Origin of the sequence: Thalassoglobus sp., from assembly GCF_048270125.1 — a bacterium.
Lineage (GTDB): Bacteria > Planctomycetota > Planctomycetia > Planctomycetales > Planctomycetaceae > Thalassoglobus.
Genome location: NZ_JBLWTN010000003.1, coordinates 173015 through 288357 on the forward strand (window position 1 = coordinate 173015; position 115343 = coordinate 288357).

80 protein-coding genes and 2 tRNA genes (1 of these 82 cut by a window edge) are annotated in these 115343 nt (G+C 50.6%); 34 read left to right on the forward strand and 48 right to left on the reverse strand.

The features are described 5' to 3' along the window. Positions 1 to 242, forward strand: partial view of a glucose-1-phosphate adenylyltransferase gene (glgC, locus tag ACN0YR_RS05095; protein WP_417848116.1) — the 3' portion only. It extends 997 nt beyond the left edge of the window; the window shows 242 of its 1239 coding nt (coding positions 998-1239); its start codon lies off the left edge, out of view; it ends in the stop codon at positions 240 to 242. 65 nt (positions 243 to 307) lie between these two features. Here glgC and ACN0YR_RS05100 read toward each other — a convergent pair whose 3' ends face one another. Next, positions 308 to 865: a thioredoxin family protein gene (locus ACN0YR_RS05100; protein ID WP_417848117.1), complete on the reverse strand. Its 558-nt coding sequence runs from the start codon at positions 863 to 865 to the stop codon at positions 308 to 310. 130 nt (positions 866 to 995) lie between these two features. Then, on the reverse strand, positions 996 to 1979 hold the full coding sequence (locus ACN0YR_RS05105; RefSeq protein WP_417848118.1) for a hypothetical protein: 984 nt from the start codon (positions 1977 to 1979) through the stop codon (positions 996 to 998). A gap of 224 nt (positions 1980 to 2203) precedes the next feature. Between ACN0YR_RS05105 and ACN0YR_RS05110 the strand changes: the two genes are divergently transcribed. The 5 genes from ACN0YR_RS05110 (at position 2204) to ACN0YR_RS05130 (ending at position 8655) form a co-directional block, all read left to right on the forward strand. Further along, a complete protein-coding gene (locus ACN0YR_RS05110) occupies positions 2204 to 3433 on the forward strand; it encodes a hypothetical protein (RefSeq protein WP_417848119.1) in 1230 nt (409 codons plus the stop codon). A gap of 274 nt (positions 3434 to 3707) precedes the next feature. Continuing rightward, positions 3708 to 4382, forward strand: a complete 675-nt coding sequence (locus tag ACN0YR_RS05115) for a hypothetical protein (RefSeq protein ID WP_417848120.1) — start codon at positions 3708 to 3710, stop codon at positions 4380 to 4382. A 72-nt stretch (positions 4383 to 4454) separates the two neighbouring features. Beyond that, positions 4455 to 6152 (forward strand): hypothetical protein, encoded by a 1698-nt coding sequence (locus ACN0YR_RS05120; protein ID WP_417848327.1) that lies wholly within the window; start codon positions 4455 to 4457, stop codon positions 6150 to 6152. A 431-nt stretch (positions 6153 to 6583) separates the two neighbouring features. Continuing rightward, positions 6584 to 7156: a peroxiredoxin gene (locus ACN0YR_RS05125; RefSeq protein ID WP_417848121.1), complete on the forward strand. Its 573-nt coding sequence runs from the start codon at positions 6584 to 6586 to the stop codon at positions 7154 to 7156. A gap of 95 nt (positions 7157 to 7251) precedes the next feature. Then, entirely contained in the window at positions 7252 to 8655 is a 1404-nt protein-coding gene (locus tag ACN0YR_RS05130) for a sulfatase (RefSeq protein ID WP_417848122.1), read from the forward strand. A gap of 334 nt (positions 8656 to 8989) precedes the next feature. Here ACN0YR_RS05130 and ACN0YR_RS05135 read toward each other — a convergent pair whose 3' ends face one another. The 3 genes from ACN0YR_RS05135 to aceE all read right to left on the reverse strand — a co-directional run bounded on the left by ACN0YR_RS05135 (position 8990) and on the right by aceE (position 14290). Then, complete coding sequence (locus ACN0YR_RS05135) at positions 8990 to 10159, reverse strand: sialidase family protein (protein WP_417848123.1); 1170 nt, start codon at positions 10157 to 10159, stop codon at positions 8990 to 8992. A 116-nt stretch (positions 10160 to 10275) separates the two neighbouring features. Continuing rightward, positions 10276 to 11367 (reverse strand): redox-regulated ATPase YchF, encoded by a 1092-nt coding sequence (ychF, locus tag ACN0YR_RS05140; RefSeq protein WP_417848124.1) that lies wholly within the window; start codon positions 11365 to 11367, stop codon positions 10276 to 10278. Positions 11368 to 11566: 199 nt separating this feature from the next. After that, on the reverse strand, positions 11567 to 14290 hold the full coding sequence (gene aceE / locus ACN0YR_RS05145; RefSeq protein WP_417848328.1) for a pyruvate dehydrogenase (acetyl-transferring), homodimeric type: 2724 nt from the start codon (positions 14288 to 14290) through the stop codon (positions 11567 to 11569). A 349-nt stretch (positions 14291 to 14639) separates the two neighbouring features. Here aceE and ACN0YR_RS05150 point away from each other — a divergent pair. The 3 genes from ACN0YR_RS05150 (at position 14640) to ACN0YR_RS05160 (ending at position 17243) form a co-directional block, all read left to right on the forward strand. Then, positions 14640 to 14712, forward strand: a tRNA-Ala gene (locus ACN0YR_RS05150). Positions 14713 to 15020: 308 nt separating this feature from the next. Further along, complete coding sequence (locus ACN0YR_RS05155; protein WP_417848125.1) at positions 15021 to 16466, forward strand: sulfatase; 1446 nt, start codon at positions 15021 to 15023, stop codon at positions 16464 to 16466. Between the two features lie 9 nt (positions 16467 to 16475). Continuing rightward, positions 16476 to 17243 (forward strand): GDSL-type esterase/lipase family protein, encoded by a 768-nt coding sequence (locus ACN0YR_RS05160; RefSeq protein ID WP_417848126.1) that lies wholly within the window; start codon positions 16476 to 16478, stop codon positions 17241 to 17243. Positions 17244 to 17912: 669 nt separating this feature from the next. Here the strand turns inward: ACN0YR_RS05160 and secA are convergent. Next, on the reverse strand, positions 17913 to 21467 hold the full coding sequence (secA, locus tag ACN0YR_RS05165) for a preprotein translocase subunit SecA (protein WP_417848127.1): 3555 nt from the start codon (positions 21465 to 21467) through the stop codon (positions 17913 to 17915). Positions 21468 to 22016: 549 nt separating this feature from the next. On the opposite strand from secA, the gene ACN0YR_RS05170 reads away from it, so the two are divergent. Then, positions 22017 to 22631 (forward strand): hypothetical protein, encoded by a 615-nt coding sequence (locus ACN0YR_RS05170; protein ID WP_417848128.1) that lies wholly within the window; start codon positions 22017 to 22019, stop codon positions 22629 to 22631. Between the two features lie 390 nt (positions 22632 to 23021). Here ACN0YR_RS05170 and ACN0YR_RS05175 read toward each other — a convergent pair whose 3' ends face one another. The 5 genes from ACN0YR_RS05175 to ftsH form a co-directional block, all read right to left on the reverse strand. Continuing rightward, positions 23022 to 24899 (reverse strand): ABC transporter ATP-binding protein, encoded by a 1878-nt coding sequence (locus tag ACN0YR_RS05175; protein ID WP_417848129.1) that lies wholly within the window; start codon positions 24897 to 24899, stop codon positions 23022 to 23024. Positions 24900 to 24937: 38 nt separating this feature from the next. Beyond that, a complete protein-coding gene (gene mntR, locus ACN0YR_RS05180) occupies positions 24938 to 25450 on the reverse strand; it encodes a manganese-binding transcriptional regulator MntR (RefSeq protein ID WP_417848130.1) in 513 nt (170 codons plus the stop codon). A 308-nt stretch (positions 25451 to 25758) separates the two neighbouring features. After that, a complete protein-coding gene (locus tag ACN0YR_RS05185; protein WP_417848131.1) occupies positions 25759 to 26721 on the reverse strand; it encodes a nucleoside hydrolase in 963 nt (320 codons plus the stop codon). After that, the gene (locus tag ACN0YR_RS05190; RefSeq protein WP_417848132.1) at positions 26703 to 28016 is read right to left on the reverse strand and encodes a Gfo/Idh/MocA family protein; all 1314 of its coding nucleotides are present in this window, start codon (positions 28014 to 28016) and stop codon (positions 26703 to 26705) included. Before ACN0YR_RS05190 ends, ACN0YR_RS05185 begins: the two co-directional genes overlap by 19 nt. A 108-nt stretch (positions 28017 to 28124) precedes the next feature. Beyond that, a complete protein-coding gene (ftsH, locus tag ACN0YR_RS05195) occupies positions 28125 to 30146 on the reverse strand; it encodes an ATP-dependent zinc metalloprotease FtsH (protein ID WP_417848133.1) in 2022 nt (673 codons plus the stop codon). 254 nt (positions 30147 to 30400) lie between these two features. On the opposite strand from ftsH, the gene ACN0YR_RS05200 reads away from it, so the two are divergent. The 3 genes from ACN0YR_RS05200 (at position 30401) to ACN0YR_RS05210 (ending at position 33213) form a co-directional block, all read left to right on the forward strand. Then, complete coding sequence (locus ACN0YR_RS05200; RefSeq protein WP_417848134.1) at positions 30401 to 31264, forward strand: hypothetical protein; 864 nt, start codon at positions 30401 to 30403, stop codon at positions 31262 to 31264. A 109-nt stretch (positions 31265 to 31373) separates the two neighbouring features. Next, complete coding sequence (locus ACN0YR_RS05205) at positions 31374 to 31850, forward strand: hypothetical protein (RefSeq protein WP_417848135.1); 477 nt, start codon at positions 31374 to 31376, stop codon at positions 31848 to 31850. Between the two features lie 142 nt (positions 31851 to 31992). Then, positions 31993 to 33213 (forward strand): hypothetical protein, encoded by a 1221-nt coding sequence (locus tag ACN0YR_RS05210; protein ID WP_417848136.1) that lies wholly within the window; start codon positions 31993 to 31995, stop codon positions 33211 to 33213. 361 nt (positions 33214 to 33574) lie between these two features. Here the strand turns inward: ACN0YR_RS05210 and ACN0YR_RS05215 are convergent, their stop codons facing one another. Further along, positions 33575 to 34972, reverse strand: a complete 1398-nt coding sequence (locus ACN0YR_RS05215) for a sigma-54-dependent transcriptional regulator (RefSeq protein ID WP_417848137.1) — start codon at positions 34970 to 34972, stop codon at positions 33575 to 33577. A 499-nt stretch (positions 34973 to 35471) separates the two neighbouring features. Next, positions 35472 to 37310, reverse strand: coding sequence for a sulfurtransferase (locus ACN0YR_RS05220; RefSeq protein WP_417848138.1), 1839 nt, complete (start codon positions 37308 to 37310; stop codon positions 35472 to 35474). Positions 37311 to 37624: 314 nt separating this feature from the next. On the opposite strand from ACN0YR_RS05220, the gene ACN0YR_RS05225 reads away from it, so the two are divergent. After that, positions 37625 to 38227, forward strand: coding sequence for a nitroreductase family protein (locus tag ACN0YR_RS05225; RefSeq protein ID WP_417848139.1), 603 nt, complete (start codon positions 37625 to 37627; stop codon positions 38225 to 38227). Between the two features lie 40 nt (positions 38228 to 38267). On the opposite strand, the gene ACN0YR_RS05230 is transcribed toward ACN0YR_RS05225, so the two are convergent. The 3 genes from ACN0YR_RS05230 to ACN0YR_RS05240 form a co-directional block, all read right to left on the reverse strand. Beyond that, the gene (locus tag ACN0YR_RS05230; protein WP_417848140.1) at positions 38268 to 38465 is read right to left on the reverse strand and encodes a hypothetical protein; all 198 of its coding nucleotides are present in this window, start codon (positions 38463 to 38465) and stop codon (positions 38268 to 38270) included. A 358-nt stretch (positions 38466 to 38823) separates the two neighbouring features. Then, on the reverse strand, positions 38824 to 40161 hold the full coding sequence (locus ACN0YR_RS05235) for a Gfo/Idh/MocA family oxidoreductase (protein ID WP_417848141.1): 1338 nt from the start codon (positions 40159 to 40161) through the stop codon (positions 38824 to 38826). Between the two features lie 400 nt (positions 40162 to 40561). Then, positions 40562 to 42109: a UxaA family hydrolase gene (locus ACN0YR_RS05240; protein ID WP_417848142.1), complete on the reverse strand. Its 1548-nt coding sequence runs from the start codon at positions 42107 to 42109 to the stop codon at positions 40562 to 40564. Between the two features lie 473 nt (positions 42110 to 42582). Here ACN0YR_RS05240 and ACN0YR_RS05245 point away from each other — a divergent pair, with 473 nt between their 5' ends. After that, entirely contained in the window at positions 42583 to 42948 is a 366-nt protein-coding gene (locus ACN0YR_RS05245; protein ID WP_417848143.1) for a hypothetical protein, read from the forward strand. Further along, positions 42945 to 43751 carry a 5'-methylthioadenosine nucleosidase gene (locus ACN0YR_RS05250; RefSeq protein ID WP_417848144.1) on the forward strand — a complete coding sequence of 269 codons (807 nt, stop codon included), beginning with the start codon at positions 42945 to 42947 and terminating at the stop codon, positions 43749 to 43751. The genes ACN0YR_RS05245 and ACN0YR_RS05250 overlap by 4 nt, the downstream gene beginning before the upstream one ends. 7 nt (positions 43752 to 43758) lie before the next feature. Here ACN0YR_RS05250 and ACN0YR_RS05255 read toward each other — a convergent pair whose 3' ends face one another. From ACN0YR_RS05255 to gatB, 7 genes are all read right to left on the reverse strand, one after another. Further along, entirely contained in the window at positions 43759 to 44679 is a 921-nt protein-coding gene (locus ACN0YR_RS05255; RefSeq protein WP_417848145.1) for a carbohydrate kinase family protein, read from the reverse strand. After that, positions 44676 to 46022, reverse strand: coding sequence for a Trk system potassium transporter TrkA (trkA, locus tag ACN0YR_RS05260; RefSeq protein WP_417848146.1), 1347 nt, complete (start codon positions 46020 to 46022; stop codon positions 44676 to 44678). The genes ACN0YR_RS05255 and trkA overlap by 4 nt, the downstream gene beginning before the upstream one ends. Before the next feature lie 80 nt (positions 46023 to 46102). Continuing rightward, positions 46103 to 46816: a DUF3467 domain-containing protein gene (locus ACN0YR_RS05265; protein ID WP_417848147.1), complete on the reverse strand. Its 714-nt coding sequence runs from the start codon at positions 46814 to 46816 to the stop codon at positions 46103 to 46105. A gap of 180 nt (positions 46817 to 46996) precedes the next feature. Then, a complete protein-coding gene (locus ACN0YR_RS05270; RefSeq protein ID WP_417848148.1) occupies positions 46997 to 47344 on the reverse strand; it encodes a DUF3467 domain-containing protein in 348 nt (115 codons plus the stop codon). Between the two features lie 68 nt (positions 47345 to 47412). Further along, positions 47413 to 48612, reverse strand: a complete 1200-nt coding sequence (locus ACN0YR_RS05275; protein ID WP_417848149.1) for a Gfo/Idh/MocA family protein — start codon at positions 48610 to 48612, stop codon at positions 47413 to 47415. 167 nt (positions 48613 to 48779) lie between these two features. After that, positions 48780 to 49784 carry a galactose-1-phosphate uridylyltransferase gene (gene galT / locus ACN0YR_RS05280; protein ID WP_417848150.1) on the reverse strand — a complete coding sequence of 335 codons (1005 nt, stop codon included), beginning with the start codon at positions 49782 to 49784 and terminating at the stop codon, positions 48780 to 48782. Positions 49785 to 50052: 268 nt separating this feature from the next. Beyond that, positions 50053 to 51549, reverse strand: a complete 1497-nt coding sequence (gatB, locus tag ACN0YR_RS05285; protein WP_417848151.1) for an Asp-tRNA(Asn)/Glu-tRNA(Gln) amidotransferase subunit GatB — start codon at positions 51547 to 51549, stop codon at positions 50053 to 50055. Positions 51550 to 51853: 304 nt separating this feature from the next. On the opposite strand from gatB, the gene ACN0YR_RS05290 reads away from it, so the two are divergent. Both ACN0YR_RS05290 and ACN0YR_RS05295 read left to right on the forward strand, forming a co-directional pair. Then, on the forward strand, positions 51854 to 52360 hold the full coding sequence (locus ACN0YR_RS05290) for an SRPBCC family protein (RefSeq protein WP_417848152.1): 507 nt from the start codon (positions 51854 to 51856) through the stop codon (positions 52358 to 52360). Next, positions 52353 to 53834 (forward strand): deoxyribodipyrimidine photolyase, encoded by a 1482-nt coding sequence (locus ACN0YR_RS05295; RefSeq protein WP_417848153.1) that lies wholly within the window; start codon positions 52353 to 52355, stop codon positions 53832 to 53834. The genes ACN0YR_RS05290 and ACN0YR_RS05295 overlap by 8 nt, the downstream gene beginning before the upstream one ends. Before the next feature lie 179 nt (positions 53835 to 54013). Here ACN0YR_RS05295 and ACN0YR_RS05300 read toward each other — a convergent pair whose 3' ends face one another. The 4 genes from ACN0YR_RS05300 to ACN0YR_RS05315 all read right to left on the reverse strand — a co-directional run bounded on the left by ACN0YR_RS05300 (position 54014) and on the right by ACN0YR_RS05315 (position 59572). Further along, on the reverse strand, positions 54014 to 55153 hold the full coding sequence (locus ACN0YR_RS05300; protein WP_417848154.1) for a type III polyketide synthase: 1140 nt from the start codon (positions 55151 to 55153) through the stop codon (positions 54014 to 54016). Positions 55154 to 55439: 286 nt separating this feature from the next. Beyond that, on the reverse strand, positions 55440 to 56747 hold the full coding sequence (locus ACN0YR_RS05305; protein ID WP_417848155.1) for a PQQ-binding-like beta-propeller repeat protein: 1308 nt from the start codon (positions 56745 to 56747) through the stop codon (positions 55440 to 55442). 519 nt (positions 56748 to 57266) lie between these two features. Next, positions 57267 to 58136, reverse strand: coding sequence for a hypothetical protein (locus tag ACN0YR_RS05310; RefSeq protein WP_417848156.1), 870 nt, complete (start codon positions 58134 to 58136; stop codon positions 57267 to 57269). Between the two features lie 77 nt (positions 58137 to 58213). After that, complete coding sequence (locus tag ACN0YR_RS05315) at positions 58214 to 59572, reverse strand: reverse transcriptase family protein (protein ID WP_417848157.1); 1359 nt, start codon at positions 59570 to 59572, stop codon at positions 58214 to 58216. A 537-nt stretch (positions 59573 to 60109) separates the two neighbouring features. Here ACN0YR_RS05315 and ACN0YR_RS05320 point away from each other — a divergent pair. Beyond that, complete coding sequence (locus ACN0YR_RS05320) at positions 60110 to 60685, forward strand: RNA polymerase sigma factor (RefSeq protein WP_417848158.1); 576 nt, start codon at positions 60110 to 60112, stop codon at positions 60683 to 60685. A 134-nt stretch (positions 60686 to 60819) separates the two neighbouring features. Here the strand turns inward: ACN0YR_RS05320 and ACN0YR_RS05325 are convergent, their stop codons facing one another. Next, positions 60820 to 61752, reverse strand: a complete 933-nt coding sequence (locus ACN0YR_RS05325; RefSeq protein ID WP_417848159.1) for an aminotransferase class IV — start codon at positions 61750 to 61752, stop codon at positions 60820 to 60822. 222 nt (positions 61753 to 61974) lie between these two features. Here ACN0YR_RS05325 and ACN0YR_RS05330 point away from each other — a divergent pair, with 222 nt between their 5' ends. The 5 genes from ACN0YR_RS05330 to ACN0YR_RS05350 all read left to right on the forward strand — a co-directional run bounded on the left by ACN0YR_RS05330 (position 61975) and on the right by ACN0YR_RS05350 (position 65196). Further along, entirely contained in the window at positions 61975 to 62490 is a 516-nt protein-coding gene (locus tag ACN0YR_RS05330; protein ID WP_145195114.1) for a hypothetical protein, read from the forward strand. A gap of 129 nt (positions 62491 to 62619) precedes the next feature. Continuing rightward, positions 62620 to 62847 carry a membrane protein insertion efficiency factor YidD gene (gene yidD, locus ACN0YR_RS05335; RefSeq protein ID WP_231739810.1) on the forward strand — a complete coding sequence of 76 codons (228 nt, stop codon included), beginning with the start codon at positions 62620 to 62622 and terminating at the stop codon, positions 62845 to 62847. Between the two features lie 395 nt (positions 62848 to 63242). After that, on the forward strand, positions 63243 to 63908 hold the full coding sequence (locus tag ACN0YR_RS05340; protein ID WP_417848160.1) for a hypothetical protein: 666 nt from the start codon (positions 63243 to 63245) through the stop codon (positions 63906 to 63908). Positions 63909 to 64038: 130 nt separating this feature from the next. Then, the gene (locus ACN0YR_RS05345) at positions 64039 to 64932 is read left to right on the forward strand and encodes a hypothetical protein (protein ID WP_417848161.1); all 894 of its coding nucleotides are present in this window, start codon (positions 64039 to 64041) and stop codon (positions 64930 to 64932) included. A gap of 135 nt (positions 64933 to 65067) precedes the next feature. Beyond that, positions 65068 to 65196, forward strand: a complete 129-nt coding sequence (locus ACN0YR_RS05350; RefSeq protein WP_261341963.1) for a hypothetical protein — start codon at positions 65068 to 65070, stop codon at positions 65194 to 65196. Between the two features lie 92 nt (positions 65197 to 65288). On the opposite strand, the gene ACN0YR_RS05355 is transcribed toward ACN0YR_RS05350, so the two are convergent. Continuing rightward, complete coding sequence (locus ACN0YR_RS05355) at positions 65289 to 65606, reverse strand: MazG nucleotide pyrophosphohydrolase domain-containing protein (protein WP_417848162.1); 318 nt, start codon at positions 65604 to 65606, stop codon at positions 65289 to 65291. 190 nt (positions 65607 to 65796) lie between these two features. On the opposite strand from ACN0YR_RS05355, the gene ACN0YR_RS05360 reads away from it, so the two are divergent. From ACN0YR_RS05360 to ACN0YR_RS05370, 3 genes are all read left to right on the forward strand, one after another. Beyond that, positions 65797 to 67068: an aldose 1-epimerase family protein gene (locus tag ACN0YR_RS05360; protein ID WP_417848163.1), complete on the forward strand. Its 1272-nt coding sequence runs from the start codon at positions 65797 to 65799 to the stop codon at positions 67066 to 67068. A gap of 322 nt (positions 67069 to 67390) precedes the next feature. Then, on the forward strand, positions 67391 to 68293 hold the full coding sequence (locus ACN0YR_RS05365; protein ID WP_417848329.1) for an MBOAT family protein: 903 nt from the start codon (positions 67391 to 67393) through the stop codon (positions 68291 to 68293). 311 nt (positions 68294 to 68604) lie between these two features. Next, positions 68605 to 69003 carry a hypothetical protein gene (locus tag ACN0YR_RS05370; RefSeq protein WP_417848164.1) on the forward strand — a complete coding sequence of 133 codons (399 nt, stop codon included), beginning with the start codon at positions 68605 to 68607 and terminating at the stop codon, positions 69001 to 69003. Here ACN0YR_RS05370 and ACN0YR_RS05375 read toward each other — a convergent pair. Continuing rightward, a complete protein-coding gene (locus tag ACN0YR_RS05375; protein WP_417848165.1) occupies positions 68996 to 72595 on the reverse strand; it encodes a glutamine synthetase adenylyltransferase in 3600 nt (1199 codons plus the stop codon). The two genes, ACN0YR_RS05370 and ACN0YR_RS05375, sit on opposite strands and share 8 nt — an antisense overlap. A gap of 379 nt (positions 72596 to 72974) precedes the next feature. After that, positions 72975 to 74105 (reverse strand): aldose 1-epimerase family protein, encoded by a 1131-nt coding sequence (locus ACN0YR_RS05380; protein WP_417848166.1) that lies wholly within the window; start codon positions 74103 to 74105, stop codon positions 72975 to 72977. Between the two features lie 694 nt (positions 74106 to 74799). On the opposite strand from ACN0YR_RS05380, the gene ACN0YR_RS05385 reads away from it, so the two are divergent. Further along, positions 74800 to 75633, forward strand: coding sequence for a glycosyltransferase family 2 protein (locus tag ACN0YR_RS05385; RefSeq protein WP_417848167.1), 834 nt, complete (start codon positions 74800 to 74802; stop codon positions 75631 to 75633). A 281-nt stretch (positions 75634 to 75914) separates the two neighbouring features. Here the strand turns inward: ACN0YR_RS05385 and ACN0YR_RS05390 are convergent, their stop codons facing one another. The 4 genes from ACN0YR_RS05390 to ACN0YR_RS05405 all read right to left on the reverse strand — a co-directional run bounded on the left by ACN0YR_RS05390 (position 75915) and on the right by ACN0YR_RS05405 (position 80540). Beyond that, the gene (locus ACN0YR_RS05390; RefSeq protein ID WP_417848168.1) at positions 75915 to 76943 is read right to left on the reverse strand and encodes a 6-phosphofructokinase; all 1029 of its coding nucleotides are present in this window, start codon (positions 76941 to 76943) and stop codon (positions 75915 to 75917) included. A 295-nt stretch (positions 76944 to 77238) separates the two neighbouring features. Next, positions 77239 to 78582: an acetyl-CoA carboxylase biotin carboxylase subunit gene (gene accC, locus ACN0YR_RS05395; protein ID WP_417848169.1), complete on the reverse strand. Its 1344-nt coding sequence runs from the start codon at positions 78580 to 78582 to the stop codon at positions 77239 to 77241. A 102-nt stretch (positions 78583 to 78684) separates the two neighbouring features. Beyond that, positions 78685 to 79188 carry an acetyl-CoA carboxylase biotin carboxyl carrier protein gene (gene accB / locus ACN0YR_RS05400; protein WP_417848170.1) on the reverse strand — a complete coding sequence of 168 codons (504 nt, stop codon included), beginning with the start codon at positions 79186 to 79188 and terminating at the stop codon, positions 78685 to 78687. A 248-nt stretch (positions 79189 to 79436) separates the two neighbouring features. After that, positions 79437 to 80540: a M24 family metallopeptidase gene (locus ACN0YR_RS05405; protein ID WP_417848171.1), complete on the reverse strand. Its 1104-nt coding sequence runs from the start codon at positions 80538 to 80540 to the stop codon at positions 79437 to 79439. A 392-nt stretch (positions 80541 to 80932) separates the two neighbouring features. Between ACN0YR_RS05405 and ACN0YR_RS05410 the strand changes: the two genes are divergently transcribed. From ACN0YR_RS05410 to ACN0YR_RS05420, 3 genes are all read left to right on the forward strand, one after another. Beyond that, positions 80933 to 84820, forward strand: a complete 3888-nt coding sequence (locus ACN0YR_RS05410) for a secretin N-terminal domain-containing protein (protein WP_417848172.1) — start codon at positions 80933 to 80935, stop codon at positions 84818 to 84820. 202 nt (positions 84821 to 85022) lie between these two features. Continuing rightward, positions 85023 to 85883 carry a hypothetical protein gene (locus ACN0YR_RS05415; protein WP_417848173.1) on the forward strand — a complete coding sequence of 287 codons (861 nt, stop codon included), beginning with the start codon at positions 85023 to 85025 and terminating at the stop codon, positions 85881 to 85883. 184 nt (positions 85884 to 86067) lie between these two features. Continuing rightward, positions 86068 to 86733, forward strand: a complete 666-nt coding sequence (locus ACN0YR_RS05420; protein ID WP_417848174.1) for a BON domain-containing protein — start codon at positions 86068 to 86070, stop codon at positions 86731 to 86733. An 88-nt stretch (positions 86734 to 86821) separates the two neighbouring features. On the opposite strand, the gene ACN0YR_RS05425 is transcribed toward ACN0YR_RS05420, so the two are convergent. The 3 genes from ACN0YR_RS05425 to ACN0YR_RS05435 form a co-directional block, all read right to left on the reverse strand. Then, the gene (locus tag ACN0YR_RS05425) at positions 86822 to 88090 is read right to left on the reverse strand and encodes a zf-TFIIB domain-containing protein (RefSeq protein ID WP_417848175.1); all 1269 of its coding nucleotides are present in this window, start codon (positions 88088 to 88090) and stop codon (positions 86822 to 86824) included. Positions 88091 to 88389: 299 nt separating this feature from the next. Continuing rightward, positions 88390 to 92244, reverse strand: a complete 3855-nt coding sequence (gene ccsA / locus ACN0YR_RS05430; RefSeq protein ID WP_417848176.1) for a cytochrome c biogenesis protein CcsA — start codon at positions 92242 to 92244, stop codon at positions 88390 to 88392. Positions 92245 to 92314: 70 nt separating this feature from the next. Continuing rightward, positions 92315 to 93400 carry a hypothetical protein gene (locus tag ACN0YR_RS05435; protein ID WP_417848177.1) on the reverse strand — a complete coding sequence of 362 codons (1086 nt, stop codon included), beginning with the start codon at positions 93398 to 93400 and terminating at the stop codon, positions 92315 to 92317. Positions 93401 to 94018: 618 nt separating this feature from the next. On the opposite strand from ACN0YR_RS05435, the gene ACN0YR_RS05440 reads away from it, so the two are divergent. Further along, positions 94019 to 94849 (forward strand): DUF1571 domain-containing protein, encoded by an 831-nt coding sequence (locus ACN0YR_RS05440; protein ID WP_417848178.1) that lies wholly within the window; start codon positions 94019 to 94021, stop codon positions 94847 to 94849. 126 nt (positions 94850 to 94975) lie between these two features. On the opposite strand, the gene ACN0YR_RS05445 is transcribed toward ACN0YR_RS05440, so the two are convergent. Next, complete coding sequence (locus ACN0YR_RS05445; protein ID WP_417848179.1) at positions 94976 to 95368, reverse strand: hypothetical protein; 393 nt, start codon at positions 95366 to 95368, stop codon at positions 94976 to 94978. A 225-nt stretch (positions 95369 to 95593) separates the two neighbouring features. Between ACN0YR_RS05445 and ACN0YR_RS05450 the strand changes: the two genes are divergently transcribed. Next, positions 95594 to 95667: transfer RNA gene (locus tag ACN0YR_RS05450), tRNA-Asp, on the forward strand. Positions 95668 to 96134: 467 nt separating this feature from the next. On the opposite strand, the gene ACN0YR_RS05455 is transcribed toward ACN0YR_RS05450, so the two are convergent. The 7 genes from ACN0YR_RS05455 to ACN0YR_RS05485 form a co-directional block, all read right to left on the reverse strand. Next, positions 96135 to 97040, reverse strand: a complete 906-nt coding sequence (locus tag ACN0YR_RS05455) for a glycosyltransferase family 2 protein (RefSeq protein WP_417848180.1) — start codon at positions 97038 to 97040, stop codon at positions 96135 to 96137. After that, positions 97037 to 98113, reverse strand: coding sequence for an NAD-dependent epimerase/dehydratase family protein (locus tag ACN0YR_RS05460; RefSeq protein WP_417848181.1), 1077 nt, complete (start codon positions 98111 to 98113; stop codon positions 97037 to 97039). Before ACN0YR_RS05460 ends, ACN0YR_RS05455 begins: the two co-directional genes overlap by 4 nt. Further along, the gene (locus tag ACN0YR_RS05465) at positions 98110 to 99219 is read right to left on the reverse strand and encodes an NAD-dependent epimerase/dehydratase family protein (RefSeq protein ID WP_417848182.1); all 1110 of its coding nucleotides are present in this window, start codon (positions 99217 to 99219) and stop codon (positions 98110 to 98112) included. The genes ACN0YR_RS05460 and ACN0YR_RS05465 overlap by 4 nt, the downstream gene beginning before the upstream one ends. 137 nt (positions 99220 to 99356) lie before the next feature. Beyond that, entirely contained in the window at positions 99357 to 100955 is a 1599-nt protein-coding gene (locus ACN0YR_RS05470; protein ID WP_417848183.1) for a hypothetical protein, read from the reverse strand. Positions 100956 to 101515: 560 nt separating this feature from the next. Then, complete coding sequence (locus tag ACN0YR_RS05475; RefSeq protein WP_417848184.1) at positions 101516 to 103084, reverse strand: hypothetical protein; 1569 nt, start codon at positions 103082 to 103084, stop codon at positions 101516 to 101518. Between the two features lie 208 nt (positions 103085 to 103292). Then, a complete protein-coding gene (locus ACN0YR_RS05480) occupies positions 103293 to 106679 on the reverse strand; it encodes a DUF4332 domain-containing protein (RefSeq protein WP_417848185.1) in 3387 nt (1128 codons plus the stop codon). A 96-nt stretch (positions 106680 to 106775) separates the two neighbouring features. Continuing rightward, positions 106776 to 107894, reverse strand: a complete 1119-nt coding sequence (locus ACN0YR_RS05485; protein ID WP_417848186.1) for a hypothetical protein — start codon at positions 107892 to 107894, stop codon at positions 106776 to 106778. A gap of 516 nt (positions 107895 to 108410) precedes the next feature. On the opposite strand from ACN0YR_RS05485, the gene purQ reads away from it, so the two are divergent. Beyond that, positions 108411 to 109214 carry a phosphoribosylformylglycinamidine synthase I gene (gene purQ, locus ACN0YR_RS05490; RefSeq protein WP_417848187.1) on the forward strand — a complete coding sequence of 268 codons (804 nt, stop codon included), beginning with the start codon at positions 108411 to 108413 and terminating at the stop codon, positions 109212 to 109214. Positions 109215 to 109317: 103 nt separating this feature from the next. On the opposite strand, the gene ACN0YR_RS05495 is transcribed toward purQ, so the two are convergent. Together ACN0YR_RS05495 and ACN0YR_RS05500 are read right to left on the reverse strand one after the other, a co-directional pair. Then, positions 109318 to 110163: a c-type cytochrome gene (locus ACN0YR_RS05495; protein ID WP_417848188.1), complete on the reverse strand. Its 846-nt coding sequence runs from the start codon at positions 110161 to 110163 to the stop codon at positions 109318 to 109320. 339 nt (positions 110164 to 110502) lie between these two features. Further along, on the reverse strand, positions 110503 to 114993 hold the full coding sequence (locus ACN0YR_RS05500; protein WP_417848189.1) for a PVC-type heme-binding CxxCH protein: 4491 nt from the start codon (positions 114991 to 114993) through the stop codon (positions 110503 to 110505). Positions 114994 to 115343: the final 350 nt, after the last annotated feature.

The window sequence follows — 115343 nt, forward strand, 5'->3', positions numbered from 1 at the left end:
GGTCTGTCATATCACAATCCGTGAGAGTTGAAAGCTATTCCGATGTTCAAGACTCGATCCTCTTTTCCGGCGTAACAATCGGTCGAAATGCACGGGTGCGGAATGCAATTGTCGACAAAAATGTCCAGGTGCCGGACGGCTTCACGATTGGATATCACCGCGAGCAAGACTTAATGAACCGCCTCACCTGTACCGACTCCGGCCTGGTCATTGTCCCAAAAGATTACCACTTCGAGGTCTGAAGCGGTGAAGACTACGAGTCGTGATCTTCACCTCTTCAACTTTCAGTCTCTGTGAATTCCGTGAATCAGTCTCCGTGGAGTTGGCGCAGGCGGGAGGATGTCCGCAGCATCCACTGGATGCGTTCGAATTCGTTGACCCAGTCTTGAATCACCGCAGTTGTTAATTCGGCATCGGCAGCGAGCCCGGTAGGGCATGTTGCTCCCCCGAGTTCAGCCATCACGCTTCGGTATTTCGAGAGGGTGCGGTCTCCGGCGCGTCCACAGAATTGTCCATCTTCGCTGAGGAATACAATCGCCGGAACGCGAGCACCGCCGCAGGTCTTTAATTCTTCCGAGAGTTCTGGAGAATCGTCACGATCTGCAAAGCGAATCTTGATGAGGGGATTGATCGCTGCGAAATGTTCGAAGATCGGACACTGGTTGACACAGTCACCGCACCATGCCCCCGCCATCACGAGAACTTTCATTTCTCGTACAAAACTTTTGAGCAAGGTTTGTTGTTCGTCAGTTAGTGTGACGGAATCATAGAAGTCGCTCCACCGACGCTCTTGCTCTGGAGTCGCATACTTCTTGAGGAAATCCTGATACGAATGTGCTTGATCAAATTGTGCTGAGTAGTCCATGGTGATACCTGATTTGCTGAGGATCTACGGTGAATTTCTGTCGTGAGAGGAAACTGCTCTCATCAGACGAAAGGCTTTTGCTGAAGATCGCGATCCCCTGATTGCCAGTCGCTGGAAATCGATTCGAAATTTACTCCTGCTTCGTTTCAGCAGGAGGAGAAGCGGAAGCAGCGGCTGCATCCTGAATCCCTTTGATGAATGTGTCCGTTTCGTCTCGTTCTTCCATTCCCGGTGGGGGGATGTAGGTGAATCGCTGAACCGGGATCGGCTCGTTGATGACCACGTTACTGAATTCGACAGTCAAAAGAGGACTGTACGTTGATCTCTCTTCAGAGAGCTTTTTGAGGTACTGGAACTTTTGAGGAAATAGCGTTTGCTTGTCGAAGGTCACTCTGACCCGATCCGGAAGAAACTGTTGAACTTGCGAGGAAAGCCCCCCCAGCCCGGTGAGCAACTTCCCTTTCTCTTCCTCATTCCAGCGACCTTGTAAGATGATGACAGGTTTTCCGTCTTCATCTTCCTCACGAATCGAATCAAAAATGATGACTCGCTCGAGTGAAGCGAGGATTGCGGGGACTCCTCCAATTCCGATTTCGGCAGCTCGTACTGCGTCGGGTTGATCGATGTGTAAGTTGGTTTCGTTGATGATTTTTTGGATATCGCGACGCGTTAATTCGATTTGCGGGGTCGCATCTTCCTTCTTTCCGACTGAAGCTGAAGTGATCTGTCGGCTCGTGTGCAATACTTGTCCATCGCAGACTTCGAGGAAGACTCCCTCCATTTCGCCTAGTTTGACTGAATACTCAAGCCGCGTTTTGAATGGATGGCTCGCATAGTATTTCCCGGTTGCCTCAAAGCGAAAATCTCCCAAAGAAATTCTTTGTGCGAGATCCGCCTGCACGAATTCATATCGCAGCAGTCGAGATCGAGCTTCCTGGAGAACCAGAAGTGCCTCTTCATTGGGAGGCGCAAGTTCTTTGCTGTCAGCATCTTCAGATGTTTTCGGGGTGTCAGCGGGAGGGGTGTTTGCATCCTGTGACCATGCCGTGACAGCGCGCAGTGAGCCTGCAAAAAAGAGGAGCAATGCGAGAGTTAAGATGTATGGATTTTTCATGTTCGATCGAATTTGGCGGATTTAGCAAAGATTCGAGTCGCTCCAGTCCGAAAACAATAGAGACTGTGAGCCTTGGGTAATGTGAAACAGCAATTCAAGGCCGAACACAACAGGCAGTCGACATTTGCCGTCGCTGCGTCAACCTAATTGTAACCGTCAGTGACAGTGTTGGTCGACCGCAATTTGGAGCGATTCAACGGGACCGGAACGGAAGAGGTCAAACGATGAGACTCTATTTTCTGGCTTTGGGAACATTGCTAATCGTGTGTGTAGGATGCGCACATGATGGACAGCAACTTCTCCAGAAAGAAGCCTACCATGCCCCACCGGCAGCGATGATGAATAATCCTGGACCTATGGTTGGTGGCCCTGGCCCGGGTGTCATGCAAACCAGCTTCAATCCACCCGGTCCGCACGGAGGACCTCAAATGGGACCACCTCCAGGAATGATGCCACCTATGTGCCCACCGAATGGTCCACTGCATGGTCCACAGGCAGCCTTCCGTGGATCTTCACAGATCCGGTTCCTCGGACCTGAAGGCATGCACGTTGGCTGGCAAATCGGACCAACATTCGCTGAAAATCAGCTGATGGCTCCAGGTCGTTACAACTTCTCGCAAGCTGCAACTTACCGCTTGAAGTTCACCGACATCCCAGGTCGTGAAGGGCTTGTTGTGTATCCGTCATTGCACGTTTACCCAACACTTCCAACAACAGCGGCTTACCTCGAACACAACCCACTGCCTTTGCGAATCACCGACGAGGATCTCGATCAGGTCGAGACGAACAACTTCGTCACCAAGGTCATCTATCTGCCAGATGCCAAGTATCAGGAACTCGCAATTGCAGGTGTTGAAGAACTCGTTTCGACTCGCCTTCTTCCAGGACAAGATCCTGTCTCAGAAGCAAATCGACGTGGAACAATCATGGCTGTTCTGCGAATGGGGAACATTGATCTCGAAATGCCAGGTCAACCAGGACCAGGTGTCGGGATGAATGGCAACATTGAGCGGACTGCACACATCCAGAAAGTGGATGGAGAAATGGACCAGCATGTTGCTCCAGTGCCAATCGGATCGCACATCGGAATCGGAGAAGGTGGCGTCCCTGCCGATATGATGGTCGGCGGACCATCCTACCCTGGGCAACCTCCTTACAATCCCGTCGTCGGGATGCACGGAGCTCCGATGTACGGTTACCCGTCAGTCGGAACACCAATCGGACTTCCAGGCCCTCCACACATTCCACTCGGAAAACCAGCTGGTTTGAAGTCTCACACGATTCGGAACACCACCGACTACAACGTTGGAGAACCTGTTGACGATGTCCTGATTGATGTCCGACATGAGCCAGGCATCAGCATGCCGAAGCCTGTTAAGTACATTCAGTACACCGAAAAGCATCCTTCGTACTCATCAGGTGAACTCTCCGTTCCAGCTTGGGCACAACAGTAATCATCACAATCCTGAACCGGGCAGAATTTTCTCCCGGTTCAAGATTTTGATTGCTTTTCCCGGAGTTAGAATTTTTCATCGACCTCGCTCGAATGCAAATGAAAGCCGCTTACTCCAACAGGTAAGCGGCTCTCTTCGCACCTCAATCGTCACGTCAGAACTGGTCTTTATTGTCTCCACGCTGGAAGTTGTCTGAATCCATGCCATCCCAGTATTGATGCAAGATGCAAGCCGCGAGACTGAATCGGACAAACTGACCTGAGAGCAGAATAGCATGACACATTGTCGAACCGTATTCTCAACAGCCATCCTCGTTAGCACGTTGTTGCTCTCGACCGTAACAATTGCGCAGGATCGACACTTCCCGCTCAATCACCGGCAACCAACCGGAATGGCAGGGCGTTGGAGCTTACTCACGCATCCTCAGAAAGCGGGAGTTTTGCAACCTGTCGAAATCCAGCTTCCCTCGGCTGGTCATGTGACCTACTTCCAGGGATCTCCGCAAAACGCTGTCCTCACGCAATCGCCATCGAACGTCGGAATGATGGTCGGGCACACCTACCGAGTTCGCATCAGCGGGATGCCTGAATTCCCCGGTGCCGAACTCTACCCGACAGTTGAAGTGCTCGATCGGCTGCACGCTCCTGACGGCCTTGCGAAGAGCTATCCCATTCCTGTTGAAATTACAGCAGACGAAATCGAAATCGTTCTACAAGACCGGATGGTGACCAAAGTCATCTATTTGGAACAGCCCGACTTGGCTGCCCCGTTCGCTCAGGGAGAACGAATTCGGACTGAAGATTTGAAAGTGACAGAAAACTTGTTGCGGGCTGCTGATGAACGTGGGCGACCTATGGCGATTCTCCGAATTGGAGGACGCATCCCGGATCCAAATTCCCCGGTCGATCCTTTTTACAGTACCTCGCCCATTGCGATTCCTCAGCAATAGCCATTCGCTGCTCCGTTTTTGCAAGAACGAAGCATCCTGCCTTTTTGGGCTTTATTAGTGAGTGAGATAGTGATGACTCTTTCCAACCTGAGACAACGAATTCGTTCTTCGTCATTCGTTCAAGCCCTCGCTCCAGCGATGCTCGGAAGCGTGCTGCTTCTCGGCTCATCCTGCTCCAATGTTCGTGAATTCGCTGCAAGCCCTCTCAAGAGAAGCCCTCCGCTTGCCAAAGCTGAAAAAGATTCGAGTGAAGAGAAAGTCAAACACGCATTGGCAGGCCAGTCTGAGTCCGACAGCAGCTTCATCAAGCTCTTGCAGCACAAGATGGGAGGGAAGTCGTCGACTCCGAATGCTGTCGACCAAAGAACCGGTCAAGCAGCTCAGTCATCAACTACCAGTGAAAATCTGATCGTTAAGAGTGACGATCCGTTTCTCCACTCCACATCGCGTCCTGAGCCAGCCCCTGCAAATTCAGCGACCAGCACTCAACCGCAGTCAATTACTTCATCGACAACAGCACCAACAGGCACCACTGCCTCAGCACATCCTCCTGTTGTAAAGCAAGCTGCAAAACAAACTGCCGAGGCACTACCAGAGTCCTCACCGAGACCGTTCGTTGATAGCAACGTTCAGCTCGCTTCCGCAGAACAGCCCACCGCACCATCCCCTAACGCACCATCTTCTAACGCACCATCCCCTAACGCACCATCCAATGTGATCTCCGATTCATTGGCATCAAGAACTCTGACATCAGTCCAGTGCGAACCTCTCGCTGATTGCCCGCCTGAGTTCGCTTGTCCGCCGCTTGGAGATTCACCCTTTAGAGAAGTTGTGGGGGCTCGACCGTTCACCGGACCAGAGATTATCGGCGATGAATATCTCCACGATGGCGGAGATCGTGGAACGAAGGTCCATTACTCGGACGGTACTCGTTACGGCTTAGACATTGAAGACACCGTTGTCGAATGGACTGACGAAATGGGAGTCGCTCGTGTGAAGCCGAGTACGCGTGCATCGATCTACGCTCCCCGATTTGGTGCGGTACGGTCGGCGTCATTGCCACACACCGACATCAAAATCGCCAAAGCAGCTGGTCATCAAGACCAACGAAAGCTGGGTGGAATCGATACTCAACTCATCATCGATGAGAATGTCCACAACGACGAAGCGATCGCAATGCGGATGCGTTCTCGGTCAAGTGGGGTCGAGTCGAAATCGACCGAGAATGTAGTCCATCAAAATCAGTCTGCCGGGAAACACGTCAAACTGCTCAATGTGTATGAAGACTTCCGATTCTTCCGCGAAGGACAATTTGATAAAGCCAACAATGCAGTGATTGGTCAGGCAGTCGAAGCAGCATTTGATTGGAACGGCGACCTGGGCGTCATCATCTACGCCAACGATATCTCAGGGCAAGTCGTTCAGGGACGCTTCACTGCACAGGATTACACAGGCATTGAGGATCGCAGCAAACCGGGCGATCTGACTATCACGAAAGTGGTGGACAAGCCAGCCGCGAAACCGGGCGACGAACTCACTTTCACAATCCGATTCGATAACATCGGGGATCGTCCTTTACGGAACGTCCGCGTTGTTGACAATCTCTCGCCACGGTTGGAATACATTGATGGCTCTGTCGATGCCAGCCTTGATGGTAAGCTCGACACAGAAAGCAACGGGCAGGGGAGTCAAGTTCTCTCCTTCACCTTCGACAACGAACTCAAGGGACATACCGGCGGTTGGGTCTCCTTTAAATGTCGCGTTCGGTAGGTCAAATAGGTCAATGTTCGCAGAGAGTGCCTGAACAGCCGCGGCTGTTCTGCTTCGCCTGATCGTTTGGGGTCGAAGTCGAGTGGAGCGTACGAAGCAATCCGCTCGACGAGACACCGTTCTCTTGTGTGGATTCGGTCGCACTTCTTCTGCGAATTAGCTGCTTGGCGGTTTGTGTTCTGTATCGCCCTCCGCATCGACTCAGCTCTGATCGACCATAGCCTGGTCCAGTTCGAGCAAGTCATTCACCCTGAATTTGCAACAGCGAATGGCGGGGGATTTCTCACTGCGATGATGGCGGAATCGTCCTGAATCGCATCATCGTTCACTTGTGAGTCGCTACCGGGAAGCGTATCCTCGTTTGTGCAAGATCGTGACGATCACAAAATTGCCTCCCCCCTGAAAATCCTTCCTGACTTCGGAGTGAAACGATGAAAAACTTCTTACTTTCGGTGACTGCCCTCGCATTGATGACTCAAGCTTCTTATGCCATCGATATCACTTTGAAGGTTGGCGATAAAGCTCCAGAGTTCACTGTCAAAGATGATGCTGGCAAAGACTGGAAAGCGAGCGATCACTTCGGCAAGAAAATTGTCGTCGTCTACTTTTACCCTGCAGACATGACCGGTGGATGCACTGCTCAAGCGTGTGGTTTTCGTGACGATCTCGGCAAGCTGCAAGGCAAGAATGTGGAAGTTGTCGGAGTGAGTGGCGATTCGGTTCGCAATCATCAACTGTTCAAGAAAGTTCACAATCTCAACTTTACACTTCTGGCAGATCCCACTGGAGAAGTCGCTGCGGCGTTTGGTGTTCCGTTTACAAAAGGGGAGAAATCGATCACTCGCGAGATCGATGGGAAAGAAGAAGTTTTGACTCGTGGCGTAACGACAAAGCGCTGGACGTTTGTTGTTGATGAGAAGGGCGAAGTCGTTTACAAAAACGAGCAGGTGAAAGCTGCAGTGGACAGTAAGAAAATTATGGAAGTGGTCAGTAACTTGAAATAATCAGGGGAAGCCCTTCCACTCTCGCACAAAGCGACACAGAATCGGAAACGGTTCCGTGTCGTTTATTTTTATGATCTCTGATGGGTTTGAGCGTTATGAACCGGATTGCATTTTCCTGCTTGTTGTCGTTGTTTCTCACTTCAGCTGTTTTTGCAGAGCCGAATTTCGTTATCTTTGTTGCGGACGATATGGCTTGGGATGACTGCGGTGCGTACGGTCATCCATCGATTAAAACACCGAACATGGACAAGCTGGCTAGAGAGGGGATGCGGTTTGATCGTGCTTACCTCACCTGTTCATCCTGTAGCCCGAGTCGCTGCTCGATGCTGACAGGGCGATATCCTCATTCCACAGGAGCTGCAGAGCTGCACCTCCCGCTTCCTGCAACACAAACGTTGTTCACAACTCCGCTTCGAGAGCAGGGCTACTACACAGCGGCTGTGGGGAAATGGCATCTTGGAAATGCAGTCGTACCGCAGTTCGATTTGGTCAAGCCGGGAGGCGGTCCAGGCGGTGAAGAGCATTGGGTCGGTGTTCTTCAAAATCGTCCGAAAGACAAACCTTTTTTCATGTGGCTTGCAGCCACTGATCCCCACCGAGGATACAAACCGGGTGCAATTGATCCGCCGCATACCCTTACCGATGTTCGCGTCCCACCGATTTTCCCAGAGACCAGCGAAGTCAAAAAAGATCTCGCTTTGTATTACGATGAAATCGGCCGCTTTGATGAATACATTGGCAAGGTCGTCGACGAACTCGACAAACAGGGGGTTCTCGATGAAACATTGATCCTCGTGATCAGTGACAACGGGCGCCCGTTTCCTCGCTGCAAAACAACTGTCCTTGAAGATGGTGTGAAGACTCCATTTATTGTCAGGTATCCGCCTCTCGTCCAGCCAGGATCAGTCTGCAATTCCCTTGTGAGCACCATCGACATTGCTCCGACAGTTGTTGAGCTCGCCGGAGCAAAGCAACTCGACTCATTTCAAGGCAAGACCTTTACTCAAACATTGCGATACCCAGAAACGATCCGGCACTTAATGGTTTATTCCGAACATAACTGGCACGACTACCGTGCATTCGAACGCAGCGTTTGCACGGAACGATATCGCTACGTAAGAAACTGGATTCCTGAGCTCCCTTTAACCCCACCTGCTGACGCGGTTCAGAGCCCCACTTACGACGAAATGAAACGACTGAAAGAAGCGGGGAAGTTAACCGAAGCACAACTCTCACTGTTCAAGCAGCCTCAGCCCGAGGAAGCACTTTACGATGTCCTTAACGATCCCCACTGCTTGAACAATTTGCTAGAAGGGGACTCAGTCACTGAGGAAATTCGCCAAATTCATTATCAACATCGGGGGATGCTGACTCAGTGGCAGTCCGACACGCAAGACACCTTCCCCGGCATCGACAAGCTGACTCCCGATGGGTTCGACCGAGTTACAGGCAAGCGAATTCCCGGTGTGGTCGCCCCGCATCCTTCGTTGAAGAAGTAGTCCCGACTCAGAGACATCACACTTGGTGTGCGCCTCAGGAAAAGGCGCACGTAGCTATGGGCTCTCGCCTCTTTGCATCAGCATCGCCCGCGCGAGATCTCTTCAGTTGGCTTTCGCTCGATGTTCGCGATGAAGGTGAAGCCCGAAATGACTTTGCCCACAAGCGTCTGCTTGTGGGCAAAGATTTCTGTAACATTTTTCGAATCTGTATTCGCAATCTGCTTCGTGGAGATGTGCGATTTTCCAGATGAAAAACACCCTCGATAGCGCTCGAAACACGAAACTGTTCAAGCAACAACTTCTCAGCCAGTTGCGAAACAGAATGGAGTTGGCGCTATGACGATAATTTCCAATGCGTTTGACGTAGCACTGCGAGTGGTTGCGATTTAATTTTTTCGTACCACACGGTCAGCAATGAGCCATCATCGAGTTGAACGGTTGACGGGTAGCCCAAATCGCCCGAAGTCGCGTCATCGCTGATGGTGATCGCTTCTGACCAGGTTTTCCCGTTGTCGGAACTGACTCTCGCAAGGTTTCCCAATGGTTTACGGCGATGCCCGTACGACATCAACAGGCGACCATCTTTGAGTTTCAACAAGTGGGACGGCAATCCCCAGACTCCGATAGAGCGCGGCTTGCTCCAGGTTTTTCCTCCATCACTTGAAACAGTTTGCAGCGTTTCTCCAGCGTTGTTCTTGTTGTGGTTGCGGATATGTGTGATCAGGTCGCCGTTCTCTGCTTCGACCATGTGGAGTTCATGGTAAGCGTTCGGATCGTCTCCATCTCGAGGAGGGATTTCTGAGAACCATTCCCATGTTTTCCCGTCATCGTTCGAAACCGAAAGTCCGATGCGAGGGTTCTCCAGCCAAAGCTGTTTGCCGGCATAAAGGATTCGACCATCCTTGAGTTGGGTAGGGCCATGCGGGCTGTTGACTAAGCTGTCGTTTTTAGTGGACCATGTCAGTCCGTTATCCGTTGAGCGGAGGACCCACGTTCCAAGTTGTTCCTTCCGTTGCTTCTCAGGGATACGATGGCCTTCTGCCAGCCATCTTGCCATTTTCTCTTCGGACCAGGAACCGTTGCTTTTGGCTTTGGTGATGTTGCTTTCATAAGCCAGTGACGAAAATGTCGTCACAAGAATTGAGCCCTTGGCAGTCTCCAGGACACCAGCATCCCGGTCGTCGATTGCAGAATCGAGCAATGTTCGTGGCCAAGTCCAGGTTTTTCCGTCGTCATCGGAGGTCATCCATTCGACTGTTCCGAACGGGCAGACATGTGCTTCACGACGTCCCGACCAAACCAGCATCAAGCGACCGGACTTTTGCCGTCCCAGTGTCGACCAGCCATGGTAATATTGCGGTTGTTGGCTGATGATTTTTGTTGAGAGGATCTCCGCGGAAATACCGTCGGCGAAGACTGATCGAGGCAACAGGCAGGAACCAGCAGCAAGGCTGGCGGTGCATAGAAAGGATCGGCGAGTCGTAGGCGTTTGCATGGTGGACATATTTCTTGCTTTGATGTTCAAGAGGAAAGAACATGTGAGGAAGGACTGTGTAGGACTTCCCAAAGCATGAAGCGTTTCGCCAGACACTTCAAGTCTCTGGCGAAAATGCGGTCCGGCTATTTGTTAAACAGGAAGTGGCAAATGTCACCATCCTGCATGACGTACTCTTTTCCTTCAATGCGTAGCTTCCCGGCAGCCCGAATCGCAGATTCTTTTTTGTGTTCCTGCAAAGCTTCAAGACTGTAAACTTCGACTCGGATAAAGCCTTTTTCGAAGTCGGTATGAATCACACCGGCAGCTTGTGGGCCAGTCGCGCCGATCGGAATTGTCCAGGCACGAACTTCCTTCACGCCAGCAGTGAAATAACTTTGCAGTCCAAGCGTGTGATAGATCGCCCGTGCCAGCACAGCCAGTGCTGGTTCTTCAAGCCCAACGGACTCCAGCATTTCAGCTCGGTCAGCTTTATCGAGTTCGGCGATTTCAGACTCGAGCTTTGCACAAACTGGAACGACATCAGCGCCAGTTTTTTCTGCGAATTCTCGAAGTTGTTGCACAAGCGGACCTTCGCCGGTCAAATCGTTTTCGTCAACGTTGGCAACATACAGGACTGGCTTGGCTGTCAACATTCCATAACCGTTGACGATTTTTGCTTCCTCTTTATCAAGCTCCAGCTTTCGGAGCGGCTCCTCTTTGTCGAGATGTGCCTGACACTTTTCGATGACAGCGACACGCTTCTTCGCATCGGCATCTCCGCTGCGCGCTGTTCGCTGAGCTTTGCCGATGGCATTGTCGAGCATCTGCATGTCGGCGAGCATTAATTCGGTTTCGATAATGTCGATGTCGTTGACCGGATCGACTTTCCCCGAAACGTGCGTAATGTCGTCATCTTCAAAACAGCGAACGACCTGAATGATGGCATCGACTTCGCGAATGTGGCTGAGGAACTTATTGCCGAGTCCCTCTCCCACGCTGGCGCCTTTGACGATTCCTGCAATGTCGACCAGTTTGAGAGCCGCCGGAAGAATCCGTTCGGGGTTTACAAAGCTGGCAATAATTTCAAGACGTCCATCGGGAACACTGACGATCCCCTCGTTTGGCTCGATGGTACAGAAAGGGTAGTTCGCGCTCTGCGCAGATTGTGAGCAGGTCAATGCGTTGAACAGTGTACTCTTGCCGACATTCGGTAAACCGACAATTCCAGCTTCCATAGTTGAATCTTCGTCGTCTTGTTGAAGTGAATGAGGAAATTAATCAGCCCCCGGTGAATCACCGGGGGCTGATTGGATGAAGATTAGAACCAGTCCGGAAACTCGTGGAATGGTCGCTTTTCTCAGCGTTTGAGAGAGCGAATTCAGGTTTCAGGATCTAGTCTAATAATGAATTCAGTCCGAGGGTCTACATCAAAGTTTAAGCTGTTCGTGGCTCAACTTTGTCTGGATCGATCCCAAGATCTTTGATCACTGAGGGTAGCTTCGATTTCTCGAACGCACCCTCTTCAGCCAAGGCTGAGAGTGTCGCAAATGCGGTGCATTCAGCATCGATCTCGAAGTGTCGTCGAAGAACCGGGCGAGTGTCGCTGCGACCGAATCCATCGGTTCCTAATACGACATACTGACCAGGAACCCACTCACGAATCTGATCTGCCACCATGCGGATGTTGTCACTCGATGAAATGAATGGACCATTAGCCTCGGCCAGAGTTTTTGAGAGGAACGACTGCCGTTGCTCGCTTTCCGGGTGCAATCGATTCCAGCGATCAGCTGCCATGCCATCACGACAAAGTTCGCTATAGCTCGTGACGCTCCAGACATCGGTGCCGATATTATACTTCTCTTTGAGGATTGATTGAGCCCGGAGGACTTCGTTGAGAATCGTTCCCGAACCGAATAGCTGAGGACGCTTCTGTTGCCCCTCTCCACTTTCGGTGCTTTTAAACTTGTACATCCCTTTCAGAATGCCCTCAATCACACCCTCTTCTTCCGGCATCGGAGGCATTTCGTACGCTTCGTTATACACCGAAAGGTAGTAGAAGATTTCTTCTCCTTCGCTGTACATTCTTCTCAAACCATCCTGCATGATGACTGAGAGTTCGAATGCGAATGCAGGGTCGTAGGCAACAAGGTTTGGAACAGTCGCAGCCATGACGTGCGAGTGGCCATCTTCATGCTGCAAACCTTCTCCGTTAAGAGTGGTTCGGCCCGATGTTCCACCAACCATGAAGCCTTTCGCACGGCTGTCGGCTGCACACCAGATGAGATCACCGACACGTTGGAAGCCGAACATCGAGTAGTAGATGTAAAGCGGAATCATGTTCATTCCGAGGTTACTGTAGGCTGTTCCAGCTGCGATGAACGAGCTCATCGCTCCCGCTTCAGTAATACCTTCTTCCAGAACCTGTCCGTCGGTTGCTTCCTTGTAATACATGAGGTTACCGCCTTCGCGGTCGACCGGTTCGTACAGCTGTCCCTTGCTGGAATAAATTCCAAAACTACTGAAAAGCCCTTCCAACCCAAATGTACGAGCTTCATCAGGAATGATCGGCACGATTCGATCCCCGATGTTTTTGTCTCGCATTAGGTTCTGCAGAATGGCTCCGTACGCCTGAGTCGTAGAGACTTCGCCCTTGCCAACCGTTCCAGTTAATTGACGCTTGAAGGTTTTGTCTTCCAGCTTGGGAACTTCTAAACGCTCATCAGTCGGCTTCCGGCTAGGGACGTGACCTCCGAGTTGTTCTCTGCGAGCCTTGAGATACGCCATTTCTTCACTCCCTTCTTCAGGGCGATAGAATGGCATCTGCTCGACGTCTTCTCTGTCAATCGGGATGTTGAAACGTTGACGGAACGAGTGTAACTCTTCGTCGTTAAGCTTTTTGGTGTTGTGCGCAATCATGCGGCCTTCACCCGCTTCACCCAGCCCGTAACCTTTAATAGTCTTGGCAAGGATGACTGTCGGTGCTCCTTTATGATGAACTGCTGCATCGAAAGCTGCGAAGACTTTCTCTGGGTCGTGTCCGCCTCGTCGCAACTTCTCAAGCTGTTCGTCACTGAGATGATCGACCAGTTCCTGAAGTTCAGGGTCGTTGAAGAAGTGATCTCGAATGTAGTCGCCGGTCGAGCAGGAGTACTTCTGATACTGACCGTCGATGATCTCACCAAGACGCTTCGTCAATTTGCCGTTGTGGTCGCGGGCAAGCAAGTTGTCCCAGTCACCCCCCCAGACAACCTTGATACAGTTCCAGCCAGCGCCGCGGAACGCACCCTCAAGCTCTTGGATGATCTTCCCGTTTCCACGGACTGGACCATCGAGTCGCTGAAGATTGCAGTTCACAACCCAAACGAGGTTGTCGAGGTTCTCGCGCGATGCGAGTGTGATCGCTCCGAGCGATTCCGGTTCGTCAATCTCACCATCACCCAGGAAAGACCAGACTTTCGATTTCGAAGTATCCTTCAACCCACGATTATGCATGTATCGCAAGAAGCGAGCATGGTAGATCGAGCAGATCGGACCCAGGCCCATCGAAACTGTCGGGAACTGCCAGAAGTCAGGCATCAACCAGGGATGCGGATACGATGAGAGACCCTGACCACGAACTGCTTCCTGACGAAAATGTTCGAGGTGACTCTCATCTAAACGACCTTCGACGAATGCACGTGCATACATTCCCGGAGAAGCATGTCCCTGAAAGTAAACCATATCTCCAGGGTGATCTTCTGTCCGCCCGTGGAAGAAGTGGTTGTAGGCGACTTCGTAGAGAGTCGCAGACGAAGCAAATGTTGAAATGTGTCCGCCGACTGCTCCGGCATCTGCGGTTTTCTTGTTCGCTCGCACAACCATCGCCATCGCATTCCAGCGAATGATCGACTTGATCCGTCTCTCAATCTCCAGATTTCCGGGGTAGCGAGGTTGCTCATCAAGAGGGATCGTATTGACATAAGGGGTGGTTGCTTTGAATGGCATCATCACCCCACGGTGATAGGCCCGCTCACGCAACTGTACCAGCAGTTGTTGCGTCTTCTCTGGTCCGTAGCGATGCAGGACATCTTCCAGCGACTCAAACCATTCTTCCAACTCGACGGAGTCGATCCCCTCGATAAGTCCTTCAGCCGTCTTTACGACATCATCGGTAGCCATGATTTCTTGACCTTCGTATATGATGATTGACATCAAGTGATATTAATACGCATCGAAACTGCGTGATTTGTGTTGCTTTTTGAGAGACCTATTCTAACAAGAGACGACATCTGCAACACCCATATTCATTCTCGGGAATTGTGATCCCCTCAATTGTTGACACGTCCCGACTTGCTGAGTAACCTGCTGTCGACCAATCTGGTTAGAAAGTTCGGTGAAATCGGTATTTTCATCAATTTTCCGGTGAGCAGAAGCCGAAACCAGAAAGACTCAGGGGAAGGACAACTCATTTCGTCCTCCCGTTCGATCAGTTCAATCCATGAATTTTGAACGATCAACAAAACAACTCGGGGGATTAGCTCAGTTGGGAGAGCGCTTGCATGGCATGCAAGAGGTCAGGGGTTCAAGTCCCCTATCCTCCACTCGAAAAGCCGCTGATCCTTTGTGATCAGTGGCTTTTTTAGGTTTCTCAGTGCCGTTTTCTGGTTGCGGACTGTTCAGGCAATTTCTGCGATCTAGGCAGGAAGTGTGTTGAGCGATTGCGAGAATGGCACGTACAGAATTGTACAGTCCATTGTCCCACTTGCGTTGCACGCGTTGGCCTGCTTTCGTTCGAATGCTGTTCCGGAAACTTCAGGTCAGCTATCCTGAAGATCCGTTGAGCCACGACAACGCTTCAAAGACGCAATTTGCGTACTGCAATTCATTGGGAAATCGGTTTTGAAAAAGCATGTCAAAATTTACGTTTATCTATGGAGTGCTCCTCGTCTCGAGTGTTTTTACGTCACCTTCTTTTGCTGAAACGCACCCAAACGTTCTGTTCATTCTGATTGATGATTTTGGCTGGAAGGATGTTGGCTATAACGGGAGCACGTTTTACGAAACGCCTCGAATCGATTCATTTGCCAAACAGTGGATGCGGTTCGACCATTGCTATACGCCCAGCCCAATGTGTTCTCCAACTCGGGTCAGCATTTTGACCGGTAAGAATCCTGCTCGCCACGGAGTGACACAGTGGTTAGCCGGTCGCGATACGTTCTATGGTCGCCAGGGGGAGACGCCTCGTGTTTATTGCCCGGTTCCGCAATCTTCCGGTATCAATGATAGCGAAATGACCATCGGCGAGGCTTTTCAGGAGGCTGGCTACCAAACGGCGTTCTACGGCAAATGGCACATGGGCAAGTTGAAAGCGACCGGAGGGCCGAAGAACCATGGCTATGATTCACAGTTGGCAGTCATTGAGGAAAACCGATGTAGAATGTTCTATCCCTTCGGGGACAAGAAGTATTTTCCTGATGCTACGCCAGGGGACAACTTTACCGACAAGCTAACGGACGCCGCCATCGATTTCGTTTCGGCCGATCGCGACCAACCCTTCTACCTGCATTTATCGCACTTCGCGATGCACCACCCAATTGCGTCGAAGCCGGAACTTCGAGCGAAGTTTGAAGCCAAACGAGAGGCTTTGCCGCCCTTGGAAAAAGACAGCGAACTGGATGACTATTCACACCAGCCACATCGCATGCGGCAGGATGATCCAGAGTACGCAGGTGAGCTGGCGACCTTGGATACGAACATCGGTCGACTCGTGGATGCGTTGAAAGCCGCCGGGCTATATGACAACACCATCATCGTCCTGACCGGTGATAACGGCGGGCGGGCAACGATGAATTTGTCCCATTCAACTTCACTCCAACCAATCCGTGGAGGGAAAACCTTTCTCTTTGAGGGTGGTTTGCGGACACCCTTGCTCATCCACTGGCCAGACCATACGAAGCCTGACATGCAATCAAACGTGCCAGTCACCAGCATGGATCTTTACCCGACTCTGTTGGAAATGGCAGGCTTACCACAGAAAGCCGAGCAACATATTGACGGTGTCAGCTTGGCGCCGCTTGTCCTGGGTAAACAAATTCAGCGGGACACGCTCTATTGGCATTTTCCTCATTACCAGGGCGAGGGTGCTTATCCAGCGAGTGCCATCCGCAAGGGTAATTACAAGCTAGTTGTCAATTATCACCATAACGACGTGCTCCTGTTTGATGTGCTGAACGATCCCAATGAAAAAGAAAACCTCGCTACAGCAATGCCTGAGAAAACCGAAACGTTAAGGAATAAGTTGATGAGATATCTGGAAGAAACAGGGGCACATATTCCACAACCACTAACCAAGTAAGTTACATTGATGACGAAGGTAATGAACGCGATAGGTCTGTTGGTGTGTGGCATGATGGTCTCGGGAGACCTTCGTGCGGAAGTTAATCCGGCAGCCATCGCAGTGCCGCGGGAGACAACGGGAAAGCACAAATGGGTCGCAAACCATTACGCTCGCATGATGGCATTGGCAGAGCGATCACCGCAGAAATTTAAGGTCGTTTTCGTCGGTGATTCGATCACCAAGAAGTGGCTTGATGAGTCAGGTTCCTTGTGGGCTGACAACTACGGCGATGTTGACAGCCCGTTTTGCGCGTTGAATTTGGGGGTGCCCGGTGACCGCACCGATCATGTGCTCTACCGATTGACGTCCAAAGCGGACGGCGGATTGGGAAATCTGGACAACGCCACAATCCAGCCAAAAGTGATCGTGTTGATGATAGGAACCAACAATCTGTTCCCACCGCATAGTGCCGAGCAGATCTCCGCCGGAATTGAAGTAGTCGCGAAACGCTTGCGCGAACTTCGTCCAGATGCGACGCTAGTCATCTGTTCGATTCTCCCGTCGCACAGCCCGGCAAAGAACAAACAGCAGATTGTTCCGGCCAATGAAACACTTCCTGCGCTAGCTGATCTTCTGGGCGACAAAGTTCGTTTCCTGAACCTGTACCCTGCGTTTCTTAATGAGCAAGGCGAGAAAGACCAAAAGTTCTATGTCGATGGTCTCCACCTCAATGAGAAAGGCTATGAAGTGTGGCATCGTCAATTGATGCCGGTATTGAAAGAGATTCTTCAGTAGGATCGTTGAAGAAGACGAGGTCCAAATATGGCAGACCGAAAACCTCGCGCAGAAAGATTCGAGAAATGAATGCGGATTGAGACCGCATTGGGGGCTTTTCTGGAATTCACTCATTATCTGGATAGAGAAACGGCTATGCCTACTGTTTCCAGATTCCATGTGGAGATCTCCACTGCAAAAAGTTCTACTGGTGTCCTCGATCCTCCACTTAAGCCGCCTTTGGGCGGCTTTTTTTGTGCGCTGAATTGCCTGATTGGTCTGTGAATTTCTGCAAACCGAAAGAGCAGTTTTCCACGAGGTAAATCGCTAAGACGATTTCCAAAGCTGTTTTAGGCTGGTCGAAGCTCGAAGTAATTTGTGCAATCAGCTTCGCGGGAATCCATGCTTTTTAGAGGAACCGTCTCCACGCGGGTACAGAGAGTACCTTGCGTGTGTTGAGTCGCTTGCTGTTCCGAGACAGAACGTGTCTGGCTGATCCAAAATTGCTTTGGATCAGTTCGTGGATTTTGTATTGACGTTCTGCTTCGTGGCAAGCAGTATTTTTACTAGAACCAGTCCGAAAACCTCTGAAATCGTCGCTTTTCTCAACGTTTGAGAGAGCAATTTCAAGTTTCAGGACCACCTCTAGAGAAATGCGTTCTTCACGGACACACGGTAGAGCAAACTGCTCTAGACCGCTCCGTGGCACTTTTTGAATTTCTTTCCGCTGCCGCATGGGCAGGGGTCGTTACGGCCAACTTTGTCGTCAAAGTTGCGGATCGTTTCAACGGTCTTCTGTTCGGCTCCCGGTTCTGCCCCGTGGCTTTCCTGCACCTCGGGGGAGAAAGCTTCGACTTCGGGTTGAACTTGTGCGTGTTGAGCAGAAGCGTTTGCCCACAGGGACTCTAGAAACTCCGGTGAACTCTCGGAATCCAGGCGGAAGATTGCTGAGGTGACCTGTTCGGCGATGCGGTCCCACATCGCTTCGAAGGCTTTCATTCCTTCTCGCTTGTATTCAACCTTCGGGTCTTTTTGAGCATAACCGACCAGACCAATTCCACTTCGAAGATGGTCCATGTAGTACAGGTGCTCTTTCCAGGCGTGATCGAGCATCTCCATCAGGAGCATCCGCTCGGCCTGTCCCAATTCGGGGCGATAGCGGGCGTCAACTTTTTGAAGAGCTAAGTTCCGCCCTTTAACCGGATCAATCTCGTCGAGTTCCTCAGTGTTCAAGACGACCTGCATCCGGTCTTTCAGGAATTGAATCAATCGAGACAAGTCGAGGGCTTCTTCTCGCTCCCCTTCAGGGCGAATCGTGAAGACGTCGTCTAGCAGTTCTCGAAGTTCATCTCGCGTCTCGGGTGCGGGGAAGAATTGGCTGCTTCTCTCGATGAGAATTTCAGCAACTTGTGGACGCTCTTTTTCTTTCAGATCAGCGTTCGACAAATTGGTTTCGAATCGGCTGTTTGCCCATCCGATCAAACCTTCACGATCACTGTTCTGGCCAGAGAGGTATCTGTTCATCCCGACGACAACTGGAAAACGAATTTCCTTTTCGCGGTAACGTTCTCGTACTCGTTGTTGAACCAGCGCGATTGCGTCCGAAAGGTCGTCAAATTTTGTGAACTCTTCCGGTGGCATTTCCACACCAAATTGGTGCCGTAACCAACCTGAAAGTTGTTTCGCTCCAAAATCCTCAGCCAGAATGGTATCCAGAGGTTCAAAGTCCCAACGATGAATCCCTTCGCGAGCGCGTTCAATCAGGTGCCTGAAAACCTGGTCTCGGTTCATTTCGCCATCAGGCACACCTTCTCGAACTATTTTGCGTAGCTCTCGATCATTCGTGTTCAAGTTGAATTGACGATTGGCCCAAGTCGCCAGAGTTTGCCAGTTCCAATCTCGATGGTCGCCCTCTTCCGGCAAGTTCTCCGCCATTTGATCTTCAATGAGCACTTCGGCTTGGCGTTCGCCTTCGCTTGTCATGTACTCGACCATCTGGTCTTTGTCCATGTTGCTGATCGCATCGGCATCGACGACGAGCCCCAGGTTTTGCGAAGCAAACGCTGCGGCCGTTCCCCAGCGATATTCCCTCGAAAGGAACTGACTCGCCCACTTCTCAATTTGTTGATTCAGCATCCCGCCGATCAAGTCGCGGCAGTTCACGCCATCCAAAATGTCCTGTCGGTAGCTGTAAACTTCTTTCCGCTGATGGTCCATCACTTCGTCATATTCCAGCAAACTCTTTCGAGCCTCGAAGTGCCGCTCTTCCACTCGTTTTTGTGCCTTCTGAATTTGTCGAGACACCATTGGATGTTCGATGCTCTCGCCTTCTTCCATTCCCAACCAGGTGAGCATTCCCTTAACTTTTTCGCCAGCGAAAATTCGCATCAAGTCGTCTTCGAGGGATAAGAAGAACCGGCTCGAACCGGGATCGCCCTGTCGTCCTGCACGTCCGCGAAGCTGTAAATCGATTCGCCGAGAATCGTGACGCTCCGTTCCGACGACGTGTAAGCCGCCCAGTTCGGCGACCTTGCGGCCATCTGCTTTCATTCCCTCTTCAACAGCGATTTTGTCAGACAGTTCATCCCATTCTGCTTTCGGAACATCCAGTCGAGACGAATATTTTGTCTTCAAAATGTCCCAAGCCATATGCTCAGGATTTCCGCCCAGGATAATGTCCGTACCGCGACCTGCCATATTCGTCGCAATGGTGACGGCTCCGAGCCGACCTGCCTGGGCGACGATTTCCGCTTCACGTTCGTGGTTTTTCGCGTTCAATACATTGTGTTTTACACCATGCTTGGACAGCATCGATCCGAGGCGCTCACTCTTTTCAACAGAAACAGTACCAACCAGAATCGGACGTCCCGTTTTATGGACTTCGGTAATTTCGTTGACGACCGCTTTCCACTTCTCACCTTCAGATCGATAGATCGTGTCCTGAGTATTGATTCGCTGCATCGGGCGGTTCGTTGGAACTGCGACGACATCCAGACCGTAAATTTTGTAGAATTCGTTCGCTTCCGTCATCGCGGTTCCGGTCATCCCGCATAACTTATTGTAGAGCTTGAAGTAGTTCTGAAGTGTGATTGTTGCCAAGGTCTGACTGACCTCTTTGATTCGTACACCTTCTTTTGCTTCGGCTGCCTGATGCAACCCGTCGCTCCATTGTCGACCTGGCATAGGACGACCGGTATGCTCGTCGATGATGATCACTTCATCCTGAACAACCATGTAGTTCACATCACGCTTATAAAGATGATGCGCCTTCAAAGCGTTGTCGATCAGGTGTGGCCACTCCATATTTCCCGAAGCGTAAAAACTTTCTACGCCTGCCAATTCTTCAGCCTTGCGGACCCCTTCGTCCGTCAAGTGACACGTGTGTTCTTTTTCTTTCACTTCAAAGTGAACATCTCGAACAAGTTGTCGAGCGACACGGTCGGCTTTCGGATATTTTGTGACATCATCATAAGCTGGCCCGGAGATGATCAGCGGTGTTCGAGCTTCATCGATCAGGATGTTGTCGATTTCATCAACGATCGCATAGTCGAGGGGGCCTTGCACTTGAAGCGCAGCTGTCGGCTTCATGTTGTCTCGAAGATAGTCGAAGCCGAACTCGTTGTTTGTTCCGTAGCAAATATCGCAGGCATAATTTACCTGCCGTTCATGTGGACGCATTTGCCCCTGAATCGCCCCGACGCTGAGCCCGAGCGCCAAGTGCAGTGGGCCCATCCATTCCATATCCCGCTTGGCGAGATAATCGTTCACTGTGACGATATGAACCTTTCCTGCGAGGGCATTTAAATAGGCGGGGAGAGAGGAGACGAGTGTTTTTCCTTCCCCTGTGGTCATTTCAGCGATTTTGCCCTGGTGAAGAATATTTCCCCCCACCATCTGCACATCGTAATGACGCATTTGAAGGTTACGTTTGCCAGATTCTCGTACCGATGCGAAAGCTTCTGGAAGAATGTCGTCTAAAGTTTTTCCATCGGCAAGTTTTGCCCGCAAACGGTCCGTTGTTTCCTTTAATTCGGCATCTGTCTTCTTCTCCATCTCCGGTTCGAGCGAGTTAATTCGATCGAGGACAGAACCGGAAGTGACCCGAGAGCTTCCATCCTTCTCGCGAATAAAGCCGATCCGGCGGATTTCACGCTCGTTCGATGAACCGAAAAATTTGCGGACCAACCCTTCTACAAAGGCTGTCACTGCTGTGAAATAGTCGCCGAGACGATCAAAGAAGTCCATGTCTTCTTTCCGTGACCTATAAAGTCTTCAGGAGTGGACCACCGTGTGTGGTGGCCACGTAAACCCCTGTATTGATGTGAGTTATGTATTTCGCAAGAGTCCGGTGTGCGACCTGGAGATCGGGGGATACTAGCCAAAACTGACCATTTTCACTCCCTCGAACTGGCAGTCTTCCCCCCACACGTTCAGAAAAAATGTGGAATCGAAAAAATCGATTCCTGTCATTCGTCTAGAGTGCAGAATTCTTACGCCGTTTCAGTGCGTTGCTACAACTTTGTCGCAAACTCCCTGTAGACCGAAGTTTATTTCCGCAACCGGCATCGGTCAATACGCGCCCAAACCAGAGAATTCAAACATCAGGACGAGTTGATGCAACCTTGTGGCCCCGGTTTATCGCTCCTGATCCTACTTATTCTCTCTGGTATTCCTGAAGATTCCCAGTATTATCCAACTCATTGTTTGACACAATTTGATCTCTCAGTTGCCTGAGTTGCGGTAGGAATCGCACGAAATTCAGGAACCACAACTGCATCGAGAAAGGAAACTCAGATGGCCAGGTCGTCGAACCAGGGGTCGGAATTCGGACCTTTTGATTTCACACAATCAATCATGAAGTTGTGTGAAGATCTCACAAATCGTCACGAAGCGTTTATGCACATCGACATGTCTCGTGTCGCTGTCTGTTTCGCTCAGGCCCGTTCTTCCGTTCTGCATGGACTTCAAGCAAAGCTGACTCCCATGCGTTTCGAAAACGGAGCGACGACAGGTCAACGTCAAGGACGCCTCTGGACAGTTCAGCGACTGTACCTTGGCAAACGTGAGATGCTCTACATTCTCACATTTTATCTGCCACGGTTTCTGGATCAATCTTTTCAAGAAAAATTCGTGACCATCTTGCACGAGTTGTACCATATCAGCCCGAGATTCGATGGAGATATCCGCCGCTTCGGTGGGCGATGTCACGTCCACACGCAAAGCCAACGTGAATACGATGACCAAATGGAAGTCTTTGCCAGAGAGTATCTGTCGATGAATCCTCCAGAAGAGTTGTATTCATTCCTCAGGCGCGACTTTCAGGACCTCAAACAGAAACATGGTGGGGTCATCGGGCTGCAAGTCCCCATCCCGAAGTTAATTCCCATCGACGACAGCAAGACAGCCTGACGGGGGCCTCTCCGCCTTGCGCAGAATCAAGACATTGATTCGCGAGTCCATTAGTAAATGAGTGGTAACTCAGAGCAATCCAGCCTTTCTCTCGCAAAATCACGAAGGAAGGTTGAGCTGATAAGTGGGTGTGGACAGAAAGACCGATCCTGGGTTTGCTTGATACGAATCCGAGAGCAAATTCAGGGTAAATTTGCTGTCATCTCGCTGCATTTGTCACGGTCGTTTAACCCGGTGATTCACCGGGTGCTAAATGGGACACTGAAGACCTAAAGGAAGCTAGAGCAGTTTGCTCTTCCGTGTGCCCGTGAAGAACGCATTTTTCTAGCAAAAATACTGTTCGCCACGAGGCAGAACCTGTACACCAATTCGAAAGATGCTCCAGTCGCATCACTTCGATGATTTCTGTTTCGATCTTGTTTGTGCTCGTCTGGCAACGCGTTCACGGATGAGATGTAGAGAATCATTCGGAATCGATGAGATGAGCCGCTTTGTGTATTCTTCCTGTGGATTTTCGTATATCGACTCAGAGGGGCCAAATTCGACGATTTTCCCCGCGTTCATGACTGCCATCATGTCGGACATGAACTTCACGACACTGAGGTCGTGGCTGATGAACACGTACGTCAGCCCATGTTCTTCTTGAAGGTCTTTCAGTAAGTTCAAGACTTGAGCCTGAACTGAAACGTCTAATGCAGAGACTGATTCGTCGCAAATAATAAACTCGGATTTCACAGCCAACGCCCGCGCAATACTGATTCGTTGACGCTGTCCACCGGAGAATTCATGCGGATAACGACGCAAATGCCCCGTCTCCAGGCCGACTTCTTCAAGAAGATGTGCCGCTCGGTCTCGACGTTCTGAGCGACGTCCAAGAATTCCATGAATCATCATCGCCTCGACCAGCATCCCTTCCACGGTCATTCGAGGGTTCAGAGAACTGTACGGGTCCTGGAAAATGATTTGGACATTGCTGCGGTACTTCTTCAGGTTTTCACCTCGCAGCGATGTGATATCGATTCCTTCGTATTGAATTTTGCCTGCTGTGATATCAGCCAGTCGAACAATTGCTCGTCCGGTTGTCGTCTTGCCGCAGCCAGATTCTCCAACAAGGCCCAACGTTTGCCCTCGGTAAACTTTCAGGTCGATCCCGTCGACCGCCTTGACGTGATCTGTGACCCGCCGAAAAATCCCGGTCCGGATTGGGTAATAGACTTTCAAATCCTCGATTTTTAGGATCGGTCGACGTCCTTCCGGGACGGTTTGCAGGTCGGCATCCTCTTTGATTTCTGAGAAAGGATGCCCAATCTTTTGTAATTCGCTTTTCGGGTGGATCAAACGTCCGCGCCCGGTCATCGAAAGTTGCTTAATTGCTTCCGCTGACAGTTGCTTCTCCTGGACCTCGTAGCTTCCATCCGGAAGCTTCTGTGCATCCATGAAATCACTGACGGTTGGCAAACGTCGAAAAGTGCTTTCCAGTTTCGGTCGGCAGGCGAGAAGTCCTTTTGTATATGGGTGCTTCGGGTTTGCAAAAATCTCTTCGACCGGCCCATGCTCGACCAGCCGTCCCCGGAACATTACCGCAACGTCGTCAGCGATCTCGCCGATTACACCCAAGTCGTGCGTAATAAAGAGGATTGACATTCCGCGTTGATCACGAAGGTCTCGGAGAAGATCGAGAATTTGCCTTTGAATTGTCACGTCGAGCGCAGTTGTCGGTTCATCAGCGATGAGGATCTCGGGGTCGCAGGCGAGCGCCAGTGCGATCATGACTCTCTGTTTCTGGCCGCCGGACATCTCATGAGGATAGCTGTGAAAACGGCGCTCGGGTTCTGGGATTCCGACTTCGTTGAAGAGGTCGATCGTTCGCCGCTTCGCTTCGGAAAAGTTCACTTTCAAGTGCCGTTGAATCCCCTCGGTGACTTGTACTCCAACCCGGAACACAGGGTTCAAACTGGTTCCCGGTTCCTGAAAGATCATGCTGATGTCGCTGCCACGCAGGTTGCGCATTTCCCGCTCGGGAAGCCGCACCAGATCTCGGCCCAGGTACGAGATCGAGCCTCCAGCGATTGTTGCAGCACGATCAGGCAGAAGACGCATCACTGAGAGAGAGGTGACGGACTTTCCAGACCCGGACTCTCCTACAAGGCCCATTGTCTCACCGGCCTTCAATGTGAGTGTCAGATCGTCGACAGCTTTGACGACTCCGTCGGGCGAATCGAAGTATGTTTTCAGGCCCTTGATTTCCAGAACGGCTGTATCTGCCATGTCAAAACCTTTCGTCCTTGTGTGGTTCCGTGCGTTCGCTATTTCGTCTGCGCTTGTGAAACAAATTTCTGGAAGATTTTCAGAGTCTTCTCGCTGACATGATGCTCGATCCCCTCGGTGTCAATCTCTGCAATTTCTTCTGGAACCCCTAAGGCGACGAGGAAGTTAAATACTGTTTCATGCCGTTTGCGGGATGTTTCTGCGAGTGTCTCTCCCGATTTTGTCAGTTCAATCGGCCGATAAGGTTCCGTGGTGACGTAACCTTCTTTCTGTAATCGGCTGATGATTCGGGTCACGGTCACATGCGAAACGTCGAACCGCTTCGTTAAGTCGACAACCCGACAACTTCCATTGGTTTCAATAATCTCCGAGACCGCTTCGACATAGTCCTCTGCCGTTTCCGTCGCATGGTCTTTGCGAGTCCGTCGATGTCGAGCTGCGATCTGTTTGTGTTCGTTCATTGCTTTCTTCGGAAACTGTTCATGCTCATGCGGAATTTCTTCCACTTTCGATTCTGAAGAATAGCGATTCTTCAGATAAATACGAACCACGGTTTTCGGAACCCCGAAGCAGCCGCGAGAGGGTGTTTCCAGGGCAAATCCAAGATTGGTCTTTACATTCAGCCTCGTCGGGAGCAGTCTGCGAGTTCATGAACGTGACTTTCAGGGGCACGACAAGCATTGAAAATGCTGTGAAATGCGAAAGCATCGAGCACCACGCTTGCAACATGAAATCGCTCACCAGACTCTTGAAATCGCTGTAGTTGACAGAGATGACGATCATTTTGGCTTGGTTTGAAAGCGAAAAAGGGACCATACATGGAGTAAGGAGCGGCAGATTTATTCGGTCGGCAGGGGCTTTATTGCCCCAATTTCGAAGCATGAATGAGACGCAGCATGTAGTCTTTTACCCCCAGGGCATCAACGTCTGTGAGCACTTCGATGTTTTCTTTCCAGTGGGGGAGCCCTCGACGATCAAAGACTGTCATCCCGGTTGTCAGCCCGCCAGTCAACTCGACATCAACCGTCATTGCTGTTTGCTCGAACAATTCAGGATGAGAAACCGCTGCGACAGCGACCACTTCCGGCAGGAGAATTCCTTCCCGCCCTAGTTGATTTCGTGAGACTCGCAAGGCGAATGGAATCGTTTCGTTCAGCAATCGTCCGAGTCGTGAAAAGACATCAATTCCAAGTTGATCGTATTCGTCAAAACTCAAGCCGAATTGATGCGAAGTGTCGATCGGTAATATTGTTTTATTGGCAGGGGAGGTGAGGATTTTTTGCGAGGAGTCAGGATCAACAAACATGTTGAACTCTGCAGTCGCTGTGACATCACCGCCGACCGCCACTGACCCGCCGCAGATGATGAGTTGCTTCAGATCAGAAAGAAACGATGGCGAACGCTCCGCTGCCGACTGAATGTTTGTGAGAGGCCCAAGTGTTAAGAGGGTCAATTCGCCCGGAAAGGCTCGGACGAGTTCGACAAGTAGTTTCGCGGACTCCGTCGGCTGATGAAGATCTGCCGTGATCGGTTCACATTCACCAAGGCCGTGCGCTCCTTGACCTTTCATGATTCCCGACAGCACCGGCGAATCGTCGCAGCAGACGGCATTGGCCCGGCTTAAGCCGATTCTTGGCCAGAGTGACGGGTCAACAATAGATGTGATCGTCTGCAGATTTCGAAACGCCTGCTCGCCAGAAACCAGTCCTCCGCAAGAGGTCAAAGCGATTACCTCGAGAGTTGGATCACACAGCGCCAGCGCGATCGCGACGGCATCTCCAATCCCGGGATCAGCGTCAATGATCAACTTCTGGTGCGGCATTTCTCCTCCGTCAATCGCCACGGATCGCGACTTTGCGATTCCAGAAAGTCATTTGCTTCGGCGTCAGTTCCGAAGTTTTTTCGGTCATGGTCAAAGGTGACTTCCCGTCCCAAACGATACGCAATATTTCCCAAGTGACACAAACTGGAACTGTTCTGGCCATCTCTCAGCCCGGCTATCGGCGTTGTCCGAGACGAGACGGACTTCAGGAAACTGCTCATTTGTGAATTTTTGATGTCACTGGCATCGGCATGTCCATCTTTTCGGTGGTCGTAAACTTTCCAGCCACTTCGATCAACGATAAGAATTCCCGCATCACCGTAGAACGCAACTCCCGAAGAGCGTCCTTCAATTCCTCGATTCGACCACTGTCGATGTTCCCACACAACTTCAACATCCGGGTAGTCGTAATGGACAGAAAGTGTGTCGGGTGTCTCCCTGTCATCTTTGAAGCTGCGTTTCCCTCCTGTGGCAACGACTCGATTTGGAAGATCGAGTTTGAGAGCCCAGCGGATCACGTCGAGATGATGCACTCCCCATAGTCCCAGTTCTCCGGACCCAAAGTCCCAAAACCAGGGCCAGCTTTGATGAAAACGATTCTCTTGAAACGGGCGGCCTTCAGCTGGCCCCAGCCATCGGTTGTAATCAACTCCCATTGGAGGTTGAGAAGTCGCGCAGCGTCCGATTGATTTTCGTCGATGGACTGCCCATGCTTTCGCAAGATGGATTTTTCCCAGAAATCCGCTCTGTACTAGCTGAACCGCTGATTGAAAATGAGTTCCATGTCGCTGCGGTAAACCGACCTGCACGATGCGATTCGTCTGTTCTGCCAAACGGCATAGACGTTCACCATCGTGAATCGAGTGAGCAACCGGCGTTTCCAGAAAAACATCTTTGCCAGCCAGCAAAGCATCCGCTGCCATTTTTGCATGCCAGTGATCGGGAGTCGCGATTACAACCGCGTCGATATCACTTTTCTCAAGAAGCTGTTCATGCCGCCCGACAGCAACTGGTTTTGAAGTCTGTCGATTCGCAATTTCGTGTTGGGCATACGCTAAAGAGCGAGCATCAACATCACAAATCGCTACGATCTCCACCATATTTGTCCGGGAGAGCGTTTCAGTCAGTTCTTCTCCCTGCGAACCAAGTCCGATCACGCCAATTTGCAGGCGTTCATTGGGCGAACTGGCGACTCCCAGGCCCATGGCTCCCGCCGCGAGTCCGGCAGCGTTTCGGGCGCTGTTTTCCAGGAAAACTCGACGGTTGTACTGCGATGATTTCGATTCGGATGTCATGTTTCACAAGTGGATAGACAAGGAGAATTCGAAAGTGAATTGTACCAATCCAACCTGTCTCTCGCTACAAGATCCTCCTGAAACTTCATCTCAGCGATTGATCGACCTTTAGCTTTCCGAAGAGTCGCTTTGCTGTTCCCCATTCATTTCGGGCTCGTTCTCACCATCGATGCCTCTTCGTGGTCCCAGGATTTCGACCAGATGTTCGCGAGAAACAACTTCGTTTTCCATGAGAGCCGCAACCAGTTTTTCGAGGGTTTCGCGATTCTCGGACAGCGTCTTCATCGCCAGATCCTGAGCTTCAAGCATCACTGTTCGCATTTCCTGATCAATGAGAAAAGCGGTCTGTTCGCTGTACTTGCGTTGCTCGTGCATTTCCTTGCCGAGGAACGGATGCTCGTCACTGTCACGGTAGGCGACAGGGCCGATTTTCTCGCTCATTCCCCAGGCACTGACCATGCGGCGAGCGATCTGTGACGAGCGTTTCAAGTCGTCTTCAGCTCCGGCAGAGTATTCGTCAAAGATTAATTTTTCAGCGGTGCGACCACCGAGCATCATCGCCAGTTGCTGTCGCAATCGCGTTTCGCCCATGTGGAAACGTTCTTCCTCGGGAACAAACTGAGTCACTCCCAAAGCGCGTCCGCGAGGAACGATTGTCACTTTGTGAACAGGATCAACTTCGGGAAGCATCCAGCCCAGTATCGCGTGCCCCGCTTCATGGTATGCGGTCATGCGACGTTCTTTTTCATTCATGATATCTTCCCGTGGGACACCCATCATGATCTTGTCACGGGCTGAGTCGAAGTCTTCCATCTCGACTTCATTCTTTCCATCACGGGCAGCGTGCAAAGCTGCTTCATTTACGATGTTTTTAAGTTCCGCACCAGAAAAACCGATCGTCCCGTTCGCAATTTCTTCGAGATTGACTGTCTCCGCCAACTTCACCTTGCGGACATGCACTTTCAGGATTCCAAGCCGACCTTCACGACTCGGCCGATCGATTGCGACATGTCGGTCAAATCGTCCCGGACGAAGCAGGGCAGGGTCGAGAACATCGGGACGGTTTGTTGCAGCGACCACAATCACTGCGGCATTCGATTCGAACCCGTCCATTTCACTCAAAATCTGGTTGAGAGTCTGCTCACGTTCATCGTGACCTCCACCAACTCCGGCACCTCGCACACGTCCGACGGCATCAATTTCGTCGATAAACAAAATACAGGGAGCGTTCTCTTTCGCTGTCCGGAACATATCCCGAACACGACTTGCCCCCACGCCGACGAACATCTGAATGAATTCTGAACCGTTAATGCTGAAAAACGGAACGCCCGCTTCACCGGCGACAGCACGTGCAACGAGTGTCTTTCCGGTTCCCGGAGGCCCCATCAACAGAACACCTTTCGGGATTTCAGCACCGAGTCGCTGAAACTTTGAAGGCTCTTTTAAGAACTCCACAATCTCTTGCAATTCTGTCTTGGCATGGTCCATGCCTGCGACATCATCAAAAGTTGTTTGGCTGTCACTCGGCTGGAATCTCTTGGCTTGGCTCTTGACGAAATTCCCAAACATTCCGCCCGATCCCATCGGATCAGAAGAGCGTCGCATTGCAAAGAAGAGAAACGCCATCAGCAAGATGAATGGCAGTAAGTAGATCATCGACTGCAAAACCAGGATCGACATATCTTCATTTGCCGAACCGTATTTGACATCCTTCGCCTCCATGCGGCGCAGAAGATTTTCGTTCTCTTGAGCAGGGACATTTGTCACGAAGAGGTCCGTTAACTCAGGAGCTTTCTTTTCTTTCTCTCCCTCTTTTAGATCTTCATTCAGATCTTTGACAATGCTGTTGAGTTCGTTTTGAGCCGTCTCAACATTCTTCCACTGACCAAGAAGTTGCAGCCCTTTGATGGAAGCGAATTTGACATTTCCCTCTTCCATCTGACTGAGAAAGAAGGAGTACTCCACTTCTGTTCGATTGGCGTTGCTGATCGCCTGCCAGCCCCACATGACCAGAATGAAGAACAGCATAATCAGCAGATAATATGGAAGGCTGCCTCGACCCCGCGCAGCAGTTTTCTCCTGGTTTTCACTTCCGCCAGTTGATTCGTTCCGTTCAGGAGAATCCGTCATAAGTCAACTCTGATCCATTGTGTCGAATGAACATCGGTGGGAACACATTTTCATCCCCAAACGTCGGGCAACCCTACACGACAAAGCCCGTTCTGGCAATTGCGTAGAACCAATTGATCCTAGTCTATTCAGCGATTTCTTCTGCTAAAAGTGACAGAATTTTACCGATCTCGTCTAGCTTTACGAGTCGGAATCCGCGCAACCACTCCGAATGGGAATGAAACCTTTCATTTCTCACACTTTGGCAAGGTACGATGGATTCAACCACTCTCACTGAACGCTGCCAGGACTGGAATCAGAATCTTTCGATTGATGAAAGCCAGCGACTCGTCAAAAATGTCGCTCTCACTGGTGAACAGTCAAAAAACGGCTACACGTACTCAGAATCTTCGCTCAAGTCGGCCGTCCCGCTCTACGACGCAAAACCTGTCTTTCTCGACCATGCCAGGGATCGAACCCGGCCACATGATCGCAGCACTCGCGATCTGGTCGGTTCTATCACCAATCCGCGTTACGATCAGGGACGTATTCGAGGAGATATTCATGTTCTCGAAACCGATTCCGGGAAAACGTTTCTCAAACTTCTGGAAATGGACACTCCTGGGATCGGCATGTCACACGTCGTCAAAGCAAAACGCTCGCTTGATGGGACAGTCGTCGATGAAATTGTTGATGTCATTTCCGTCGATGCGGTCGTCAATCCAGCGACGACCAAGACCTTCAGCGAATCAACATCAGCCGACAATGTGACAGCCGAGGAAAACACGCCTCTGCTTAATTTTGAGCAGCAAATCGAAACGCTCATCTCTGAGCAAAAACGATTGCAAATTCAAAACAGCGAACTTTCGTCACTGGTCCAGAAGCTGCAAACCAAGCAACAAGTCAATGATCTCCTTGCAGAATCGAGACTCCCCGATGGAGCTGTGACGAACTTTTTTATCTCTCAGCTTGAAGCCACAAGCGACAGAAAACTCCAGGAGCAGATGATTCAGGACCGCCTGAGTCTCCTCACTCCCGAGATCAAACAGCCCTCGCTCGTCATGAGTCGGGAGAGGTCTTCTCTCTTCGAATCTGCCAGCGAAGACGACCGCTTCATTCAGGCAATTCGAAAAAAGTGACCGGTTCAATCTGCCCGAAGACTCATTAGCGTTCATCGCTGATGGTGCCGAGTCGCAATGACCTGAGTCCTCTCAAATTCTCACTCACCTTTAGCTAAAGAGTACAAGCATGAACAGACTTCGCTTTCGTTCTGGACAAGTTCAGTTAAGGAAAATTCGCGTCGATGCCAACACCATTATCGAAGCGGGGGATCTCCTCTGGCTTGACGGGACATTCGCACGTCCCGCTTCCGATTTGGTTTGGGACACCGATCTCGCCACGACGCAGGCAGGCTTTGCTGAAAAATTTCTCGGGATCGCTCACCAGGCTTCCGGGCCAGGTGATTCACTTCCCATTTCTGTCGACATCAGCTCTGACAGCGTTTACGAACTCGATTGCAGTCCCGGCAATTATGAACTCGGCCAACCGATCGGGCCTGACGAAAATTCTTCCAGCTTAATGAACCAGCAAATCGAAGCCGCGCCTGCCGGAAGTGCGATCGCTCGTTCCGCAGAGTTTACAAACGGGACCGTCGCATCGATCCGCGTCACACTCTGTTCTGCCTTCTGTACTTCGAGTTCCAACGTTCATGCTGGCCTTGGTTAACAAGTTGCGCTGCTCAACCAAAACAAAGCCCATGACATGGATTCATTCGCTTTCAATTGGCGGACTCTCTTTCTCTCAGAATTTGAAACCCAAATTTTGAATCCCATTCAGAAGACACCACTCTAGAAACGTTGAGGTCTCAATGTACGGAACACCTGTTAAAACTCTGATTGAATCCCATGGAGCCGCTGGCTTCTATCACAAAGTCGTTGAGTTACTCAATGAAAAGAAGCTCACCCCTGATGACTTCTCTTACCGCGAACTCGCTGACGCTTGCGGGGTTCTGTCACAACTTCGCTCTCTTCAGGAATCAAGCCGGTCGCTCGACCTTGCTCTTGAATCTCCTGGCGCACTCACGCACTTATTGCAAGAATCGAACCCCGGAGTCAGCAGCCATCTCTTCCAGGTAGTCACCGGAGAATTGATTGGCCGCAAAGTGATCGAAGGCTACGCAGACGATTCCGGATTCATTGGCGACCATCTCGTTACTGTGATTCCAAGCAACTTGCGAAACACTCGCATCGCCGGTTTCCGCGCACTCGCAGGGCCAACTGAAGTTGCAGAGGGACACAACTACGAAGAGTCCACTTTTGAAGAAAAGTTTGTGACCTCGCAGGAGTCCAAACAAGGCCGGATTCTCAGCATCAACGAAGAATTGATCGCCTTTGATCAAACAGGGGAGATCAACCGCCGTGCGATGGCGCTCGGTTATTATCTCCGTCAAGAACGTGAACGGACCATTGTCCGCGCGGTCACCGATGCCGACGCCGCTGTCGGGAAATTCGTCTATCGTCCATCAGGAACCGGTCAGGCATTGTACGCTGGCGATGGATCGAACAGAAACTTTGTGGGAGCCACAAATACGACATCCTCCGGATTTTCAGACGCTGTTCCATTGGTCGACTGGACTGATGTCGAAGAGATTCTCAGTTATCGAGCCACCGAGGTCAAAGATGACCGCATTGATGGCGACCAGCGACCGATTATCGTCCCGGCGAAACAGTTACTCGTTCCCGAAGCACTCCGCGGAACGGCTCGCAGCATTGTGAATTCGACTGAGGTTAACGTCACCACCGTCGATGGTGAAACTCGACATGCCAACCCAGTTCACAACATGCTGGAGGTACTTAGCTCACCCTTTATTGACGAGCAGGGAGGGAGTGCCAAACAAGATTGGTATCTCGGTGACTTTAAACGCCAGTTCATCTGGACAGAAATTTGGCCTGTTCAGACATTCTTGCAACGATCTGAAAGTTCATCAGCGTTCGAGCGAGATGTTGTACTGCGTATCAAGGCACGTTACTACGGCGGCATGAGTGCCGTCGATACAGCCTTTGTCACGAAGGTCGACGGAGCAAACTAAGTCCGATTCGCTCGCACGGGTCAACTCGCTCTCCGCCATCCCGGGTGTCACTTTTGATTTGCTAATTCTCTCTTAGCGATCAGTCGCCTGAAGCCTTCTCTCCCTGCTTCAAGCTTTGTGTTCGATGTGACATCGCACACAGTGGCACTCGGGATTTCTTTTAGTGCATACTCTGAAAGTGCATTTTGAAGACGTATTCGCCTTCACGATCGTGGCGGACATGAAGGCATGAAGTGTTGAGAGCAGTTTGCTCTACCGTGTGCCTGTGAAGAACGCATTTCTCTAGAAGCAGTCTCAGAATCTATGGAATTGCGACCTTTCTCTGTACCAGAGAAGTGAACAGCAAGTTTTGAGACCAGTTCTAGAAGATTTGTGCGTGGTTTTCGTACGTGATGTCGTACTTCTTCATCTTCTTGTAGAGCGTCGTCCGGTTGATACCCAGTAGGCGAGCGGTATCCTGGCGGTTCCAGCCGTTCTGTTCGAGAGCATCGAGGATGATCTGTCGTTCGGGATTGGCCAGGGCGGTTTTCAAATTCGCATTCCCGGCAAGGCGATTCATTGCGCCAGGTTGTTCCACGGGGTCTCGTCGAAGTTGCTCCGGCAAGTCCATGGTTGTGATGATATCGTTTTTCGTCAAAACAATTGCGCGTTCTACAACGTTGACCAGTTCACGAACGTTTCCGGGCCAGTTGTAGCGTTGCAGTGCTTGAAGAGCTTGATCGTCAAATCCGCGAATCGACTTCCCGGTTTGAGAATTGAATTCAGCAATGTAGTGTTCAAGAAGAAGTGGAATATCGCCCAAACGCTCGCGGAGCGGAGGTTGTGTCACGGAGATGACGTTGATCCGGTAGTACAAATCCTGTCGGAATTCACCGGATGCAACACGTTCTTCGAGGCTTTCGTTTGTCGCCAGAATGAGCCGAACATCGACTTTATGAGTTTTTGTCCCGCCGACAGGCTCAAATTCTCGGTCCTGTAAGACTCGAAGTAATTTCACTTGTAAGCTTGGGGAGGCTGTCCCGACTTCGTCAAGGAAGAGGGTTCCACCATCTGCTTGCAGGAATTTCCCTTCTTTGTCACGAGAGGCTCCGGTGAAGGCGCCTTCAACATGCCCGAATAATTCACTCTCCAGCAGCGAATCCGGAAGTGCCCCGCAAGCCACTTCGACGAACGGTTTGTCTCTTCGTGAACTGAGTTGATGCACCGCCCGGGCGGTCATTGTTTTTCCTGTTCCGTTCTCTCCGAGAATCAAAACGGTCGTGCGAGTATCGGAAACGCTTTCGATCAGATCGAACATCTTCGCCATTTTATAGTCGCGACCGATGATGTTCGAGATCCCGTGTTTCTCATTCAGTTGCTGCTTCAGCTTCTTGTTCTCTTCGACAATTTTTCGTTGTCCGAGTGCACGTTGAATCGAGAAATTCAATTCATCGTCGATGACCGGTTTCGTGAGATAGTCGAACGCACCGAGCCGAATTGCTTCAACTGCGCTCTCGATAGTCCCGTAACCTGTGAGCAGGATTACGGACGTTTCAGGCTTGTTGGCAACAACCCATTCGAGAAGCTGAAACCCGTCCTGGTCGGGAAGATTCACATCACAAACAACAACGTGAAAGTTGTATTCCTTGATGCGATCCAACGCAGACCGGCAAGTCGTCGCCGTTTCTGTTCGATGGCCCAGGCTACGCAGGTAGTCCGCCATCGCCTCACAAATGTGATTGTCATCATCAACAACAAGAAGGGAGCCTTGAGTGCTCATCGAGAATCTCTCTTTTCATGGCGATGACTGGATCGCCCGACTGTGACGGATGGGACGCAGTCGATTCGTTGTAATGTTGTAATTTCATCGACAGCAAAGACAGAGGGCTGTTCTGTATCTACTGCTGCTCTACGCGGCATTCAGGGCTCGAAAGTTGATGAACGAGAACTCAGGTCAAAAGGACCGGTCAGAGAGAACTTGCGCTCAACCGACGAACCATACGTGTTCTCACAGCGCGTCGGGGAACGCACTGGAAACGTCCAGCTCTTTTGAAAACTGAACACGCCCGAGTGTTGCTTCACATCATGTGAATCTTTCCGCGTTCGACTCCTGTCGGAAGCGGAAAGAACAACAATCGGATTGCCGGGAGCAATGTTGTTTTGAGGGTACAAGAACCTACGTCACAGGTTGCATCGTGGCAACAATTTTCTCGTTTTTGTGTCGACGGAACGCCACGTCCATCGGACGAAGTTGCTCGACGTCGTGAATTGACAACAAGTTACGAGGGTTTCGACCATCCGGGAGGTTCTGCGGAGAAGGTGACTCTTTGCTGCGAATCAGGGAGTGAAAGAGTCAATTCTAAAGCATGTAAACACATTTCTTGACCAGGCTCATGTGTTTGAGACTCACCATATCGCTGTCCGGTCAAATAAAGCGGATCGCCAACAATTGGGTGACCAAGATGCCAAAGGTGAACACGAATCTGATTCGTCCGTCCTGTTTTCGGGACAACTCTCAACAAGGTTGTTCCATCATCGAAGTGCTGGACGCGTTCGAAATGTGTCTCAGCCTTGAGTCCCTCTTCATTGTCGACCACTCGACCACCACACTCACCCGCCTCGCGGCTGATGCCAGCTCGGCTAATCTGGGATTCCCAGTCGACCTCTCCCTGAACCCTCGCCAAATAAACTTTTTCGACACTCCCTTCTGAGAATTGCGGCTGCACAGCTTTGGAAACAGATCGTGTTTTGCAGAAGACAACAACACCCGTCGTGTTGGCATCGAGTCGATGTGCTGGACGCAGATGGAATGGGTGATACACCTCATTCAAAATCCATTGCAAAGTATTTCGATGGAACCGTCCACTCGGGTGAATGGGCAGGGGAGCCGGCTTGTTCACGACGACCAGTGATTCGTCTTCGTGCAAGATCGAAATTTCAGGGGAGACAGCCGGTTCTACGGTTGCCGGAACCAGATGGGCAAACTGATTCCCCGCACGGACAATATGATTCGCCGGGATGGTTTTGCCTTCTCGCTGAATTCGATTCTGGTCACATTCCAGTTGCCAATACTCTTGACTGAATTGAGGAAAGCGCCCGGTGAGAAATTCCAGCAGGGTCGATTGATCAAACTGCGCCGGCACGTTGAGAGGAAGGGCATTTTCGTAGGGAACACTTCCCGGTAACGGATTTGTTACTGCCTGCAGCTTCTCGATTCGTTGTTGCAGTCTTTTTTGTTGCTTTTGCTCAGGAGATTCATGGCAGTGAGGGCAGCTGTGAGGCGGATCATAGAGTTCGGAAAGCTGGTCCTCTTTCGTCAGTGGTGCCAAGCAGGCGTAACACTGAGTTGTTTCTGTTTCCTTGAGAGATGGGTCGAGTGCGACACGTTTATCGAAGACGAAACATTCACCAGTGTAGTGCTCGCCGCCACATTCTTCGAAATACTTCAGGATCCCTCCCTCAAGCTGATACACATCTTTGAATCCCGCCTGCTCCATAAACGGTCCCGCTTTCTCGCAGCGAATCCCACCAGTGCAGAACATCACAATGGGCCGGTCTTTCGTTTCTTCAGGGAGTTTCTCGACAGCTTTGGGGAAATCTCGGAAATGGTCGACCCCAATCGGGAGAGCGTCGTCAAATGTGCCGACCCGAACTTCGTAGTCGTTTCGGGTATCAAGAAGAATCACTTCCTTTCCAGCATCGAGCCATGCTTTCAGTTCAGCAGCTGGAAGCTTCTTTGATGTCCTCTCCCGAGGATCAACACCATCAACACCGAAGGCAATGATCTCTTCCTTGATTTTTACCAGCATTCGCTCAAACGGTTGATAATCGCTGAAGCTCTCTTTGACTGGGATCTCCGCGAGGGCCGGCTCGCTACGAATGAATGAAAGGAATTCATCAATCGCTTCGCGACTCCCGGCGAGGAACAGATTGATCCCTTCAGGAGTCAGCAGGATTGTCCCCTTCAGGACCAGGCGATTGCAGAGTTCTTTTAATTCTTCACGGCGTCGCTCCAACTGATCCAACGTCACAAACTGATACGCAGCGATATTGACAAATTGTTCGTTGCCAACTTGTGAAGTTGAGCATTCAGCTTCTGGAGAGACGTCCGGTGACACTGTAAAAATCCTGAGTTGAAATCGATTGAGACAAACTTCTCCGCAAAGTATACAAACATTTCCCGACTCACTGAATTCAAAACAGGAACTCCCTGTTTCAAGATGTGGCCAAGTGGGAATCGCCCCGAAAGAGGCATCTCGATGAAATTGAAAGTCCTTATGTGGAGGGCTTATTTGCGATCCGGCTGGCGTAGATCAGTGTTTTTCCTGAGAGAACAGCTTCTTCATGGGCACGACAACCATCGGAAATGTTCTATAATCTGTAGTCTGTTCCTCAATACTCTCGACACTTCACGCTGTGAAAGAATCGAACAATGACAAATCTTCCCAATCCGCTTGAACATCGTAAGAGCGACCACCCAATCGAAGAACTGTTTCTCAAACGTTGGTCGCCAAGGGCGATGAACGGAGAAGCCGTCGAGCTCGAATCGCTAAATCGCCTGTTCGAAGCCGCACGTTGGGCTCCCTCCACATACAACGAGCAGGAATGGCGTTTTTTGTTCGCTCGAAACCAGACAGCCAACTGGTCAACATTCTTTGATCTGTTGGGAGAGGCGAATCAAGCCTGGTGCCAAAAGGCAGGGGCCCTTGTTATTGTCTTTTCGAGAGAAAAATTTACGAAAAACGGAAAGCCGAACCCCGTACATCAATTCGATGCCGGGCTTGCAACACAAAACCTGTTGCTGCAAGCAGCAAGCATCGGCTTGGTCGCCCATCCAATGGCAGGCTTTGATCGAGGTGCTTCAACACGGGCTTTGAATGTTCCAGATGGTTTCGAGCCCCACTGCATGATCGCCATCGGTCATCCCGGAAATCCCGAGGATCTCCCTGAAAACTATCAATCCCTCGAGCAACCGTCCGGAAGAAAACCAATCGACAGCATTGCCCGCGAAGGAACGTTCACCTTCGACGAATAAATTTCACCGACACTTCGGGTCTGTGGGATTTCAGGGGCGATTACTTTTCGTACTCGACGATAATCAAGATGTCCGAGCCACTCATCCGCTCTTGCCCTCTACTTGAGTACGATTGCGGAGTGATGTTTCCGGAAATTGAAATGACGTCGATTCCGTTCTCCTGAATCCACTCATTGACTTCCGTTTCCAGAGTGGAGATCTCCATCTCGACTCCCTTGAACAGTTTCATTTGTCGCATCGCATCATTCCTCAAAATTATTGTGGCCGTTTGCTCTCTCATGTGCTCGTGAAGGGTAAATTTCATCAGCGAAATTTCTGTTGACCAAGAGACAGTACACGAACACCAATTCGAAAAAATCTTCAAAGTCCACGCAAGAGGCCGATGTTGTCAAACAACATCGGCCTCATGCTTCGTCTTTGCGTTCTGGCTGGTCGCGAGCAGTCTATGCAGTCATGAACTTGAGTTCACGCGCTAAACAAGTAATGAAATTGCTTTAGAGCGTCTTTCGAAGTGGTTTGCAGGATCTGCCTCGTGGCGAACAGCATTTTTACTGGAGAAATGCGTTCTTCACGGGCACACGGTAGAGCAAACTGCTCTAGCTCGCAAAAACGTCCGTCACACCTGGAACGGGAACTGGGTAGACTCCATCTTCATCTGGCTTCGCTGGAGGCATCAGATCCCATGACAAGTCTTCCGGGTTCGGCACAATTTGTGGTCCTTCCGTTAGAGCTTTTTCCATGGTGATTTCTTTTCCGGAATAAGTACTCATTCGACCCAGTATCGCGGTCATTGTACTCATCGCTCCGTATTCTGCCTCGCTGTACTCTTCGTCTTTGCGAATCGCAGCGAACAATCTGTCGTGTTCAACCTGATAAGGGTTGCTGGTGTCACCCTTGAATCTCTCCACATTGCCACTCTGTGCCCAAGTCAATTTGCAGTTTCGCGGATTACTGGAGAGGTCCATCAGTCCGTTGGTTCCGTGAGCATGCTCGGTCACAGAGTTCCAGCAGTTTCGGATGTGGCGACATTCGCTGAACATCACTGTTCCGTCTTCGTATGTAAACTGAACAGCGTGATGATCGAAGATTTCACCGTACTTCTTATCTGTACGAACTTCTCGTCCCCCCATCCCCACCGCGCTCACTGGATACTGCTGCATGATCCAGTTTCCGACGTCGAGGTTGTGGATGTGTTGCTCGTTGATGTGATCCCCGCACAACCAGTTGTAGTAGTACCAGTTCCGCATCTGGTACTCCATCTCAGTCTTGACTTCATCGCGAGTCTTACGCGGGTCCCAGACTCCGCCACCATTCCAATAAACCCGGAGGGCACGGACGTCACCAATTTGGCCGTCGTGGACTCTTTGAATGAATTCCTGATAACAGGCCTGGTGATGTCGTTGGAGCCCAACGCCGACTTTCAGTTTCTTCTCTTTCGCGACCTTTGCAGCTTCAAGAACTTTGCGAACTCCGGCAGCGTCGGTTGCAACCGGTTTTTCCATGAAGACATGGACACCTTTCTCAACGGCATACCCGAACATCATTGGACGAAAGCCGGGAGGAGTCGCCAGAATGACGAGGTCGATTCCGCTGTCGATCACTTTTTTGTAGGCGTCGAATCCGACGAACATGTTTTCCTGAGCAACTTGAATATGCGCGGACTCATCTTTTTTGACAGCCTTTTCAATGTTTGTCAGCGAGCGTTCCATCTGGTCCTGAAATGCATCGCCCATTGCAACGAGTTCAACGTTGCCCGGAGACTGTAACGCCTGAGAAGCTGCTCCGGTTCCTCGTCCACCACAGCCGACAAGTCCGATGCGAATCACTTCATCCCCAGCAGCATAAGCACGGTTAGCGACACTGCTGAGTAAACCAGCTCCTACGGCGGCAACCGATGTCGTTTTCATGAAGTCTCGGCGTGATGTCTCAGACATATTTTTTCCAATCGTGTTTGTGTCAACCAATATAGGATATTTCAAGATTGGGGATTTCGAAAAGTGCAGGCAACTTGCGCACACTTTTAAGATCCACAATCCAACATTGATGTGAAGCTCTATGATTGCAGAATTTCAACCGAAATACACCCATCCGCCAGATCAAGCGTGTCACCTGAGGAATTTTGCTCAACGAAAAGCGAGACGGAGAGAACAGGTGAAACAGCTCAATGCGGGCTTGAATTGATGAAAAACAGGTGGGAGGTGGATGTCGGGCTCGATCCCAGAGATTCAGCTTCTGTAGTCAATCCAATGCGTGTTTTGCCCTTAAAGGTCACTTGTATGACTTCTGGGACTGCTCGCCACGAGGCAAAACTTGAACGCCAGTTCGAAAGATACTCTAGAAGATGGGGCCTGGCGTCCAGGGACAGAATTCTTCGTCGCCGATGTTCTGAGCTTCGCTCTTCGTCTGTTCTCCGCTGGCGACAGAAATGATCTTCTCGAAAATCATTTCCCCAACCGACTCGACCGTTGCGTCACCATCAAGAATGGTCCCGGCATTCATGTCCATATCGTCAATCATGCGGTTGTACATGGGAGTGTTTGTGGCAACCTTGATTGTCGGGACAGGCTTGCAACCAAAGCAGCTTCCCCGTCCGGTCGTGAAGACTACCACGTTTGCTCCGCCAGCAATCATCCCGGTCACAGAGGGTGGGTCGTAACCGGGAGTGTCCATCACAACGAAGCCCTTCTCTCGGACCTTCTCTGCGAATTCATAGACTGCTCGAAGTGGAGAGCTTCCCCCTTTGGCGATGGCTCCCAGGGACTTTTCGAAGATCGTCGTCAGGCCACCTTTTTTGTTTCCGACGGAGGGGTTGTTGTCAATTTTTGCACCAAAGAGTTTGGCATAGTCTTCCCACCATTTGATTCGTTCGAGAAGTTTGTCTGCCACATCTTTCGTGATGGCGCGGCGAGTCAGTAAATGTTCCCCACCGTAGATTTCAGGGACTTCCGCAAGGATGGATGTCCCACCATGACCAACAAGCAGGTCACTCGCAATTCCTAACGCCGGATTCGCAGTCACTCCACTGTTGCCATCACTTCCCCCGCATTCCGTTCCAAGAATAATCTCTGAGACTGGAATCGGGACTCGCTGAACATTATTGGCGTCCGGAAGAAGTTCCTTGAGTGCCTCGACTCCTCGCCGGACAGTCTTTGCAACTCCGCCTTGATCCTGAATGTTCATGATCAATGGCTTTTTGGCGACTTCGGAACTTACGTTCAATTGAATAAGATTGTGTTCCTCTGCCAGAAAACTCGCCTGAGCCGTTTCGCAACCGAGGCCAACGATCAAATACGCAGCGATGTTGGCATGTTCCGCAAACCCAGCCAATGTACGTGCCAGCAATCGATGATCGGTTCCGCCGTACTCATAAGCACATCCTCCTTGATGCGCAAGAGCCACAACTCCATCGATGTTTGGATAATCTGCTAAAATCGATTCATCAAAGGCGTTGGCAATGTACTTGGACGATGTCGCGGAACAGTTCACCGTACTGATGATTCCGAGATAGTTTCGCGTCGCAGCCCGACCATCGGCGCGGCGAAATCCTTGAAACGTCCGTTCAGTGTTCGGTTTGGGAACTTCGTTGATTGCAGTGCAAAACTCATACGAATGTCCAAGTTCGCCGAGTCCCACGTTGTGTGTGTGAACCCATTGCCCCGGCTGAATCGGCTTTGTCGCAAATCCAATCGGTTGTCCAAACTTACGAATCGCTTCGCCCTGCGCGATCTCCCGAATCGCCATCTTGTGCCCCATGTCGATCCGCTCACTCGCAGCGATCGGTGCTCCATGAGAGTGGAACAGATCTCCTTCACGAGCAAAGCGTCTTGCGACAACGATGTTGTCGCTGGGATCCAAACATAAGAAGGGCGGTTGCTCTGTCATAAGTGTTACTTCGAAATACAGGTTCGGTGTCTATTTTCTGGGGGACTTTTGGAGATTCAATGAACAGAGGTGTCTTCACCATAAAACCGTTGAGGCACGGAGGTGATTGCCTTGAGCGTAGCTCTCTTAAACTTCCACTTTCTCTTCGCAGTTCGAACAGCCTCTGCACCTTAATGAGTGTCGGAATTCATGCCGAGAATGTCCAATGGGAACCCGATTGATTTTAAAATCCCAGGCAAGACTGTTGAAATCGTAGAGGGGGACCTTGTTTTCCTTGGGGTTATCAGGTTCTGCCAGTGTGAAAAACTCTTCGCTGCATGTTTCTATCACCCCACTCGAATGGACGGTAAAATGCTAGAACCAGTCCGAAAACCTCTGGAATAGCCGCTTGTCTCAACGTTTGAGTGAGCAATATCAGGTTTCAGGACCAGTTCTAAATCATTGCCTGAATCATTGAGTCACCGGTTTTCAAGATGTCCCTCAAATCCTGGCTGAAACACGCATTCGCTGTCGATACCGACACCGCACCTCCAACAGAGGAGGAACTGGTGCTCGTGGAACGTTTGTGTCAAGAAGTGGTTCGTCGGCACATGACCCTGCCGGCGGTCACGCTTTTGCAATCGGCTCGCCCGCTGAATTATTTGGGATCGCAACTTATGCAGTTCTTTTTACCCTTCGTCTCCGCTGTCACCAATGCAGATGAATACGCCATCATGGCAAAATTTCTGGAAAGACGAGACTCTGTCGATATCCTTTGCGACACGCTTGAACGACTGGATGGACAAGCGGAACAGCGCAAAAAAGACAACACCGCTTCAGCCAGCGAGGAGTCGGCATGACTCACATTCAAAAAGAGCAAACTGAAGAAAAACGGACAACGATCGGAATCGTCTGTGCGCTGCATCTGGAAGCGAGTCCGTTGCTGGACCGCCTGAATCCTTCTCGGAATCAATCCGGGAATGGACTCAAATACCATGACTGCGCACTGGATGAAATTCGTGTCATTGTTGTCGAAGGAGCTGTTGGATACGAACTTGCAGCTCAGGCAGCACATGCTTTGATTGATGCTGTTCAGCCGAGTTGGATTCTCTCAGCTGGGCTTTCCGGAGCCTTAATCGAAAAGATGGCGATTGGAGATCTTGTTGTAGGGAACTCGTTGATCCGCCAGAGCGGGCGCGACGAAATCGCTCAGCAACTCGGAATGCAAAGTGACCCCAAGCGGCATCTCCACGTTGGCAAACTCTGCACAGCTGATCACATCGTGAGGACACGTGAGGAGAAACGGGAACTCAATGAACGGACGCAAGCAATTGCGGTCGATATGGAATCACACGCTGTCGCCCAAGTTTGCAAAGATCGAAACACTGGCTTTATCGCAATTCGAGCCATCAGCGATGACATGAGCGAAGACCTGCCGAAAGAGGTACTCGCTATCTTCGGGCCGAAAGGAACGATTCGCAGCGGAGCGTTGGTCGGGACTCTCTTCAAACGTCCGTCGAGCGTGAAGGATCTCTGGAAAATAAGGGAAGGAGCCGTCAAGGCGGCTACGAATCTTGCGAAGTACGTTCTTGATATCCTTCCGCAATTAGCCGAATCCAAAACATCTGAGAAAACGTCTGAGAAAGACTCGAAGACCGAATGATGTTTTTTCAGGTCTCCGACGAAACCTTTGCATTCATTCGCTGAAGCACATCAACTTCGTTCGGGAGTGCCGCATCGTTTCCTGCTTGAGTACATTTCAACCCGGCGCAGGTGGCTGCGAACTTCAACACTTTCTCAGGAGGCCAGTTTTGAAGTACGCCATGTATTATCGCTCCTGAAAAACTGTCTCCCGCTCCATTCGTGTCCACGATGTTGCCGAATTTCAGTGCAGGCTGATGAAACGTTTCTCCCTGAGTGTGAAGAACCGATCCATTTTCTCCATCGGTGACTGTCACAATCTTCGGGCCGAACGTTGAGACTCTTCGACTCGCTTCCTCAAGATCAGATACGTTCAAGAAGATTTCGCAAAACCGCTTCGGGCAGTTCACAACGTCCGCGATTCGCAAGATCTCTTCGACTCCTGCCTTCGGCGAGCCTGTGTCGACACAAACGAACCCACCATTCTCTTTCATGAACCTTGCGGCGAGAAGAGCGGCTTCGGATGGCCAGCAGTCCAGGTGCAGCACATCGAACTGGCTGACAAATTCAGCGGTGAGTAGTTCTGTTATGGCTGCGCCATGAGTCCGAGAGGTGACCAATGTTCTCTGACCGGTCGATTCCTTCAGCCAGATTTGAGTGACCGATGTCGCGAAGTCTCCGCGGCATGCAGGTGAAAAAGCAATTCCCTCAGCTTTGAACCGCTCTTCTACCAGATTTCCGAATGGGTCATCTCCCCAAGCACTCAGGAAGTTCGTTGAGTGGCCAAACCGAGAGAGTTGAGCCAGTGCAATCGGGACTGGTCCACCGACTTGAAAGCGAGTCGAGATCGCTTCGTTTTTTGTGTCAGGAGCCGGGAAGTCAGAAACTGTCATCACGTGGTCAACCGTGACGGTTCCGATTCCAAGAATCTTCGGAGCGGTCGGTGTCATGACGTAACTGGTGTCGTAAACCAAGCGAGCGCAGCCTCTTCGAATCCTCTCTGGACGATGATCACGGCTGTGTCTTCGGGGCGAAGTTGGTCATCTCCTTTTGCGACTTCAACAAAGTTTTCTCGCACAATGGCAGCGATAAGGCAGTCTTTAATTTTTAATTCTTTGAGTTTGGCGTCTAAGCAGGGAGCTCCTTCTTCAACCTGAACTTCCCAGACCTCGGCGGCTCCTCCGGCGATCTCACTTTTCCGATTGATCGGGCCGGTCAGGACCATGCCAATGATTTCCGCAGCCATCACCTCACGGGGACTGACTGCGATGTCAATTCCGATTCGTTCAAGGACGTTCGCATAGTCTGGTCGGCGGACAATGCTGAGAATCCGTTTTGCTCCGAGTTCTTTTGCCTCGACTCCACAAACGATGTTGTCTTCATCGCGTCCCATGGCTGCAACGAAGACATCCGTTGAGCTCACTCTCGCTTCTTCGAGTTCGCTGCGGATTGTGGCGTCTCCCGTGAGGACTGTTGCGAATTCCAGACGAACTGAAAGGTGCTTACAGCGTTTCGGGTCTGATTCCAGAATGACGACACGATAACGTTTGCTGTCGAGAAGTTTCGCCAGGTGAAAACCGATCTCGCCGCCACCAGCAATGATGACAGACATCGTGGGTTGCGTACGTGGTTCAAACAGGCTTTTGATGTCATCAAGTGCTTCCTGCTTACCGATCAGAGTCACGCGGTCACCCGCTCGGACCGCTTGTTCTGCATTCGGAACACATGGTCCATGTTCACCGACGAGAAGACCAATTCGCACGGTGGGTGGTAATCTTAATTCCCGAATCGTTTGCCCCACCGCTTTGGAACGCTTCGCGACACTGGCTTCTAAAACCTGGACTCCACCTCGCGCGAAATTCTCAACAGCGAACAGTCCCGGAGCGCTCAATCCTTTTGCCAGTTCTAAGGCTGTTAACTTTTCGAGGCTGAGTAGTCGGTCGATTCCGAAGTGTCGCTGGTAGTCGAACGTACTGATGTCACGGTAAGCCGGATTAAAGACTCGGGCGACAGTTCGTTTCGCACCCATCACTTTGGATAAGCTTCCTCCAACCAGGTTGACTTCATCTCGACTGGTGACTGCCAGACACAAGTCGGCGTTTTGCACCCCCGCCTGAAACAGCGGGATTGCTTCGCAAGCCGATCCGAGAACCGTTTGGACATCAAGCTGCTCTTCAACTTGGTTCAGCACTTCTCGCTGCTCGTCGACAACGCAGACGTCGACATCGTGTTGAACGAGAATCTCTGCGATTGAACGTCCGACGGTTCCAGCCCCTAGTATCACTGCGTGCATAATGGATCTGATGTCTTAGGATGAAAGAAGTGACAGTCGTATTCTTAACCATTCGGAAATTTGCAGCCCCCGAATGATCTTCACGCAAATTCCTGACTCGTCCCGGGAGGAGGCTCCAATGATCGTTCGAGTGAATTCAAAAGCGGCTTGACGTGCGGGGCTGCCAGAAACACACGAGCAGAAACTGCGGATCGCGGGAAAAAATTCGTGATGAAATCGAGACAGAACTCCGTCCCGGAGTGCCGTATTAATACAGCATTCGAGTAACTTCCAGACATCATTTCGTCCGAGATCTTGAGCTCATCGTAAATGTCCTGGATGTTCGGAGGTTCTGGAGGAGGTGCCAGTTGGTTCTCCGGATGATTCGGTGCGGAAGATTCCTCAGGGCGAGATTCCGGATTTTCTTCCTCGTCCAGAGAGTACTCGCTTTCATTTGTGATCGGTCTGGGAACAGTTGGGAGCGGGCCGAAGCGGGCTTCATAGATCCGCATGTTTTCTCGCAATGCTCCGGTGAACTGTTGTGCGACTGCTCGCGGCAAGATACAGCGAGCAACGATCCGCTGTTGCTCTCCCATGCGTAGTGCGAAATCGAGGACAATTTCGAACTTCCCAGTGAGGATCATGACACCGTTGCTCAGAACGCCTTGCCCGACAGAATCGGGAACGCGAGCACTGATGTTGTTGTGCCGGACTTGCCCTTGCACCGGTTGGGATTCCCCCATGTTAGCTGCTTCATCGTCGGAATTCTCGGAGTCGTCATCAGACGGTGTGAATCCTTCCGGGTGCTCGGACAAAATTCTCTCCTGCATTGAAAACGTTGATAGAAAAGAAGGAGGACCAATGGCCCTCCTGTTTCCTGATGTCGCCAACAGAGCTGTAATCAGGCTAATCGACTTGAAGCTCCTCTTCGCGATTTCGCTGGGATTTGTTGAATCTTCGAAAACCGAGAGGTCTCCCTGAAAATGTGGGGAAGTTTATGTGGTCTCGGAAATCAGTCGCTTTCGGACATCGATTTCCAGCCGTCCGAAGGCCTGTTCATGTCGTTGTACAGTTGCAGTGAGTAACGCGGCAAGTCTCTTGGCGGTGTAATGATTCAGGATGACTCGCTGCGAGACCTGAAGTTTCTGGGTTGGAGTGCCCATAGGGTTGGGATTCACTGCGAGGTCTAAAATCACTTCTTCAGGGGTGCTCGAAACGCGACACAGGTTCGCGTAAAGTGCATCCACTCCGGTGTCATCGAGCTCAATCCGAACTTGTTGCTGCTGTTGTTCAGTGTTCGACTCTACACCTCTGGGGGTTTCTTCCTGAGTCTCGTTGGCCATGTTTCGAACGTCCTTTTCTAATGGGAAATACAACTTTACCAGGAATGGTGAAGCTCCATGAACTGACTTTACCGTCGTGCCAACGGATGTTTGAGTGGCAACCAGGCCCCGTTTTCGGCACTACTCGCAACGCACTGCTGAATGAAATACATCCCTTCGATCCCGTCGTACACATTCGGATAGATTGTGTCTCTCTTTTCAAAAGGTTCTCCGGCAGCACGTTTGATCATGTCGTCATAAGCAAAGCGATAGACATTCGCGAACGCTTCGAAGAACGCTTCTGGATGTCCGCCCGGCAAACGGCTCGACGCGGCAGCCAGTTCTGTCGTGAACGGAGCATTGGGGTTGCGAGTGTAAATGTGCCACGGTTCTCCATTTCGGCGAACCATCATCTGGTTAGGATCTTCCTGTCGCCAGGAGATCGCTCCTTTGGTTCCGTCGATTTCAATGAACAGATCATTTTCGCGACCGTGTGAAATCTGGCTTGCAGTAACTGTCGTCAACCCACCATTTTCCATGCGAATCACTGCGTGACCGTAGTCGTCCAGCTGGCGCCCTTCTTCAAAGACCTTTAAGGTGCAAGAGACTTCCTCAGGGAGTTCTCCGGTCATGTATCGCGCGAGGTTGTAAGCATGAGTTCCGATATCACCAAAGCCGCCTGCGGCTCCGGACTTTGCTGGATCAGCTCGCCAGGCTGCCTGTTTCTGATCTTCGCTTTCCAGCCGGGTTCTCAGCCAGCCTTGAATGTAGTTACTGCGGATCGCCTGGATGACTCCAAGTTCTCCGCCGAGGATCATCTCGCGTGCTTGTCGCACTAACGGATAGCCGGTGTAGTTGTGTGTGAGTGCGAAGACAGATCCCGAGGCTTCAACCAGCTTGACGAGTTCCTCAGCTTGGGCGAGGTCGAACGTCATCGGCTTATCGCAAACAACGTTGAATCCTCTTGCGAGTGCTGCTTTGGCAACTTCGAAGTGAGTATGGTTCGGAGTTGCGATGGAGATGAAGTCAACCCGTTGCCCCTCCGGGAGGGCAGCTTCGGTGTCGACCAACTCTTGATAAGAGCCGTATGCCCGGTCTGCAGGGATGTCATAAAATGGGGCGGATGCTTTTGCCCGTTCTGGGTTTGATGAAAGCGCACCGGCTACTAATTGTGCACGATTATCCAGAATTGCAGCGACATTATGCACACGACCGATAAACGAACCTTGTCCCCCACCGACGAGGGCCATGTTCAATTTTCGACCCAAAGAACCGTTAATGTGATCCATGATGTTCTTCCTTCAGACTGACTGTTCTCGATGCTTCAGGCCGTGCCCGACCATTCCACGTAGGAACGATTCCGATAATTTCACAGAATACATGTCCAGGAATCGCTTCGCAACCTGCCTCACCGGACATCCGAACTGCGGAGTCGTTCGGCGAGACACAAGGATTCCTACGTGAACGTTAATTCTGTTCCGCGTAAGAATTGGGCAGCTTCTTCCGGAGGAACCGTGTTAATATAAAACCCGCTGCCCCATTCAAAACCGGCGACGCGACTCAGGCGAGGGAACAGCTCAATATGCCAGCGAAAGTGTGGCAGGTTTGGGCTCGAGAATGGAGCTGTATGAAGCACGTAGTTGTAAGGTGGATCATCAAGGCCGAGTTCCATTTTCGTGAGAACCGACTTCATCACAGTTCCCAAATCTTCGACCACCGCTTGCGTGGCTGTCTCGAAGTGGCTGGCCTGTTGTCGCGGAACAATCCACGTTTCAAATGGAAATCGACTTGCATACGGACACATCACTACGAAGTGTTCGGTCTCCATGACGATCCGTTCACCGGTCGCCAGTTCCTGTTGAATCATGTCTGAGAAGATTGATCGTCCGCGGTACTTGTAGAACTTATCCGCGCCGTCGAGTTCTTCCTGAATCGTAATGGGCACGATCGGACTGACGATCAATTGTGAATGGGAATGGTCCAGCGACGCCCCGGCACGCGCCCCTTTGTTTTTGAAGATCAGACCATGAACAAGACGGGAGTCACGTTTCAGATCGACAAGTCGGTCGTGGTACACCCAGAAGACTTCCCGAATGTTTTCCACACTCAAACGCGACATGTTCTGTTCGCGGTGAGGACACTCTACGATCACTTCATGAGCACCAATGCCGTTCATCATGTCGTAAATGCCGACACCCCGTTTGTCGAGTTGTCCTTCGACCGTGACAGCTGGGAACTTGTTCGGGATCACGCGAACACGCCACCCCGGCTGGTTGGCTTCACCAGAGTTTCGGTACGCCATGATCTCCGGAGTCGTTGCGTCTTCATGTCCCTCCAGAAATGGATCAAAGCCCTCTGTTGAGAGTTCATCCGCATCGCTCACATTCTGGGGACGCGTCAATCGCTCGGGGGCAATGATCACCCAGCGACCCACAATCGGATCTTTACGAAGTTCCTGCATTCGATCTTCCAGAGAATGATTTACGAAGCACACACTCGACGAGTGCAGCTCGCTTCAATGTTAATAATGAATTCAGGCGGGACGAGTACATTTTACCTGAACACGCTAAACACTCTACCAATCTTAGCCCGGTGAATTCATGTGCAATGCCGGAATTGGCCGTAAACAGGAAAAACGAGAGATATCAAACGGAATTGATGTCTCTTCGACTGTTGTGGGAATGTCAGTGACCCGTACGGCAGGAAGACTTGAGCTCAAGCAGAGAGCTCTATTCCATTTCCTGCAACGTTTTGATGATCATTTCTCGCACAGTTTTGGCATCGGCCCCTTTGGCGACCCGCATCACTTTTCCAATTAACGCTCCGACTGCCTGTTGTTTCCCGGCTTTGAAATCTTCGACAGCCTTGGGGCTCTCTGCAATCGCGGCCTGGATTGCCTCATCGAGAGCACCAGTATCCGAGACGATCTCTAATCCGCGTTCCTGGATGATTTCATCAACTCGCGCCAGGTTCAGTTCGCGTTCTTCGTCGGCATCTTCAAGAAGAACTCCTAACACTTCGCGGCCGCTTTTGTTTGTGATTTTCTTATCGACGACGCGCTGAATGATGGTTCCCAAAAGGTCTGACTGAATTGGGAATTCGCTAATTTCAAACGAACGTTCTTTCATCTCCCGTAAAATATCTTGCGTGACCCAGTTGGCTGCTAGCTTTCCATCGCGACAGACTGCAACAACTTCTTCATAATAGTCCGCCAGATCTTTACCCTGATTGACGATGACATCAGCATCGTAAGCTGAGAGTCCAAGTTCGCTCTCGAAGCGACGTCGCCGAGTTGCAGGCGGTTCTGGCAAAGCTGCTTTGATCGCTTCGACTTGTTCTCTGGAAACCGTAACGGGGATCAAATCTGGATCAGGAAAGTATCGATAGTCAGAAGCTTCTTCTTTTCCACGTTGTCCAAAGGTGATATTTCGATTGGCGTCCCAGCCGCGTGTCTCTTTTGAAACTCCGGGGTCGCCGAGTTTGCGACCGGTCTCAGCGAAGATTTTCCGCTGACGCTCGGCTTCGTATTCAATTGACGCCTCGACCGCCCGAAAACTGTTGAGGTTTTTCACTTCCACAATCGGCGTGGCGACTTTCTCGTCTCCCTCGCCGTAATGCAGGTTCACATTCGCATCGCATCGCAGCGAACCTTCCTGCATGTTGCAGTCAGAAACGCCCAGAAAAGTCAGCAACAGATGGAGTTCTTCCAGATACGATTTCGCTTCCGCCGCCGAGCGAATGTCTGGTTCGCTGACAATCTCTAAAAGTGGAGTGCCTGTCCGATTTAAATCGACCTGGCTGTCGTTGCCGCGTCCCGATTCATCATGAATGTTCTTTCCGGCATCTTCTTCAAGGTGAGCACGGTTGATGCGGATCTTGCGTCGCGAGCCATCGTCGCTGGTCACTTCAAGCCAACCATCATGACTGAAGGGGAGGTCGAACTGGCTAATTTGATATCCCTTGGGGAGATCGGGATAGAAATACTGCTTGCGATCCCATTTTGTAAACGGAGCAATTTCGCAATTGATCGCTGTCGCGGTGATCAATGACAACCGAAAGGCTTCTTCATTCATGACCGGCAACGAACCGGGATGTCCGAGACAAACCGGGCATGTTTGCGTATTGGGGGCATCTGGATTGAAGCGGTTTGCACAGCCGCAAAAAATCTTTGATTTTGTTAATAGCTGAACGTGGACTTCCAGCCCAACGATGAGTGTTTCAGTCATGGCTTTCCTCATGGCAGTGAATCGCTCGGAGTGTAGTGAACTCCCGGTTTCGAGACGAGTGAGGCGGTTTCAGTAAGTCTTGATGCGTCAACTGCGCGCAGTTCGAACAGGTCAGAATGCTGCTGTCGCGTCCAAAGTCGACGAAATGACTCAGGTGTCTAGAATCCATCGAAAGCAGTTTGCTCTACCCCTTGCCCAGGAAAAACGCGTTTTATCACTAAAATTGCTGTTCTCCACCGGGGCAGGTCACGTACACCAATTCGAAAGATGCTCTCACGCAAAAGCAGGAAAGTGTTCTGAGAAAATGAAATTTGAGCAGAATCAAGGCGATGGCTGGGCTTTTGAAGTCGAGCAATGCTTCCATCAGTCGCGTTCAGGACTCTTCGAGTTTTTCAGCGATGCCGGGAATCTGGAGGAGATCACTCCACCTTGGTTGAACTTTCGAATTCTCACACCAGCACCAATTGAAATGTGCGTCGGGGCTCTGATTGACTACAAATTGAGGCTGCGATTCGTGCCTGTCCGCTGGCGAACGGAAATCAGAGTTTGGGAACCTCCATATTGCTTCGTCGATTCCCAGTTGCGCGGCCCTTACAAAAAGTGGATTCACGAACATACTTTTGAAGAGATCGATGGAGGAACGCTGATGCGTGATCGAGTGGTGTATGACGTCCCCGGAGGGAAGCTGATACATGATCTGATCGTGCGTAAGGACCTCGAAGAAATCTTCCGTTATCGCCAGGAAAAACTTGCTGCCAGATTCGGCGAGTTCGAGAAAACAACAAATGCCAGCGGAGCGTTGAATGAGTGATGTCCCCGAAATCCGGATTCGCGAGTTGAACAACCACGACGTCAATAAGTCGGGGGATTACATCTTATATTGGATGATCGCAAACCGACGCTCGCGCTCAAATTTTTCATTAGAGCGAGCTGCGGAGTGGGCTCAACGACTCGGTAAACCTCTGATTGTGTTTGAAGCAGTTCGCGTGAAATATCGCTGGGCGAGTGACCGAATGCACAAGTTCATTCTACAGGGAATGGCGAATCAGCGAGAGTCTTTTAAAACCGCCCCGCTGACTTATTACTGCTACGTCGAGCCTGAGCCAAACGATGGGAAAGGATTGCTGGAAGAACTCGCAGAGAAAGCATGTATTGTCGTCACTGATGACTTTCCATGCTTCTTCATCCCGACAATGTTGAAGGTTGTTTCTCGTCGAGTGAAGGTCAAGTTGGAAGCTGTCGATTCCAACGGACTGTTCCCGATGTCCGCAACAGATCGAGTGTTCACCAAAGCACATTCGTTTCGACGCTTTCTGCAAAAAGAAATTCTCGAACATCTGGAAAATGTGCCGAGCGAAAACTTTCTGCGGAAGCTCGATCTCCCGAAGGCAGTCAAAGTTCCCCAGCAGATTCTTTCAAAATGGCCAGAAGCGACTGATCTGACGTTAACAGCCAGCGATGATGTCTTGAAAACTTTTCCCATTGACCATGCGGTAACGCCCGCCTCATTCGATGGCGGAGAAGTCGCAGCCGCGAGGACGCTGAAAGAGTTCCTCGATGATGGCTTCGAGCGTTATGCCGATGATCGAAATCATCCCGATACCGACGCGAGTAGTCGACTCTCACCCTATCTACATTTTGGGCACATTTCGGCGCATACGATCTTTTCGGAAATTGCCGCCCGTGAAGGTTGGACGCCTGCAAACGTTGCAGAGAAGCCCAACGGGTCGCGTGAAGGTTGGTGGGGAATGTCCGAGCATGCAGAAGGTTATCTTGATGAGGTGATCACCTGGAGAGAATTGGGATACAACATGTGTTCTCATGAGTCGAACTACGACAAGTACGAATCACTTCCCGACTGGGCGAAGACGACATTGGAGGAGCACCTCCACGATGAACGTGAGTACGTCTACACTCTGGGAGAGTTTGAATCAGCAAGCACGCATGATGAAGTCTGGAATGCAGCTCAACGTCAGCTTGTGCAAGAAGGTCGCATGCACAACTATCTGCGGATGCTCTGGGGAAAGAAGATCTTCGAGTGGAGCGAAACTCCGCGAGATGCCATTCAGGTGATGATTGAGCTTAACAACAAATACGCGGTCGACGGCCGCAACCCGAACAGTTACTCCGGCATCTTCTGGGTTCTGGGACGATACGATCGTGCCTGGGGGCCCGAGCGAAGTGTCTATGGAAAGATTCGCTACATGACCAGCGAAAGCACTAAGAGAAAGCTGAAAATGAAGGAGTACCTGAAACGGTACTCCAGTCACTCAAAGCTGTTTTAATTAGCAGACTGAAGAGGCTTGCTAGAGCATCTTTCGAATTGGTTTGCAGGTTCTGCCTCGTGGCGAACAGCGATTTTATTGATGAATCGCGTTCTTCACGGGCACGACGAGTATTGGGAATGAAACTGTTCTACGCGGGCTTGCCGAGATGCAAATTGCCCGCGAACTTCGGGGGCTCATTAAGCTGCGAGATCTTGAGGGTCTGTGTTGGCGAGACCGGCTGCAGCTTTCCCGATGAGTGTCGCTTCAATTGTTAGGCCGGGCCCAAATGCAATCGCGACACATGGGAGTTCTGCATTTCGTTTTCGCAAACGGTCAAGGATAAATAGTACCGTTGGCGAGGACATATTCCCAACGTCGGAAAGGACATCCCAGCTGTCCTGAATGTCTTGCCGAGTAATTCCGAGTGACGCACTGGCAGCTTCGAGAATCTTCGGTCCACCTGGATGAATTGCCCAGGAGCGGATGTCAGACAACTTCATGCCCGACTCGTTCAGCCAACCTTTGACCCAATCTCCCAGCTTGTCTTCAATGAGTAAAGGGACTTTCGTCGAGAGGCGAATGTCGAGTCCATGATCTCCGAAAGCGACTCGCAAATTGTCACGTTCGTTGTTGAGTAAGTACCCACGACTCAAATCGACTTGCCAGTCTGAAGTCGGTCTCGATGTTCCAACAACGGCAGCGGCTCCGTCTGCGAAAATCGCATTCGTCACGAGCTTCTTCGGCATTGGCTGCAAGTCGTAATGAGCACTGCAAATTTCGAGTGCAACCATCAGCACGACAGCGTCGGTTTCGGAACTTGCGAAGGCGTTGGAAACTCGCAGTCCGTTCATCGCAGCCTGGCACATCATCATGCCGACGTTGGTTCGCTCAACGTGCTTGGAGAGACCGATTGATTCGACCAGGGCTGAATCAAAACCAGGTGCCGAACCAGCAGTGCTGGAAACCGTAACCAGGTGGGTCACATCTGTTGCAGACAAGCCTGCTTCTTCGAGTGCTTTCATCGCAGCTTCTGCGGCGAGTGGGCCAGCAGCTTTGTCGACCAGCTGAAGACGGTGGAATGTTCCCGGACCGCCATTTGTGCGAATCTCGTCTGCTTCCTGATGCGCAATGTCAGCTTTAGAAAGCAAGTTCCTCAGCATGATTGGATCATGTACAACGTGACGCTGCTGGATTGTTGTCTTGGGGTACAACCGGCTGAGGGTATCGATCAGTTCGGGATGACCTTCGGCAAGTAGCTGCGCGATTCGGAGGGACTCATCTTGAGTAACAGTTGTTTCAGGGAGTGCGGTCCCCATTCCCAGAATTGATAGTGGCATAATTTCCTCAACGACAAATTGCGTTCTTCGATGGATTGGCCAAATAGCAGTTGCAGAGCATCTACAAAGCGAGACCAAGAAGCACAGACTGGTTTCTCGTCAATGCGAGTCAGCTGCTTGAAAGAATGCGAAGAGGTTTCATCGAAAATTCGGAGAGGAGATGATTAACCTGTTACGACAGTCGCAACTGTCGTAGTAGTGATCATATTTTCGACATTTGCGACTCGCGTCTTTCATGCAAAATCACACTGCAATCAATCGAGCGAGTCGCAATATGTCGGTTATATTAGTTATCAGACCGGTTCGGAGACTCAGCGATGCAGTACACATATTCCTGGCGAGTTTCACCAGTTTGTTGAGCGACACGGATGAAAATCTGTCCGCCGCAAATCGCAGGTGTCGAGAAGCAAACATTTTCAAGATTGTTTTTCGAGACAAGTGTGAACTCGTCTGGAGAGGCCTCAAAAATGAACGATTCGCTCGCCTCGTTCGAAACATAAATCAGATTTCCGACTAACACGGGCGACGATGAAAACGTTCCGCCGAGACGGCCTTTCCAGATTTCTTCACCAGTGGCTGCATTCCAGCACATTGCAACTCCAGCATCGGTGACGCCGTACAAGTATCCATCTATAATGAGCAAGGAGGGGACATAAACTCGTACACCATTCTCCCATTCCGTTTTTCCTGATCCATCAGTTCGGACAGCAGCGACATGATTCTTCGGATAGCCGCCAGTCGTGTAAATCAGGTCTCCATTAGTCACTGTTGATGTGACGCACTCTGTCGTCGCGCCTTTGATTTCCCAGTTCTCTTTCCCTGTTAATGGATCAAGACTCGTCACCAAATCACAGCCGATCATGATCAGTTGTACTTTGCCCGAGGTTTCCATGATGACTGGTGAAGGATAGTTTGGAGTTTCAGGCCGGTCGTGCTTCCAGACGACTTTGCCTGTCTCTCGATTCAAGCCGGCAATCGCTCCGCCGGACTTATTGTCTGCCACGACAATCACGAGCTGTTCATGAATTACGGGAGACGAACCGAAACCCTGATGGACGACATAGTCACAAATTTTCTGCTGCCATAAAATTTCACCTTCAAGATTCAGGGCCGATGTGTACATCGCGTCGTCGTTCAGGAAGTTGATAAACAATCGCTCGCCGTCACAGGCAGGTGTCGAGGAGGCTTGAGTCCCTTTTTTATTCCGTGGAAGAACTGCATGACCCTGATGGACCACAGTTTCCCACTCAATCTCTCCTGTCTTTCGGTTCAGGCAAAGCAGGGATCGCGTTTCTTTGTCATCAACAGAGGTTGCTAAGTAAACATGCTCCCCTACGACAATCGGCGAGCCATGCCCTTTTCCCGGAATCGCCTTCTTCCAGGCGATGTTGGTTTTCTCATCCCATTTGACAGGCGCCTTTTGATCGGGTGAAGCATGTCCATCTCCATTTGGTCCTCGCCAGGAGGGCCAATCTGCCGAGGCAGGCTGGCGAACTTTTTGCACAGTTTGTGTGGTTGGTGCTTCTGCTTGAAGCTGTGAAAATGCGAAGAGTCCCTGGGAGACAACCACAGCTAGAATGAGATTTCGGTTCATCAAATTTCACTTTCAGTCAGCCGGGAAGAGCAACTCAGCTCACGGCAAAGAATGTCAAAATTAGAGCATCTTCAAATTGGTGTTCGCGTCCTGCCTCGTGGCGAACATCAATTTCGCTGGTGAAACATGTTCTTCACGGGCACATGGTAGAGCAAACTGCTCTTAACACGAGATCATTATTGCATCAATGAGGATGGATTCCAATCTCCACTCTCTTTTCACGCTGCAAATGGTGCGTTCGAGAGTTGGTGGACAGAATCTCATGAGATTTCCTTCTCTCCTCGCAATCGACGAGGTCGACAAATTGAACACTCAGCAACAACTTTGAAGCGTTGGCACTGGATAAAGAAACTCTGCTTGGCTGCTCGGGACAATGGTCCCGAGCTACGAGTTATGTCGAGAACTCCTGAAGTTCGTTTTCGTCACTTCGTCACTTTTGTTGCCAGCTTGCCATGGGGCAGGCAGAATGTGTGAAGTAGACATTGGCTTTGCTTCGGAGTCGGGCTCGCGATAGCTGGATCAGCCGACATCTTCAATTTCGGGAAGTATGATCGGCTTCTGCTCCTGAATGGCTTTCATCCAGAAGAGCAGAACGGTGAGCGGGGCTCCGCAATTGGCGATTCGGATGAGTGTGCGGTCGTAGCCGTACTGTCCGTATGCGAGGGTGTAACTGGCAGCGAGGAACAATCCCCATGTTGCCATCACAAACGCAATCATTCGATTGCGCGATGTCATCAGATTCAGAGCAAGTGCGATCTCCGCAATTCCAATAATCACGAGCACCATTTGAGCATGACCACGCGTGATCGGGTAATGGAAAACGTTGCGAGCTGTCCTTCCGATGATTTCGACAAACTCTCCCCCAGCTTGGTACTGGTAGAGCACAAGCATACCGTGGCCGAAGAAGGTCGTGGCGGTTGCCAGTCGTAACATTTTTATTGAGGAGAGACAGAACGCCAACGTCGGTTTTACACGTGGAGGCCAGAAGTCGACCATAAGCAGCGCGGTCGGAACGGTCATGCGAACTGCTTGATTCATGACTTCCAGATACGGCAGGAGACCTTTCTGAGCAAGGATGACTCCGATCGCAGTTCCGACCTGGAAAGCTCCCAGAGGGATCAGCATGGCCCACATCGGTCTGAAGAGACTGACCACACCGCAGGCGATCAGGAAGTAAGCGGTGTAGTCTTCAAAGAGAGCGATTTTCGCATCTGGAAATTTGCCCCCTTTTCTCAGAATTTCAAGGAGAGCGAATTGTTTTCCATGGTGCAAATGACCAGCCGCGTAACCCCAGCACTGAATTGCAACCACCACACGTAGCGTGGCTTGAACAATGCGAATTCCCTTGGGCGAAGGGGTTTCGAACGGATTGTCGGGTTGCTCAGACATCGGAATCGCGAGCTCCTTCCTGGATTCGCCTCCGATTCTGAGAAGAGTTGTGTCTCTTGTAAACAGCTGATGGATGCTTACCAGCGGATCTTCTGGTAGATCTCAAGCAATTTCGCTCCCCGGCTTGGATTCAATTGCATCATATGAGCAATTCGTCCGCGGAGATGAGAGGCGAAATCGGGGTGCTGATTTCGGTTTTGTTGTTGCGGACCTGTTTTGACACAGTTGTGCAAGATCGCTTTAAGTTGATCGTAGTCTTGCCGAGAAACGTTGATCTTCTCGTTGACCACAACACCGGTCACGCATTGCCGTTGGCTGTTGCGGATAATCTTTCGCTTCTTCTTGTTCACCAAGAAACGTTCGGAAGTGATGATTTTCGAGGTCAGCGGGATGAATTCATTGAGAGCCGGGATCGACAGGCCCGGTCCCGAGAAGGTGAGGTCATCGGCGTAGCGGGTGTATTTAAGATTGTAAGCCTTGGCCATTCCTGACAGTCGGACGTCCAGAGCAAAGGCTGATAAGTTGGCGAGGGCAGGGGAGGTAGGCGCACCTTGCGGGAGATGAGGAGGCATCAACTGCCAGAACTCCCAGTTTTTCATAGGGGCATCCAGGCTCCACGGAGGAGCTGAGACCGTCAAGCGTGCAAGCCAGATGCTGACTTCACGGCTAAATCCAAGGCTACGGAAAATTGCCACAACGCGCGAGTAACGAACTGTCGGATAAAAGTTTTCCAGATCCAGCTTCAAGAGAAACTTACTCCCTACATGCGGGACTGCATTCGAGAGAATAGAACGTCCCGGCACAAATCCGTGAGCTGCCGGATGGGCGGGAACGAGGTCGAGGATTTCGCGAAGAATTTTTGTTTGAACTCCCTTTAATTCCTCTTTGGGAGCTTCGATCAGTCGCCAACTGCCAGAGCGTTTCTTTTTCCATTGAAAGTGATAGTGAGCGTCCTTGACATCTTTAGGACGGTTGCCATCCCGCATGCGATGAGTCAACCACGCCAGCTTTCCGATGGAAATGCCGAACCAGTCTGCTAAATCGTCCGGAGTCGCCAGTGTTGGCAATCCGTAATATTCCAGCCAGCGTTCATCGGCATCCTGGCTGAGATCCAGAAACTCTCCTGGGTGTGGCCCCGGAACGGCAAATTTGTAGGGGCGGTGCGAAACAATTTCTTGCTCCTGAGGAGTCGCAACAGTGCTTGGACGATAGCCCAACTTCCTCAGGACAATGTTTTTTGATTCTTTTCTTTCTCGATAAACTCTGGTCGAAGAGGAGTTTTCGGGTGACGAATGTTCATGATGAACTGCTTCGCCAGCATCAGCCTGGTTTCTCTCAGTCTGAGCGCGGCCTGCATTGACGTCAGCGTGAATGGGCTCGGATTGCACCTGAGCAGAACCACCAAACAAGCCTTTAATGAAGTCAAAAAGCCCCATAATGTTTGTGCTTTTCCCAGGCCGGCAAATGTTTGAAAGTTCAGATGTACGAAGAGTTTCAATAAAAACGAAGACTGACCGGTGGGTTGCACAACGCATCCTGTGGCGAAGCTGTCTGACGGAAACAATGCTTTCCGTCGGACAGCTTCATCCGACGAATCTCGAACAACGTTTCTCCCGTGGGGTAACCCCACAGTGTCCTTGCGGACCAAGCTTATGCAACCCACAGGCCATATCTTCCTCTGGCTATTATGGTTCGGTTGATGTCGATACGTCAATACAGCCGGTTTTTCCGGATCATTCGGATTCGTTAAAATCTTTCGCTGATTGAACCGAAAGACTAGTGGACAGATGGTCCCAGTTGCCGTTTAAACACTTCACGCATAAAATGGGACTGTGGTAAAGACGACAAGACTGAGACGACAGGACAAAGAAGACGTTGTCAAGAAGGACATTGTGAACTTCTCTCACGGTCAGGTCTAGCGGACAGTATATTGTAAACTTACTGCCAGAGATCTCTGAAATAGGGCGTTCCTCGTGCCATTACTGGAAACAGATCGACAAATCCTCAACCGCTGCCTCCAGCGTGAGCCAGGGGCTTGGGAAGCTTTTGTCGATCGATTTCTTGGAGTCTTCATTCATGTCATCAGCCACACAGCACATGCTCGCAGCTTAAAACTCTCTCAGGCTGACATCGAAGATCTCTGTTCAGAAATCTTTTTGACGCTCCTGAAAAATGAATTTGCGGTGCTCAGGCACTTCAAAGGGCGTTCTTCGCTGGCCAGCTATCTGGTGGTTGTGGCAAGGCGAATCGTTGTTAAAGCTGTCATCAAGCGAAAGCAGCTGGAGGCAATGGGCCACGTCAATGCTCATCAATCGGCATTGCATGGCGGAGGGTCTGATCACGTGCAGCGACTCTCGGACACGGAAGAAGTTCGTGTCTTGCTAGCTCAGCTGCCCGCTTCAGAAGCCAACGTTGTTCGACTCTATCACCTCGAAGGGAAGAGCTACCGGGAGATCAGTAACCTCATCGGGATTCCAGAAAACTCGATTGGCCCGACTTTGCATCGTGCCCGAGAGCGGATGAAGCAACTCAAAGTGACCAGCGAGTAAAGCGAGCGTCAGGAGAAATTTGTCGATCACCGTAGTTTCGGGACGATTGGCCTCTCCGGAAGGTGACACATCTCTTTCCGTCTCACTTTTCGAATACAAAGTCTTCATCAGACGCCAAGCTGGCGCCTCACGGCTCATTTTGCGCTCTTTGCCTGTTCCACGAAATCGAGCCCAATGGATGTTGTCCAAGACTGACGGATTTTTTCAGTCACAGTTCCCGGGATCGAGGTTCCAATCGAGTTCCCGTCCACCGACGCAACGGGCATCAGGCAGAACGTCGATGAGGTCAAAAAGGCTTCATCAGCTTGCAGTAAATCCGATTTCTTCAGGTCGGTAAACGTGAATGGGATTTCAAGCTCTTCACAAATTTGAATCACGTGCTGTCGGCTGATTCCATCCAGTGTTTGAGATTCACGAGGAGAGAACACCGCTCCGTTCTTGACGATCATCAAATTGCCGCTGCTGGTTTCGGTCAGGCAATCATATTCATCAAGAAGTAAAGCCAGCGCTCGTGGGTTTTTTCTACGAGCTTCCTGATCGGCCAGTTGCCAATGCAAACGGCTGCGCATTTTGATTTTGGGATCGATGCTGATTCGGGGAATCTGCCGAACTTCAGGCACGATGAGTTCAACACCCTGGGTGTATCCAGCGGTCCATTTCGAAAAAGGAAGCGGAGCTGAATAGACGCAAACTGTCGGTTTGCTTTGATCGATCAGCCCGTTGGAATCCCCGACAGCTTGCCCGGCTGAGATGAAGAGGACAATCGCGAGGTCTGAATTGACGGCGAGATTCTTGGTGTTCAGGCGAGCGATTTCTGCAACGACATGCGATAAATTGCTCAAGTCAGGTAAGTTCGGCCACCCGACGAGGTCGAGAGATTGTTGTAACCGTTTCAGGTGTGCGTCCACATCATATGGAACATGCCGAAACGTGCGCAGACGTTCGGTGACTGTCGCTCCCTGCATGATCGCCAGATCGAACACCGGCAATCTCGCATCCTGAAACGGGATCATGTCGCCATTCAGGTAGCAAATCGATTCAGACTGTTTCTCTTCTTGAAATTGCATTGTTCTTGAAAATCATTGAGGCACTCCGAGGTCAGTCATGCACTCGAAGTGCCGGACCGTTCAGCATTCAGGCTAACGAAAAACTCCCGGTTGGGACCAGTACCCTCTCGCAACTGGCAGCGTGGACATGGTATCATCAAGCGAGCTGAAATCTCAGTGTGGGACCAGGTGTGGGACCAATCGAATCCCTATTCATTCAATATCAATGACTTAGACTCAAACATGAACGTTGCCCTTGTTCGCTATGGTGCGGTTCCTGAAGTCGCACGTGCCGGAATTCCCGCAGAGTTGACGATTCGTCGGGATGACGAAGTGATTGTCGAGACTCATCGCGGGTTGGAACCCGGAAAAGTGTTGGAGCTCATCAAGCCGCCGGTAGAACCTGGCGTGGAAGTGGTTGAGCCGAGTTTTCAGATTCAACGTTTGAAAACAGAAGCAGATTGCCAACAGGAAGTGATTCTCAGAGAACGAGTTCAGGCCGAATTCGACGACTGGTACCAACGGATTGAAGACTGGGGGCTTGATCTCCAGCTGATCGATATCGATTGGACACTGGATGGAGAAAAGCAGATTCTGTACGTCTTGAACGAACGTGGTCCCGAATGCACAAAGTTGGCATTGCAGGCTGCAGCTGCCGGATTGGGCATTATCGAAGTCCAACCAGTTGGTGAAGATGGGCCTGTGGCGATGCCTTCGAGTGGTGGTGGAGGGGGCTGCGGGAGTTGCGGATCTCACTGATGCCAGAATTGCCACTGATTTTGGGCACTGTGTGTGGTGTGGACTCGCGACTTGTCATCAAGCCGAGGCCAGCGGTCCAAAGGTAATAGGAAATCTGAAATCGACAACCTTGGCTTCTGGGATCGTCTTGTGAAGATTCTCTACCAACTTCCTTCATTTCTGCTAATCCTCGCTGTGAAAGGCTACCAGATCACATTAGGTCCTTTCCTGGGAGGAAGATGTCGATTTGAGCCATCTTGCAGTGTATACTTTATTGAGGCGGTCAAGAAATACGGAGCAATCCGCGGAGCGACCAAAGGTCTTCTTCGGATTTGTCGTTGCCATCCATTTAGTCGGCCTGGCTACGATCCTCCGTAATTCCTGAAAGCCTTAAGTCGTACAATCGATACAGTCACTCTCAGTTCCCATCGACTCTGCGTCATCGTCGAAACTCAGGCACTTCTGTCTCCACTTTGGTCTATGAATGCCGAAAACTGTCGATATGGAGTTCTCTTTTCGAGAATTCCAGCTGATCAGTTCGAGCTTCGATGTGATTTGTCAGGAAGAAACATCTCACATGGAATACCTTAAACTCGTTGACAATTAGATTTTCGCAGTCGTACTATCACGAAACATCTTATTATTCCAATTCTGACCATGTTTCATGGTGTCACGCAGCGATCTCCAGAGATTTCGAGCTCTGGAGGATGTGAACGCATCAAAGATTCCTTAAACTCCTTTTCGTCCAGCATTCAATCAGGTAACTCTCTGGCATGACGAAAATCAGCAAAATTCTCGCTGTCTTTGTGGCAGTCGCCAGTCTTTCCTTTGTCGGATTCGCCATCGCGACGACCTTTGGCGGTCCCGATTGGGTAGACGTCATGGATGCCCCGTATTTCCAGGATTACCAGATTTCCCGTTCTGTCGGAGCGGATCCATCCTGGACTGCGACACGTGGAAGTGACGGGGGGCAAGTTGCGACGTCCAAAGTCTTACCTGAAGTTCTCAGCAAAGTGATGGACGAAGTTTATCAGAAGCAGCAGCAAGAACTTCAGGAGCTGCAAGCCAGAGAACCGATTCTGCAAACTCGAAATGAGCGGCTCAGCAAGTTGCAGGAAGTCGACGATAAAGCGCTACAGGCATATATTGATAAGCTGCGAGTTCGGATTGCCGACCTGACCCAGCAGGAGAGTGACCTTACGTCGAAGGTCACATCGATGGCGGAAGAGGCTCAAAAAATCGAACGACAGGTTGTCTCACGTCGGGAAGATATTTTCCGATTGAGTCAACAGGTGGAAGAGTTAAAAGCCGATTTATTTCGACTGAAAGAAATTCGCGCCCAGTTGCAAGACGTCAATTTCCAACTGAACGAACTTCTCATTCGTGCAGATGAACGAAATCAGCTTTTGACCAAAGAATACAATCCAAAGCCACAGTAATTGATATAGAGCTCGACTGAAAATTTTGAACACTGGCTTCGCTTAAAATTTGAGAAGCCATCATCAAGTTTCAGGATTTGTGCAGATATTGAAGTGAGTTTCTCCTCAGAGATCACGTTCGGAGTGAAAAATGTCATACGTCGGAAAAATTCTGGTAGTCGTTCAGGTGGTTCTCAGCCTCCTGTTTATGGCCTTTGCTGGAGCTGTGTACTCCATGCACCAGAACTGGCACTCCAAGTATGTCGCAGAACAGACTCAAAAGAATGAGTTGCAGACTGCCAAGCAACAAGTCGAGCAAGAGCTCGCACTTGCTCGACAGGACCATGCGACGAAACTCGCCGAAGAAAAAGCTCGAGCAGATCGATTCCAGGCATTGAACCAAACATTGGATGCCCAGAACAAAGGTCTGGCGATCGAAGTTGAGAAGAAAGAAACTCAACGCGAAGAGCAAACTGGTCTTTCCATGGCCAAGCAACAGGAAGCTGTCTTCCGACAACAGGAAGCAGAGAAGCAGCGAATCGAAAACGATAAGCTCCGCGTTGCCTTGGACACCGAGTCTGCAAAAAACCGCGATCTTCAGGATCAGGTCTTTACCAGTAACGTCAATCTTGAAGAATTGCGTGCTCGCTATGACAAGATGCTCGAGAAAACAGCTTACTTAGAACGTGTTGTTGCTGCACATAATCTGGAAACAGATCCTGATGTGGTCGAGAAGATGAAACTTCCTCCGCCACCAGTCGAAGGTCTGGTCATCGAAGTCAGTAAGAACCGGGCCAATCGCATTGAATTTGTCCAGCTCTCGATCGGCAGCGACGACGGACTGATCGTCAGCCATGAACTCGATGTCATTCGACTTAATGATGATGGAACATCAGATTGGCTTGGACGTGTTCGAGTTGTTGATATCGAACCCAACACCTCTGTTGCACGTGTCATCCTGCCAGCAAAGAACGGCATCATTCAGAAGAGCGATACTGTCACATCCAAACTTGGGCAGCCAGCAGTCAGCCTTTCTTCGAACTAGAACCAGTCCGAAAACCTCTGAAATAGCTGCTTCTCTCAACGCTTGAGAGAGCAATTTCAGGATCAGTTCAAATACTATTCCCCGGATCGAAGATCCGATTTCCACTTGAATTCAATCTTTATCGGGAGTCCAATCATGGCACGTGGAGAAGACGCAGCACCAGACATTTACGTTGGCCTGTTGTTTGTGGCAGTCGCATCACTTATCACTGGATGCATCTTTCTCGCCCTGGAACTGCAAAGTTACGGCTGGAAGTTCAATTAAGCGGTTCAACGCTTGCACAGAGCCGATCAATTCACAAAAAGCACGCTTTGCAAAGCGTGCTTTTTGCATTCGCGATTAATAATTTGGCTCCGTTACGGTTTCTCTTCGATCCGGCAGTTGCAAACCATCTCTCCGCATCCCGGACATCCGTTGCCATATTTTTCGATGACAGCCTGTTCCAGGTCGATGTTGGCAACGTTTGCAATCGTAGCCAGCCAGGCAAGCACGTCGGCGAACTCTCTCGCAAGTTCTTCAGGCGTCCCCTCTCGCAACGCCGCAGCCAATTCGCCAACCTCTTCCATCAACCACATGAACGTCCCGTCGATGCCGCGCTGCTCGTCCTTAGTCGAATACATTTTCTGAATCAGTTCCTGAAGTTCTTTCAGCGACATCGTTTTGGGGGCGTTCATAATTATTATCGTGTTGAAGATTCTTGGTTGGCAGTCTCGGCAGTATGGTAGCGAAACAGCAAAAGAGTGTGCATCATCCCGGTGAGAGCGTTTCAACAATAGCAGGTTCTCGGGCCACAACGTTGCAGTTCTCAGAGACGCAAGAGATGATGGAGCCGATTTTCTCACTCGTTCTTGTTGAGGGTTTTCCATGCAGTTGTTCCGATCGTCTCTGTGCGTCAGTTCGTTTCTTTTCTTCGGCATCTTCGTCATGAATTCGGCCTGTCATGCTGCGGATGACTTTCACCGATTTACAATCACGAACACCGCTGAGAAGCAATACGTCGATTCGATAACGCTATCGCCCAAAGACTTTGGAGGCGTGGCTGCCGATTCCAAATGGCGAGTTCGCAAGGAGATCCTGCGAGGCGGAAAACAGGAAGGGGTCGATCTGATTACTCTCGACAACGGGCAGATGAAAATTCGCATCATCCCGACTCGTGGGCTGAGCATTCTTGACATGCAGGTTGGAGATTTCAGACTCGGTTGGGAATCCCCTGTTAAAGAGGTTGTCCATCCTCAATTTGTCGATCTCGATACCCGTGGCGGACTCGGATGGCTCGATGGATTCAATGAGTGGATGGTCCGTTGCGGGCTGGAGTTTGCCGGTCATCCGGGAACCGATAAGTTCGTCGACAACACGGGAGCCGAGGCCGAGATGGAACTGACGCTGCATGGTAAAGTGGGCAACATCCCTGCTTCCGAGGTGGAATTGCGAATTCAGAAAGAAGCTCCGCATCGAATTACGATTCGTGGCACTGTTCATGAGCGAATGTTCTTTGGTCCCAAACTCGAACTCGTCACCGAGATTTCAACAATCCCCGGTTCTCAGGAAATTACAGTTTCTGATTGGGTGACCAACCGAGGCGCTGGCGATCAGGAATTGATGCTCATTTACCATACGAATTATGGGGCACCTCTGTTGGAAGAGGGAGCCGAACTGCTTGCCCCGATCAAGTCTCTCGCACCGATGAACGAAACCGCCATCGCCGGGCTGAAGAGTTATACGACGTACGCCGCTCCAACTCCGGGATTCAGCGAGCAGGTTTTTCTTACTGAACTATTTGCAAATGCAGAAGGCGAAACAACCGTTTGCCTGAAAAGCAAAAGTGGCCAACGAGCAGCATCGATCAGTTACCAGACGAAGCAGCTTCCCTACTTCACCATCTGGAAGAACACGACCGCCAAAGCAGATGGCTACGTCACCGGCCTCGAGCCCGGAACGTGCTTCCCGTTCAATCGTCGGGTCGAACGTCAGTTCGGCCGAGTTCCGAAACTGGCTCCGGGGGAAACGCGGGAGTTCTCACTCACTTTCGGCCTGCATCTCGACGAGAAAGAGGTTCAGAAAATCACTCAGAAGATCGATCAAATTCAGGACGGGCGCAAACCCGAAATCAGCCAGACTCCTCCCCAGCACGATTGAACGGCAGTGGCTGAGGGAAACTGGAGTTCGCATAGAACCATGAGACAGCACGAGTCGTTCGTTTTCAATATTTTGGGAAAGAAACCTTTAGGAAATAAACGAAATAAACATTGTGAACCCAGCCCCTTTCTTACGGTTTTCATAGAAGAAGTGCGACGCAGTGGGCGAAACGATATTTGATCGCTTCCCACTCGTCCGCGAAAACTGTCAAAGGGAACCGATGTGGACTGCAACGAGCAAATCAAGGAGAGCAAGCGGCCCGCCAGAGCAAATTCAATCTTGGTCTTTACGTTCTGCCTCGTGGCGAGGAGTCTGTGAAGTGATGAAAGAGAACTTCGTGGGCAGGACACGCCTTAAAAATGCTCCAATCACGATCGCGGTATTCGCTTTCGCTTTAATCACCTTTTTGGCGATCAACCTCAGCACAAAGTTGCTGATTCCAAATTGGGTTTTCATGTGGTCGATTGCAGTCGTCGTGTATGGGACTTGTAAAGTTCTCACCTGGATGCGAGCCCAGCCTGCAGGCAATTGGAAGAAGTCACTCATTTACCTGTTTTTCGAACCGGGACTCAACGCCAAACGGTTTCTGTCAGACCGCTCAAGAGTAGATCCGCCTGGTTGGATTGAGTGGATTTGTGCGTGGACATTCTTCTTCGTCGGAATCCTCTTTGTTGCGGTGATCGTTCCTGCGATTCCCGAGGAACAGCGTTCTTTGTCAGCTGCAATCGGGATGATCGGAATCGTTTTAATACTCCATTTCGGTCTTCTTGATTTACTCTCACTGACGTTGAGAAGTGCAGGGTATGCATCGACGTCGTTAATGAATGAGCCATGGCGCGCTACGGGCGTTGCCGATTTCTGGAGTCGTTGGAATACCGGATTCCGTGATCTCTCGCGAGAATTCATCTTTTACCCACTCGTGAGAAGTAAACAGACGCAACTCGGACTTTGGGCAACCTTCCTCTTTAGTGGACTGGTTCACGATCTCGTGGTTTCAATACCGGCCCACGGAGGTTACGGATTGCCGACTCTCTATTTTTTGATTCAGGCGTTGGCGATGAACTTTGAGCGATCCCGCCTCGGGAAGACATTAGGGCTTAATCGCGGTTGGACCGGATGGTTGTTCACCGCATTGACAGTCTTGTTGCCGGTCTCGTTGCTGGTTCATTTCCCGTTTCAGGAAAATGTCATCATTCCCATGTTGAGCGACTTGGGGAATTTTTAGAGCATCTTTCGAATTGGTGTTCAGTTTAGAACCAGTCCGAAAACCTCTGGAATAGCCGCTTTCCTCAACGTTTGAGAGAGCAATTTCACGTTTCAGGACCAGTTCTAGAGCATCTTTCGAATTGGTTTGCAGGTTCTGCCTCGTGGCGAACAGCATCTTTACTAGAGAGATGCGTTCTTCACGGGCACACGGTAGAGCAAACTGCTCTAGATATAGCCCTCGGTGAGTCACCGGGGGAGGTAAACGACTACTCAAGATAGAGCGACATGGCTGCAGGCCAATCGTGAATTTGCTCCAGGAGCTACCAAATCATGACCAGTCAAATGTTTGTTGTCCTTGGAATTCTTCAACTGGGTGTTCTGTTCGCATCAGCGCTTGTTCCATTTCAACTCAGCTGGAAAGAGGACTTGGCTCTCCTTCCGAAACTGCATCGTCAACTTTTCTATGTGTATGGCGGATACGTGGTTTTAGGGATTGTGACCTTAGGCGTTATCTGCATTGTGGCTGCGAATGATCTGGCCGAAGGATCGTTGCTCGCAAAAGCATTCTGTACCTACGGGATGCTTTTCTGGGGAGTTCGCCTGTCGCTTCAGGCAGTGCTGGAGGCCAAACCATTTCTGACGACGTCACTCTTAAGGATCGGATACCACGCACTCACCGTTGTCTTTTTACTCTCAACGATCCTCTTTGGAGTCGCGGTTTTCAACTGAGTCGATTCACGGAGCCGATTAACTGTTCGAATTGCGAAATGAAATCGATAACCGTGCGAGTTTGCTGTTCAATTTCGGCATGAAGGTTCGCCTGTTTGAAGCCCAGCCTTTTAGCGAGAAACTCAAACTGCTCCGTTTCGTGATGCGGAATCGTCAGGTCGCTGGCGTCTCCGCGAACCATTCGCATTCCGTCAATCAGTCGCCTTAAAAACCGGTAGGCGTCTCGAAGTTTGACTCGCTGATCTGATGTGAGAATTCCCTGTTGTTCCAACCCTTTCATCGCCAGACGGGTGTTCGGTTCGCGAATCTCCTTGGAGAGATGTCCGAACGTCATCTGGAGTCCCTGAACCAGATACTCGCAATCGACCAACCCTCCCGGGCTCAACTTGGCATGAAACGTACCCGGCTTCACAAGTTGGCGAATTTGTTTTTCTCGAATCGCTCGCATCGCAGAGAGGTCGAAGGGCTTACCTGTATAGATAAGTCGGTCTCGCAGTTCGACGATGTCGTTACCGTAAAGCTGGTCCCCGGCAATCGGCCGCAGCTTGACCAAAGCCTGTCGTTCATACGGCCATGCAGGTCCATCCAAGCGGAAATAGTTCTCGAATACTTTTTGGGAGACAGCCAGACTTCCCGCATTTCCGTATGGTCTCAGTCGAAGGTCAACCTCGAAGATTCTTTTTTCTCGGCTGTAAATCGTCTTCTGGAATTGTTCGACGAGTCGCTGAAAGAATTCCGCATTGGAGATCCGTTGAGGACCAGTTGTATGCCCCTCGTGATCGTAGAGAAACATCAACTCGATATCAGAAGCGTAGCCAAGTTCGGATCCTCCGCATTTTCCCAAAGCACAAAGAGAGAATAGAGATTCCTCTCCCCGGTCATTTTTCGGGCGACCATATTTCGAATGAAGTTCGGACAGGCAGAGCTCGACAGCTGCTTCTACGACTGTTTCGGTAACAGCTGTCAGTTCTCGTGAGAACATTCCAAACTCAGATTGCAATTCGAGAATGTGCCGCATGTCGACGCGCATCATGGCCCGGTCTTTGAACTCATTCAAAACCTCGCGTTTCTGAGCTGGCGCAACTTCTGACATTTTCTCTGATAGTTCTTCCGATAACTCTTCTCGGGTTCTTGGGTGTTGCAGTCCTGAAAGATCTGTCACGACTGGAAACAAATTGTGGTGCTGCAAGCGCAGAAAATCTTCCCACAGAAAATCGCTGAACCCCAGGAGCTTTGCGATCGCCTTCAACACGTCCGGTTGTTGAAGGCGTTGCATTTGATCAATCCAGTCCTCTTGCTCAAAAAGGTTCTTCAACAATTCACGAAAGTGAAGGAGTGCCTTTTCAGAGTTGGGGGCATGTGGAAGGAAATGTGTGAAATGTTTGATGAGGACGATCGTTGTGCGAAGGTGGTTTCGTTGAACCTCATCAAGGACAGTGTTTCCGTTTGGCTCTTCAATCCAAAGCGTATCAATGGCATGTATGCCATCAGATTCAACAGTCATTCGATTAATCGAATACCCATTGACGGAAATGGCGTTGGTCAATTCGAACAAGAACCCCGGGACATCTTCACCTTGAATATTTAAAATTGTCGAATTCGATTCCTCATCTTGCTCGATAGAAATCTCCACAGGCAGTAATGGTTCGGAGAGATCTGGTTGAGACGGAATGGTTTCAGCGAGCCGTTGGACCAGTTGTTTCTGAGCAGCAAGAACATTTCCAGCGAGTGAATATTTGAGCAACGCATTCAGTTCTGTTTTAAACCGGCTCCAAACGTCATTCTCTTGAAGCGATTGTCCGGATGTTGCTCGAACACGAAAGCGATTGACAAAGACAGGTCGTTCAGTCGAAGCAGAGCGAATCGTTTCAGCTGTTCCGGAGATGATGTCAAAACCATAGACGAGTAAGAGCCCGCAAAAGATAGGGACTTCGCCGAGATGGTCGTAGCCGACGAGGTATAATTCGTGCTCATCTTCCCCCGTCGATCGAATTTCCATCGCGACGACGTTGGAGTCGCTCAACTGCTTCTGAAGAGCAGAGGCATCGAATGACTTCGGTTCATGCAATAAGTTGATCGAAGGTGTTGTGGCTATTTGAGGAACAGATGCCTGCGGTTCACTCTGTTGCCGCATATGTTTGTCGAAAATTTCTTTGACAGCTCTTGTTTGGTTTGCATACTTCTCCAGAAATAATTCTGAGTTCGGGAAGTCGAGTCGACGGGCCAGATAGTTCAGCTCACGTATCGACTCTGGCAGAAAGTATTCGGGTTGGTTATGCATCAACTGCAGAGAGTGTTCGACAGTTCGCAGCATCACATAAGCGGAGCTTAAGGTTCGGTATTCCTGAGCATGAAGCAAGTTTGCTTCGGAAAGGTAGATCAAACTTTCCAGCGTCCCGACTCGACGAATCTGCGGTGTTTCGTTTCCATGAATGAATTGAAGATACTGGACAAGAAATTCAATATCGCGGATTCCCCCTGGCCCACCTTTGACGCCGTGTCGCGTCCGAAATTGACTTGAAACCTTCTCTTCGATTTGGTCCTTCATCGCCCGGACGGACTCTCGGACCACTTCCGGATCTGCGTTGAATGCCTCTTTCTTCACACGATCAAGAACTTCATAGCCCAGCTGAATGTTCCCTGCGATCGTTCTGGATTTCAGAATTGCTTGTCGCTCCCATAACTCCGCATTTTTTTCATAGTAAGCTGAGTAGGCGTCAGCGGTTGTTACTAAAGGACCAGAATTTCCCCATGGTCGCAGTCGCATATCGACTCGGTAGAGAAATCCCTTGGGAGTGAAATCTGAAAGAACCTGTATCAGTTTCTGGCCGATACTGGCGAGCCGATCAGGCTGCTCTTTGCAAAGAAAGACGAGGTCGATATCAGAACTGTAATTGAGTTCCAAGCCCCCCAGTTTCCCGAAGGCGATGACTGTGAAGTCGGGAGCGTTCAGTTGTTGGATTCGCAAAACTTCTTTCAAGGCGATTTGCACGATCGCATCTGCAAGCGATGAAAGCTGCAACGTGACCGTTTTCAGGTCCATCAAACCAAACGTGTCACATGCAGCAATCCGTAGAATTTCCCATTGCTGAAATGTCCGCAAATGGATTTTTAAATCATCGAGCGAATCAGTGCTTGTAAGACTTGCGTCAGCGTCCTTAAGAAAGTCCTCTCGGCTTTTAAACTCAGCAAGACGTTTGTATTGCGTGAGACGATCCAGATACTCAGGATGACGTAACAAAATCTCGGTGAGAAACTGGCTTCCAACAAAGAGACGCGTCAGGATTTCGATCGATCTTGGATTTTCAACAAACGCTTGAATCATTTGTTCGCGGTTGTCAATTGCGTTGAGAAACCTTTGAAAGTTTCGCAGAGATCGGTCGGGATCGGCTGTTTCGGACAATGAGTACAAAAGGGATGGAAGAATTTCTCCAAGCGACTTCAACTGTTGAGGCGACTCAGCGATCGATCTCAGTCCGAGAAGTCCGTCAACTGGATTTTCCAAGCCAACAAATGCGATGAGTTCGACCAGTCCGGTCAACTCTTCGTCACTTGCCGTGAGCAACAGTCTCGCCTGAGCAGCTTCAATCATTTGTGCAGACTATCGAATCTGGACTCGTGCCGCGTCCACTCTGAATAACAGATCGAACCACGTCTCATGAGTTCGTCAAAGAGTGCTCCAATTTACTCAAACAGCATGACCTCCAGAACAGTTTTGTCCCTTCGGTTCGGGGAAATCATTTGTTCAGTACAAGAAAGGCATATTCGCGGAGACTAAAATTACGAACGCATCGAGAATCGATGTTGAAATCCGAGTTCGCTCTTTCAAGCACTAAATAAGGACCACTCTGTAAGTTTTCGGACTGGTTCTGTAGCGTCTTTCGAATGGGTGACACGCCCGTGAAGTTGACTTTCAGGACCTCTAAGACTGCTCGTCATACGGCTGTACATAAGTGCCAGATTGGCTTGCCTTAGCGGATCGAGGAGTATGGCGAGATCGGTTGCGGGCAAATTTCAGGAGTCGTGTCTCCCTGGATCTTTGCAATTCGGTCACGAATGCTTGTTACTTCCTTTGAATCTGGGTGGACTGCCAGCGTGAGTTCGACATCGTAGGTTGCCCCTGGTTGCAGGTCGATCACGCGTCCTTGTGCTCGTTCGAACGATTTGAAATTTGGGAAGTTTGTCCCCGGCTCGAATCCGGTGACATACCCGTCCTGCAGTGCCTGTGTGCATTTCCATTGTGAGAAGCAGGGAAGTTGTTCTTTTTTGAATTCCAGGCTCACGCCATAGTCGCCGTTTCGGGATTCCAGCAACGCAACTGATTTTCCGTTGGCATCCGCTAGCGGTTCGATGAAGTAGACCTGTTCAGTGTAACCTTTGGTGGGGGCAAGATAGGTTTGATACTCCTGGACATCCTCTGCGGATCGTGGAGTGTTTGGAACAACGTGCGACGCCGGAATCGTCAACTTCGCGCCCTCTTCCAGAATGGGGCTTCCGAAGTTTGTGTGATACAGAATTTCCAGTTCGGTCGAAGCAGATCCCAGATTTGTGATTTGATCCCGAATCGTGAATGCTTTTTCACCATGCTTCATCGTGATTCGAGACGTCAACTGCAACTGTGGGCCAAAGAGTGTCGTCTCATCGACAATTCCAGAAACGCCGATTTCTCCGTTCTCGTCAGCGATAAACTTGACTGAGTGAGCGGGGATGTTGGCCACTTTTCCATGGAGCGTCAAATCAGATTCGATTGAGCTGGCCATTTTTTCATCCTGGCCGGGAGGACCATTAAAAGAGAGGCCACAGCGACACATCAGTTCATTGAATCCATCAAGCCAGCCTAAACCGTTGCGGCTTTTGGCGTTGACGAAAGCGGGATGGACAGGGTTGCGGATTGGAGAATCCCAGCCGATTCTCTTATCGCCCAGTTTCGCCTGCCAGACCCCCATTCCACGCGTCGGAAAAACATGGAATGAGAAGTCACCAGATTGAATTTCGACAACTTCCACGCCTGCGGAAAGCCCCTCTTTGAATTGGCCTCTGCGAATTGCCCAGTCTACTGGAGTTTTCCCAGAGTGAACTGTTTGATATTCAACGTGTTCCATTTTAGAAAACCAATCCAATAGTTGATTCAGTGGGTTGAGCAAGTGAGAGCCAGTACGTAGTTAGCTCCGTTTCTCTGAGTTCCTCTGCGGTTGGATTCGAGTATAATCGTTGGTGTTCTACGCCTTCAACGACTACCGTCATAATCATTTCAGGTTGTAGCAGCCAGATTACTAGCAGAGTCCCGTTAGGTATCTGTCCCCCTTTATTGAAATGGACTCACTTTGAACGAATTTTTCGAGTAGATTTGGGCAAATACATCCACCTGCGGGTCGATGCCAAGGTCCTGTGCCGATACAGTTTTCTTGGATCGGCCGTTTGGGCAAAATCGCCGGATCAAGACCGGTTCACATTCATAAGCTGAATGAGTCCTCTGGCAGGTACAGACCAAATCAGAACGCGAGTTACTTCAGGGCAATTCCTAGAGCAGTTTGCTCTACCCTGTGCCTGTGAAGAACGTGTTTGATCAATAAAATTGCTGTTCGCCACGAAGAAGAACCTGTATACCAATTCGAAAGATGCTCTAACAGGTCGATTTCGTAAAGCATAAACTGGTTGTTAGAAAGCCGAATTGTTCAGCGACCAAAAATGTAGGAAGTGATGGCATCGCCAAGAACGCACTGACAACCCAGTACAAGATTAATATTTGATTGGGCCTGACAGCTGAAATCTCCAGAAACGAGACTGAATTGGATCATGGATAACCAGCAAAATTTTCACGAAGACGCACCAGCCTATTCACAGGAATGGTACAACACACTTAAGAATGTGTTGGGAGAAGCTGGCTGCCGGCAACTCGGGATCTATGCTCTCCCGGACGACTTTGTACTCTCCGTCGTCATTCCAATTTACAACGAAAGAAATACGCTTCCGGATTTGCTTGATAAAGTGCGTGAAGTGCCGATTCGCAAAGAAATTGTGTTGATCGATGATTGCAGCCAAGACGGGACTCGTGAACTGTTGAAAGAGTACTCAGAACGAGACTGGGATGATCCACTCAACTCGATCTCGGTCCATTTTCATGATGTCAATAAAGGCAAAGGAGCCGCCGTCACGACCGGCTTCTCAAAGGCGACCGGCGATGCCGTCATCATTCAGGATGCCGATCTCGAGTATGATCCATCAGAAATTCCTCGGTTGCTGCAACCGATTGTGGATGGCCGAGCAGATGTTGTCTTTGGGAGTCGCTTTCTCGGTGATCAGCCACACCGCGTACTCTACTTCTGGCACTACGCTGGCAACAAGTTTCTGACACTCATGTCAAACTGCTTCACCAATCTGAATCTGACCGATATGGAAACCTGTTACAAGGTCTTCAATAGAGAAACGATCCAGGCTCTCTGGCCGAAACTGCAACAGCAGCGATTCGGTATCGAACCAGAAATGACCGCCAAGGTTGCCAAGATGGGGTGTCGTATCTTTGAAATGTCTGTCAGTTACAATGGGCGAACATACGAGCAGGGCAAGAAGATCGGTGTCCGCGACGGCTTCAACGCCCTCTACTGCATTGTTCGCTACGGACTATTTTAGGGTATTTTCAATCCTTCTCGTGCCCGTGATGAAGATTACTTTCATGACTTCGCAGACTGGTCGCCACGAAGTAGAACGTAAAGACCAATTCGAATAAATCTATAAGATAAGCCGCATACTCAAAAACGAGTATGCGGCTTGATTTTTGTGATCAGTCGACACCCGGCGAATCGCTGGATTTCGACTCTCACACATTCTGAGAGTGATGTATGCGTTCAGCCTCTAGGAGATTGCAAGATTCCAATTAGCACTCTCCGAGAATATGAAGCACGAAAGATGTTCTAGATCAAGAACTCGCGAGCTTCGTCCATGAACTCTGGGTAAAGTGTTCGCATGGTGCCGACAGCTTCTTCAAGTGGAACTGCGACGATGTGAAGTCCGCGAAGTGCGACCATTTTGCCAAACTCACCTTTGTTGGCCAGTCGAGCGGCGTGAATCCCGAGTCTTGTTCCCAAAACACGGTCGTACGCACTTGGTGAACCACCACGTTGGAGGTGACCGAGTGTGACGTCGCGAGTTTCGATACCGGTTTTCTCTTCGATCTGTTTCGCGACCCGTTTTCCAATTCCACCCAGGCTGACGTGGCCGAAATCATCAACTTCTGCATCTTTGGTAATGAACTGGTCGCCTTTGAGCTTGGCTCCTTCGCTGACCATCACGATGCCGTAAGTTTTCCCGGCAGCGCGTCGATCCATGAGCCGTTGGCAGACAGTGTCGAGATTCACTTCTTCTTCTGGAACCAGAATCGCATCGGCAGAACAGGCGATGCCTGCGAAACAGGTAATCCAGCCAGCGTGACGTCCCATCACTTCGACAACCATCACACGTCGGTGTGATTCTGCAGTTGTGCGGAGTTTGTCAACGGCATCCTGAACGGTATTCAGGCATGTATCGAAACCGAAAGTGAAATCGGTGCTGCTGAGATCGTTGTCGATTGTTTTGGGGCAACCGATCGTGGGCAGGTTGAAGTCGCTGTAAAGCTTGCTCGCAACACCGAGTGTGTCATCGCCACCAATTGCGACAAGACAGTCGAGGTCCAATTTTTTGAAGGTTTTGACGACTTCCTCAGCGAGGCCCGGATCTTTGTATGGGTTGGTTCTTGAGGAGCCGAGGATTGTTCCACCGACAGGCAGGATCTCATCTGTTCTCATCGGGTCCAACTCGACGAAGTTCCCTTCGATAGCGCCTCTCCAACCTTCGAGAAAGCCGATGGTTTGGCCGCCAGCGTTATGGATTGTCCGAACGAGTCCACGGATGACCGCGTTCAATCCTGGGCAATCTCCTCCACCCGTTAAACATGCAACTTTCATATCAAAGGCTCCTGATGTTGGGGCAAGCGTTTCACGCGGAATGCGTGGTGAACAATATAGAATGGGGCTTCCGGCGCGACATCCTAGAACCGGCAGCTTAGGCAATCAAGCGTTCAAGTGAGACGTCCTGACTCAGAGAGAGTCTCGTTCAGCCAGTAAGAATCATGTTCTTGCTGGAATTGTTGAGACCTCTCTGAAATCCTCTGTTATGAAAGGTTCTCTCAGTCTTTGAGAGGTCTGATTCAGGTTTTGATCAGTTCTTCATGCAGCTGGAGTTCTCATGTCAGGTTCGAGCTTACCAGGTACGCTCGACGAATTTCGTGTCGCCTTGACCACTTTTGAAAACAGGGTGGTTCAAAATTTTCTTGGCCAGTGGGATCGTCGTTTTGATACCGGGGCCGTCGATCTGGAATTCATTGAGCGCGCGAAGCAGGCAGGCGATTGCTTCTTCACGTGTTGGTTTATGGACAATCAGTTTCCCGATCATCGAGTCGTAATACGGGCTGATCGTGTAACCAGCATAAACATGTGAATCAAAACGGACTCCCAAACCGCCGGGGACTCTTAAATCCTCAATGAGTCCAGGGCAGCCTCGGAAGTTTTGATCCGGGTCTTCTGCGTTGATGCGGACTTCAATGGAACATCCGTTGCAAAGAATTTCTTCCTGAGTAAAGGAGAGCTTCTCACCAGCAGCGACGCGAATTTGTTGTTGGATGAGGTCGATTCCCGTGACCATCTCGGTGACAGGGTGCTCCACTTGGATACGGGCATTCACTTCGATGAAGTAATAGTCATTGTTTTCATCGACGATGAATTCCACAGTTCCTGCATTATAGTATCCGGCATTCTTGATCAGCCGTGTGGCGGCTTCGCAAATGCTTTCGCGGGTCTCAAGTGGGAGGTTCGGGGCAGGGCTTTCTTCAATCAGTTTCTGATGCTTCCGCTGCATGGTGCAGTCGCGTTCCCAAAGGTGAACCACGTTTCCGTGTTGATCGGCGATCACCTGAACTTCGACATGTCGAGGCTTCTGCACGAACTTCTCGATATAAACTCCCGCGTTTTTGAATGCTTTCTCCGCTTCTGCAGAGGCTGCTTTGAGTTCAGTCAGAAGCATTGATTCATCAAATGCCGGACGAATTCCTTTTCCGCCTCCTCCTGCTGTCGCTTTGATGAGAATGGGGTAGCCGATTTCATTGGCGACACGTAAAGCCTCTTCATCACTGGTGATCAGTCCGTCGCTGCCCGGGACAACGGGGACTTTGGCTTCGATCGCGATCTGCCGTGCTTCGACCTTATCGCCCAGTTTACGCATCGCTTCATGCGGAGGTCCGATGAATTCGATGTCGGAATCTCGGCACTGCTCCGCGAAGTCAGCGTTCTCAGCCAGGAATCCATATCCGGGGTGGATGGCCTGTGCTTCACCTAATTCGGCGGCAGCAATGATGTGCTCGATTTTCAGGTAGCTGTCGGTCGAAGAAGCGGGACCGATGCAAATCGCTTCATCGGCGAGATCCAGATAATGGGCACCGCGATCTGCTTCACTGAAGATGGCAACAGTTCCAATCCCCATTTCCTGACAGGCACGAATGACTCGAAGTGCGATTTCGCCACGATTGGCAATGAGAATCCGCTGAAACATGGCGTCAATAGACCCCTAAAAAGTCGGGCACAGAAGAGTGCCGATGTGTGTTTGAAACGCTGGTCGTTGGCAACGCAGCGTTTGATAACGAATGAAGTCAGTTTAGTTGGGCTTCACAAGGAACAAAGCCTGCCCATACTGAACGGGGTCTCCGTCTTTGAGCAATATCTTGGCGATGGTTCCTGATGTGTCAGCAGGGATTTGGTTGAAAACTTTCATCGCTTCTACGATGCAGACAACTGTTTCCTTAGTGACTTGATCTCCCACTTTGACGAACGCAGGATCACCAGGAGTGGGGGATTGGTAAAATGTTCCCACGGTTGGGCTTTTGATCTCGATAAGACCATCGCTTGCAGCGGGAGCGTCTGCTCCGGCTGAACTCGATGCCGCAGCGACAGGAGTTGCTGCGATCGGGGGAGCCTGAGTCGCAATCGGAGCTGCTGCAGGGAGGGACACGACACCTTGCGGACCGCGACGAAGGAGATATTTTGCTTCTCCCTGGTGCAGCTTCAGTTCAGTAACTTCATGTTTCTCCATGAGTTCCATCAACTGCCGCAGCCCGTCGATATCGAATCCTGTTGAGTCCGACTTCGCTTCGCGAGCCATAATTCTTCCTCGACAAATAACACTTGGTGACTATTGAATTCTTCAGTTTTCACACCGATCGAACTGGTCGGGTAATCATGAAGGAAATGTTCAGGACTAAGAAGCCCTAACAAGACTGCTGATGATATTGTGATTCACTCGATTTTCGATCACTTGCACAGGTATTGTTAGAGTAAATAATCCAAAAAACTTGATTTTGACCTCTCAAACACTGAGAAAGTCCTGCTGCGTCGGAATTCGGAAAGGTTCTAAACGTAAACGTGGACGTTGTCCCAATCCTTTGGTACGGAAGACAATACATCACATCCGCCCTCGGTGACAAGCACATCATCTTCAATCCGCACACCGCCCCAGCCGGGAAGATAGATGCCCGGTTCCACTGTGACAACCATTCCAGCTTCCAAGAGTGAGTCAGAACTCTGAGAAAAACGGGGAAGCTCGTGAATATCGAGCCCAATTCCATGACCGAGACCGTGGTCAAAATAGTCTCCAAATCCAGCATCTTTGATGTATTCCCGTGCGATAGAATCGATCTCATGGCAGGAAACCCCCGGAGCTATTTTCTCGATGGCGAGTCGTTGGGACTCCAGAACAGTTTTGTAGACTGTTTCAAACTGCGGATCGTTGAATTCTGCAGTGAGCATCGTGCGGGTCAAATCTGACTTGTAGCCCGAATGAGTTTGTGCTCCCCAATCGACCAGCAGAATTGGAGAGTCGGCAATCCTCAGTTTTCCGGGGCGGTAATGGGGCAGGGCGGAACGGTCACCGACAGCAACGATCGGATGAAAGCTGAGTTCTTCGCCCCCAAAGTTTCTTACGGCATGTTCGAGCTCGTATGCCAGAAATTGTTCTGTTGCGTCGGGAGAGAGAATTTCGAGTAAGTAAGCGAATCCCTGTTCTGCGAGGTCGACTGCCTCACGGATGTCTGCAACTTCTGCCTCATCTTTCACTGCTCGGAGTTTTTCAACCTCCCAGCTCACTGGGACAAGCTCAATGCCGGAGAGTGCCTGCGAAATGACCTGAAAAACTTCGATCGTAAGAACATGGCCTTCAAAGCCCAGCATCTTGAGATTTCGCTCTTGCACCTTTTCAACGAGTGCGTCGGTCATTCTTGTTTTCGAAGTTCGAATATGAAGCTCGACTCCGGGGCACTCTTCTTCAAGCTGGGTGATGTATCGAAAGTCGCTGAGGAGCAGTTCTGAATCCGGAGTCACTAACAGCCATGTGCTATCTCCAGTAAATCCGGTGAGATAGGAGACATTTTTCTCCGCTGTGATGAGGAGGCTTTCCAGGCCTGTTTGACTCATCATTCTTCGCAAGTTCGTTCGTCTTACGTGGAATCGATCGTCCATGTTACGAGGGTCCGTTATTCAGGTTGAACAGGCGACTCCCGGTCCGTGCCTTGAAGACCAGGAGCAGAATGTGGGTTTCGTGTGAAAGAGCACCACTGTTGATTTGGGAAATCTTTGTGAAGCGTATCGGCTGGCTCAGGACATGTGTAGGTCTATTGATGGTCAACTGGCTCACGGAAGTGAAGGCTGAGGGGGGCAACTCCGGCAATTCTTGCCGATTCATTCTGGTAATTGCAGGGACATGAATTGCCACTCTATGTAGATATGGGAAAAGTTAAGCTCAATAAGATGCGTAGACTTTACCGATAGTACCGGTTGTATGGCCGCTCTGGAAGAAGATGCGGAGTGACCACGCGCGGAATAGGTTGGCCTTAATATTCGAAAGTCACAAGATGCGACTTTTTTCATTCTCCTGGCGGAAACATCTGGCGACTCCTGCTGCCTGCTGTCTGCTTGCAGCTTCAGCGTGGACATTGGATGCCTATTCTCAGGATTCGCAGTTCGCTGCTGAAAAGGCCGAAGCTGAGGCAGAATCGAGTTCGTCTTGGGATCGAGAGAAATCGGAATCTCGTAATATCCGTTTGAACTATGTCTCTACTCCCTGGTCCAAAGTGCTGCACGACCTGGCTGAGAAATCCGGGTCCACACTCGTAATGCACGATGTTCCACCGGGGAAATATTCGCGTCGAGATTGGAGTCGGCATGCGCGGAGAGAGGCCGTCCAAATTTTGAACCGGGAGCTTGAACCTAAAGGGTTCCGGATTCACGTCAAGAATGAATATCTGACTGTGATGCAGTCCCGGAGATCCCGTCCGGAATACCAACGTCCAGTGGCACCCCGCCCGGAAGAGCCACGTCCGGTAGAACATCGTCCGGAAGAACCACGACAAATCCCGGAAGTCGCTCAGCAAATGCCAGCGCGTCCAGTTGGGCAATGGGTCAGTCCTGCAGAGAATGTTCCAACGCGCCCTGTTCAAACTTTAAACACAAGAGTCCAAAGGCCAGACACTTTTGCTCGCGGAACATCTTTAATTCAGCGAGCCGGATTCGAAGAAGAGCAATCGCAATCGGCTCCTGCCGAGGTTGGGACGCTGACGATTTCGCCAAAGAATCGTCCTGCGTTGGAGATTGCCAAACAGATTCATAAAGCATTCAAATCGCGTTCACAACTTGAAAATGCCGGACCGAACGGATTACCTGCTTTTATCGTCACTCATGCGATGGAGGACGACAATGCTGGTGAGACGCAATTCGCCATCGAGATCGATACGGCGGGCAACCGCTTGTTGGTCACGGCGACTGCAAATGTTCAGCAGGGCCTGAAGTTGCTTGTTCAACGGATCGATGTCAATCCTCTGACAGGAAACGATCTTCCGACACTCGTTTCCGGAAATGGTACCACTGCACAAATTGGCAAGCAGTTGCAGCAACCGTTGCGGATGATCAGTCAGGCGCGGCAACGGTCTGAAATTCTCGGAGCAGACCCACGAGGACAACAGAACGTCAATCCTCTGGCAGACGGTCCAATGCTCGCTCAAGCTGAGGGTCAGCCACAACCTGGTTTGCAAAATCCTGTTCCTTCTCCAAATGAAAATCCAATGCCGGCAGCTCCCGGGGGTGGAGGGATCTCCCCTGATCTTGTCGGGAACTTGAAGGGCGATGTCACTATTGAAGCCTTGGATGATCTCGATTTACTGATCCTGCGCGGAAACGCAGGGGACGTGAATGCGGTCATGGAGGTAATTCAGCGGATCGAGCAGTTGGCCTTGGGAAGTCTGCCGGAAATTCATTTGTTGAAATTGCAGAATGTTGATTCTCGATCACTCGCACAGTTGATGAACGATGTTTACGAGCAACTGTCAGAACTTCGCAGTGACAACGCTCAGCAGAAAGCAGCGAGCGTCAATGTTGTGCCTGTTGTTTCTCCGAATGCGATCTTGATTCTGGCTCCATCGAATACAATGGAAGCGATCTTGCAACTCGCGGACGAGCTGGATCAACCCGTCGACCCGAATCACGAAGTCGAAGTTTTCCGACTTCGACACGCCATAGCATCTAGCGTGGTTACGATTCTCGAAGGATTCTATGAAGAGCAGGTTGGGCTGGGGACGAGGCTGAAGGTCGCAGCCGATGCACGAACGAATTCTGTCATCGTTCAAGCACGGCCGCGCGACCTCAGCGAGATCGCTGCTGTCATTAAGAAAATTGATGCCGATGAAGCAGCCTCTGTCAACCAGATGAAAATTTTCAAGCTCAAGAGTGCGCTCGCGGATGAATTGGCTGAGTTTTTGAACTCTGCGATTCAGAGTGTCAGCGATCCTCGAGCCTCAACTGTGGGACAAACACAAACAGGGCAGGGGCAACAACAGCAAACGGACCCGAAGTCCGTTGTCTTGGAGTTTCTGGCTGAAGATGGGCAGCAGCTCGCACGTTCTGGATTACTCTCCGATATTCGTTTCAATGCTGAAACACGAACCAACAGCCTGGCGGTGACCGCTCCGGCTCAGAGTATGCCGCTCATTCAAGAATTGATTCTACTTCTCGATCGCCCAAGTAGTGCGGTTGCAGATGTCAAGTATTTCCGACTGAAAAACGCCGACGCCATCGACGCCGTCGAAATGCTGACAAGTCTCTTCGAAGAAAACACAAACAACAATAACAACAATGAAAGTTCGTCCGGGATTCAACTTGTTGGTGCGACTGATACGTCGAGTTCGCTGCTACCGTTGAAATTCGTGGCGGATTCTCGGACGAATAGTGTTGTCGCCACGGGGGGAGCGGATGCATTGATTATTGTCGAGAATCTGCTTTATCGACTCGATGCCACTGATCCTCGGACGCGAACGACAAAAGTGATCAAGCTCATCAATGCCCCGGCTGCGGACGTTGCTGAGGCGATCAATGTCTTCCTGCAATCACAAAGAGATTTGGCCACGATTGATCCAACTCGGATCAGCACCAGCCAGCTTCTTGACCAGGAAGTGATTGTGACACCGGAAGCGATTTCCAATAACTTGCTGATTAGTGCCACGCCGAAATACTTCGAAGAGATTGAAGCCCTCGCGAAGCAACTCGATGCAGAACCGGCTCAGGTTGTGATTCAGGCTCTGCTTGTTGAAGTCGCACTCGACAACACCGACGAGTTCGGGGTTGAGCTTGGCTTTCAAGATCCGATTCTCTTCCAGCGAAGTGTGATTGATAATTTGCTGACGATTACGGAAACCATTTTCGATAATCAGGGAAATCCGACTTCAACCGCAACGCGAATTGTTTCTCAGGAAGCAACACCCGGGTTCAATTACAACAACCAGCCCCTTGGTGGGAATAACGGTCCATTGGCTCAGCCAGCTCACGTCGGTACGCAGGGTTTGAGCAGCTTCTCACTGGGGCGTACAAACAGTGACCTCGGTTACGGAGGTCTGGTCCTGTCAGCAAGTTCAGATTCCGTAAACGTTCTGATTCGTGCTTTGGCAGCCAGACGGTCTGTCCGAATTTTGAGTCGTCCGCAGATTCAGGCATTGGATAATCAGCTTGCCCAAATTCAGGTGGGGCAGATCGTGCCAGTGACTGACGGGATCACACAAACTCAGACGACAGTTTCTCCTCAAATTCTTCGAGATCCTGCCGGGATCATTTTGACTGTCACCCCGCGAATCAGTCCCGAGGGACAGATCGTGATGGAAGTGGTCGCAGAGAAAAGTAAATATACTGATGAAGGGGTAGAAATTTATACTGATATCACAACCGGCACTGTGATTACGGCTCCGGTCAAGGATATTTCGACTGCTCAAACGACCGTGAAAGTTCAAGACGGTCAGACGATTGTCCTCGGGGGAATGATCACCGATACGGAAGATGTTCTCGAACGAAAAGTTCCGTGGTTAGGCGACTTACCGTTTGTCGGGCAAGCGTTCCGGTTTGATTCACAAGCGACCCGACGTACCGAGCTGCTGATCTTTCTGACTCCGCGAGTGATCCATAACAGCTCCGTCTCAGAGCATATCAAACAGGTTGAAGCCAACCGGATTCACTTCTTCCAGGAAGAAGCTGAAGAGATTCACGGTCCCCTGATGGGAGTTCCATTCGAGACCGGAGAATACATCGAAGGCGAAGAGTACCAAGGCGTTCCGATCAATATGCCACCGGGAGAAATCATTGTCCCGCAGGTCATTGAGCCGACAACACCTCCCGCTCCAGCCCCACCGGCTGTGGACTTGGAGACATCGTCAGAGACCAATGGTGTCTATCGCCTCAACGCGATCAAGAATTTCAAACGATAAGCAGGAAGCAGGGCTAGATCGGAGTCGTTCCAAACACTGTTTTGCGTTCTGCCTCATTGCGAGCAGCCGATGCAATCGCGAAAGCGATCTTCACGGGCACTACAAACATTGGGAATGCACAAAGAACGAAGGAACCGGCGCGAGAGTGAGTCGTGTGACACCGGAACATCCCGGTGCACACACAGATCTCAAGAGGGACGTTATGAAGTTCAATCATCAATTGCTGTTGTTTGTGTCACTGGGAACGCTACTAAGCGGATGTCAGATGATGACCTCGGTGAATCAGCATCTGCCGTTTGCTGCGAAGCCACCAGGCAAAGTCCGCGGGACACCGGTCGAGATGATCTGTTTGTGGGAAGCTGCCGAAGGAAATGGACTGAACAATCAGCCCGCACGCGGCTTTGCAGGGCAAGTTCTGTTTTTTGATCAGAATGGTGAAGAACCGGTCGAGGTCCATGGAGACGTCGAAATTTATCTCTTTGACGACCTTGGAACCCCCGAAGAACAGTCGAAGCCAATCTACAAGTATGAGTTCGAAAAAGAAGTTTTTGAAAGCTTCAAAACCGAGACCAATCTCGGGACCGCTTACCAGTTGTTTGTCCCTTATCCAAAGAAAAACGCTTACGAAGTCAACTGCTCGATTCGCGTCCGTGTCACACCGGAAACAGGGCGTGCCATCTATTCCAAAATGGCTCAGGTCATGCTGCCTGGTACTCAACCCCCTGCTCGAAAATTGCCCGTAGCTCAGCCTGTTAATCGCGTTGAACAAGCAAGTTATGAGCAACATGAAACTTCGGAAACTCCCAAAGCTGCTTCACTTGAAGAAATTGCAGCCTACTTTGGAGAAGCCACGCTTCCCAAAGCAAAACCGGATCTGACCGCGGAAAAACAACGTCTGAAATCGACTCTCTCGCGAGTTGTGGATCAGAGTCAGGCAACAATGACTCACCGTCCACTCGATTTGACGGAATCGCCAAGGCCAACGGAAACACCAACGCCAACGCATCCTGTTCAAACGTTGCAACCAGCCCAGCCGGAAGTCCACCCGCTCTTGAGCAAGTGAAGCAACGATGTTCAGGGAGAATTTGCTTCAGTCGATCCGTTTACACCGATGGTTTACAAAGTGACGACTGAAATGTCTGGGATTCTGGAGAGTTGCGAGAAACAAATGCTTGCATCCGGGGTTGAAATTCGATGAAACTATAGGGAGACGTCTCCTCGTTCAATCGGATTTCTGAGGTCTTCAGATGTTATTTCGTACCCTTTCACTCACTGCAGTTCTGGTTTGCTTAACCGGGATCAGCGACGTTCACGCCCAGTCTCTGTTTGGTGGAGGTGGAACTGGTGGAACCACTGGAGGAACGAATACCGGTGGACGTGCCACAGGAACATCTGGCGCTCAAGGGCAAACGACATCTGGAATCAATACTGGACAAACGATTGGGACGACAAATCTGAACGCAGCAGACGGAAGTTTGAGCGCAACGGTCGGTCAGGGATCCTTTGTCGGTGGGCAGAATAGCGGAACATTCGTTGGCAATCGATTTACCGGTCAGACGGCAAGTCAGGGAACAAGTGCTCAGTTCGGGGGATTGCAAAACAACAACCAAACCCAGAATCGCAGCACTCAACAGCAGACAGACCGAAAATCTGTGCGACCCGTTTTTCGAATGGCCTTTGTTGCCCCCACGATCCCAAAGCAGGAGATCGAATCTCGCCTGACTGAGACCGCGATCGCGTTACCACCGATCGTCGAGGGAAGCTCATCGATCAATATTCAAGTTGATCCACAGGGGCAAGTCACACTGAGCGGGGCTGTCGCAACTGAGCGAGAGCGGAAGTTGCTCGAATCTTATGTCCGCATGGAACCTGGTGTCCGTGGTGTCAATAATACATTGACTATCAAAGAGTAAGCGTGAACGACCGGCGGCAGAGAGAGTTCGCAAAACAAAATATGCTGCTGTTGGGCAGCTGAATTGACTGACGAAAATTTGATCGGGATTACTTCTGATCGTCAGACGATTGAAAAAAGTTGATGAACCTTTGAGGGTCAAGGAGCGTCTCGGTCCAGGATTTCTTCTTGGCTGAAAAGTTGTTCCAGACCTGTCCGACGTACGGTTGATACGTCGACTGCACAACGCTCAAAAAACCTTCTTTGCGGAGTGTCGTTAGAGCGTCTTGATAGTGTTGCAGGATGTTTCTTTGCAGCAAGCTTCCGACAACTTTTACCCCGGTGACGGCACTCATGCTCATCATGGATGCCTGATCAACAGTCTGCATGGCGACGGCGGTCGCTGCCTCGAACAGCGTGACGTTCTCTTTTGTTGCCGTTGCGCTGAGGGTCTCCCAGTATTTACGAACTTCACTTTCGGGAAGCAATTTTCGTAAGTCAGCCCGATTCGCAGACTCGCGAGTTTCCGCAACGAACTCTCGCAATTCCGCGATAGAAAGCGGCGGCTTGTCAAACTTTGAGGCCATGTTTCCGCTCGTGTTCTGGATCGCATCGAGGATGTCGTCTACGTTATGAATCGTGGAGGACTCATTGATGATACCCTGCTTTTCGAGCTCGACGGCCAATTCCTTCAGGTATGTCGACGAACCGTAGGCGATGTCACTGACGGCGGCCAAAATCCACATCGGTGAGACATGCAAAGTGGCAATCCCGGCGAGGTCGACGAAGTTGCCGATCGCTTTCTTGGCAAGATGTTCCCCTGCGTTGTCGTCGCCCGGAGTCTGAGATTCGAATCCGCCCACGGTCTCTGTCAGGAACGTCAACGAGTTGTGAATGGCGACTTCGTAAGATTTAGAATTCTGGAAGGCTTGCGGAATCATCAGTTGAGCTGCTTCTCGCAATGTTCCAGCGGTCATCCCGACAGCACTTCGCAGAACCCGCTCAGGCATGGAAACACCATACAGCAGCGACTTCACGAATCCGAGATTTTCAATCGCAACTTCTTCTGGAAGAGGTGATTCCGTCTGAAGGTCAGCGACTTCCTGATCGACTGCTGCGGCATCAGTCCAGGTTCCGCCACAAGCTGGGCAAGTCTGTTTGATGAGCGGTGCGACACCTGTGCTGTCCATGGGAGTCAAGCAGTTTGGGCAGGGATACAGTATTGCGTCGACTGCTACTGGTCTGGCAAATGTGGCGTTTTGAGGTTCGGGAGGGGTCTCCCCACGAACAAATTGCCCGCTGCATCTCTCGCAGCGAAGCACCATTTGGTCATCATCCAACGAGACCAGCAACGTCCGGCAATTCGGACAGATCGCCATCGATTGCATCAGCGTTTCCCAACTTTTGACATTTCAGAATTTTCGGCCTGTCGGTGAGGATCATTTTCATGACTTCAAAGACTACACGCTACGAGGCAGAACGTGAGGACGAATCTGAAACTGGCTCTCAATTTTATTCAGAAGAATAACCGTACTGATTAAAAGAACGGTCCGGCAACTCCACAGGATCAAATTGGTTGAGAAGTTTGCTTGGTTTTGTCGAGATTGCAGAAAAAAAACCCGTCCAACGGGAGTGGAGTCCCGTTGGGCAGGCATCATTATTGTTATCGCAGTTTGCTCTATGCCAGTTCGTTTGTCTCGGGAAGTTCACTGTCGCGGCTTCTCCAGACCGATTTCGGCGTGCAGCCAATTGCGGCGATTGTGATTTGGGAAGCGACAAACAGGGCCAGCCAAGCGAGACGACCTTCGGTGAAACCGTAACTGTGCAGACCAACTCCCAGTTCGTTGACACCGAACCAGGACCAGCTGACGACTGCATTTCCTAAAACTGCCAACACTGCGATTCCTCGGTCTTTCACGAGGTTCCCCCAGCGGGCATGCAGGACAAGAGCATTCCAGAGCACGATAATCAGAGCACCGTTCTCTTTCGGGTCCCAACCCCAGAATCGTCCCCAGGAGTCATCCGCCCACAGTCCACCCAGGACGGTCCCGATGAAGCTGAAGAAAGTGGCGAAGCAAAGTACGCCGTATGTCATACGGGTAATTTCCTTCGACATGTTCTTGTTCAGGCTGGGGGTGAAAATTCCCATCATCAGGTAGATGATTCCGAGTAAACCCGCCAGATACGTGGTCGAGTAACCGAGGGTGATGCAGACGACGTGTGTCGCGAGCCAGAACTGGGTATCGAGAACCGCTTCCAGAACAACGAACGTATCACCATCGCTGGCGAGACCGTCGGCAATTCGGAGTGTCATAAATCCTGCAGCCGCACCAACGAGGTTGGCGACACCGAGTTTCGAGACCATTTCCAGGATGATACTTCCGAGGACGACTGCCCAACCAATGAAGATGGCAGAGGAGTAAAGGTTCGTCACAGGTGGTCGACCGGAGATGTAAATTCGGCCAATCAATGCCACTGTGTGAATGATGAAGACAGTACACAAAACCCAGAATGCAGATCGTTGGAAAACCTGTGGTAGGAAAAGCCAGCCAAAAGCTGCCAGAATTCCAGCGAAGACATAAAGCGTTCCCGCAACATAGAAGGCGTCGAAACGATTATAGATCGCTTCGAACTCCGTCTTGTTCATGATGTTTGCGTCCTCACCGGTATGTGGATAGGAGGCGAGCACTTGCTGATATTTCGCGAGATCGGTGTTGAATTTTTCAACATCACCAGCTCCATACGCATCAATCATCGAGAGGAAGAGTTCCATAGCTGGAGGCTTGGAGAACGCTTCATCTCCGACCGACAAGAGCGCGTCGTAGGCTTTGCTGAAGACCATTGCTCGAGTGACTGATTCCCAATCTGTCCCTGGCTCATCATCGTCAGTCCCCATCTTGTCATCGATGTGCGTAGGCACAATCAAAGCGATTGGGACATTTCTAAATGCTTCCTGATGCAGTCTGTCGAATTCTGTGATTTTGGATCTCAGCTCCAGCGCGGGCGACATGGCTTGTGCGGAGTCATCTTTGGCTCGCATCAAGTCGATAATTCGTCCGCCGCCGACTGTGAATTCCAACAGGACGTACGATTCTATTTTGTTGGAGAGTTCAATGATTTTTCTCTCAAACAGTGACCGTTCGTTCGGAGGTGTGTCGGATGCAGCGACTTTGAAGTCTCTCGGCTTTTGTGGGTCAAGATTCGTCAAACCTTCCAGGTCACGCAGGATTGTCAGCATCCCCATTTCTTTGATGCCGTCCACCTCGCGTGAGTTGAGAAGTTCATTGAATGAGTAGGTGAACCGTTTACGGTCTTCGAGTCCGAGTGCTTCAATGACTTCTTTGTTTTCGATTTTGAAAACTCGCACATCACGAGACGATTCTTTGCCGGTCATGATTTGGAGCAACCATTCACTGGCAGGGTGTTTTTTCCCATCTTCATCGCGATAGGTTTCGTAATCAGAGAGTTTCAGCAGGGCGTTGCGGGCGAAAGAATCAATGGGCATCGACCGACCTTTGTTCCACATTGGAAGTTCGCCAAAGGTGGCGATGTGGAATTCACCCGGTTTTTCTCGGGGAGCACGGCCAGCCATCATGACGGAGAGAAGAATTCCCACGGACAAAACACCTGCAGTAATCCAGCCAGCAACGTCGAGTGCGCTCGCCGGTTTCCATTTGTTGGCGATGCTCGCTCTGGGGGCTGTGTTACTGGATTTCGCGCGACGACCGAGGTATCGCAGCAGAGTTTGACCGAAGTGGAACATCATCCCGACCCACACAATCATGCAGGAGACATACGGGGTCATCCAACCAGCGTTATCCACAACTTGCAGTGTTGTAAATTCTCGGTTTCCTTCGACGAGCCCGTAATTTGATTGATAGAAAGTTTTTCCCGCGAACCGCATCGGGTTGTTCATCCAGATGCGATGTTCAAATTTCAGGTCTTCACTCGGCTTGTTCAAAGTAATGTACGAAGAGTAGTCTTTGACCTTGCTGGTCCCTTTGTAATCGTTCTTTTGAACGTCATCGAGAGTGATTGAAAAGTCGTAGTAAAGGCGAACGTATCGAAGGGCAATATCGTATGTCTTATTGCCAACTCGAACAGTTTGAGCGCGTCCAAAGTTGCTGTCGGAGAGGTCGAAGATTGAGGACGTCAACCAGGTTCCGAGTTCTTTTCCGTCTTTCGATTTGAGAGTGACGTAGAGGCTCGGTATGTCGACGCTCCCGCCTGTGTCAGTTCCTTTGACATTGTCTGCGGGGACCGCGACGACTGATTTCCCAACACCCTCGGTGGCATCGTTCTCAGGAATCTTTTCATTAGGACCAAAGCTTCTCAGGCCGCGAACATCAGAGTTGCGATAGAATTTGACAACTTTCATGTCAAACGGAAGTTTTGGGCTCGAAATGTCGGTCCCGCTCTTCTCTGATTGTTGTAACAGGCTTTGTGAGACAACAGTTTCGAGGTCTTCATCTTGTCCGGAATGATCGATCACCGCGAACTCGACTTCGCGGATATCGCGGCTGAAGTTCGAAGTTTCCCCTTCGATGATGGTCATCTGGCTTTCAACATGCTGAACGCCGACAAGGACGTCGTAGAACATCATCAAGCCGATGCCTGCGTGGAGAAGCACAATTCCCGCACGACGTTTGAAAACTGCAATGCAGCCAACTAACAGAATTACGGAAGCGAGCGTCGCTTTGACCAGTTGATAAAGAATCCGCATTGAGGCTTCATCGTTGGCTTCCCAGTAAGCTGTGAAGACAGCTGTTAAAGCGAGCAGAATCGCACCAATTCCGGATAACCATTTTTGCTCTTTTGGCCCCAGGGCAAACGTTCCGTAAATGGTTGCACCTGTTAGCCCACAAAGAGTTGTGAGCATGATCAGACGCAGAGTGTCGTAGCTGAGAATTGGATTCGATTGCAGGCCGTTTTCGCTGGAACCACTGAGAATCACAAGGTAGGTGAAGAGTGTTCCCAGACCCAGAATCACGCTACCGACAATCAACCGTGTGCCGGAAGCTTGAACTTTGAAGCGAACCGTGTGAGCGGCCAGCAAGTTCAGACCCATCAGAATTCCAATGGTCCAGCCTTTAGGAAAATAGATTCCGAAGTTATCTGGAAGATTCTTCGAACCATCTGGCCAGATCGCTGCCATCCAGTTGAGATTGTCAGGGAAAGTCGGATTCGGCGGGAAGAATGATTCGGGGAAGAAGAGGTCGGCATCGACCCAGACAAATAATTCCCCCAGGTTAATCAGCGGAAGTGATGACGACGTAATTAATCTTCCAAGATCGACACGGAAGTACTCGTTGACAACCGTCCAGATGTCGTCATGCACCTGCGCAAACGTGCCTGCCAAAACGATGAAAATCGCAGCTCCGAAAAGGACAACTGTGAGTTTCAACGATGCCAGCGGCTTCAAAATCGTTTGAACCGTCTTCCAACTGTTATTGGAAGAGGAGGATTCGATGTTGAATGTGTCGTGACTCGGAATTTGGTCAACGTTTGTTTTTTTATCAGTGGTCGAGGCCATGGTAGGCTCCGGTGGAGTTGATGATTTCGATGCGAAAGACTGATGCGGTCGGCTGTCGGTCAGCCATCGGCTATTCAGATTCGATATTCAATTTCACAGACTTGAGGAACTCTCGGAAGCGTTCCTGCTCTGCTTTGACTGTTGGTGTTGGTCCATGCAGCTTGAAGAACCACTTGGCGTCGTCCTGTTGTAGAATGACAGCGAGGATCGAATCTTCGGGGCCTTCAATGACCGAGAGTTGGCCGGCGATGCCGTCCACTTCAACCTCCTCGACCTGCTCCTTCAGTTCGGCCTCCGTTATCGGGTCCAGCTTCACTTGTCCTCGCCAGCGATTGATGTTCGGAAGGACATCTCCGCCTCCACCCAGTCGGGTAATGGTGAAGTTTGCGTCTCCCGCTTCGTGCGGAGCAGTCAGAGCAACGAGACTGATCCCGTTTCCTTGTGCCTCCTGCCATCCTTCAGGGAGATCATATTTTACCTGGTCCGAGGAGGGGCCCGGTGTTGCAGCCGGTGCCGCTGCCATGGCAGCTTTCCCGGTTAAAGACTGTTGAGAGATAATCCCGACGAGCATATGCGTTTCGCCCAGATCTTCGGTTGTTCCGGTCAAGTGCACGAGCGAAAGGAATTGGTTTCCTTTCGGCATCGACACGATTTCTGATTTTTCCATCGCTTCTGAAAGCCAGTCCTCAGAAGTGAGTGGTGGTAACCCAATTTGTTGTCGCCAGCGGTCGATATTGAGTTTCAGATACTGGACTGGGTCGGAAGATGGAGCAGGCAAAGGAGTCACCGTAACACTCGTCTTCTTCGCATTTGCAATTTTCAATGTTTGATAAATGGGAGCGGGCCCATCGCTGGAGGTCCAGTTTTTGGGCAAATTGATTTTCGGGACACCTGTCGAAACATCAACTCCGATGAATATCTGAGCAAATTCTGAGCTTGTTTTCTCAAATTCGCCAGTCGGCGCCATCAGCTTGAAGAACCAAACCTGATCCCCACCTCCAGAAACTGGAGCAGAGGTCGATTGAAAATCTTTTGCAACTCGATATTGACGAATTTCTTCATCCTGTTGAAAACATGAGCACAGGAGAAGACATGCCAGAAGAGGAGTCAATCGTTTGAGTGGGCGGGAAATCAGCATATTGGTTCGATGGGGCATTTGCGGATTTGGAATTGCTGTCAATCGATGCAGTCTGTCGTTGATCAGCGTGAAGTATTTCGAAACGCTAACAATCCTTGTGGAATCGTGGTTATTCACTGAAATTGACAATCCCTTCTTCAGGTTTTGTGGTTCAAGTTTTGTTAGAGCTCATGGATTCGTGGTTGGAAACGATGCCGGTTTGGGAGGGAAACAGCAACCGGGCGTGGTCTGTTATGAATTATAGGCCGCTCAATTCACGAAAGTACACGACGACGTCTGAAGATTCCGCGATCCCTTCAGCATTCTCAACTTAAGAAAACGGACTTTCATTTCCTGAACGGAATCAATTCCCCAGTTTGACTCAATGATGCGATTCCAGGGCTTGTTTTGACATTCAGACTCGTGGCGAGCAGCTAATGCAGTCGTGAAAACGCTTTTTAAGGGTAATTGAAGCATTGGAGGTACTCTAAATACTCAAACCTGCTCAACCGGACGGATTGGTTGATTCAATGCCTGATTCCGGACAATCGATGCAATCGAATCGCAGTATCTGTCGATTTGGTTAGTAAGGCTCCAAGGATTGTGGAGCCAAGAATTTGGTGATTATTAAGCATCAGTTAGCTTGGATGGGTTCCTATGAGTTCTGAGACCACACAATATACTCGACGTCGTTTTGTCCTGAATTCCGTGGTAACTGCTTCCGCACTCGGAGCAGGAGCACTGCTAGGGAACAAATTGTTCGCCGATCCTTCGCAAATCGCTTCCAGGATTCAAGATGCGCCGAGTTCTCATCCGTTGATTCCTGCTTTGCAGATGGGAACAAACTCCCTCAAAGCTCTTGATGATGTGAAAGATTACACAGCGACTTTCACTAAGCGTGAAATGATCGGTCGCAATCTCACTGACGCGAAAATGGAGATGAAATATCGCCATGATCCTTACAGCGTCTATTTCAAGTTTATCAGCCCAAGTGCTGGCCGTGAAGCAATTTACGTCGCTGGCGAGAATGACGGAAAGATGCAGGCCCATGACGTCGGAATCGCAGGACTCGCTGGGACGCTGACTCTGGATGTCGATGGACGTCTGGCAATGACAGACAACCGGCACCCAATCACCATGGCTGGGATGCATCTGATGGTGTCAACCTTACTGGAGCAGTGGCTCGCTGATACCAAGTTGTCCGGAATGACGGTCAACTTCTACCCGAATGCCAAGATTGGCAAGATCGACTGCAAAGCAATTGAAACGTCACATCGCTCACCTGCAGCAGGTGCAAAGTATGCGATGTCCAGACTTTACGTCGACGCGAGCACAAACTACCCGATTCGCGTGCAGCAGTACGAATTTCCAAGAAAGAATAAAAAGCAGCCCGAACTCGTCGAAGACTATCTCTACACAGATATTAAAACGAACGTCGGACTCAAGGACATCGATTTTAGTACCAGTAATCCCAAATACGATTTCTGAGAATAGATCTGATTTTGATTTGAGCGGCTTGTCGCTCCGCTGGACATAAAAAACGCCCGCACGAGACTGATCTCGTGCGGGCGTTTTATTTTGTGTCTTAAGGCTTTTTCCTATCGGGAGATAGGTCTACTCCTCTTCGTCATCACCATCTTCGCTTACGGCGGCTTCAGGAGCGTCGATAGCCTCATCGTCATCCTCTGGAGCAGCAGCAGAGTCAGAGAGGGTCTCTTTGATCGGTTGGATGAAATAAAGTTTTTTGGTACTTCGATTTCGCAGGGCAGCCAGCTTTTCTTCAGCTTTATCCCGTTCATCGTAGGCGAATCGGCCTTCTTCTTTCAGTGTGCCACTGAAGACACCCCAGAAGATTTTCTTTCTCTCTGCGGTTTTTGTTTTCCGCTTACGAGTAGTTTTGGCCTTCTTGCGAGTTGCCTTTTTCTTAGTCGCTGTCTTCTTGGCTGTTTTGCCAAGCTTTTCAGCAGCTTCCGCTTCGATTCGTTTTTGAAGGCGTCGAGATGCCATGCCGGTTTCCAGTTTGGCAAGAAGGTTTTCAGCGAACACTCATGATCATGAGCACGCAATTTTATGAACTATTCCGAACCGAGTAGTGTCACAACTTTTGCTCAGATGTCAAATGACCCGGATGGGGCGCAAAATGAGTCTCAAAAAATGAAGATCGTGACAAAAGTTATTCCTTGAGATTGACGATTGAAATAGGGAGTTCTAAACTCCCGGTCGAAACAGCGAGGGGCCGTAGCTCAATTGGTTAGAGTATCGGACTGTCGATCCGAAGGTTGCGGGTTCAAGTCCCGTCGGCCTCGCTTTCGAAACGCCTGTTACCATTTACGGTAGCAGGCGTTTTTTTATGTAACTGTGAAGAGAGAACCTTGCCTCAGGTGAACGGAAAGACGACTCGTCTGGAAGTTGAAGGTCACACAATGGTTCCCGAGCGTCTGAGGGCACAGCGAGTTGTGGCGTCACTTAGAGCAGTTTGCTCTACCGTGTGCCCGTGAAGAACGCATTTCTCTAATAAAAATACTGTTCGCCACGAGGCAGAACCTGCAAACCAATTCGAAAGATGCTCTGGAGCAGTTTGCTCTACCGTTTGCCCGTGAAGAACGCATTTCGCTAGTGAAAATGCTGTTCACCACGAGGCACAACCTGCAAACCGATTCGAAAGATGCTCTAGAGGCGTTTCAATGCTTCTCGTCCCCGTGAAGGTCGCTTTCACGACTTCATAAACTGCTTGCCACGAGCCAGAGTGTAAACGGCAAATCTTTAAACTGCTCTACCGGCGAGATGCGTCGAGGTTCTCATTGCTTACTGAAGGAGTCAGCTGCATTTCACGTTTATGTTGAAATGCCAATTCTTCGTCCACTTCTGCCAGGAGTGCTTCGAGACGAGTAAGTCGCTGGTCGATGGAGTTCATGTTTGATTGCTCGCTTCTCGAATTTGCCAGGCGTTCAGCGAGTAAGTCATCTTTGATGAGCATTCTTTGAAAGAAACACATCAGGACCGTGCAGAGATACCGTCGCCCCATTTCCGTTAGTTTCAACTTCGAAGAACCCCACGTTCGTCCGTACCAGTTGATCGGGATTTGCGCGATATTGTAATTGCGGATGAATGCGCTCAATGACAACTCAAGCGTAATGTTGAAATGGCTTGAGCGATATGGTCCGCATTCTCGAATCACTGATGTCCGGTAGGCTTTGAACGCATTTGTGAGGTCGTTGAATCGCGTCCGGAACAGAAGGCGAATGCAGGTATTGACGATTCGGTTCACTACGAGCTTTAATTTCGGGTAGTTTTCGACGTGGCTCCCTTTAATAAATCGTGAGCCGAACACGCAGTCGTAGCCTTCACAGATCTTCTTGTAGTAAGCGAGGATATCCTGCGGGTCATCGGATAAGTCGGCCATGCAAATGACAACGACATCTCCCTGAACGGCTTCGAGTCCTGAGCGAATTGCTCTTCCGAATCCTCCCGGTGAGGTTCGCGTCACAATTCGAATCGTTTCATCAACTTTCATCTGCGAGCGAATCACATCTGCGGTCGCGTCCGTGCTGTTGTCGTTGACGACAATGATTTCATAAGGAATGTGTTGTTCATTCCCGATGACGCGGCGGAGTTCATTCAGGCAGTGTGCGATGTTCTGCTCTTCATTGTAAGCGGGAATCACAATTGACAATTTCATGAGTTCACCAACGCTTCCAAATCTTGTTCGTTTTCGCAAATCCATTGATGAATGTCGGATACGATTTCCTGCGGTGACCGCTCAGGCGCCCAGTTGAAATCCTGCATGACCCGAGAGGCGTCGGTCGTGAAAATTCGGAGATCCACGGAACTTGTTTCTGGAACTGGCGAGATCGGGATTGATTTACCGGTCACCTGTTGGCACAACTCGGTCAGTTCATAAAGTGAAACCGAGACTTTGAGTCCGCCACCGACGTTGTAAACGCGACCGTCCCAGGCACTGAACTCATTCATCTGAGACTTCAGTAGTTGATATAAATCTTCAATGTGTAAAATGTCTCGGACTTGTCGACCGGTTCCGCCATATCCGATGTATTTGAGCGACTGTTCAAAGTGATGTTTCAAGACCCATAACGCGACAACCCCTTGATCGACTTTTCCCATTTGCCACGGACCGGTCAAGACACCACAGCGATTGATTAGAACTCGCATGTTGGCCGACGCGGCATACTCTTGGGCGATCAATTCGCTGGCAAGTTTGCTGGCTCCATAGTACGAGCGAGCACCAGTTAAAGAGAACTCTTCGGAGATTCCCCGTGAACTGGCACCGGTCACTTTGATGTCATCATCCCACTGGAATCGAGTCCCACTTTTTTTAAAGGGAATCTGATTCAATGACGCGATTGGATAAACGCGACTCGTGCTCAAAAACAGAAAAGCGGCATCGTTTTTTCTTGCAGCTTCCAAGCAATGAATCGTACCAATGAGATTGTTGTCGAACACTGCTTTGGGAGAACCGTTGAGCCCCGCTTGAACCGAGGGTTCCGCAGCACAATCAATCAGTAGATCAAATGGCCCGACTTTTTCGAGATCACTTTCAGAACGTGTGTCTCCATGAATAAACTCGACATCTGCCCGCTGGAATCTTGGGAGATTGAGTTCGCTTCCACGACGGGAAAGGTTATCGAAGGCGACGATCTCGGTCTCTTTGAAATCACGCCGTAAGGATAACGCCAGGTGGCTTCCTACGAACCCGGCTCCGCCTGTGATAAGAATTCTGTGAATGTCACTCATGCCAACGTCTTCGGTTGTGAAGTTTTCCGAGTTTCATTGAACTCAACATGAGTCATTGCAGCTGAGCAGATTTCATGGAGAATTTCTTCAATTCCGTACTGCTGCTGCCAGTTTGGATAATCTGCCCGGAATTTGGTGGTGTCCGAGATATACCAGATGTGGTCACCGATACGATTTTCTTCGCTGTAGGTGAAGTTCATCTTCTGTCCGACAATCTCTTCACACATGCGGATTGCTTCTTGCATGGAGCAATTACTGAAACGTCCGCCACCTGCGTTGTAGACTTCGCCAGGTCTGGGGTTTTGATGGTACTCCCAGAACATTTTGACCAGGTCGAGAGAGTGGATGTTGTCGCGGACTTGTTTGCCTTGATATCCAAAGACGGTGTATTGGTCGCCAGTAATGCAACACTTTGCCAGATACGACAGGAATCCGTGGAGTTGAGTCCCCGAGTGTCCCGGTCCGGTCAGGCAACCACCACGAAAGCAGACAGTATTCATCCCAAAATATTGCCCGTACTCTTGTACGAGTGCATCTGCAGCGAGCTTGGATGCTCCGAAGAGAGAATGCTTCGTCTGGTCCACCGACATTGATTCATCAATGCCTTGTTCAAAGTAGGCGTGAGACGGGTCGATTTCCCAGCGAGATTCCAATTCCACAAGCGGCAGCCGATTCGGGTTGTCGCCATAAACTTTGTTAGTGGACGTGAAGATGAAAGATGCTTCTGGAGCATGTTTTCGAGTCGCCTCTAACAGGTTGAGTGTTCCCGTGGCGTTGACGGAAAAATCGACCATCGGATCGCGCGCTGCCCAGTCGTGTGATGGCTGAGCAGCGGTGTGAATAATCAGTTCCAGGTCAGTTTGATACTCAGCGAAAATAGCATTGATCTGTTCTTCGCTTCGAATGTCGACATCATGGTGGATGTAGGTCTGATACTCATCAAGAAGTTGCTGCCGACTCCAGAGTGTCGACGCCTCGGCCCCAAAGAATTCGGCACGCATGTTATTGTCAATTCCGACAACGTCAAAGCCCTCTCGGCTTAGAAACCGGACAGCTTCCGCCCCAATCAATCCGGCAGAACCAGTAACAAGTGCAACACGCGACATGAATTCAGTGACCTATCTGAAATGGAGAGGCAATCAACACAATTGTTTCTCTCAAGCATAAGTCGAGTTCAGAGTAGGTGCTTTGACTTTCAATCGCGAAGGTGTGCTCTTTTGTGAACCTGCTGTTGTAACCGTTTCTATCGTTTCAGCGTGACTTGCGTGTTTTCGACGGAGGTCTCTGCAGTTCGTTCCAGGAGAGCGACCGGAAATTTATCTTGAAACGTTTTCACTTCAGCTACCTGCCAACCAGGAATTTTGTGAGTTTCGAGCCATGTCTTGGTGATCAAATGTGAATAAATCCAAATGCGTTCAATGCCTGGATCGATATAATTCAAATTTAATCCCGATTCCTGTAGCTCTGCACGCCGTACATGAATTCCTGACGTCATGCGAAGTTGGCCATCGGTGTAACGCTCGTACCAGATGCGGTCGAAGTGGTTTTCATCAATCCAGAAGTCCATAGACTGAACAAGGAACGCATCCTGTGGTTGATGGGATTGATCGATGTAACTGGCGACCTCCTGATAGTCCGAGCCAGGAGCCACAGACCCCGGAATCGCAAGAATGGACTTTACCGAGAGGAACGTACAATAAATTGCGAAGATGTAAGCGAACTTTCGTAGCTGGAATGATGAGAGCAGGAATAGAATCAGCGGCAAGATCACCCAAGCTCCGGCAAGCATGTAGCGAGGCCATGTCGCAGTTTGACTCAGGAATGAATGTAACTGTGCCGCAGTGAAACTGCCCAGCACAAGACTGATGGCAAGGATGCCGTAGCTCCGCTGCAACCGGATCTCCGGGGCTTGGTCCTCAGTTCCTCTGGTTTTGGGAATACAGAACTTCCCGAGGAAGAGGATGATACCACTGTATACGAGTGCCAGGATCGGAAAGGCCATTGGTGTTTCCGGAAACGTGACTGTTGAAAAGAAATATGAGGAAGCGTTGAAGAAATAGCTCCCATAGTCTGCAATTTGATGAAGCGGAAAACCCCGATCATGCAGCAGATAGAACAGTACGATAGGAACAACCGGGAGGGTCAAAACTGCAATGGCAACATTCAACCAGATGGCCTTTCTCAGTATCGCCGTTGTGGCAGGGATCTCTTGTGCTGCCGAATTGTTTTGTACTTGCGGTGCACTTCCACCGTTCATCCAGAGCATCAGCCAGACAAATTGATCGGCAAGGAGTACGTGGATTCCGTAAAAATGAATCCATGGAAGGACGGCTGCGGTGGCAACAAATGCGGCGTTTGTTTTTAAGCTCGGTACTTCAAGCATTCGCATCCATGCGAGGCAATGCAAACTGGCAGCGAAGGTGAGTGGAGAGTACGGCAGGCATTGATAGGAATGATTGAGCCAGATCGGGTTGAGAGCCATTGCTGGGAGAATCAGGCAGCGGAGTACATGATCATCGACCAGTCGCAACAGGACTCGTTGCCAGATAAAAACTGTTCCGATGGCAAGGAGGCAACTCGGTAATCGGAACATCCAGTCCGGTGAGTTTGAGCGAGTGCTCAGATCGACGATGAGTCGAAATAAGGGTGGGTGAGAAGACCCCGGAGCTAGCAAGCTTTGGGGGAATCCCAAGTCAATCGCATGGTAAAAGAGCAGTTCATCGCCGAGTAAACCCGTTGTGACCACACGTTGAACAATAAAGATAGTGACGATTGCGGCAGTCGCAATCGTCACGGTCCAGTCAAGAGTCGTTGCGTGACGAGAACGTGATGAGATGGTCATTGACGTGGTCTATTTGAAAGAGGTTTCAACTATTCTGGGATTCCACTTGCTCACTGTGCAGCAGTGCGTTTTTTGAATTTAGGTTTCTCTGTAGAAGTCACTGCAAATGTTCCGAACTATCGTCTAGAGCAGTTTGCTCTACCGTTTGCCCGTGAAGGACGCATTTCTCTAGAACCAGTCCGAAAACCTCTGAAATCGTCGCTTTCCTCAACGTTTAAGAGAGCAATTTCAAGTTTCAGGACCACCTCTAGTAAAAATGCTGTTCGCCACGAGGCAGAACCTGCAAACCAATTTGAAAGATGCTCTAGGAATTCTGTGTGTTGAAAATTCTTCGATCACACGCAGAATTCGACTCTCAAACTTAGCTTGGGAAGATGACGGCGGCAGGAAGCGGCTGCTGATCAGAGTGGACAAGGAAGACATTACGGATCGGTTGCGCCGATTTTTACGATTCGTTGTTCTTTTTCACGTGTGAAATAAAACAAGTCGCCCGGGGCTTTGGTCCCGGACGACTTGAGTTGGTGATCATCTTGTCATGTGGCTCGTTTGATTGAGTGGCTCTACTCTTGGAAGTCGACGCCATATTTGGCGACCATGGCTCTACGGGTCGTTGAGCGTTCTTCGTTGATGATCTGCCAGATTTTGTCTCGATCGGGCTGGGTGTTGGCGACGACTTCGGCCTGTTTGGTGCGAACTTGCTGCAGGTTCGTGTCGACCTCTGTCTTCATTGGACGACCGTAGTTGTAGGGGCCGTAAGCGGTCCAGGCTCCGCCGTACCACCAGTCGTATCCGTTTCGGTAAATCGGTTTTTGCTCGACGTTGTAGGTAATGCTGTGGTTCAGGGCATCGACCTTCAAGCCCATTCCACGAAGCGATGCTCCTAAGCCACGCAGATACGAACTCATTTTCTGGCCATAGTCCAGAAGTTCCGGGTCGACACTTTCGATCGGAAGCTCATCGATGCGTTTTGCGAAATTGTCGTGCCACTGAGCAGTTTGGCGGTAGTTGTTGATCCGCTTGTAAGCTTTCTCCATGTCGTCCACATTGTGGTTCACGGCTCGGTAGTATTTCAGCGAAGCCTTGACATCAATGCCGCTGGCTCCTTGGCTTTTCGGTTCAATCTCCGGTTTTGGAGGCTCTGGAGTTTTTGTCTGTGGCCCCGACGCGGATGGTGGCGAGACTGAGGTGACAAGGCTGAGGATTCGACGCAAACTCTCTCCGGAAAGTGGCATGGTTAAAATTACGGACTTTCCACGGGTTTCGACGCCGGCGTTTTCGAGCTCATCAAGTGCAGAGCCCGCATCATTGAGGAATTCGACCAGCAGACTCTTGATGTGTTCAGACTCTGGTCCAATAGTGCGATCGAAGTCGAGGCGAATCTCTGCCTGGGTCGATTCTGTCACCCGTACTGCCAGGCGGACACCTTGCAATGATTGGAAATCGAGAGTTAAAGCTGTTCTTGCCTGAGTGTTGTTCTCAAGTGCTTTTGACCCAGAGAGGCGGTAGCGAATATGGACCGGGTCGAGCATGTCCTTCATTGAGATTGCCAGAATGATCTGCGAACTGGGATCATCGATGGCCTGGGTAAGATACTCGTCGAGTTTCGTTGTCTCATCCTCGACGCTTTCGCTGATCCAGCGGGAGGCGTCTTGTCGAGATGCTGGAACAATTCCCCCCAGGATGCGTTCCTGATTCTCACCTTGAAACTGGACAAAGTATCCGTTTCGCTTCTGTGAGAAAAAGACGGGGTGAGAATTGATTTCCTGAATTTCGTTGCCAGATTTCTTTGCGATACTTTCGAAATCAATCCCTTCAGGCAAGACGGTCAAGACGGAAGTCCAGTCGCCTCCCCCTTGGCCAGGGCGAAGGTAAGATGTTCGCAGCAACACGTTCACCCAGGGAGGAATCGCGACTCCTCCGTTGAGATGTTCTGTCTCGTGCTTCTTCTTCCAGTCTTCTTTGACGCCCAGCGGGCTGTTGATGAAGTCATGGACTCTTAAGAGTGCGACAGTATTTGCGTCGTCGGGGACGAACTTCAGCAGGCCTTCATAAGATTGTGCTTGTAAAGGTGTGAGTGTCCCCCATGAGCAGGCGAACACAATAAAAACTCGAACCGACCAACGCGACATATTACAGCTCCCCAACTCGATGTAGACCACTCTAAACTAAGCAGTCTGAGCATAGCAGATTTTTTGGGGTTGGGAAATTGGTTGCGTGTCGAGAGTGAGCCCTCAACGAGATCGACAATCAGGCATTCCTCCGGTGATTCACTGGTGAATCACCGGAGAGAAGGTTGCCGATTTTCAGTCCGTTTTGAGCAATTCTCCTGCAAGCCAATCAGGCAGCACGAAGGGAACGGGATCGCTGAGCGTAATTGATCCAGCTGGTCACTTCTTCGAGGTCGGGAGTTTTAGCTGATCGTAAGAGCCTTTGTCCTTTCGTGGAATTCACGAATGGAGAGACGATTTTGAACATTTCGGTCGGTGTGGTTGAGGAAATTTCGTCGACATCCGTGAAGCCGCATGCGATGAGAACTTGAGCATCATGCCCGCGAAGTTCAGGGATTCGACAGACGAGGATCGCCTGCTGTTGCCATTCATGGAGAACATCCGGGGTCAGTCTGCGGGACTTCAAGCGACCGCTCATTTCTTCGGTGTCGCGGTTGATGAAATCTGAAACGGTCATCACGCCGATCTTCTCGAAACGTTCTGCGGTTCTCGCTCCGATGCTGGGAGCATCAACAATTGGGCTACTCATATTTAAGAAGAAGCGAAGTTCAACTTCTTGATTTTCAGATTCAAGAACAGAGTGAATCTTGACTGCTTGCCGAGTGTCGACTCTCGCAGCATGCACTGCCTGAGATCCTTGCGTATGACGACTTGAACCTGTAGTACGGCGTTCACTGAGTTGTGTCTTTCGTCCCGAAAGATGAGAGACAGGAGTCCGGTGTGATCCGTCTCGACGGCGGCGATTCACCGACCAGTCGTGAGCAGCTCGGTAGGAACGAGCACGTTGTCCGCTGCGGACCCAGTTTTGGAAGTGCGTTTTATCAGGCCAGTTTGAACGTTCGTTCAGCCAGGGGAGAAAACCGTATTCACGAGAGCTGTCGCGGAGTTGCATCGCTTTGCGGAATAAGTCATCAGCGTCGGCTTGTGCCAGTTCGCTCGGGCTCAAAATTCCACATGCAATCAAGAGTTGAGCATCTCGTCCGGTGAGATCCGGGACGCAGCACAGCAACCGCCCTTCGGCTTGCCACTCGCGAAGAGTTTTCGCCGAGATCTGCAGACTGTCCAAAGGGATTTCGGTGTTTTCAGGATCAAGGTCGATCAGGTCGGCGATTGTTCTGACGCCGATTGATCCGACTCGACGAGACATCTGTTCGCCGATGGAAGGAATTTGTCCGATAGGGCTCATCGTCTGTAGCCAAAACGGTTCATCGGGTTGGATGCGATCCAGTTGTACAAAAGACTCGTTGTCGTCCTCTGTGAGAGACTCGTCAGTCCCGGTTTCTTGAGCGACAATCTCTTTCGAATCAGGGGCTGCTTCAGCTTGTGGGAGCGTCAGTAAGCGATTCACGCTTTTCTTCGTACGTCGCGAACCGGGGAGGTTTTGGATTGAGACGCCTGATCGCTCGAAAAGATTCGCGAGGTGTTCCTGGCAAGTCAGAATAATCAGTTGATGATGCTTCGCACTGAACTCGACGAGCGTTTCGATGGCGGCACTGAGGCGGTGTTCGTCGCTATCTGCGAGGACTTCATCAAGGATGAGCGGAAGCTCAATACCGCGTCTCCGATATTCGTTCCATAACGAGAGTCGGAAGCTCAACGCAGCCTGTTCCAGTGTGCCTCGGCTGAGGGCATGGATCGGCAATTCCGTTGCGTTTTCATTGGTGACAACAAGTTCTTCCAGTTGAGTATTGAAGCGAAACGCTGTGTAGCGTCCTCGTGTCATCTTCTTCAGCAGCGCAGAGGCTTCTTCAATGACGGGTGAGGCAGTTTCGACTTTCAACTTTTCTTGAGTTCGCTGAAGAACTGTCTGCAACACCGCCAATGATTGCCACTGTTCTCTGGCGTCGGCAAGTTTCTGTTCGAGACCGGCCTGCTCGTGACGGAGCTTCATGACGGAATCGTCATTGGCAAATTGACCGGGGAGTTGTTTAAGTTCGAGGAGTCGAATTTGAGCGTTTCGTTGCTTCTGCAACGTCTCTTGCCATTGTTGTTGAAGTTGATGCTTTCGTTCCTGTAATTGAGCTTGAAGTTCTCGATCGCCGGGCCGAGCATTGGATATTGTGACGACTTTCGACGTTGTGACGACATCCTGAGTAACATGCGGCGTCGGTTTCGAAATGGAGAGTCCGTCGATGTAGTGAGCATGATCATCGCAATTGCAATGCTCGAGTTCATGCTTTGTGCGGAACTGGATTCGTTCATCAGTGGTGCGGCCGGAACCATGAATCAGTTCGTCTCGCTTGAGTCGGAGGCTTTGAATTTGGCGAGTCAGTTCCAGCTCGCATTGATCAACTCCGTCTCGCTGTGAGATGAGCATCAGCTGTTCGCTGGCGGACTGCTGACGACTCAGTTCTTGACACATCAACGCAATTTGTTGCTGAATTGATTTGAGAGACGTACTGAGTTGCCCCTGCAAGTCCTGACAGACGCACTTCGAGAAGTTCTCTGCGTCTCCCAGTTCGGCTAAGACTTTTCCGAGAAGCTGTGTTTGGCGTTCAATTGCAGTAATCGCGGTGCGTTGCCGTTCGAAAACAATTTCCTGTTCCGGTGTGTCGGTTCCGGTCAACTCGGTTGATGCCAGGGTCAATTGCAATCGCGAGCTTGCCAGATCACGCAGCACTTGTTGGGCATGTGCAATTTGACGGTCGATCTCTTCGATTTCTGCGACCCAGTTCAGATCACGTACTGGTTCACTTCGTTCAACAATTTGTTGCTCTTCAACGATACGCTCTCTGTGAGACCAGAGTCGATCATTGACCTCGGTGAGATCGGACTGAACGAGTTGCAGTTCCGCGTTCAGCCAATTGGCTTCAGCGCGTAAGCGACTCAAATCACGAGTCGATTGAGTGATGTTAGCATGCCATTGGGTGTCTCGCAGTTGGTGCTGCTTGATTTCTTTTTCAAGGAGCAGGGCGACTTGACCCTGGCGTTTCTCGATTGCTTCGATGTTTGTTCGTGATGGCTGTGGTCCAAAAAGGTCCTTCCGTTCCAGTTCCACTGTGTTAATTTTCTCTGCGATCCAGGTTGCCTGTTTCCGCTGAGTCTGAAGGTCGATCCCGTCACGAATTGCGATTCGCAGCATCTCTTGAATGGAATGTGACTCTGGACCGCTGACGAAGAAAACGGTGTTCACCAGATCGCTGTCGCACTTGCCGAGCCATTGACGGATACGAGGAGCCGATTCCTTGTCGCCGTGCTGAGTGCGAATCGCGAGCGTGTCTTCATGGCCCGGGCGAGCGTGGCGCAAGATGTCATAAAAGTCCGAGCCAACTTTGACTTCCAGCCCACCACCGGGATGACCACCTTTCAGTGGCGGAAGTAATCGCAAACGACGTGCCCGCTCAAAGTTGCAGACCATCCCACGTAAGAATTCCAGAATGGTTGTCTTGCCTGCCCCGTTGGTTCCATAAACCACATTCAGTCCAGAGCTGAGTTGGTCAATCTCCAGTTGAGAGAGAACGCCAAAACCATCGACGAATATTTTACTGAATTGCATCGGAAAAGTTCCTGAGGAGGAAAATAAGATGATCGTTGAATCGAGATGAACGGACTTGCTAAAGCAGTTTGCTCTACGGCAAGCATTGAAAATGCTTTAGGCCGAATTCTGTCGGTGTTCAGTCAGCAGTTCGGGAAGTCTTCGCGCGACTTTTTCTTTGAGTCGTTCCAATGAATGCTGATCGATGTCGAGAACCTGAAGGTCGAGGTTTTCGTAAACATCATCCAAGGCGAGCGACTCCAGTTCGCTCAATGCGATTTGAACCGGAGTGTGATTGCTGTGGGATGATATTTCCGATTCCTGCTGCGGAACACGCAGGCGGACAGGCCAACAGTGTGACTGCCGGGCTTGTGCGTCGTTCTGCATAAAGGTCAGAAGTTCTGCAATCTCGAAGTTTGAGAGGCTCGCGTTCTCACTGTCTTTGATGCTCAACGACAATGAGACGAGCGTTGGTTTTGCTCGGCGGTGGAGTTCCTCTTCGGACTGTTTGAACTGCTCGATGAGCTGTTGTTGAAGCTGCGATTTTGACTGGCTCTCAGAAACATCAAGATTGACATTGGCGAACTGAACAACTTCTGTTTCAACGGTCGAGTGGGACACTCCACTGGAGCTGCCAACTTCGACAAGTGTTGCGTGAGCCGGTCTCGCTTCGTCCAACCCTCCCCTCTGAACGGGAGTCAATGAAATCTGGGTGAAGGCCTGGTTGTTGTTTCCGCGGTAGCCGATTTTTGAAACACGGCCCATCGATTCGCTCAGGCGGAGCACGCAATGATGCGACTGCGACGTCGACTGATTCGAAGCTGGGGCTGCCCACTGAAGTTCAATCGGCAGCGAGCCATTGATCACGAGCGAACTCGTAGATTGTGATCGACTGAAAATATGAACGTTCTCTGGCAGAGGAATTGTCGACGGCCATTGAAAATGATTGGTCGGCTCGACACAGACCACCTGAATTCCGTGATTCTTCAGCCTTTGAAATTGTTCCTGGAGGAACCAGTAAGGCCGTGTCTCCTGGTTGGGAAGACAGAATTTCCCGGCCAGCACAACCAGATGAACGCTCTCTGTCATCGCGGCTGAAAATAATTTTTCCGCAGCCAGAAACCGGGCGTTAATGATGGATGTTTGAAGGTTTGGTGGTAGATCGCCTGAAATTCCGAAAAGAGGTTCATCCAGACAGAGTTCTCCTGCCTGAAGAATGCGCAATGCGCTCCCCATAAGTTTGCCTCCCTGCATCCGAATGGAATTTGAGCTCCCTCAAAAACAATTCGGTCCTTTTTTTGGGTCAATTTCTCAATCATTTGCGGGATAATTGAGTTGAGGTCCTTACGCCTTCGAACGGGGCCGAAAAATTGTTGTGGGTTTCTCAATGACTGAGAAAATCCCTCAATATTTCGGTTTTTCGATACGTTCTTTGCTTCCATGCAAGGACTTCGGCAGAAAACTATCACACAATTCCAAGTCCGGCAAGACGAGATCTCCCACGCTATAGAATCGAGATGAAGACTTTGCCCGAGTGTCGCATCCAAGAGAAAAGTGACTTAGAATGGGCAAACAGGCAGCTGAGTTTTCGCTTCTGAGTCGCTGTGGCTCACGCGATCATTCCTCTGATCAGGCTGAGACTGCTCTCCGGACAGTCTGTCCAGTTCTGTTTCGTGGTCTGGATCTTGTGTAAGATCAATCAACCTCCCCTGCAGACACTCTCACACTCTCCACATTAGGAAATATTGGTTCATGGCCACTCCCAGAGTTTGCGTTCTCCGTGCCCCGGGGACGAATTGTGATCGTGAAACTGCGTTTGCGTTTGAGACAGCCGGAGCGCATGCTGAACGTGTTCACTTATTTCGCATTCTTGAGAAACCAGAACTGCTCAGTGATTTTCAAACGCTTTGCATCCCCGGAGGATTCAGCTACGGAGATGACGTAGGAGCTGGTGTCGTCTTCGCAAGCCAACTCAGGACGCAACTCGCGGAAATGATCGGAGAGTTCCTTCAGAAGGACACCTTGGTTCTGGGGATTTGCAACGGCTTTCAGGTGCTCCTGAAGGCTGGCATTCTTCCCGGTGGAGCTGGGGAATGGGCGAACAGAGACCAGACTGAACGACAGTCAACGCTGACCTGGAATGCGAACGGTCGTTACACCGATCTGTGGGTGAATCTCAAATCCTGTTCGGAGAAGAACGTCTTCCTGAAAGGGGTCGACACCCTCGAGTCCCCGATTGCCCACGCGGAAGGGCGCTTCATCGTCAAAGATGAATCCGTAATCGCAGATTGGGAAGCCAACGGCCAGATCGCTCTTCGGTATTGTGACGAAAGCGGGAATACCTCCAAAGAGATTCTCGACTATCCGGTGAATCCCAACGGATCGATCCAGAACATCGCCGGTCTTGGTGACCCGACCGGACGAATCCTCGGTTTGATGCCTCACCCGGAACGGTTCCTCTTTGCGACGCACCACCCGCAATGGACTCGTAAGAATCTCACCGGCGAAGGGGCTGGCATGCAACTCTTCAGAAACGCCGTCGAGTATTTTGGTTGAGAAACGTCGGAAATGAAGAGAGTTTGGTAGTCGTAGCGATCAGGAAAACGCGAGTTCACAGGTGAAACGCGTTCTTCACGGGGACGTGGCAGAGCAGACTGCTCTAATCCTGAGTGCCGTTGTATTCGCCCAGTTTTTCCTGTTTCGGCAGATGCTCAGACAGCACAAACTTCGGTCGTGAATGGCTGTTCACAAAGGCTGCGATGTCGAGAGCTTCCTGAGTTGTGAGTGTCTCGTCGCCCAGCGGCATGGCAACTTTCAGCCATGATGCGAGTTTCGGAACGCGGCTCAATCCGGCGCCGTCGTTGTAGGAGTCCTTCCCCCAGACCGGTGGGCCTTCGTCGGTGCCGAGTCCATCTTCGCTGTGGCAGTCTGCACATTGATTGGCATAAAGCCGGGCTCCACGCTCGACATTCGGTTTCAGCCCATCAAGTGTGAGTTCAGGGGTGTGGTTCGGACCCAGCGGCTTGTTCGGGTTCATTTTTATTGCACTCCCCTCGGACAGCCAGGTGATGTACGTCGTGATCGCGACAGAGACCTGACTCCCATTGGGTGGGCGAATGCCGTTCTGGCTCCGCATGAAACAGTTCAAGACTCGATCTTCCAGCGTGATGACACGTTTTTCACGAGGGGACCAGGCAGGATAAGCTGCTGCCGTTTCCAGAAAGCTGCCCGCTTGTGGGTGTCTGCCAGAGTCCAGGTGACATGAAGTGCAGTTGAGTTTGTTCTGAACGTACTGCTTGGACAATGGATGCTCTGATGTCCGAGCGACGATCTCTTCGCCTAGTCGCACAACCTCACCCATCTTGCCAGGGGGATATTGTTTGGACTGAGGTGCATCCTCGGATCGCGTCGAGGATGCCAGTAGTCCGGCTCCAGCGAGAAAAAGAGTCGCCGCCCAAACAGTTCGCATCTGTCCACGTTTACGCGTCTGTCCATATTTACGCATGTTAATCCGTCTCTCTTGATCGTATCTGCATCAAATCAAAGGATATCAAGTTGGCCAGAACCAGTCCGAAAACCTCTGGGATCACCGCTTTTCTCGATGCTTGAGAGCGTAATTTCAGGTTTCAGGATCAGTTCTAAAATGCAATCTGCATCACCTGCACAACCATATGCAGGCATCACCCCGCTTCCAAGCCAAAATTTGTCAGCTGGTTGTTTGCTGGAGTTACCGATTTCTTCTTACGAGGATGAATTCTTCTATGTTCGTAACCTCAATAACTCACATGAATCATGAGTATTGCAGAGATAGACGGCTGAGCTGCCTTCGAAACAATCTCGGGCATCATTCCTGTGGTCCAATAGTCAGCGACTTCAGGTAGGCGACCAGGTCGGCGAGTTGTTGTTCGCTGAGGCCAGTTTCCAGACCTTGTGGCATGACGGAGACGGCAGAAGGAGCCATCGCTTCGATTTCATTTCGCTGGACGACCACGGGGTCGCCGGTTGCCTGTTGGATGGAAATCGTATCAGCAGTTTCATGGCTGATGATGCCGGAGACGACTTTGCCGTTTTCAGTGATGATGGAATAGGGTTCGTACTCACGAGCGAATGTTTTTGATGGAAACAGTACCGCTTCGAGCAAGTCACGTTCTCGACGAATTCTTCCGATCGCAGAGAGATCGGGACCGATCTTCCCCCCTTTGTCTCCGATTCGGTGGCACGTGGCACACTTCGATTTTTCGCTGAAGAAGACTTCTCGTCCTTTTGCAACGCTTCCATATTTAGTGAGTGGTTCAAGACGAGCCAGCTTTTCGATTTGAGTCGCTTCCATCGCCTGTAACTCATCGAGCAGCGGTTGCAGAGCCTCCTTGGCAGAGGCGGGCCATTTCTTCGAGAGTTGTTGTAGCTGCGCGGTCGCCAGTGTTTTGCGGGATCGCCCCGTAGCCAGTGCGCTGGCGAACTCCTTTAACAAGCTTTCGTCGGAAATCTTCGCGATCACCTTGAATATCCCCTGTAGCTCAAGCGGACCTGCCGACGGGAGCCATCCCCCCACAACTTTGAGTTGGTCCTCATTCAGATTCGAGGCCCCCAGGACGGCAATCGCCCGTTCGACATGAATTGGTGGTGCGCCAAGCTCGATGGTCTCGATCAGAAAATCGAAACTCGGTGAACTCAACGTACCAGCCGGGATCGCTTCAATTGCCAAAAGTCGGCTTTCCGAAGTCGCTGAAGAATTGTTGACGATTTTTTGCAGAGCATCATTGAACGGATGTTGAACCCCTTTCAATCCTTGCAATGCCGCTTGAGAGACACTTTGGTCTTTCGCTGCAATCGATTTCATCCATGGGGCCCTCCAGTCCGCTGGGACCTCTTTGAGTGATGACCCTGCAATCCCCTGAATCATGGCTGAGAACTTTGCGGGGCTTTCTGGCAAAGTTTGCAGCCCTTTTTGCAGGACCGGTTGCAGCGGTTGCGTCGCAGCGAATTTTTGAAGCAGTGAAACAACACCCGACTCTTCAATGTTAATCTCTCCGTCGATCCACTTTGAAATCAACTCTGCGACCGAGTCCGCCCATTCCGGGTGATCTTCCAGCACTCGCAGCGATGCTTTCATCGTGCCTGGTCCCCCAGCTGCGATGACACTCATCACTTGGTCCGCCTGAATTTGATCGGAGGCCATTTGATGCAACGCTGTCAGAGCAACTCGACGCGTTGAGGAGTCTTTGGATTGCAGTCCCTTGAATGTTTCTTCTGGGGCATCAATTTGCATGAGCGCGAAGATCAGTGCGTGATCTTCCGAACGATCAGCGATGTTCGGAGCGTGATTCAAAATTGCAGCGACGGCAGAGACCTCTCCTATTTGTCCGAGCGACGTCAAAGCTGCACGTCGTACGTGTGGTGATGTGTCTTTCAGCGATTCGAGCAAACCTTGAACAGCTTCGGCATCCTTTGTGACTCCTGCGGACTTGCAGGCAATCGCACGAACAGTTTCATCGCGATCGGTCAGTCCGAGACGCACAACAGCCTGAGCTTCCGGAGTTCGCATGCGTGTGCAGGCCCAGAGTCCATTTTTACGAATAGGAATGTCACCACGTTGAGTCCAGGTTTTCAGGTCTGCAAGAATTGATTCTCCTCGCAATGCACATTCTTCGATTGCACGCTCACGAACAGTAAATCGCGTGTCCATCAACATGAAAATCAGCTGTCGATTGTTCAACTCTTTCCAGTCGATTTGTAATCCGCGCGGGTCAACCCAAGTCGGCATCCCCTCTTTTCGAATTCGATAAATTCCCCCTTTGATATCCGGTTTGGCGATTTGCGAAGTGGGACACCCAATGCGGAACCAGCCCCCCGTATCGACAAGCAGCAACGATCCATCGGCATCTTCAAGAACATCTGTGGGATGAAAATCCGGGTCACTGCAGGTGAGGAATTCGTGTTGTTTGGATTGATAGGTCGATCCATTCTTGTCGAGTTCCACACGGACCAACTGCCCGGTGTTGAAGATGGTGACAAACATACTGTCGACAAAATCTCGTTCTAGAACTCCGCTGCGATACCGCGTGGTTCCCGAGACACCAACATGCCCGAACTGATGTACTGGTCCAAGCAGATCACCCGTTGGTTGGAACTCCCCGAGGACACGCTCGGAGTGTGGGTACGTTCCCCCGTGCAGCCAATGCACAAGGCAATCAATACGTGGGGATGAATAGAGAATGTTGACAGTTCCGAGGACATCGCCCGAGTCGGTGAAGTCGACTTCAACCGGGTTATCCATTCCTCCGCCCGCATGAACTTGCAGGTCACTTCCATCGGGCCAGGCAGAGAAAATGTACGATCCCGACTTCTTCGATTTGACGTTCCCGTGCCGGTCTTTAATTTCGTGACCATGGCGGCCATCGCACCAATAGATTCGTCCTTCCGGGCTGAGGAAACAGCCAGAGACACTCGCGGCATTTCCGCTGAATCCGAACTTGGCTGGCAATTTTTCGCGAACATCAGCGACTCCGTCGTCGTCTGTGTCTTCCAGTCTCCAGATGTATGGAGGAGCCGCGACATAAAGAGAACCTCGATACCAGCATGCCCCCATCGGAAGAGTCATCTTGTCTGCAAAGATTGTTGACTTGTCGAAGATTCCATCGCCGTTGGTATCTTCAAGCATCTTGATGGAATTCGGCAGTTGCTCTTCAAGTTCGTTATTCCGCAGATTCAGTCCCGCACTCTCTGCGACGAACAACCGACCACGATCATCGAAGCCCGCCATCATCGGATGTTGAGCCAAAGCGGAACTGGCCACCTTTTCAACGGTATAACCTTCCGGGACGCGGATTAAATGACTCTTGTCGAACTCATCCTTCTGAGCCTCTTCTTCGACTGAAACATTCTGCTTTGGCAAAGGAGGATTAAACAGAACCGTTTGCGATTCGCCACCATTCAGGAGGTCGTACTTCGGAAGCTTGTTTGTCTTGAAAAAATCATCCAACCTGTTTTGCAATGTTTCCTGTTGCTCGTGAGCTTCACTTGTTCCATAAATGTTGTGTTGTTCTTGCGGATCGTCTTTCAAATTGAAAAGTTCATCTGGACCGTTCGGGTAGCGACGGGTCAGTTTCCAATCGTCAGTTCGCAAAGTTCGTAAGAATTCGAATTCGTAGAACGCTTCAGAGACCCAGTCCTTGATTGACTTCCCTTTCAGTGCTGCTGAGAAGTCTCGTCCTGGGGATGGGGGATCGTTGGTGAGAGCATCGCCAAAACCGAGATAGTTGATCAACGTCGGCATGAAGTCATAGTTTGTGACCATTAAATCAGAACGCTGACCCGCTTTGATTTTCTGCGGATGCCTCCAGATCATCGGGATACGCATCATTTCGTCGGTCGCAGTGACTGGTCGAGTGTGATCACCCATGCCATAAAAACCGCCATGTCCCCCCGCCCAGCCTTGATCGGCAGCGAAGACCACAATCGTATTCTCATCAAGTCCCTGTTGTTTGAGAGCCTCCATCACACGACCGACACCATCATCGACGCCGCTCACTTCGCTCGCCACTCGACGATTCGAAATCGGATTGTTCATGTAGTCGAGATTGTTGAACTGCCAGGGATGCGGATCGACATTCGGAAATGATTTCAGCTCCAGGTTGCGATAATGTTCGACATGCCGATTTTTCCCTTCATCGAGAAGTAATCGCCCCAGAGCATACGGTCCGTTGTAAGCGAGATAGAGAAAGAACGGACGGTCATCTTCCTGCTTGATGAAGTCAACTGCATGGTCCGTCCAGAACTCGGTCAGATACTTCGGCTCGGTTCGCTGCTTGCCATCTTCAATGATTCCTGCACCGTAAAAGGTTGATGTCCCCCCGTGTGGCATGGTGATCCAATAATCATCCAGCCCCTCCTGCGGTTGCATGTTTCCGCCTAGATGCCACTTGCCGACCAGCCCACAGCGATATCCTTTCGATTTCAAAATTTCCGGGAGCGATTGAAATTCTTCGAGCGTGTTTCTGGCATCGGGACCGACCTGTAATCGACCACCATGCAGAAAGCAGTGGACCCCATGCTGAGACGGCATGAGTCCTGTCAGGAAGGTCGCACGTGTTGGCGAGCAAACCGGATTCGAAGAAAACGCCCGTGTCATCAGCGTCCCTTCGGCAGCCAGCTTGTCGATGTGGGGCGTCCGAATCTCTTCGTTGCCATAACAGCCCAGTGTCCAGGCTCCATGGTTGTCGGTCAGAATAAAGACAACATTCGGATCTTTTTTCGACTCCGCTGCCAAGAGTCCGCTGATCGAGACGAAGCAAAGAGTTAAGAGAACCAGATAATTTGAAATCAATCGCAACATGAAGTCTTCCTCGAAAGCAAACACAACGTCCACTGGACAGCCATTTTCATCAACTGAGCATAACCACTCCACTTTTTCCAAGCTATTGCACAACAAGAGTTTCGCTTCGCCGAAGGTTCAAAGCACTTTCGGGATATCTGTTCCCGTTCAGAAACTGTTCCCGTGAGGAATCGATTCTCGTACAGAAAAGCTGAACTCGACGCGGCAGGTCGCGAATACGCTTTCCGAAAATACTCGGGACTTTCCCGTCGATCACGAGTTTCTCGCCAAATTCAAAACATTTCTTGTTGTTCCCGCCAACAAATCGTATCCTGAATACGTAGAAATAGCGGCTCTTTCCATTCTGCCAT

What these genes read in the sequence shown, in the direction of transcription:
- trkA (WP_417848146.1), bottom strand. Translation starts at nt 46,022, where the DNA reads ATGCACGCAGTGATACTAGGGGCTGGAACCGTCGGACGTTCAATCGCA.
- ACN0YR_RS05390 (WP_417848168.1), bottom strand. Translation starts at nt 76,943, where the DNA reads ATGAAAGTTGCATGTTTAACGGGTGGAGGAGATTGCCCAGGATTGAAC.
- ACN0YR_RS05405 (WP_417848171.1), bottom strand. Translation starts at nt 80,540, where the DNA reads ATGGACGATCGATTCCACGTAAGACGAACGAACTTGCGAAGAATGATG.
- ACN0YR_RS05135 (WP_417848123.1), bottom strand. Translation starts at nt 10,159, where the DNA reads ATGTCCACCATGCAAACGCCTACGACTCGCCGATCCTTTCTATGCACC.
- ACN0YR_RS05300 (WP_417848154.1), bottom strand. Translation starts at nt 55,153, where the DNA reads ATGCCACTATCAATTCTGGGAATGGGGACCGCACTCCCTGAAACAACT.
- ACN0YR_RS05375 (WP_417848165.1), bottom strand. Translation starts at nt 72,595, where the DNA reads ATGATTGAAGCTGCTCAGGCGAGACTGTTGCTCACGGCAAGTGACGAA.
- ACN0YR_RS05270 (WP_417848148.1), bottom strand. Translation starts at nt 47,344, where the DNA reads ATGGCCAACGAGACTCAGGAAGAAACCCCCAGAGGTGTAGAGTCGAAC.
- ACN0YR_RS05350 (WP_261341963.1), top strand. Translation starts at nt 65,068, where the DNA reads ATGGCACGTGGAGAAGACGCAGCACCAGACATTTACGTTGGCCTGTTG.
- ACN0YR_RS05410 (WP_417848172.1), top strand. Translation starts at nt 80,933, where the DNA reads ATGCGACTTTTTTCATTCTCCTGGCGGAAACATCTGGCGACTCCTGCT.
- ACN0YR_RS05315 (WP_417848157.1), bottom strand. Translation starts at nt 59,572, where the DNA reads ATGGGGCTTTTTGACTTCATTAAAGGCTTGTTTGGTGGTTCTGCTCAG.
- ACN0YR_RS05465 (WP_417848182.1), bottom strand. Translation starts at nt 99,219, where the DNA reads ATGTCGCGTGTTGCACTTGTTACTGGTTCTGCCGGATTGATTGGGGCG.
- ACN0YR_RS05470 (WP_417848183.1), bottom strand. Translation starts at nt 100,955, where the DNA reads ATGACCATCTCATCACGTTCTCGTCACGCAACGACTCTTGACTGGACC.
- accB (WP_417848170.1), bottom strand. Translation starts at nt 79,188, where the DNA reads ATGGCTCGCGAAGCGAAGTCGGACTCAACAGGATTCGATATCGACGGG.
- purQ (WP_417848187.1), top strand. Translation starts at nt 108,411, where the DNA reads ATGGCCACTCCCAGAGTTTGCGTTCTCCGTGCCCCGGGGACGAATTGT.
- ACN0YR_RS05355 (WP_417848162.1), bottom strand. Translation starts at nt 65,606, where the DNA reads ATGAACGCCCCCAAAACGATGTCGCTGAAAGAACTTCAGGAACTGATT.
- ACN0YR_RS05340 (WP_417848160.1), top strand. Translation starts at nt 63,243, where the DNA reads ATGACGAAAATCAGCAAAATTCTCGCTGTCTTTGTGGCAGTCGCCAGT.
- ACN0YR_RS05225 (WP_417848139.1), top strand. Translation starts at nt 37,625, where the DNA reads ATGACAAATCTTCCCAATCCGCTTGAACATCGTAAGAGCGACCACCCA.
- ccsA (WP_417848176.1), bottom strand. Translation starts at nt 92,244, where the DNA reads ATGGCCTCGACCACTGATAAAAAAACAAACGTTGACCAAATTCCGAGT.
- ACN0YR_RS05215 (WP_417848137.1), bottom strand. Translation starts at nt 34,972, where the DNA reads ATGAGCACTCAAGGCTCCCTTCTTGTTGTTGATGATGACAATCACATT.
- ACN0YR_RS05420 (WP_417848174.1), top strand. Translation starts at nt 86,068, where the DNA reads ATGTTATTTCGTACCCTTTCACTCACTGCAGTTCTGGTTTGCTTAACC.
- ACN0YR_RS05415 (WP_417848173.1), top strand. Translation starts at nt 85,023, where the DNA reads ATGAAGTTCAATCATCAATTGCTGTTGTTTGTGTCACTGGGAACGCTA.
- ACN0YR_RS05190 (WP_417848132.1), bottom strand. Translation starts at nt 28,016, where the DNA reads ATGACATCCGAATCGAAATCATCGCAGTACAACCGTCGAGTTTTCCTG.
- ACN0YR_RS05480 (WP_417848185.1), bottom strand. Translation starts at nt 106,679, where the DNA reads ATGCAATTCAGTAAAATATTCGTCGATGGTTTTGGCGTTCTCTCTCAA.
- ACN0YR_RS05155 (WP_417848125.1), top strand. Translation starts at nt 15,021, where the DNA reads ATGTCAAAATTTACGTTTATCTATGGAGTGCTCCTCGTCTCGAGTGTT.
- ACN0YR_RS05295 (WP_417848153.1), top strand. Translation starts at nt 52,353, where the DNA reads ATGAGTGATGTCCCCGAAATCCGGATTCGCGAGTTGAACAACCACGAC.
- gatB (WP_417848151.1), bottom strand. Translation starts at nt 51,549, where the DNA reads ATGACTGAAACACTCATCGTTGGGCTGGAAGTCCACGTTCAGCTATTA.
- ACN0YR_RS05110 (WP_417848119.1), top strand. Translation starts at nt 2,204, where the DNA reads ATGAGACTCTATTTTCTGGCTTTGGGAACATTGCTAATCGTGTGTGTA.
- ACN0YR_RS05205 (WP_417848135.1), top strand. Translation starts at nt 31,374, where the DNA reads ATGAACAGACTTCGCTTTCGTTCTGGACAAGTTCAGTTAAGGAAAATT.
- ACN0YR_RS05175 (WP_417848129.1), bottom strand. Translation starts at nt 24,899, where the DNA reads ATGGCAGATACAGCCGTTCTGGAAATCAAGGGCCTGAAAACATACTTC.
- ACN0YR_RS05210 (WP_417848136.1), top strand. Translation starts at nt 31,993, where the DNA reads ATGTACGGAACACCTGTTAAAACTCTGATTGAATCCCATGGAGCCGCT.
- accC (WP_417848169.1), bottom strand. Translation starts at nt 78,582, where the DNA reads ATGTTTCAGCGGATTCTCATTGCCAATCGTGGCGAAATCGCACTTCGA.
- ACN0YR_RS05185 (WP_417848131.1), bottom strand. Translation starts at nt 26,721, where the DNA reads ATGCCGCACCAGAAGTTGATCATTGACGCTGATCCCGGGATTGGAGAT.
- ACN0YR_RS05115 (WP_417848120.1), top strand. Translation starts at nt 3,708, where the DNA reads ATGACACATTGTCGAACCGTATTCTCAACAGCCATCCTCGTTAGCACG.
- ychF (WP_417848124.1), bottom strand. Translation starts at nt 11,367, where the DNA reads ATGGAAGCTGGAATTGTCGGTTTACCGAATGTCGGCAAGAGTACACTG.
- ACN0YR_RS05485 (WP_417848186.1), bottom strand. Translation starts at nt 107,894, where the DNA reads ATGGGGAGCGCATTGCGCATTCTTCAGGCAGGAGAACTCTGTCTGGAT.
- ACN0YR_RS05170 (WP_417848128.1), top strand. Translation starts at nt 22,017, where the DNA reads ATGGCCAGGTCGTCGAACCAGGGGTCGGAATTCGGACCTTTTGATTTC.
- ACN0YR_RS05100 (WP_417848117.1), bottom strand. Translation starts at nt 865, where the DNA reads ATGGACTACTCAGCACAATTTGATCAAGCACATTCGTATCAGGATTTC.
- ACN0YR_RS05435 (WP_417848177.1), bottom strand. Translation starts at nt 93,400, where the DNA reads ATGCCCCATCGAACCAATATGCTGATTTCCCGCCCACTCAAACGATTG.
- ACN0YR_RS05130 (WP_417848122.1), top strand. Translation starts at nt 7,252, where the DNA reads ATGAACCGGATTGCATTTTCCTGCTTGTTGTCGTTGTTTCTCACTTCA.
- aceE (WP_417848328.1), bottom strand. Translation starts at nt 14,290, where the DNA reads ATGGCTACCGATGATGTCGTAAAGACGGCTGAAGGACTTATCGAGGGG.
- ACN0YR_RS05445 (WP_417848179.1), bottom strand. Translation starts at nt 95,368, where the DNA reads ATGGCATCTCGACGCCTTCAAAAACGAATCGAAGCGGAAGCTGCTGAA.
- ACN0YR_RS05235 (WP_417848141.1), bottom strand. Translation starts at nt 40,161, where the DNA reads ATGTCTGAGACATCACGCCGAGACTTCATGAAAACGACATCGGTTGCC.
- ACN0YR_RS05290 (WP_417848152.1), top strand. Translation starts at nt 51,854, where the DNA reads ATGAAATTTGAGCAGAATCAAGGCGATGGCTGGGCTTTTGAAGTCGAG.
- ACN0YR_RS05460 (WP_417848181.1), bottom strand. Translation starts at nt 98,113, where the DNA reads ATGAGTGACATTCACAGAATTCTTATCACAGGCGGAGCCGGGTTCGTA.
- ACN0YR_RS05345 (WP_417848161.1), top strand. Translation starts at nt 64,039, where the DNA reads ATGTCATACGTCGGAAAAATTCTGGTAGTCGTTCAGGTGGTTCTCAGC.
- galT (WP_417848150.1), bottom strand. Translation starts at nt 49,784, where the DNA reads ATGCAGGAACTTCGTAAAGATCCGATTGTGGGTCGCTGGGTGATCATT.
- ACN0YR_RS05475 (WP_417848184.1), bottom strand. Translation starts at nt 103,084, where the DNA reads ATGTCGCGTTGGTCGGTTCGAGTTTTTATTGTGTTCGCCTGCTCATGG.
- ACN0YR_RS05385 (WP_417848167.1), top strand. Translation starts at nt 74,800, where the DNA reads ATGGATAACCAGCAAAATTTTCACGAAGACGCACCAGCCTATTCACAG.
- ACN0YR_RS05255 (WP_417848145.1), bottom strand. Translation starts at nt 44,679, where the DNA reads ATGACACCGACCGCTCCGAAGATTCTTGGAATCGGAACCGTCACGGTT.
- ACN0YR_RS05245 (WP_417848143.1), top strand. Translation starts at nt 42,583, where the DNA reads ATGTCCCTCAAATCCTGGCTGAAACACGCATTCGCTGTCGATACCGAC.
- secA (WP_417848127.1), bottom strand. Translation starts at nt 21,467, where the DNA reads ATGGACTTCTTTGATCGTCTCGGCGACTATTTCACAGCAGTGACAGCC.
- ACN0YR_RS05495 (WP_417848188.1), bottom strand. Translation starts at nt 110,163, where the DNA reads ATGCGTAAATATGGACAGACGCGTAAACGTGGACAGATGCGAACTGTT.
- ACN0YR_RS05380 (WP_417848166.1), bottom strand. Translation starts at nt 74,105, where the DNA reads ATGGAACACGTTGAATATCAAACAGTTCACTCTGGGAAAACTCCAGTA.
- ACN0YR_RS05230 (WP_417848140.1), bottom strand. Translation starts at nt 38,465, where the DNA reads ATGCGACAAATGAAACTGTTCAAGGGAGTCGAGATGGAGATCTCCACT.
- ACN0YR_RS05330 (WP_145195114.1), top strand. Translation starts at nt 61,975, where the DNA reads ATGAACGTTGCCCTTGTTCGCTATGGTGCGGTTCCTGAAGTCGCACGT.
- ACN0YR_RS05240 (WP_417848142.1), bottom strand. Translation starts at nt 42,109, where the DNA reads ATGACAGAGCAACCGCCCTTCTTATGTTTGGATCCCAGCGACAACATC.
- ACN0YR_RS05365 (WP_417848329.1), top strand. Translation starts at nt 67,391, where the DNA reads ATGAAAGAGAACTTCGTGGGCAGGACACGCCTTAAAAATGCTCCAATC.
- ACN0YR_RS05360 (WP_417848163.1), top strand. Translation starts at nt 65,797, where the DNA reads ATGCAGTTGTTCCGATCGTCTCTGTGCGTCAGTTCGTTTCTTTTCTTC.
- ACN0YR_RS05325 (WP_417848159.1), bottom strand. Translation starts at nt 61,752, where the DNA reads ATGCAATTTCAAGAAGAGAAACAGTCTGAATCGATTTGCTACCTGAAT.
- ACN0YR_RS05455 (WP_417848180.1), bottom strand. Translation starts at nt 97,040, where the DNA reads ATGAAATTGTCAATTGTGATTCCCGCTTACAATGAAGAGCAGAACATC.
- ACN0YR_RS05160 (WP_417848126.1), top strand. Translation starts at nt 16,476, where the DNA reads ATGACGAAGGTAATGAACGCGATAGGTCTGTTGGTGTGTGGCATGATG.
- ACN0YR_RS05305 (WP_417848155.1), bottom strand. Translation starts at nt 56,747, where the DNA reads ATGAACCGAAATCTCATTCTAGCTGTGGTTGTCTCCCAGGGACTCTTC.
- ACN0YR_RS05125 (WP_417848121.1), top strand. Translation starts at nt 6,584, where the DNA reads ATGAAAAACTTCTTACTTTCGGTGACTGCCCTCGCATTGATGACTCAA.
- ACN0YR_RS05310 (WP_417848156.1), bottom strand. Translation starts at nt 58,136, where the DNA reads ATGTCTGAGCAACCCGACAATCCGTTCGAAACCCCTTCGCCCAAGGGA.
- ACN0YR_RS05370 (WP_417848164.1), top strand. Translation starts at nt 68,605, where the DNA reads ATGACCAGTCAAATGTTTGTTGTCCTTGGAATTCTTCAACTGGGTGTT.
- ACN0YR_RS05120 (WP_417848327.1), top strand. Translation starts at nt 4,455, where the DNA reads ATGACTCTTTCCAACCTGAGACAACGAATTCGTTCTTCGTCATTCGTT.
- ACN0YR_RS05440 (WP_417848178.1), top strand. Translation starts at nt 94,019, where the DNA reads ATGAGTTCTGAGACCACACAATATACTCGACGTCGTTTTGTCCTGAAT.
- ACN0YR_RS05275 (WP_417848149.1), bottom strand. Translation starts at nt 48,612, where the DNA reads ATGGATCACATTAACGGTTCTTTGGGTCGAAAATTGAACATGGCCCTC.
- ACN0YR_RS05250 (WP_417848144.1), top strand. Translation starts at nt 42,945, where the DNA reads ATGACTCACATTCAAAAAGAGCAAACTGAAGAAAAACGGACAACGATC.
- ACN0YR_RS05425 (WP_417848175.1), bottom strand. Translation starts at nt 88,090, where the DNA reads ATGGCGATCTGTCCGAATTGCCGGACGTTGCTGGTCTCGTTGGATGAT.
- ACN0YR_RS05200 (WP_417848134.1), top strand. Translation starts at nt 30,401, where the DNA reads ATGGATTCAACCACTCTCACTGAACGCTGCCAGGACTGGAATCAGAAT.
- ACN0YR_RS05105 (WP_417848118.1), bottom strand. Translation starts at nt 1,979, where the DNA reads ATGAAAAATCCATACATCTTAACTCTCGCATTGCTCCTCTTTTTTGCA.
- ftsH (WP_417848133.1), bottom strand. Translation starts at nt 30,146, where the DNA reads ATGACGGATTCTCCTGAACGGAACGAATCAACTGGCGGAAGTGAAAAC.
- ACN0YR_RS05500 (WP_417848189.1), bottom strand. Translation starts at nt 114,993, where the DNA reads ATGTTGCGATTGATTTCAAATTATCTGGTTCTCTTAACTCTTTGCTTC.